Origin of the sequence: Pseudoalteromonas sp. SWN166, assembly GCF_015864485.1 — a bacterium.
Classification (GTDB): Bacteria; Pseudomonadota; Gammaproteobacteria; order Enterobacterales; family Alteromonadaceae; genus Pseudoalteromonas.
The window spans coordinates 1-115,343 of sequence record NZ_JADYXB010000014.1 but is presented as its reverse complement, the minus strand read 5'-3'; the positions used below and the strand labels follow the sequence as shown (position 1 = coordinate 115,343).

The 115,343-nt window shown below is 37.5% G+C and carries 92 protein-coding genes, 1 tRNA gene and 3 pseudogenes; 36 read left to right on the top strand and 60 right to left on the bottom strand.

What is annotated here, in order from left to right:
- Positions 1-55 precede the first annotated feature (55 nt).
- Entirely contained in the window at positions 56-547 is a 492-nt protein-coding gene (locus tag I6F49_RS10760) for a DUF3016 domain-containing protein (protein ID WP_165729228.1), read from the bottom strand.
- 279 nt (positions 548-826) lie between these two features.
- Here I6F49_RS10760 and galE point away from each other — a divergent pair, with 279 nt between their 5' ends.
- Positions 827-1,843, top strand: coding sequence for a UDP-glucose 4-epimerase GalE (gene galE / locus I6F49_RS10755; protein WP_165729230.1), 1,017 nt, complete (start codon positions 827-829; stop codon positions 1,841-1,843).
- Positions 1,844-2,156: 313 nt separating this feature from the next.
- Here galE and I6F49_RS10750 read toward each other — a convergent pair whose 3' ends face one another.
- Together I6F49_RS10750 and I6F49_RS10745 are read right to left on the bottom strand one after the other, a co-directional pair.
- The gene (locus I6F49_RS10750; RefSeq protein ID WP_197180380.1) at positions 2,157-2,837 is read right to left on the bottom strand and encodes a Fe2+-dependent dioxygenase; all 681 of its coding nucleotides are present in this window, start codon (positions 2,835-2,837) and stop codon (positions 2,157-2,159) included.
- 77 nt (positions 2,838-2,914) lie between these two features.
- The gene (locus I6F49_RS10745) at positions 2,915-5,095 is read right to left on the bottom strand and encodes a TonB-dependent receptor (RefSeq protein ID WP_166419400.1); all 2,181 of its coding nucleotides are present in this window, start codon (positions 5,093-5,095) and stop codon (positions 2,915-2,917) included.
- Between the two features lie 217 nt (positions 5,096-5,312).
- On the opposite strand from I6F49_RS10745, the gene I6F49_RS10740 reads away from it, so the two are divergent.
- The 6 genes from I6F49_RS10740 to I6F49_RS10715 are packed head-to-tail and all read left to right on the top strand — an operon-like array spanning position 5,313 to position 10,292.
- On the top strand, positions 5,313-6,086 hold the full coding sequence (locus I6F49_RS10740) for a DUF3450 family protein (RefSeq protein WP_166419401.1): 774 nt from the start codon (positions 5,313-5,315) through the stop codon (positions 6,084-6,086).
- Positions 6,086-7,411, top strand: coding sequence for a MotA/TolQ/ExbB proton channel family protein (locus I6F49_RS10735; RefSeq protein ID WP_166419402.1), 1,326 nt, complete (start codon positions 6,086-6,088; stop codon positions 7,409-7,411). The genes I6F49_RS10740 and I6F49_RS10735 overlap by 1 nt, the downstream gene beginning before the upstream one ends.
- A complete protein-coding gene (locus tag I6F49_RS10730; protein ID WP_002960812.1) occupies positions 7,404-7,784 on the top strand; it encodes a MotA/TolQ/ExbB proton channel family protein in 381 nt (126 codons plus the stop codon). The genes I6F49_RS10735 and I6F49_RS10730 overlap by 8 nt, the downstream gene beginning before the upstream one ends.
- Before the next feature lie 4 nt (positions 7,785-7,788).
- Entirely contained in the window at positions 7,789-8,193 is a 405-nt protein-coding gene (locus I6F49_RS10725; RefSeq protein ID WP_010555259.1) for an ExbD/TolR family protein, read from the top strand.
- A gap of 1 nt (position 8,194) precedes the next feature.
- On the top strand, positions 8,195-8,851 hold the full coding sequence (locus I6F49_RS10720) for an energy transducer TonB (RefSeq protein WP_166419403.1): 657 nt from the start codon (positions 8,195-8,197) through the stop codon (positions 8,849-8,851).
- Between the two features lie 19 nt (positions 8,852-8,870).
- Positions 8,871-10,292 (top strand): tetratricopeptide repeat protein, encoded by a 1,422-nt coding sequence (locus I6F49_RS10715; RefSeq protein ID WP_197180378.1) that lies wholly within the window; start codon positions 8,871-8,873, stop codon positions 10,290-10,292.
- Positions 10,293-10,452: 160 nt separating this feature from the next.
- Here I6F49_RS10715 and zapE read toward each other — a convergent pair whose 3' ends face one another.
- Complete coding sequence (zapE, locus tag I6F49_RS10710) at positions 10,453-11,562, bottom strand: cell division protein ZapE (RefSeq protein ID WP_166419405.1); 1,110 nt, start codon at positions 11,560-11,562, stop codon at positions 10,453-10,455.
- 59 nt (positions 11,563-11,621) lie between these two features.
- Between zapE and rsuA the strand changes: the two genes are divergently transcribed.
- The 3 genes from rsuA to I6F49_RS10695 all read left to right on the top strand — a co-directional run bounded on the left by rsuA (position 11,622) and on the right by I6F49_RS10695 (position 14,129).
- Positions 11,622-12,320, top strand: coding sequence for a 16S rRNA pseudouridine(516) synthase RsuA (gene rsuA, locus I6F49_RS10705; RefSeq protein ID WP_166419406.1), 699 nt, complete (start codon positions 11,622-11,624; stop codon positions 12,318-12,320).
- A gap of 119 nt (positions 12,321-12,439) precedes the next feature.
- Positions 12,440-13,093, top strand: coding sequence for a bifunctional tRNA pseudouridine(32) synthase/23S rRNA pseudouridine(746) synthase RluA (gene rluA / locus I6F49_RS10700; protein ID WP_166419407.1), 654 nt, complete (start codon positions 12,440-12,442; stop codon positions 13,091-13,093).
- An 85-nt stretch (positions 13,094-13,178) separates the two neighbouring features.
- Entirely contained in the window at positions 13,179-14,129 is a 951-nt protein-coding gene (locus tag I6F49_RS10695; protein WP_166419408.1) for a DUF3530 family protein, read from the top strand.
- Here the strand turns inward: I6F49_RS10695 and djlA are convergent.
- Genes djlA through I6F49_RS10680 form a run of 3 tightly spaced genes read right to left on the bottom strand, consistent with a single transcriptional unit; the run spans position 14,112 to position 16,664 of the window.
- The gene (djlA, locus tag I6F49_RS10690; RefSeq protein ID WP_166419409.1) at positions 14,112-14,978 is read right to left on the bottom strand and encodes a co-chaperone DjlA; all 867 of its coding nucleotides are present in this window, start codon (positions 14,976-14,978) and stop codon (positions 14,112-14,114) included. The two genes, I6F49_RS10695 and djlA, sit on opposite strands and share 18 nt — an antisense overlap.
- 31 nt (positions 14,979-15,009) lie before the next feature.
- Positions 15,010-15,666 carry an N-acetylmuramate alpha-1-phosphate uridylyltransferase MurU gene (gene murU / locus I6F49_RS10685; RefSeq protein WP_166419410.1) on the bottom strand — a complete coding sequence of 219 codons (657 nt, stop codon included), beginning with the start codon at positions 15,664-15,666 and terminating at the stop codon, positions 15,010-15,012.
- Positions 15,663-16,664: an aminoglycoside phosphotransferase family protein gene (locus tag I6F49_RS10680; RefSeq protein ID WP_197180376.1), complete on the bottom strand. Its 1,002-nt coding sequence runs from the start codon at positions 16,662-16,664 to the stop codon at positions 15,663-15,665. The genes murU and I6F49_RS10680 overlap by 4 nt, the downstream gene beginning before the upstream one ends.
- A gap of 100 nt (positions 16,665-16,764) precedes the next feature.
- Here I6F49_RS10680 and lptD point away from each other — a divergent pair, with 100 nt between their 5' ends.
- The 11 genes from lptD to I6F49_RS10625 all read left to right on the top strand — a co-directional run bounded on the left by lptD (position 16,765) and on the right by I6F49_RS10625 (position 29,133).
- On the top strand, positions 16,765-19,017 hold the full coding sequence (gene lptD, locus I6F49_RS10675; protein ID WP_166419412.1) for an LPS assembly protein LptD: 2,253 nt from the start codon (positions 16,765-16,767) through the stop codon (positions 19,015-19,017).
- Positions 19,018-19,056: 39 nt separating this feature from the next.
- Entirely contained in the window at positions 19,057-20,352 is a 1,296-nt protein-coding gene (gene surA, locus I6F49_RS10670) for a peptidylprolyl isomerase SurA (RefSeq protein WP_197180374.1), read from the top strand.
- 2 nt (positions 20,353-20,354) lie between these two features.
- Positions 20,355-21,329 (top strand): 4-hydroxythreonine-4-phosphate dehydrogenase PdxA, encoded by a 975-nt coding sequence (pdxA, locus tag I6F49_RS10665; protein ID WP_197180372.1) that lies wholly within the window; start codon positions 20,355-20,357, stop codon positions 21,327-21,329.
- 13 nt (positions 21,330-21,342) lie between these two features.
- Positions 21,343-22,149, top strand: coding sequence for a 16S rRNA (adenine(1518)-N(6)/adenine(1519)-N(6))-dimethyltransferase RsmA (gene rsmA / locus I6F49_RS10660; protein WP_007585090.1), 807 nt, complete (start codon positions 21,343-21,345; stop codon positions 22,147-22,149).
- On the top strand, positions 22,133-22,522 hold the full coding sequence (gene apaG, locus I6F49_RS10655; protein WP_007585091.1) for a Co2+/Mg2+ efflux protein ApaG: 390 nt from the start codon (positions 22,133-22,135) through the stop codon (positions 22,520-22,522). The genes rsmA and apaG overlap by 17 nt, the downstream gene beginning before the upstream one ends.
- A 13-nt stretch (positions 22,523-22,535) precedes the next feature.
- A complete protein-coding gene (locus tag I6F49_RS10650; protein ID WP_197180370.1) occupies positions 22,536-23,354 on the top strand; it encodes a symmetrical bis(5'-nucleosyl)-tetraphosphatase in 819 nt (272 codons plus the stop codon).
- Between the two features lie 136 nt (positions 23,355-23,490).
- Positions 23,491-25,506, top strand: coding sequence for a methyl-accepting chemotaxis protein (locus I6F49_RS10645; RefSeq protein WP_197180368.1), 2,016 nt, complete (start codon positions 23,491-23,493; stop codon positions 25,504-25,506).
- 447 nt (positions 25,507-25,953) lie between these two features.
- Positions 25,954-27,396, top strand: coding sequence for a capsule assembly Wzi family protein (locus tag I6F49_RS10640; protein WP_197180366.1), 1,443 nt, complete (start codon positions 25,954-25,956; stop codon positions 27,394-27,396).
- Positions 27,397-28,119: 723 nt separating this feature from the next.
- The gene (locus tag I6F49_RS10635) at positions 28,120-28,374 is read left to right on the top strand and encodes a type II toxin-antitoxin system Phd/YefM family antitoxin (protein ID WP_197180364.1); all 255 of its coding nucleotides are present in this window, start codon (positions 28,120-28,122) and stop codon (positions 28,372-28,374) included.
- A complete protein-coding gene (locus I6F49_RS10630) occupies positions 28,364-28,648 on the top strand; it encodes a type II toxin-antitoxin system RelE family toxin (RefSeq protein ID WP_197180362.1) in 285 nt (94 codons plus the stop codon). Before I6F49_RS10635 ends, I6F49_RS10630 begins: the two co-directional genes overlap by 11 nt.
- A gap of 305 nt (positions 28,649-28,953) precedes the next feature.
- Positions 28,954-29,133 carry a hypothetical protein gene (locus tag I6F49_RS10625; protein WP_197180360.1) on the top strand — a complete coding sequence of 60 codons (180 nt, stop codon included), beginning with the start codon at positions 28,954-28,956 and terminating at the stop codon, positions 29,131-29,133.
- 188 nt (positions 29,134-29,321) lie between these two features.
- On the opposite strand, the gene I6F49_RS10620 is transcribed toward I6F49_RS10625, so the two are convergent.
- A complete protein-coding gene (locus tag I6F49_RS10620; RefSeq protein ID WP_197180358.1) occupies positions 29,322-30,146 on the bottom strand; it encodes a hypothetical protein in 825 nt (274 codons plus the stop codon).
- A 1,118-nt stretch (positions 30,147-31,264) separates the two neighbouring features.
- Here I6F49_RS10620 and I6F49_RS10615 point away from each other — a divergent pair.
- Positions 31,265-31,708: an antitoxin Xre/MbcA/ParS toxin-binding domain-containing protein gene (locus I6F49_RS10615; RefSeq protein WP_197180356.1), complete on the top strand. Its 444-nt coding sequence runs from the start codon at positions 31,265-31,267 to the stop codon at positions 31,706-31,708.
- Between the two features lie 370 nt (positions 31,709-32,078).
- Here I6F49_RS10615 and I6F49_RS10610 read toward each other — a convergent pair whose 3' ends face one another.
- From I6F49_RS10610 to I6F49_RS10600, 3 genes are read right to left on the bottom strand one after another with little or no spacing between them, the layout of a single operon-like run.
- Positions 32,079-32,882: a hypothetical protein gene (locus tag I6F49_RS10610; RefSeq protein WP_197180354.1), complete on the bottom strand. Its 804-nt coding sequence runs from the start codon at positions 32,880-32,882 to the stop codon at positions 32,079-32,081.
- A gap of 9 nt (positions 32,883-32,891) precedes the next feature.
- Positions 32,892-33,239: a LexA family protein gene (locus tag I6F49_RS10605; protein ID WP_197180352.1), complete on the bottom strand. Its 348-nt coding sequence runs from the start codon at positions 33,237-33,239 to the stop codon at positions 32,892-32,894.
- Between the two features lie 12 nt (positions 33,240-33,251).
- Positions 33,252-33,518: a helix-turn-helix domain-containing protein gene (locus I6F49_RS10600; RefSeq protein ID WP_331461451.1), complete on the bottom strand. Its 267-nt coding sequence runs from the start codon at positions 33,516-33,518 to the stop codon at positions 33,252-33,254.
- Positions 33,519-33,983: 465 nt separating this feature from the next.
- On the opposite strand from I6F49_RS10600, the pseudogene I6F49_RS10595 reads away from it, so the two are divergent.
- Positions 33,984-34,184 (top strand): annotated as a pseudogene (locus I6F49_RS10595) (transposase); the annotation flags it as partial.
- A 2-nt stretch (positions 34,185-34,186) separates the two neighbouring features.
- On the opposite strand, the gene I6F49_RS10590 reads toward I6F49_RS10595, so the two are convergent.
- The 5 genes and pseudogenes from I6F49_RS10590 to abiEi form a co-directional block, all read right to left on the bottom strand.
- Positions 34,187-35,572: a Fic family protein gene (locus tag I6F49_RS10590; protein ID WP_197180348.1), complete on the bottom strand. Its 1,386-nt coding sequence runs from the start codon at positions 35,570-35,572 to the stop codon at positions 34,187-34,189.
- 489 nt (positions 35,573-36,061) lie between these two features.
- Positions 36,062-36,202: a hypothetical protein gene (locus tag I6F49_RS10585; RefSeq protein ID WP_197180346.1), complete on the bottom strand. Its 141-nt coding sequence runs from the start codon at positions 36,200-36,202 to the stop codon at positions 36,062-36,064.
- A 39-nt stretch (positions 36,203-36,241) separates the two neighbouring features.
- Positions 36,242-36,454, bottom strand: a pseudogene (locus I6F49_RS20640) (IS4 family transposase); the annotation flags it as partial.
- 208 nt (positions 36,455-36,662) lie between these two features.
- Positions 36,663-37,586: a nucleotidyl transferase AbiEii/AbiGii toxin family protein gene (locus I6F49_RS10575; protein ID WP_197180342.1), complete on the bottom strand. Its 924-nt coding sequence runs from the start codon at positions 37,584-37,586 to the stop codon at positions 36,663-36,665.
- Positions 37,576-38,115 (bottom strand): type IV toxin-antitoxin system AbiEi family antitoxin, encoded by a 540-nt coding sequence (abiEi, locus tag I6F49_RS10570; protein WP_197180340.1) that lies wholly within the window; start codon positions 38,113-38,115, stop codon positions 37,576-37,578. The genes I6F49_RS10575 and abiEi overlap by 11 nt, the downstream gene beginning before the upstream one ends.
- 2,196 nt (positions 38,116-40,311) lie before the next feature.
- On the opposite strand from abiEi, the gene I6F49_RS10565 reads away from it, so the two are divergent.
- The 5 genes from I6F49_RS10565 to I6F49_RS10545 all read left to right on the top strand — a co-directional run bounded on the left by I6F49_RS10565 (position 40,312) and on the right by I6F49_RS10545 (position 48,178).
- A complete protein-coding gene (locus I6F49_RS10565) occupies positions 40,312-40,791 on the top strand; it encodes a hypothetical protein (RefSeq protein WP_197180338.1) in 480 nt (159 codons plus the stop codon).
- 154 nt (positions 40,792-40,945) lie between these two features.
- On the top strand, positions 40,946-42,547 hold the full coding sequence (locus I6F49_RS10560; RefSeq protein ID WP_197180336.1) for a site-specific integrase: 1,602 nt from the start codon (positions 40,946-40,948) through the stop codon (positions 42,545-42,547).
- Positions 42,540-45,425, top strand: coding sequence for a site-specific integrase (locus I6F49_RS10555; RefSeq protein WP_197180334.1), 2,886 nt, complete (start codon positions 42,540-42,542; stop codon positions 45,423-45,425). The genes I6F49_RS10560 and I6F49_RS10555 overlap by 8 nt, the downstream gene beginning before the upstream one ends.
- 9 nt (positions 45,426-45,434) lie before the next feature.
- On the top strand, positions 45,435-46,676 hold the full coding sequence (locus I6F49_RS10550) for a hypothetical protein (RefSeq protein ID WP_197180332.1): 1,242 nt from the start codon (positions 45,435-45,437) through the stop codon (positions 46,674-46,676).
- 347 nt (positions 46,677-47,023) lie between these two features.
- Positions 47,024-48,178 carry a site-specific integrase gene (locus tag I6F49_RS10545; protein ID WP_197180330.1) on the top strand — a complete coding sequence of 385 codons (1,155 nt, stop codon included), beginning with the start codon at positions 47,024-47,026 and terminating at the stop codon, positions 48,176-48,178.
- Positions 48,179-48,343: 165 nt separating this feature from the next.
- On the opposite strand, the pseudogene glmM reads toward I6F49_RS10545, so the two are convergent.
- The 22 genes and pseudogenes from glmM to rfaH form a co-directional block, all read right to left on the bottom strand.
- Positions 48,344-49,689, bottom strand: a pseudogene (gene glmM / locus I6F49_RS10540) (phosphoglucosamine mutase).
- 194 nt (positions 49,690-49,883) lie between these two features.
- The gene (gene galU / locus I6F49_RS10535; protein ID WP_197180328.1) at positions 49,884-50,768 is read right to left on the bottom strand and encodes a UTP--glucose-1-phosphate uridylyltransferase GalU; all 885 of its coding nucleotides are present in this window, start codon (positions 50,766-50,768) and stop codon (positions 49,884-49,886) included.
- A gap of 47 nt (positions 50,769-50,815) precedes the next feature.
- A complete protein-coding gene (locus I6F49_RS10530) occupies positions 50,816-51,982 on the bottom strand; it encodes a nucleotide sugar dehydrogenase (protein ID WP_197180326.1) in 1,167 nt (388 codons plus the stop codon).
- A gap of 113 nt (positions 51,983-52,095) precedes the next feature.
- A complete protein-coding gene (locus I6F49_RS10525; protein ID WP_197180324.1) occupies positions 52,096-54,042 on the bottom strand; it encodes a polysaccharide biosynthesis protein in 1,947 nt (648 codons plus the stop codon).
- Positions 54,043-54,516: 474 nt separating this feature from the next.
- Positions 54,517-55,695 (bottom strand): DegT/DnrJ/EryC1/StrS family aminotransferase, encoded by a 1,179-nt coding sequence (locus I6F49_RS10520; RefSeq protein WP_197180322.1) that lies wholly within the window; start codon positions 55,693-55,695, stop codon positions 54,517-54,519.
- On the bottom strand, positions 55,695-56,717 hold the full coding sequence (locus I6F49_RS10515) for a GNAT family N-acetyltransferase (protein ID WP_197180320.1): 1,023 nt from the start codon (positions 56,715-56,717) through the stop codon (positions 55,695-55,697). Before I6F49_RS10515 ends, I6F49_RS10520 begins: the two co-directional genes overlap by 1 nt.
- A gap of 68 nt (positions 56,718-56,785) precedes the next feature.
- A complete protein-coding gene (locus I6F49_RS10510; protein WP_197180318.1) occupies positions 56,786-57,478 on the bottom strand; it encodes a GNAT family N-acetyltransferase in 693 nt (230 codons plus the stop codon).
- Positions 57,462-58,076 carry a sugar transferase gene (locus I6F49_RS10505; protein WP_197180316.1) on the bottom strand — a complete coding sequence of 205 codons (615 nt, stop codon included), beginning with the start codon at positions 58,074-58,076 and terminating at the stop codon, positions 57,462-57,464. Before I6F49_RS10505 ends, I6F49_RS10510 begins: the two co-directional genes overlap by 17 nt.
- Positions 58,069-59,295, bottom strand: coding sequence for a glycosyltransferase family 4 protein (locus I6F49_RS10500; RefSeq protein WP_197180314.1), 1,227 nt, complete (start codon positions 59,293-59,295; stop codon positions 58,069-58,071). The genes I6F49_RS10505 and I6F49_RS10500 overlap by 8 nt, the downstream gene beginning before the upstream one ends.
- Positions 59,292-60,170, bottom strand: a complete 879-nt coding sequence (locus tag I6F49_RS10495; RefSeq protein WP_197180312.1) for a glycosyltransferase family 2 protein — start codon at positions 60,168-60,170, stop codon at positions 59,292-59,294. Before I6F49_RS10495 ends, I6F49_RS10500 begins: the two co-directional genes overlap by 4 nt.
- Positions 60,171-60,635: 465 nt before the next feature.
- Positions 60,636-61,730 (bottom strand): EpsG family protein, encoded by a 1,095-nt coding sequence (locus I6F49_RS10490; protein ID WP_197180310.1) that lies wholly within the window; start codon positions 61,728-61,730, stop codon positions 60,636-60,638.
- 268 nt (positions 61,731-61,998) lie between these two features.
- On the bottom strand, positions 61,999-63,747 hold the full coding sequence (locus I6F49_RS10485; protein ID WP_197180308.1) for an asparagine synthase-related protein: 1,749 nt from the start codon (positions 63,745-63,747) through the stop codon (positions 61,999-62,001).
- A gap of 2 nt (positions 63,748-63,749) precedes the next feature.
- Positions 63,750-65,186: an MOP flippase family protein gene (locus tag I6F49_RS10480; RefSeq protein ID WP_197180306.1), complete on the bottom strand. Its 1,437-nt coding sequence runs from the start codon at positions 65,184-65,186 to the stop codon at positions 63,750-63,752.
- A 76-nt stretch (positions 65,187-65,262) separates the two neighbouring features.
- Positions 65,263-66,303 (bottom strand): TDP-N-acetylfucosamine:lipid II N-acetylfucosaminyltransferase, encoded by a 1,041-nt coding sequence (locus tag I6F49_RS10475; protein WP_197180304.1) that lies wholly within the window; start codon positions 66,301-66,303, stop codon positions 65,263-65,265.
- The gene (gene rffA, locus I6F49_RS10470) at positions 66,293-67,423 is read right to left on the bottom strand and encodes a dTDP-4-amino-4,6-dideoxygalactose transaminase (RefSeq protein WP_197180302.1); all 1,131 of its coding nucleotides are present in this window, start codon (positions 67,421-67,423) and stop codon (positions 66,293-66,295) included. The genes I6F49_RS10475 and rffA overlap by 11 nt, the downstream gene beginning before the upstream one ends.
- Positions 67,424-67,425: 2 nt before the next feature.
- A complete protein-coding gene (locus tag I6F49_RS10465; protein WP_197180299.1) occupies positions 67,426-68,124 on the bottom strand; it encodes a GNAT family N-acetyltransferase in 699 nt (232 codons plus the stop codon).
- Entirely contained in the window at positions 68,124-68,999 is an 876-nt protein-coding gene (gene rfbA, locus I6F49_RS10460; RefSeq protein ID WP_197180298.1) for a glucose-1-phosphate thymidylyltransferase RfbA, read from the bottom strand. The genes I6F49_RS10465 and rfbA overlap by 1 nt, the downstream gene beginning before the upstream one ends.
- 1 nt (position 69,000) lies before the next feature.
- Entirely contained in the window at positions 69,001-70,104 is a 1,104-nt protein-coding gene (gene rfbB / locus I6F49_RS10455) for a dTDP-glucose 4,6-dehydratase (protein WP_197180296.1), read from the bottom strand.
- A gap of 200 nt (positions 70,105-70,304) precedes the next feature.
- Positions 70,305-72,548 (bottom strand): polysaccharide biosynthesis tyrosine autokinase, encoded by a 2,244-nt coding sequence (locus I6F49_RS10450; RefSeq protein WP_197180294.1) that lies wholly within the window; start codon positions 72,546-72,548, stop codon positions 70,305-70,307.
- A 15-nt stretch (positions 72,549-72,563) separates the two neighbouring features.
- Positions 72,564-72,998, bottom strand: a complete 435-nt coding sequence (locus tag I6F49_RS10445; RefSeq protein WP_007582278.1) for a low molecular weight protein-tyrosine-phosphatase — start codon at positions 72,996-72,998, stop codon at positions 72,564-72,566.
- A 12-nt stretch (positions 72,999-73,010) separates the two neighbouring features.
- Positions 73,011-74,126 (bottom strand): polysaccharide export protein, encoded by a 1,116-nt coding sequence (locus I6F49_RS10440; protein ID WP_007582281.1) that lies wholly within the window; start codon positions 74,124-74,126, stop codon positions 73,011-73,013.
- A gap of 903 nt (positions 74,127-75,029) precedes the next feature.
- The gene (gene rfaH / locus I6F49_RS10435) at positions 75,030-75,512 is read right to left on the bottom strand and encodes a transcription/translation regulatory transformer protein RfaH (RefSeq protein WP_197180292.1); all 483 of its coding nucleotides are present in this window, start codon (positions 75,510-75,512) and stop codon (positions 75,030-75,032) included.
- Positions 75,513-76,101: 589 nt separating this feature from the next.
- Here rfaH and I6F49_RS10430 point away from each other — a divergent pair.
- On the top strand, positions 76,102-77,484 hold the full coding sequence (locus I6F49_RS10430; RefSeq protein ID WP_197180290.1) for an MBL fold metallo-hydrolase RNA specificity domain-containing protein: 1,383 nt from the start codon (positions 76,102-76,104) through the stop codon (positions 77,482-77,484).
- Between the two features lie 163 nt (positions 77,485-77,647).
- On the opposite strand, the gene I6F49_RS10425 is transcribed toward I6F49_RS10430, so the two are convergent.
- The 13 genes from I6F49_RS10425 to I6F49_RS10365 all read right to left on the bottom strand — a co-directional run bounded on the left by I6F49_RS10425 (position 77,648) and on the right by I6F49_RS10365 (position 92,184).
- Positions 77,648-78,250 (bottom strand): SDR family oxidoreductase, encoded by a 603-nt coding sequence (locus tag I6F49_RS10425; RefSeq protein WP_197180288.1) that lies wholly within the window; start codon positions 78,248-78,250, stop codon positions 77,648-77,650.
- The gene (locus I6F49_RS10420) at positions 78,247-78,696 is read right to left on the bottom strand and encodes an adenylyltransferase/cytidyltransferase family protein (RefSeq protein WP_192532451.1); all 450 of its coding nucleotides are present in this window, start codon (positions 78,694-78,696) and stop codon (positions 78,247-78,249) included. The genes I6F49_RS10425 and I6F49_RS10420 overlap by 4 nt, the downstream gene beginning before the upstream one ends.
- Before the next feature lie 80 nt (positions 78,697-78,776).
- On the bottom strand, positions 78,777-79,517 hold the full coding sequence (locus I6F49_RS10415; protein WP_197180286.1) for a glycosyltransferase family 2 protein: 741 nt from the start codon (positions 79,515-79,517) through the stop codon (positions 78,777-78,779).
- Complete coding sequence (locus tag I6F49_RS10410) at positions 79,517-80,743, bottom strand: exopolysaccharide biosynthesis polyprenyl glycosylphosphotransferase (protein WP_331461450.1); 1,227 nt, start codon at positions 80,741-80,743, stop codon at positions 79,517-79,519. Before I6F49_RS10410 ends, I6F49_RS10415 begins: the two co-directional genes overlap by 1 nt.
- Positions 80,744-80,854: 111 nt before the next feature.
- Positions 80,855-81,835 carry a glycosyltransferase family 2 protein gene (locus I6F49_RS10405; protein ID WP_197180284.1) on the bottom strand — a complete coding sequence of 327 codons (981 nt, stop codon included), beginning with the start codon at positions 81,833-81,835 and terminating at the stop codon, positions 80,855-80,857.
- Complete coding sequence (locus I6F49_RS10400; protein ID WP_197180282.1) at positions 81,828-83,033, bottom strand: EpsG family protein; 1,206 nt, start codon at positions 83,031-83,033, stop codon at positions 81,828-81,830. The genes I6F49_RS10405 and I6F49_RS10400 overlap by 8 nt, the downstream gene beginning before the upstream one ends.
- Positions 83,023-84,159, bottom strand: a complete 1,137-nt coding sequence (locus tag I6F49_RS10395) for a CDP-glycerol glycerophosphotransferase family protein (RefSeq protein ID WP_197180280.1) — start codon at positions 84,157-84,159, stop codon at positions 83,023-83,025. The genes I6F49_RS10400 and I6F49_RS10395 overlap by 11 nt, the downstream gene beginning before the upstream one ends.
- Entirely contained in the window at positions 84,146-85,435 is a 1,290-nt protein-coding gene (locus I6F49_RS10390; RefSeq protein WP_197180278.1) for an oligosaccharide flippase family protein, read from the bottom strand. The genes I6F49_RS10395 and I6F49_RS10390 overlap by 14 nt, the downstream gene beginning before the upstream one ends.
- A gap of 2 nt (positions 85,436-85,437) precedes the next feature.
- Positions 85,438-86,553 (bottom strand): CDP-glycerol glycerophosphotransferase family protein, encoded by a 1,116-nt coding sequence (locus tag I6F49_RS10385; RefSeq protein WP_269435368.1) that lies wholly within the window; start codon positions 86,551-86,553, stop codon positions 85,438-85,440.
- Positions 86,554-86,595: 42 nt separating this feature from the next.
- On the bottom strand, positions 86,596-87,558 hold the full coding sequence (locus I6F49_RS10380; RefSeq protein WP_197180274.1) for a Wzz/FepE/Etk N-terminal domain-containing protein: 963 nt from the start codon (positions 87,556-87,558) through the stop codon (positions 86,596-86,598).
- A gap of 36 nt (positions 87,559-87,594) precedes the next feature.
- Positions 87,595-90,273, bottom strand: coding sequence for an SLBB domain-containing protein (locus I6F49_RS10375; RefSeq protein ID WP_197180272.1), 2,679 nt, complete (start codon positions 90,271-90,273; stop codon positions 87,595-87,597).
- 122 nt (positions 90,274-90,395) lie between these two features.
- On the bottom strand, positions 90,396-91,178 hold the full coding sequence (locus I6F49_RS10370) for a DUF481 domain-containing protein (protein ID WP_197180270.1): 783 nt from the start codon (positions 91,176-91,178) through the stop codon (positions 90,396-90,398).
- 187 nt (positions 91,179-91,365) lie between these two features.
- Positions 91,366-92,184, bottom strand: a complete 819-nt coding sequence (locus tag I6F49_RS10365; RefSeq protein WP_166419771.1) for a mechanosensitive ion channel family protein — start codon at positions 92,182-92,184, stop codon at positions 91,366-91,368.
- Positions 92,185-92,469: 285 nt separating this feature from the next.
- Here I6F49_RS10365 and I6F49_RS10360 point away from each other — a divergent pair.
- The 7 genes from I6F49_RS10360 (at position 92,470) to I6F49_RS10330 (ending at position 106,782) form a co-directional block, all read left to right on the top strand.
- Positions 92,470-92,545 (top strand) — tRNA-His (locus I6F49_RS10360).
- Positions 92,546-92,865: 320 nt separating this feature from the next.
- Complete coding sequence (locus I6F49_RS10355; protein WP_197180268.1) at positions 92,866-94,191, top strand: surface lipoprotein assembly modifier; 1,326 nt, start codon at positions 92,866-92,868, stop codon at positions 94,189-94,191.
- A 12-nt stretch (positions 94,192-94,203) separates the two neighbouring features.
- Positions 94,204-95,325, top strand: coding sequence for a FecR family protein (locus tag I6F49_RS10350; RefSeq protein ID WP_165728148.1), 1,122 nt, complete (start codon positions 94,204-94,206; stop codon positions 95,323-95,325).
- A gap of 39 nt (positions 95,326-95,364) precedes the next feature.
- A complete protein-coding gene (locus tag I6F49_RS10345; RefSeq protein WP_197180266.1) occupies positions 95,365-102,066 on the top strand; it encodes an Ig-like domain-containing protein in 6,702 nt (2,233 codons plus the stop codon).
- Between the two features lie 9 nt (positions 102,067-102,075).
- Complete coding sequence (locus tag I6F49_RS10340; protein ID WP_024593754.1) at positions 102,076-102,909, top strand: MBL fold metallo-hydrolase; 834 nt, start codon at positions 102,076-102,078, stop codon at positions 102,907-102,909.
- 128 nt (positions 102,910-103,037) lie between these two features.
- Positions 103,038-105,149 carry a CHASE2 domain-containing protein gene (locus tag I6F49_RS20570; RefSeq protein ID WP_331460629.1) on the top strand — a complete coding sequence of 704 codons (2,112 nt, stop codon included), beginning with the start codon at positions 103,038-103,040 and terminating at the stop codon, positions 105,147-105,149.
- On the top strand, positions 105,121-106,782 hold the full coding sequence (locus I6F49_RS10330; protein ID WP_121953548.1) for an HD domain-containing phosphohydrolase: 1,662 nt from the start codon (positions 105,121-105,123) through the stop codon (positions 106,780-106,782). Before I6F49_RS20570 ends, I6F49_RS10330 begins: the two co-directional genes overlap by 29 nt.
- Positions 106,783-107,070: 288 nt before the next feature.
- Here I6F49_RS10330 and I6F49_RS10325 read toward each other — a convergent pair whose 3' ends face one another.
- The 9 genes from I6F49_RS10325 to trmJ all read right to left on the bottom strand — a co-directional run bounded on the left by I6F49_RS10325 (position 107,071) and on the right by trmJ (position 115,080).
- Positions 107,071-108,498: an NAD-dependent succinate-semialdehyde dehydrogenase gene (locus I6F49_RS10325; protein WP_166419765.1), complete on the bottom strand. Its 1,428-nt coding sequence runs from the start codon at positions 108,496-108,498 to the stop codon at positions 107,071-107,073.
- 248 nt (positions 108,499-108,746) lie between these two features.
- Positions 108,747-109,085, bottom strand: coding sequence for an ISC system 2Fe-2S type ferredoxin (gene fdx / locus I6F49_RS10320; RefSeq protein WP_165735300.1), 339 nt, complete (start codon positions 109,083-109,085; stop codon positions 108,747-108,749).
- 11 nt (positions 109,086-109,096) lie between these two features.
- Complete coding sequence (gene hscA / locus I6F49_RS10315) at positions 109,097-110,959, bottom strand: Fe-S protein assembly chaperone HscA (protein ID WP_166419764.1); 1,863 nt, start codon at positions 110,957-110,959, stop codon at positions 109,097-109,099.
- Positions 110,960-111,000: 41 nt separating this feature from the next.
- Positions 111,001-111,528, bottom strand: coding sequence for a co-chaperone HscB (hscB, locus tag I6F49_RS10310; protein WP_166419763.1), 528 nt, complete (start codon positions 111,526-111,528; stop codon positions 111,001-111,003).
- Positions 111,529-111,623: 95 nt separating this feature from the next.
- Positions 111,624-111,947: an iron-sulfur cluster assembly protein IscA gene (gene iscA, locus I6F49_RS10305; RefSeq protein WP_007377674.1), complete on the bottom strand. Its 324-nt coding sequence runs from the start codon at positions 111,945-111,947 to the stop codon at positions 111,624-111,626.
- A gap of 12 nt (positions 111,948-111,959) precedes the next feature.
- Positions 111,960-112,343 carry a Fe-S cluster assembly scaffold IscU gene (gene iscU / locus I6F49_RS10300; protein WP_002958426.1) on the bottom strand — a complete coding sequence of 128 codons (384 nt, stop codon included), beginning with the start codon at positions 112,341-112,343 and terminating at the stop codon, positions 111,960-111,962.
- A gap of 41 nt (positions 112,344-112,384) precedes the next feature.
- Entirely contained in the window at positions 112,385-113,602 is a 1,218-nt protein-coding gene (locus I6F49_RS10295; RefSeq protein ID WP_002958425.1) for an IscS subfamily cysteine desulfurase, read from the bottom strand.
- A gap of 24 nt (positions 113,603-113,626) precedes the next feature.
- Positions 113,627-114,118 (bottom strand): Fe-S cluster assembly transcriptional regulator IscR, encoded by a 492-nt coding sequence (gene iscR, locus I6F49_RS10290; RefSeq protein ID WP_002958424.1) that lies wholly within the window; start codon positions 114,116-114,118, stop codon positions 113,627-113,629.
- A 236-nt stretch (positions 114,119-114,354) separates the two neighbouring features.
- A complete protein-coding gene (gene trmJ, locus I6F49_RS10285) occupies positions 114,355-115,080 on the bottom strand; it encodes a tRNA (cytosine(32)/uridine(32)-2'-O)-methyltransferase TrmJ (RefSeq protein ID WP_197180264.1) in 726 nt (241 codons plus the stop codon).
- Between the last annotated feature and the right edge of the window lie 263 nt (positions 115,081-115,343).

Here is a 115,343-nt window from a genome sequence, read left to right as displayed (position 1 = left end):
TCAAAAATACCTTAACTGATCGGTGTTAGCTATTTAGCGGCATTATTATTTTGAGTTAATCTAAACTTGGTAATATTTGCTCACCAAACCATTCTGTTAGTAAGCGTTTTTCGTAATAAAATGATTCGTCGCGACCCATTTTAATTTTATCCATAAAGCCCATGTCTTTAAGCTCTACGTCACTACCTTTACTTAATACTGTACCGTCGTTATCGGTTAACGAATAATTTAGCTTAATGCGTGGAAAGTAAATCGGTTTTACTACACGAATTTCGTCCATACCGCCATAACGTACATCACCTGCTAAATCTAAATCAGTAAACTCTACATTTAATTTATAATCTTTTGGCAATTGCTCAGCTAATTTAGCCATATGTTTTTCAAAACTTGCCGCAATATTTTTATGATATGAGCTCTTAGTTTGGTTTGACGCTCGCACATCACGATAATCATTAAAGTCATGCCATTTAACAACAGACTCACCCGCATGGGCAAGTGCAGGCAATGCAATACACATTGTTGCTGCTATTTTTTTAACTAAATTCATATCTTTCTCCAAAGAGGTAGACCAATCACAAAAGTGTAGACTGGAGTAAACCTAGCATTAGCTATTACTAGACTCATTTTAGCACTTGTTTATTAACTATAACTTAATCTTAAGTATAAAGTGTTACTTGTACTGAGTAAAATATAATCAAAAGTGCTTGATTTACCGTTATTAAAAAAAGATGTTATTTAAACTATAGAAATTACAGATAAAGCATGTAAATCACCTCTATTTATGGTGAAATTAACTCAATTGATAAAAGGTACCCACGGAGCTTTCATGACTATTTTAGTAACCGGTGGCGCTGGCTATATTGGCTCGCACACTGTTTTAGAACTTTTACAGCAAGGTAACGATGTTGTTGTTATTGATAATTTAAGTAACTCATCACAAGAATCTCTTGCACGCGTAAAAAAAATCACAGGTAAAGAAGCTACTTTTTACCAAGGCGATATTCTCGATAAACCCTTTTTAGATTCAGTATTTGCAAAACACACGGTTGATAGTGTTATACATTTTGCGGGTTTAAAATCAGTGGGTGAGTCGGTTGCAAAGCCCGTTGAGTACTATCAAAACAATGTACAAGGTACACTTACGCTTGTTGATGCAATGCGCGACGCGGGTGTATTCAAGTTAGTATTTAGCTCGTCAGCCACGGTATACGGCGACCCTGCAAGCTTACCGATTAAAGAAGACTTCCCTGTAGGCGGTACTACTAACCCGTACGGCACATCTAAACTAATGGTTGAAATGATGCTACAAGATATCGCTAAATCAGATGAGCGCTTTGCGTTTGCTATTTTGCGTTACTTTAATCCAGTAGGTGCACATGAGTCGGGCTTAATTGGTGAAGATCCTAACGGTATCCCGAACAACCTTTTACCGTTTATTGCACAAGTAGCGGTCGGTAAATTAAAGCAACTCGCTGTATTTGGTGATGATTACGATACCATTGATGGCACAGGTGTACGCGACTATATACATGTAGTCGATTTAGCAATGGGTCATTTAAAAGCGCTTGATAAAATAGCCACTAGCACAGGCGCATTAGTTTATAACCTAGGTACTGGTAACGGTTACTCTGTACTGCAAATGGTTAATGCATTTATTAAAGCAAGCGATCAGGCTGTACCCTACCAGGTTTCCCCTCGTCGCCCTGGTGATATTGCAGCGTGTTATGCCGCACCAGAAAAAGCACTTAATGAACTTGGCTGGGAAGCAGTACGCGGTATCGATGAAATGATGCAAGATACATGGCGTTGGCAGTCAAATAACCCTAATGGTTATAAGGGTTAAGTAAAGCAAGTTTCAAACTTAAAGTAAGTGCGCGGTATAAAACCGCGCCTACAGAGTATTTTAAATACCGTGTTCAATTTTATTTATAGCGGTGTTGTAGGCGAAGAGCTTACTCACGCGAAAAGCGCAGCTTTTAATTACTTAAATATCCATCCCAAAAACTGCGTTTTTGAACGCCTGCAAGCAGCGCGTCTACAAGTGAATTAAACCACAGTGCTAGACTTTAGCTGTAGGCGGAGAGCTTGCTCACGCGAAAAGCGCAGCTTTTAATTACTTATATCTAATATCCAATATTTAATAACGAGTATCTTCGTTATGTCTGTGCCCACTGCCTTAGCAAGTTATGATAAACACCCGTTAACTGAATAATCTCTGGGCTATCTTCTACTTTGCTGCACAAACTTTGAATCGACATATCTAAATCAAATAACAAACCACGTTTTTCGTCGCTGTTTACCATGCTTTGTAACCAAAAAAATGAGGCTAATCTACGCCCACTCGTTACAGGCATTACACGATGTAAGCTCGTTGAAGGGTACAGCACCATACTGCCTGCTGGCAGCTTTACGCTATGTGAGCCATAAGTGTCTTCAATAACAAGTTCACCGCCCTCATAGTCTTCAGGGTCATTAATAAATAACGTCATTGATACATCTGTACGAATTTTTACAGGCGTACCCGGCACTTGCCTGATTGCATTATCTACATGCACACCAAACGATTGCCCGCCTTGATAACAGTTAAATAACGGAGGAAAAATTTTTGCGGGAAGTGCTGCCGACATAAACAAATTACTGCGCGCAAGTGCTGCCATAATAATGTCGCCAAGCTCTTGGCATTCAGGGCTATTTTCAGGTAGCTGTAAGTTATTTTTTGCTTTGGTTGATTGATGTCCTGCGGTAATACTGCCATCAGCCCACTGCGCTTTAAGCAAAACCTCATGACAATAAGCCACTTCTTCTTTCGTTAATAGCTCTGGAATTTTAACTAGCATGTGCGCCCTCTCACATTTTTATCAAATAATTAAGGGCAGAGTTAACTCTGCCCTTTTATGCCGTACTTATTTTACTCTTAGAAAGAGTAGCTCGCTGTTAAGCTAAACTTACGACCATCACCTGGTACAAAGTGCCCGCCACCTAGCTGATCAACGTAATCTTTATCACCTAAGTTTTCACCATTAAACTGCAGGCTCAAATCTTTTGATATGTCATACGCAACCATCAGGTCAAAAATAGTATAACCTGGCGCTCGAGAGCGTGTTGCAGTAGTACCGTTGTAACGCTCACCTACATATTGCGCACCTAAACCAAACGATAACTTATCCGACATATCGTATGTAGTCCAAACACTTGCGCTATTTTTAGGCGTACGTGCAAGTTCGTTACCAATTTGAGTTGCGTCGTCGCCTAATGCTTTAGTTACTTCGCTATCTTGGTAAGTGTATGAAGCAATTACAGTCCACTCTTTAGTAATTAAGCCTGTCGCTGAAAGCTCTAAACCTTGTACGCGCTGTTCACCACCGAGTATTTCGTCTCTTGAGCTATCTGCAAAAGGGTCATCAGTACGGGCATTGGTTTTTTCAGTGCGAAATAGTGCCGCATTAGTTTGCAGGCGCCCATCCATTAAGCTCCACTTAGTTCCTAGCTCGTAGCTGCGGCTTTCTTCTGCATCTAAATCAGCTGCATTTGAACGTGTAGATACCGTTAGCCCTTCAGCAGATGGGTTAAATGAATTACCCGCGCCTAAATATATACTGCCGTTATCGGCTGGTTTATAAACTACAGCCGCATTCCAACTAAATAAGTCATCACTTGTAGAAATTAAAGCGCTTGGGTCATTATAATCGTTGTGATAATCCGTAGTGAAGCTATCAAAACGAATGCCGCCCGTTACTTCCCATTGTTTATTAAGTGTTACTGTATCAAATGCATAAATAGCTTGGTTTTTAGCTTTAGCTTCAATACTTCTACCGTCACGACCATATACACCGGTAAATGCAATTGTTGCATCAGGGTTGTATAAGTCATTGCGTATTTCGTCTTCAATTAGGTTATCAGGCGTAGTTGCAACAAAGTTATGGCGTGTAAACGTTTCATTTGCAAGCTCAACACCCACTACAACATCGTGAGTAAAGCCAGCAAATTCATAGTTACCAATTAAATCAACTTGAAGTGCAGCAAGTGAATTTTCTGTATCACGTGTTTTTTCATCTGCAAAGGTAATGTCAGTGTCTGTTGTAACAGAGAAGTAACGCGGTGCAGTTGTTACTGATTCACGTTTTACTTTACCTAAACGACCTTGAACACGTAACGTAGTATTTTGAGAAAAATCATACTCATAACGAGCTGTTGTTGAGTAGGCTTCAATATCTTCGTAATCACGATAAATATTACCGTAAAAATTATCAAAATCGACAGGAGAAGGTGAGCGCGCGCTATCTGCAAGTTCAGCTACTGGCGTATCACTGTAAACCCACGGAATGCCGTAATCTGGTAAATTGTCTTGGCGTTGATACTCTAGGTTTAAATCAAAACGGCTGTTTGTACCAAGCCCTGTTGCAAATGCAAACGCAACAGCATTTGTTTCGTTTTCAATATGGTCACGACCTGCAACATCACCTTTATCAGTAAGAAGGTTTATACGTAGTGCGCTTGTGTCGTTTACTTGAATGTTAGTATCAAAACGACCACGGTAATCGTTTTCTGTGCCTAAACGTAGCGAAACGTCGTTAAAGCTGTCTAACTTCGCCTTTTTACTTTCTAAATTAACACTACCACCTGTTGCGCCACGACCAGAAACTGCTGAGCCTGGGCCTTTTGCAACTTCAACGGCTTCAATGTTGTAAATATCACGTGTGTAACCTGCAACATCACGAATACCATCAACAAAAATATCATTTGTTGCACTAAAACCACGAATCGACATGCTATCGCCAGTAGGTGAGCCACCCTCACCTGCAGCTAAAGAAATACCAGACACATTGCGTAAAGCATCACGTAAGCTATCTACGTTTCTATCTTTCATTACCGCTTGGTTAATTACCGTTACAGTTTTAGCTGTATCGAGTAACGGTTGAGTGTATTTATGCGACGTTGATTTTTCAACAACATAGCTAGACTCTGTTTTAGTTTCTGCTTTAGTTACCGATAGTTCTTGAACATCCTGTGCACTTGCCCAAGTTGAAAGCGTTGCCGTAACAACCGCTGCAATTGGCTTTATGTAGGCATTTCCTTTATTCGATGGCTTACTCATGGTTACTCCGTAGTTTTTATTAAGCACTTAACTATTGTTAATTTAAGGTACATATTTAATTTCGGCGAAATCCTACCACCCAAACAACGCAATGTAAACGATAACTGTTATCAATTGCATTGTTATGTAAATTCCTATATTGTATACACACTCAAAAATTAACAGTAATTACGTCCTTGTAATTGCTTGTCGTAACTTTCAGGATTGTTGTTAAGTAATGCGAAGCTTAATTAAACCAATTAGCGTAGTTATCGCGCTTTGTAGCACTATGGCAGTAAAAGCCGACACTGTTAGTGAGCTAGAACAACTCGTTAATAAATGGCTACAAATAGAAAATCAAAACACAGAATTAAATACTCATTGGCTTGAACAAAAAAGCAGCATGGAGCAAACCTTAACGCTTCTAAATGCTGAGCAGCAGCAACTTAGCGAGCTTAATCAGCGTAGAAAAAAAAGCACCAGTGAGCTTGCCCAAAAACGCGAACAGCTTGTTACTCAGCAATCAGAACTTGAAAATGATCAACAGCAATTAAATGATCAACTAGCGCGTATTTCTCAGCAATTACTTTCATTACAAGTGCAACTCCCCCCGCCACTTTTAAGTAGTTGGAAAAACACCGGTGATTTAAGCGATTCAAAACTCAGTACAACTGACAAATTGCAAACAGCCCTAAAAATGCTGACGTTACTTAGTGATTTTCAACAACGTATTTCTATTCACGAAATGGCTATTAAGCATCCTGATGGGCAAGAAGTGTGGGTAAAGCAGCTTTATTTAGGTGCAGCACAAGCATGGTTTGTAAGCGAAGATTTAAGTTACGTAGGTATTGGTTTTCCAAGTGACTTAGGTTGGCAGTGGGAATTTGACCCAAGCATTAATGCTGAGCAAGTTGCACTGGGTATTGCTGTACAGCAAAAAAAGCGCGCTGCTGATTGGGTAACACTCCCAATATTAAGTTATGTAAATAAAAACCAGCAAGGGGCTAAATAATGGCTACTAACAGCATAATTGCAGTATTTAGCGCCACGGTTTTACTTTTTAGCGCAAATGTTTCTTTTGCAGCCAGCAGTGATGATGCTAAACAAAGTATTTTAAGTGATATTAAAACAGCGCAACGTACTCTAAATAAAACTCAAAATAGTATTTCAAAAGAGCAAGCTACCCTTGCAAAGCAAATTTTTACCAAGCAGCAATCGCTCAGTAAATTGCGCGAACAAGCAGCCGTTAATCGCCGCCTAGCTGACGAAAACACATTAAGTCTCGATCAGTTACAAACCCGATTAGATACTTGGCAACAGCAACAGCAATATCAATTAAACTTACTTAGCCGTTTTGTGCGCCAAAATACCAGCAATAGTGCTAGCAGTAACGAGTCGACTAATAACCAAAACGAGTTATTAAGCCGCGTTATATCGCAAATTAATAATCAAGAGCAGGCACTTTATCCACAGTTTAAAAAACAATCGGTTGTGCTAAGTAATGGCGAATTAAGCCAAGCTAATACCCTACAAGTAGGGCCTGTTGCATGGTTTAGTACGCAAACACCTAAACTTATGGGTTTATTAAATTTGGATGATGAATCTAATGCATTAAAGGTAGCGTTAGTACAATCAGCAAGTGACGATAACCCACTCGATAATACTTTAAAGCAAAACGGTGTAGGCTCAACATTACTTACTTTTGATCCTAGTTTAACGCACTTAGTAACTAGCCAAGCCCAACAAGAAAGTCCGCTTGAACACTTAGAAAAAGGCGGTTTATGGGCTATCCCTATTATTTTATTTGCCTGCTTTGCACTAACCATTGCGCTATTAAAAGCCGCGCAACTACTGCGTTTAAGTAAAATTAAAATGCACTCTCAAATGCAATTACAGCAATTTTTTAAAGCTGAAAATAGCAGTGAATTTGCAGGCATGCAGCAGCAGTTATTTAACTTAACGCTGCAAAGCGAAAAAGGCCAAGTACGAGACGATCAATTATTTAATCAGTTAATTCACGATAAGCATAAACTCGATAACTTTATTGGCGCTATTGCCGTTACAGCTGCAGTAGCTCCACTACTTGGCTTGTTAGGTACTGTTAGCGGCATGATCGAAACATTTAAAATGATGACATTGTTTGGCTCAGGTGACCCAGAAGTTGTATCGGGCGGTATCGCACAAGCACTTATAACAACTGAATTAGGTTTAGTCGTTGCCATACCAGCTCTGGTATTAAATGCACTGCTATCGCGTAAAGCAAAAGCGTACTACAGCCAACTCGAAGGCTTTGCATTACAGCTAAGTCAACTAGAAAAAGGAGAAACCAATGTTTGAAAAAATCGTTAGTAACCCTATTTGCTGGTGTATTCTTTTACTCGCTTTATTTGTATACCAGTTAATTTTTCATGACTTACTACACCTTAAACAATACCAAGCGCAGCGCAAAGGCTACTGGCAAGAGGTTAGCTCTATTTTAACGGCTGCTCTTCCGCTACTTGGTTTATTAGGTACCATTGTTGGTTTGCTTGATACATTTAAAGTAATGGCGCTGGGCCATAACGAGTTAATGAGTGATGCCATTGGTGATGCATTACTAACAACTCAATTGGGCCTTGTGTGCGCTATTCCCGCGTGGTTAATGCAAGCTTACTTAGCGTATTCGCAGCGTAACCCTAAATTACATACGTTAAGTAAACAGTTAGGGTAACACTATGCAATCACGTTTAAAGCACAAGCTAGAGCAAGAAGCGGGGCAACATATCGATATGTCGCCACTACTTGATGTGGTATTTATATTGCTAATATTTTTTATTGTTACAACTGTATTTGTACGCGAAAGCGGCGTTGAAGTTGATAAACCACAAGCCGTATCGGCCAGCCGTCTTGAGCAACAAGTTATATTTTTAGCTATAACCGACTCTCAACAAGTATTTTTTGATGGTAGCCAAATTGGTGTTGCTGGCGTGCGTAGTAGTGTCGAGCAAATGCTAAAACAGCAACAACGCCCTGTGGTTATTCAAGCTGATAAAACAGTACCTACAGAATTACTTGTTCAAGTAATTGACGAAGCAAAGCTGGCAGGCGCGGCGCAAGTTAACTTAGCGACCAAGCAATAATATGCACACGATTGACTCGCTTCAAAAAACAAAAAACAATCGCCATCCACTTTTTGCATTTGGCCTTAGCCTCATTGTGCTTAGTGCTGCATTACTACTTTTATGGCTTGGGCAACTTGCCGAACACCATATGCAAGACAAAGTGCTTGTACGTGAGATTGCCATGGTGGCACTGCCACCTCCTCCTGCGCCATCAATATCGCAACAGCAAACAAGTGAGCCAATGCAAAGCTTAACGGTAGAAGGGGCTGGCGCGTCTATTCAAGCCGTTAAAATTAAGATAAACAGCAATTTAAGTATTGTAAAACCCGATACACCTAGCGTAAAAGTAAGCGCGCCACAATGGCAATCAATGAGTGTAAATTGGGATGCGTTTAGCTTAAATCAACTCGATGGCCTCCCCACTTTACTTACACCTGTTAAAGCCGTTTTACCAAAAAGCTTAACCCGCCGAGGTGTTGATGTATTTACTGTAAAACTCGATGTATTTATTGATGAAAGTGGCAAGTTAAGTTTAATTGAGGTAGTACAAAATCCATATCCTGAACTTAAACCAGCTATCGACAAAATTATTAAACAAAGCCGCTTTAGTGCACCTAAAAAAGAAGGTGAAACAGTACGCGCTCGCTTTATTTGGCCAATCGAATTTAAACCTTAAGCCTATAAAAATGAAAAATATGAATATATTTAAAACGCTAAAACCATTAACTTCCGCACTGTTGACGACTGTAATGTGCTCATTAACTTTATTAAGTGCAGGTAACGTACATGCAAGCGCTGCCAGTGATACTAATGCGCCACTAAAAGTAACGTTATCGCCTAGCGATCCAACATGGCAGTTGGCTATAAATAATAAATTACTAGGCCCTACAGAGGTCCTTATTGAGCCGACCGAGCGCGGTTTTGCTCGCCAAGTGCAGCCACTCCTACAAGCCAGTAATTACAGTGAAGTTGCTGCGCTATTTAAAGGCCGTGATATAAGCGAAGATAGCACTGCTTTAAACTTATTACGTGCACAAGTTTTGCTTTCAACAAAAGACTTTAATAACGCTGAACGAGCCTACCTAGCGTGTTTAAAAGCCTCACCTGATTTAGTAAAAGCACACCAAGGTTTGAGCCTTTTATACATGCAACAAGCAAAGTATGACAAAGCGCAAACACACTTAGTTCACAGTATTGAACTTGGCCAAGCTGACGCACAAAGTTATGCGCAACTTGCTTATATACACGTACAGCACAACCAACCTTGGAGCGCTGTAGCGGCGTACCGCCAAGCACTTATGCTAGCGCCAGAAACAAGCCAATACCAACAAGGGTTGTTATTTGCGTTAATTGAATCGGGTGATTTAAATCAGGCAAATGCATTACTTAAAGAGTTACTTAATAAAACCCCCGATAAAGCTGAACTTTGGTTGCAACGTGCGCAAATAGCACTACAGCTAGATCAAAAAAAGCAAGCGCTTGCTGCTATTGAAGTGGCCTTAAAACTCAACCCTAAAGATACCAGTAACCAGCTGCTTGCTGCGCAATTACATTTAAGCGAAGGCAGTAGTAAACGTGCAGTTAGCTTATTAAAGCAAGGTTTAAAACACGCCACTAAACAGCAGCAAGTTGAGATTATTAATACCACGATGCAAACTTTAGGCTGGCTTGTATCTCAGCAAAAATGGGATTTAGCTAAAGAGCTAATAGGCAGTGCAAAAAGATTAACTAAACAGCTACCCCATGACGAACAAGCGCAGTTTTCTGTATACAGTGCACAACTTGCTATGCAGCAAGGTAATACTACGCGCGCTCTTAAAAGCTTAAATAATGCACTTAAAATAAACCCGAATTTAGGTGATGCCCTACTTAGTTTAGCGAGTATTTATCGTGATAAAAATCAGCTTACGCAAGCTAGGTTAATGTATGTACGCGCGCAGGCTCTGCCTGACTATCAACTATCTGCATGGCTAGGATTATCGCAAATAGCGATTGATTCTAAAGACTACTCGAGCGCGTTAAAACATCTTAGAAAAGCGTTGCAAGCAAACCCACAACGCCAAGATTTAATAACCAATATTCGCGCCCTTGAGAATATAGTGCGCCAAGAAGGATAAGTTTATAGGTTTTACGTGAGCAAGCTAAACGCCTACCGCCAAGGTGTAGCTGTGGGGTTAACTTGTAGCGTGTAAAAACGCAGTTTTTAAAATGGCTTAATAATTAGAAGCTGCGCTTCTCTCATGAGCAAGCACATCTACAATATATCAAACCAAAGCGTTACCAATTTTGCATTTCGACTATGCGCGATTGCGTGCGTGCATATTCAAAGCTCAACTTTTTACCTTTATACAAATGTTCAATGTCGGTTTGAGCATTTATCACCAGTAATTTATGGCAATCGTAAAACTCATCTACTAAGGCAATAAAGCGACGTGCTTCGTCGTCAAAGGTGTGCTCATCAAGCGTTTGTTTTTCACGCTGATAACTATCTTCTATACCGTGTACAATAACTTTACCCGTTGCTTTAACCCCCATTTGCGGCACGTTCGATACATATAACACATCAAATTGCGTTGCTAAAAACATATAATCGTTAGCACTACGAGGGCCTGAGCATAGCGCCATAAAATCAATCATCAATGCGTTATCGGCTTTTAATAAATAAGGTAAATCGCGGCCATGCACGCTAATTGTATTTCTATATGTTACCTCTGTATAAGAAGTTAAAAACTCATTTTCAAAATCGTGATTTGATAAATTAATAAAATAGTGACGGCTGTTTTTACCATATCTAAAGCGGTGATCCTCCTCCCCTGCTACGTTAATTATATGGCAATGGCTATTAATTAAATCGATGGTAGGTAAAAATCTCGTTCGTTGCAGGCCGTTGTAATAAAGTTGCTCTGGCTTTGCGTTCGATGTGGCCACCAGCACAACACCTTGTTCAAACAAGGCATTGAACAATCTCGCCATAATCATGGCATCGCCAATGTCGCTCACAAAAAACTCGTCAAAACACAGTATGCGGATGTTTTTAGCCCACTGTTTTGCAATCAAAATTAATGGATTTTTTTGACCTTGTAGCTGCGAAAGTTGGGCATGCACCTGCGCTATAAAATGATGAAAATGCAGCCGCTGCTTTTGCTCAGTAGGTAGGTTTTTATAAAATAAATCCATCAACATTGATTTACCACGCCCTACTGGTCCATATAAATATACACCTTTTATTAAAGGCGCTTTTTGCCACCATGATGTGTGAGCTTGAAGTTGCTCGCTTAATGTATTTAAAGCCTCCACTGCATTTTGCTGCGCAGCATCAAAACATAGTTCACCCGAGTTTATTTTTGCTTGGTAAAGGCTTAAAATTTGTGTGCTGTGCACTGTCATGGTATTTCACTATCGGCTATAATCGCGCCCATTGTAGCCGACTAAAAATGTGAACCAAAATGAAATTCCCTTGCCGCTTAGATAAATTTATTAGCCACTTAGCTGAAATACCGCGTACCCAAGCTCGCGCGAGTATTAAGCGAAAAGAAGTAAGCGTTAATGGTGAAGTAATCACATCACATAATTTTCAGCTAGCCCAGCAAGATGAAGTACTATACCAAGGTACACCTTTGGTATTTTTAGGTAAGCGTTATTACATGCTAAACAAACCTGTTGGCTATGTATGTGCTAACAGTGACGAGCTACATAAAACTGTTTTTGACTTACTTGATGAGCCAAATATGAGTGACTTTCACGTGGCAGGTCGCCTTGATATAGACACTACAGGCTTAGTCATTATTACTAATGATGGCGATTGGTCACATAAAATTACGTCACCTAAAAGCAATAAATTTAAAACCTACCTAGTCGAAACCCAAGAACCTATTACCGATGAAGCACTTGAGCAACTGCGTACAGGTGTCATGCTGCACAACGAAAAAGATTTAACTCGCCCAGCTATAGCCGAAAAGCTTGCTAATTACGGCCTGCGTTTATCAATAAGTGAAGGTAAGTATCATCAAGTTAAGCGTATGCTTTACGCGGTAGATAACAAAGTAGTTGAGTTACATCGCGAGCAGATTGCCGGTATTACTCTAGATGAAAACTTGGCTAGCGGTGAATATCGCCTATTAACAGCGCAAGAAATCAAACTATAAAAGCCCTTTAAGAGAGCCTAAGTTTGGATTATTAGTTAAAACAATATAGCCAAACTTTTACTTGAGCCTTTTAACTTGCTCCACTAAAATAGCGCCCTTCAAAATTACTAAGGTCGGCCGTGTTAGTTAACTACAACCCCCCTATGAGTCCGTATTTAACAATACTTTTTCAGGATGACGACTTACTGATAGTTAATAAACCAAGTGAGTTATTAACTGTCCCAGGTAAAGATCCTAAACATGCCGACAGCTTAATTAATCGTGTTAATCGTGTTTTTCCAACAGCAAGAATAGTGCACCGCTTAGATATGGCGACTTCTGGCATACTGTGCCTTGCCATGAATAAAGCAGCGCACAGACATTTAAGTATGCAGTTTCAAGAGCGCGAAACAGCTAAACGTTACATAGCACGTGTATACGGACAACTTGAAGCTGAAACAGGATCAGTAGATTTACCCCTTATTTGTGATTGGCCTAATCGCCCAAAACAAATGGTTGATCACGACAGAGGTAAACCTTCGCTTACGCATTTCAAAATACTTGAGCGTGAAGACAATGCAACCCGTGTGGAGCTAACGCCTATCACTGGTCGCTCGCATCAGTTACGTGTACATATGCTAAGCCTGGGTCATCCTATTTTAGGTGATAGACTTTACGCCCACAAAGAGGCACTTGCTGCCGCTCCTCGCTTACAATTACATGCACAAATGCTGCAATTAAAGCACCCTGTAACTGAGCAAGTACTTACTTTTGAAGCTAAATTGGAGTTTTAATCGGCTCTAATTTACTAATTAATTGATCCTAAACTTTTAGCTAACGTTGCCGATACCTAATTTATAGTCATTAGTTAGGTTTATTATGGTGTTTACACGGTTTTTAAAAGGGGCTTTTTATATACAGCTCAGCTGTGCGTTACTTTTGGCTAACCCTATCAGCGCGGCAGAACATATTAACCCTCCAACTTTTTCAAGTATTGAAAATAGCGACATTGAGCGACTACTTCCAAGCGATGAAATAAAGCCTATATTAGCTGGCGAAACAGAATTTTTAAGCCTTTACAGCGAGTATATGAGTAGCGACTTGAGAGGGGTTGTATTACTTATACCCGACTGGCACTCTACCCCAACAAACAACTCAGGTATGAGTTACTTACGTAAAGAGCTTAATAACTTAGGTTACAGCACCTACGCAATGACAGTGCCCGACATTGATTGGCAAGCTAGTAAAATGGCAAAAACAACGCCAAATGAGGCTGAAGTTGCGCCTAGCAAAACCGAGGAGCCTGCATCACCCGACACCACAACAGACGCGCAACCGCAGCCTGAAAAAATAAAAGATGAGCCTCATTACGTTAATGCAATTGAAAAAGTAACCGATGACATACTTGATAACTATAAAATAAATCTCATTTCTCGCTTTAATGCGCTGTATCAAACTGCTATGGAAGATTCGAGTAATATAGTGGTTATTGCACAAGGCACGAGTGCTGGCGTGTTGTTGGAGTACTATGCAGATTTTCCGGATGAGAGACTGGATGCGTTTATAAGTTTAAGTAGTTACCTGCCTAACACAAAGCGTAACGAAAGCTTGAGCCAAACAGCATCACTTGTTACACCCGCCTTGCTTGATATTTACTATGCAAATGACAGCACAGACATTTTAATGAGCCTTAAAAGCCGTCAGCGCTGGGTTAACCGAAATGCAAAGTTTGACTACCGCCAACGCCAGTTGTTTGGCCTGCGCGATCAACCCGATCAACACGCACGCCTAACAAAAGAAATAGACGGCTTTTTACGCCGACTTTTTTAAATACTCATAAGCAGCTTGAATATCTTGGCTCTTTTTAACAGCCAATTCCATCATGTGTTTTGGTAAACCTTGCGACACTAATTTATCTGGGTGATGTTGCGACATAAGTTTACGGTACGCTACTTTTATATCACGCTGCGTTGCATCGCTATTTAGCCCTAATAATGCCAATGCTTGCGCACGGTCCATATTATTATTTGGCGGTACATGATGGCCAGAGCCCTCACGATAACTACTACTTTGACCTTGATTTTGTTGCTGCTGATTAAAACGCTGTTGTTGCTTTCTAAAGTTAAACTCAGCTTGGTAACGTTTTAATACAAATGCAAAATGTGTTTTAGAAATGCCTAGCTGTTTACTTACTTCTGCTAATAATTGCTTTTCTTGCTCGGCTAACACTCCATCAGAAAATGCCATCTGAATTTGTATTTCTAAAAATAACTGTATTAGGTCGTTTCGTTTAGCAAAGCGCTCTTTAAAATCGTGTACTGTTTCTTTAAGTGAAAAGTCGCTCTCTTTACCTGACTGAAATGCATGTTGTGCTTCACGGCGCTCTTCGCCTTTTAAGCCCATTTCGTCCATAAACAAGTTAGCCGCTTTTATATGTACTTCGCTGACTCGACCGTTCGATTTGGCAATATGCCCCATTACCGCAAAGCAGCTTGAAAAGAATAAAGCTTGGCGTTCGTGAACATCGTCACCACTAAATAAACTAGAAAAGCCGCCCGCTTTATCAAAGTTATTTTTTAAGCTTTTATCAAATAAATGACCTAGGTATAAACCTAAAATGGCACCAAATATTTTGCCAAACATAAAGCCAAAACAAAAACCGAGAATTTTTCCCCACATTTATAATACTGCCTTCTTAAAAATTGAGTTATTACGCCCCAAGACGCGTGTTTAATTGATTTAAACGCTCTGGTGTACCAATATCATCCCACTGCCCTATATAGAGCTCAGTAGAGACTAAATGTTCACTTAGCTTTTCACGTAAAATAGGCCCTAAAGGGCGAATACCTTGCGTTAATCCTTTAAAAAAATCAGCCTGATACCGGCCAATCCCTGAAAATGTATATTTTTGGCTCTCGGCCGATAAATGGCTCAATGCAAAGTCGCCATCTGGATTGTGTGGCGGGTTTTCTATCAGCACTATGTGCGCCTCACCGGACTGTAAATGCAATTGCATAAGCGCACTTACATCATAATCGGTGTATACATCACCATTTATAACAATGAACGAGTCGCCTAGCAGTGGTAACGCTTCAATTATACCACCGGCAGTTTCAAGGCCACCTTCAACTTCTTGGCTGTAAAGTATGTTTACACCAAATTGGCTGCCATCTTTAAAGTAGTCTTTTATTTTATCACCTTGCCACGCAAGGTTTATTACAATATCGGTAATGCCGGCAGCTTTAAGATTATTTATATGGTGCTCAATAAGTGGTTTTTCTGCCACTTTTAACATTGGCTTGGGCATATTTTGCGTTAGCGGCATCATTCTCTGCCCGCGCCCTGCAGCTAAAATCATCGCTTTCATGAGCGCTCCTTTGCTAATTTTTCAGTTACTTTTGGCACTATGGTATTTTTAGTCCACTCACTTAATGCTTTAAGCTCTGGGTAATTTGCCGCTACTTCAATAATGTAATCAAGAGTTGGTAAAATATTATCTAAATAACCTGTTTTACCATCGCGTAAATATAATCGACAAAATATACCCGCCGCTTTTAAGTGGCGCTGTAATCCAGTTAAATCAAACCAATATTTAAACTCATCAAATGAAGTGTTAACCATTAAGTTTTGAGCTGTAAATTCTTGATAAGCAAAATCAAGCAAGCTTGTTAACTCTTTTTGAGGCAGTTTAAAATAGCAATCGCGCAGTAGCGATACTAAATCGTAGCAAAGCGGTCCGCGTACAGCATCTTGATAATCTATAATTGCCCACTGGCCGTTACTATTCATAATATTACGGCTATGGTAATCGCGATGAACGGTAACAGTGGGTTGCTCAAGCATGGCCTGTATTAATAGCGTTGAACTTGTTTGCCACATTACGTTTTGCTCTGCGCTTAGTGGCTCATTAATAAAGTCACTCACTAACCACTGGCTAAATATATCTAGCTCTAGCTTTATAAAATCTTCGTTATACGTTTGCATAGCAGAAGCTGGCGGCGTTTTAGCCCATTGAGCGCTTAAACTAATTAATGCTTGATAGTGCTCGGTGCGGTTTGCATCATCAAGCATGTCAGCTAGGTGCGTACAGCCTAAATCGCTGAGAATAAAAAAGCCCTGTTTCTCATCACTTGCAATAATAGTGGGAAGTAAAAAACCTTGCTCAGTAAACACCTTATTTAATGAGATATAAGGGTCGTTATTCACTTTTTTTGGTTCAGAGTCCATCACTATTAAATGCTTATTATCGTGATTTAAACGGTAATAACGGCGAAAACTCGCATCACCCGTGATCGCGTTTAAAGTATGCGACTTAGCATTAAGGTGTGAGTTTATAAATTGTTGTAAATTCTCAAAGCGTGTCATTTTATAAGATATCTATTTTTATAGGTCAATTACTGTAATTGCCATTATTTTCCTTTATTATGTGTATATTATATTAAACACACAGTATTAAGGTCGATAAATGAGCAAAACCTGGGGCATATTGATGCTAAGCGTTGTTAGCGCACCATCGCTTGCCGAAACTGAATTGGCACACAACCTTTGTGGCATTTCAATGCAAACCAGAGCTTGGCAACCACTTGAAGGCCTTAACCTTGGTGAAGTTGATATTCAAGCTGATGATGTTGAGCTACTTGGCACTCAAAGCGCTGAATTTACCGGCAATGTTGATATTAACACCCTTAAGATGAGTTTGTCCGCACAAACTGCGTTGATAGACAAACAGCGTGGTTTATTAAATGCAACGGGGCCAATTACTTATCAAGATTACGTAAGTAAAGTAAACAGCGCCGGATTAAATGCCGATTTAAATAATTCAGAAGTTAGTTTGTTAGGCGCCGACTACAGCCTAACCGAGCAACAAGGTAAAGGCGGCGCTGAAAAGCTCACTGTTAATCAGTCTGGCCTATTACTCATGAATGCAAGCTTTACTACTTGCCCAAGTGATACCCCTGTATGGGAAATTGAAGCTGACGAAATAAACCTTTCTCGCGAAGAAGGCTGGGGCGAAACATATAACGCGGTATTACGCATTCTAGATACACCTGTTTTATATTTGCCTTATTTTACATTTCCGCTGGATGAACGCCGTAAATCGGGGTTACTTACCCCCACTATTTCAAGCTCTGATAAATACGGTCTTGAAACAATTACGCCGTACTATTTAAATATTGCGCCTAATTTTGATGCCACAATTACGCCTCGTTATATGTCTAACAAAGGGCTGCAACTGCAAACCGAATTTAGATACCTAACAGAGCAGCATGAAGGCTTAGTAGGAATTGAGTATTTAGATAGTGATGATTCTGAGCCAGATTTAAATGAACGCTACATGTTTCATTGGCAACAACAAAGCTACCTAGGTGAAAACTGGCGCGCAAATGTTGATATAACCAATGTGAGCGATGATAACTACATCACCGACTTAACTTCAAACTACGCAAGTAAAACCGATACTCAGTTATATCGTACCGGCTCACTTACGCATTTAGGTGATACATGGCGCACCGATATTAAAGTACAAAACTTTGAAGTACTGGGCGATCACTTAGAGTCATACACTGCTTTGCCGCAAATTAACTTTACGCAAACCGCCCCATGGCGTTTTGATAACTTTGACTTTAGTGTGTCAGGCGAAATCAGTCATTTTACTAATGATTCATCTGAAGTGGCCATAGACAACGCAACTCGTGTACACATAGAACCTAAAGCGCGCTACAACTATGCTAATCATGCATGGTCTTTTTTATCTGAAGTGAGCTTATTACAAACTAATTATAAACAAAGCGGAAACTTAACCGGCACGCAATATAGCGATACCGTATCGCGTACTATCCCTAAAGTACGTTTGTACTCTCAGCTTAATTTTGAGCGTGATGCATCTTACTTTTTTGAAGATGGTATACAAACGTTAGAGCCTCAAATTCAATATTTATATACACCTAATAAAGATCAGTCAGATATTGGCTTGTTTGATACAACCAAGCTACAAGACGATTATTATGGTTTATTTAGAGACGTGCGTTTTTCGGGCGTTGACCGCATAGCCGCAGCGAATCAATTTACTTTAGGTGCTACAACGCGCTTATTTGATAAAAAACAAGAAGAAGTGTTTAACTTTAGTGCCGGCCAAATATTTTATTTAAGTGACGATGCAAAGCCAACAGAGCAAGGCTTAAACTCAGACACTAATTATAATGCACTATTTGCAGCTCAAACCATGTTACATTGGCACCGCCGTTGGTACCTCGCAGGAGGTATTCAATACGATACAGATGGCAAGCAAATGGTACAGTCAAATGTAACGCTTGATTATAAAGGTGATAATAATCAGGTAGTACAATTGAACCATCGCTATGCAAATGATGTCTCAGGAAATACAATCGAGCAAGCAGGTGTATTTACGAGTATTCCTATTAGCGACGAATGGCAATTCATTGCGAGTTACCATCGAGATCTTGAAAACAACAGAAGTATCGAAGTATTGAGCGGATTTCAGTATGAATCATGCTGTTGGGCTATCCAAATTACTGGGCACCGCCAAATTGAAACTGACTTAAATCAGTCAATAGGCCAAGAACAAGCAACTTTTGATTCAGGTATTAGTTTGAATTTTGTATTAAAAGGACTTGGCAGTAAAAGCCGTTATGATGCACAAAAATTATTACAACAAGGTATTTTTGGCTATCGTAGACCGTATTTTCTTAGTAACTAGTATCACAACAGTACTATCAGCAAGAGTAGTAAACAGAATATGAATTTAAAAAAATTATTAACATCAGCAGTTTTAAGTGTCAGCCTTTGTCAAAGTGCAATGGCTGCACCAGTCGTAATAGATAAAGTGATTGGCGTTGTAAACGAAGGCGTCATTTTAAAAAGCGAAGTAGACACCATTATTAACCGTGTTAAAAAGCAAGCCGAAGAACAAGGCCAGCAATTACCAAAAGACGAAACTCTTCGTGTGCAAGCAGTTGAGCGTTTAGTAAATCAAGCGCTTATGATGCAAATGGCTGAGCGTATGGGGTTACAAATCTCAGATAGCCAACTAGATCAAACTCTCGCTAATATGGCAAAAGAGCAAGGCGGTACCATTGCCGACTTACGCCGCACTATTGAAGGCGCCGGTGAAAGCTTTCAAAGCTACCGTGAAGAAATTCGTAAAGAGATCACAACACAGCAAGTAACACGTGCCAGTGTTGATCGCCGTATTTATATTAGTGAGCAAGAAGTTGATAACCTTTTAAAAATAATGGAAACCCAAGGTCAAAGTGCTGAAGAGTACGACATTGGCCATATTTTAATAGATATCCCTAACGATGCGAACGCTGACGAAATTGCTGGCGCAAAAACACGTGCAGATAAAGTTATTGAGCTATTAAACGATGGCCAAGAGTTTAAGCGTATTGCTATTTCATCATCAAGCGGCTCTAAAGCACTTGAAGGTGGCCAACTTGGTTACATGGGCATTAACGAAATGCCTTCACTTTTTGCTGAAGCAGTAAAAGGCCAAAAGAAAGGCGCTATTGTAGGCCCGCTTCGCTCTGGTGCTGGTTTTCATATCATTAAAGTACAAGACGTTCGTGGTTTACAAATTGTAGAAACAACTGAAGTACGTTCACGCCATATACTTATTAAGCCTTCAATTATTTTAAGCGAAGAAAAAGCACGATCAATGCTTGCTGGTTTTGCAAAAGATTTACGCGCAGGTACCGCTGACTTTGGCGAACTAGCTAAAGAATATTCAGAAGATCCAGGCTCTGCACTTAAAGGTGGCGAGTACGATTGGACAGATCCAACTACCTACGTACCAGCGTTTAAAGATACATTGCTGTCTCTTAAGCAAGACGAAATAAGCGAACCGTTTAGAACACAGTTTGGTTGGCATATTGTGCAGTTACTTGGTAAACGTGTAGCTGATAAAACTGAGCTAGCTAAACGTAACCGTGCTCATGGCATGTTGTTTAACCGTAAATTTAAGGAAGAAAGTTTTAACTGGCAGCAAGAAATGCGCGAGCAAGCTCACGTTGAAATTTTCCCTATAGACCAATAAATATGACCTTAAGAATTGCGATTACACCGGGTGAACCAGCCGGTATTGGCCCAGATTTGCTACTCACGCTTGCTCAGCAAGCGTGGGATGTTCAACTTATAGCGATTGCCGATGGCAAGCTATTAAAAGAGCGTGCAAAACATTTAGGCCTAACAATAAACTTAATTAAATTTGATGATAATGCACCCGCTATCGCAGCACCTGCTGGCAGCCTGTATATTCACCAAGTTGATTTAGGTACTGATGTAGAGCTTGGCGTACTGAACGATGTTAACGGCCAATACGTGTTAGATACCTTGCGTATTGCAAGCGAAAAAAACATGGATGGCACCTTCGACGCGGTTGTTACTGGCCCTGTTCACAAAGGCATAATTAATAAAGCGGGCATTTCGTTTAGCGGGCACACTGAGTATTTTGCACAGCAATCAAATACTGCTGATGTAGTTATGATGCTTGCAACTGAAGGCTTACGCGTTGCACTGGTAACCACTCATATTCCACTTGCGTATGTATCGCGTGCAATTACACCTGAGCGCTTAACTAAAGTAGCGGGTATTTTAAATCACGACTTACAAACTAAGTTTGGTATAGAAAAACCACGTATTTTAGTATGCGGGTTAAACCCACATGCCGGTGAAGATGGCCATTTAGGTCGTGAAGAAATAGAAACAATCACGCCCACGCTTGAGATACTTAGAAGTGAAGGTATGAATTTAATTGGCCCACTACCGGCCGATACCTTATTTCAAGATAAATACCTATCTGAAGCCGATGCCGTACTTGCTATGTATCACGATCAGGGATTACCTGTGCTAAAATACAAAGGATTTGGTAAATCGGTAAATATTACCCTTGGTTTACCATTTATCCGCACCTCAGTTGACCACGGTACTGCACTTGATTTAGCAGGAACTGGGACCGCTGACGTTGGCAGTTTTGAATTAGCGATCCGCGAAGCAATTAAGCTCGCCCAATAAAAAGCACAAATCAATGACCGATAAAGTACATTTAGGACACCGCGCTCGTAAGCGTTTTGGGCAAAACTTTTTATTTGATGAATCTATCATCGATAAAATAGTCTCTGCGATCGATCCTAAACCAGAAGACAACCTAGTAGAAATTGGCCCCGGCCTTGGCGCAATTACTGAGCCTGTAGCCGAGTTAAGCGGCCATTTAACGGTTGTTGAATTAGATAAAGATTTAGCGCAACGATTAATTGAACACCCATTTTTGGGTCCTAAATTAACCGTTAACCAAGGCGATGCAATGACGTTTGACTTTGCAAGCTTGGTTCGCGATGACAAAAAATTAAAAGTGTTTGGTAACTTACCTTACAATATTTCGACACCGTTATTGTTTCATCTTTTTGAATTTTCAGATCATATTGAGCACATGCACTTTATGCTTCAAAAAGAAGTAGTAAAACGCATGGTAGCAGGCCCAGGAAGTAAAACATTTGGCCGTTTAAGCGTAATGACTCAATACTACTGTAATGCAATGCCGGTTGTTGAAGTACCACCTGAGTGCTTTAAACCAGCGCCAAAAGTTGACTCTGCGGTTATTCGTTTAATTCCTAAAAAGCCAGAGCAACGTACAGCAAAAAGCGTTAAAATATTAAACACAGTGTGTTTAGAAGCCTTTAATCAACGCCGTAAAACACTGCGTAACAGTTTAGGTAATTTACTAACTGCAGAAGAGCTTACTAGCATTGGCATTGATATAACGCTGCGTGCTGAGCGCTTATCTTTACAACAATTTATTGATATAGCTAACTGGATTTATGACAACAAGCAGTAATATTGGATCGCCTGTAAAGGTATCTGTAGAAACATTTTACGTAGAAGGTCAATCTCAACCTGAGCTTGAAAAATACGTATTTGCTTACTCAGTAACGATTAAAAACCATAGTTTATGTAGTGCAAAATTACTGAGCCGCTATTGGTTAATTACCGATGCAAATGGCAAAGAAGTAGTAGTAGAAGGTGAAGGCGTTGTTGGCGAAATGCCAGACATTGGTCCAGGCGAAAGCTATAAATACACCAGCGGTGCAATTTTAGATACACCTGTAGGCACAATGCAAGGCCATTACACGTTACGCAACGAGTTTGGCTCTGAGTTTCAGGCGCCTATTAATGTGTTTCGTTTGGCTTGTCCTAACATTTTGCATTAAGTAGTAACCACTGATGGCAGATTATGCGATAGGTGATTTACAAGGGTGTTTTAGTGAATTTAACACCCTTTTGCAACGTGTTGATTTTAACCCAAGCAAAGATCACCTTTATTTAGTTGGCGACATAGTTGCCCGCGGGCCAGACTCCCTAGCCTGCTTAGACTATATTTACCAACATCAAAATAGCATGACCATCACTTTAGGCAATCACGACCTTCACATGGTTGCCTGCTACTTCCTTAACAAACCTACCAATCCAAAAGATAAACTAAACCCAATATTTGAAAGCCCAAAATTAGCGCGTTACATCGCCTTTTTACAAACCCAACCATTGGCTTTAGAGCTTCTAAAACATAACTGCTTTATATCTCATGCCGGATTAAACCCCGACTGGTCTATTGACTATGCTCTAAAGCACGCGCAATTTGCACAAAGCTGTTATCAATCAAACAATGCTAAAGCATTTTTTGAACACATGTATCAGCCTCACCCAGAGCAGTGGTCAAGCAATCTTGATGACTTTGAAAAATTTAGATACATAGTTAACTATTTTACCCGCATGCGCTTTTTAACGAGTGACAACAAACTTGAGCTTAATGCAAAGGGCGCAGTAACCGATAGCCAAATATTAACACCGTGGTTTAACCACCCTAATATTGCTAAAACTAAACACGATATTATTTTTGGCCACTGGGCAGCACTTGAAGGTAAAACGGGTAATTCACGCGTTCATGCTCTAGATACCGGTTGTGTATGGGGTAACACCATGACGTTAATGGAGCTAAGTACTAAAAAAGTAATTGTCGAAAAATCCCACCTTTCATCTAAATAAACTGAAAAAAACTAATACATCTGTTAGATTTATCAATTAATAGTTAAAATTAGTTAAAGTAATTGATTTTAATTACTTAACTTATCTTAATTAAAGCCGATAAGTCTTAATTGAAGTACTTTTGAGTGGAAATCTTATGAACCTGACAGTAAGCCAACGTATTTGGGGTGGTTTTATATTTATCACCTTATTATTATTAATAATCGGTGGTAACTCCTTAATAAAAATAGCAAACATCGATCGTTCTACTCAAAAAGTGAACCAACTATCACTTCCTGCATTAAATAAAAGCTCTGAACTACAAGCCGAATTTATTTTAATGAGTAAAGCCGCTCAAGCGAGCTTTTACACTTCATCAGCAAGTGAGCTCGCACCAATAAAATCACAAGTCCTTGAGCAAAAACAGCTATTCAGCACTTTGCACCGTGAACTTCAAGACGTAGTAAAAAACGATGCGGCACTTAATCAAAGCAGCCAAAACGTAGAAAAAACCTATTTAAGCTTTTTAAGTACTGTTGAAAATTTATTAGAAGATAAAAGCAAACAGCTTGCACTTACCAAGGCTTTAAAAGCACAACTTGAAAACATTGAGCTTACAGCTGAAGATGCAAACTCAGTAGTACTTGATATTATCGACATTGATGGGTTTGAGCAAAACCACCCGCGAGCTTATCAAGCTGCAAACAATCTAGAAAATAACTTTATGTCGGTAGTTAGTAACAGCACCGACATGCTAACCGTTAAAACGCTTAATACACTCGACATCGTTAAAAACGAGCAAACGTATTACTTAGAAGAAGTAGTACGTACCGTTGCGTTAATTCAGCCCGCAATAGAGCAAACTCATAGCGATTTATATTCAAGCCTAAAAGAATATGTTGATACCTTAGAAAGTAATATCAAAGGTAGTAACAGTTTAGCTGCAAATAAAAAGCGTTTAATTGATTCGATTAAGCTTACGCAAGCAGAACTTGCCCAGTCGGAGCAAGCAACCAAAATGGCACTTAACCAAATTGATGAGCTAGTAAATCAAGCAAGTGACGTTGCGTTTAAATTACAGCAAGGTGTACGTAGCGACGTAGATTCAGCAAATTTATGGACCTGGGTTGGTATGATCATAGCCACTCTATTAGCTATCGCGATTGCTATTATTACCGTTAGCCGCATTACTAAGCCCCTTGCTGAAGTTAACCGTATTTTAGATATTGTTGCCAGTGGCGACATGACACAACGATTAGACGACAGCGCTAAAGACGAATTTGGCGAACTATCTAAAAGTTGTAATACGCTAATTGATAGCTTACGCAGCTTAATTAAAGGCATTATTTCACGCTCTACTCAGCTTGCAGCAGCATCAGAGCAAACATCTGCCATTACCGCTGAATCAAGCCAAGCAATCCGTAATCAACAAGCACAAGTTGAACAAGCAGCCACAGCAACAACCGAAATGAGCAGTACATCGCAAACGGTTAGCAACAGCGCTCAACAAGCACTTAGCGAAATTAAAAATGCTGACAAAGAAGCTGAACGTGTTAAAGGTATTTCAAATAATAACAAAGCAACGATTGAGCAATTAGCACGTGAAGTAGACGACGCTTCACAAGTGATTAATAAACTGCATCAAGATAGCGCATCAATTGGCAGTATTTTAGATGTAATACGCGGTATAGCGGATCAAACTAACCTACTTGCTCTAAATGCCGCAATTGAAGCTGCACGTGCTGGTGAATATGGCCGAGGCTTTGCTGTTGTAGCCGACGAAGTACGCTCTCTAGCGAGTAAAACTCAAGAGTCGACCCAAGAGATACAATCAATGATTGAGTCTCTACAAACAGGCGCAGAAGCTGCAGTAACGGCAATGAGTAAAGGTAAGCAACGTGCGGTATCGTGTGTTGAGCAAACCGACCTAGCAAGTAGCGCACTTGATTCGATTACATTCGCGGTTTCGCAAGCTCACGATGTAAGTGAAGAAATTTCGACCGCCGCACTTGAGCAACAACAAGTAGCACAAGAAATTAGCGAACGCCTTGAGTCGATTGTAGCCATAGCAGAGCAAACAGCCGAAGGCGCAAACCAAACCAACATTTCAAGTTCAGAAGTCGCAAAACTTGCCGAAGAGCTTCGCTTGTCAGTAGACGAATTTAAAGTTTAGGTTTACTAAAACGATTAAAAAACCCCGATGATACATAATACCATCGGGGTTTTTATTTATCAGGACTTGAAAAGCGAGGCGTAAAACTTTCCCGGCAGGCGTTTAGCTTGCTCACGCGAAAAGCGTAGCTTTTAATATTTGTTACTAATAGCTTACCTACTTTTGGCCTCTCTAAAGCGAAGCGCCCTCTTAACCTCTTTGTGAATAAATTACTTATAAATCTATGTTCTGTCGATATAAGTTATTAAGTGTATTCACCACCTGCTTTATAGCCAAACACTACATGTAAAAATGCGCTTGAACTAAATGCAGCGTCTGTCCCCTGCGAATGATAGCTGACACCTATATTCCCACTAATATATCGCTTTTTTCTTCCTTACTTAGGCGTTTATTGCTAACCTCGCGTTAACGTTTTTACTTAAACAAATTTTTGCTAACGGAATAATTATGCTCAAAAAAATATCACTGTTTATCGGGATGGCAATCAGTGCAAATGCTGTTGCTAAAGGTGGCGTGTCACCTTATTTACCTTTAAATCAAGCCCCAGAACTTGAGCACCAAGTACAACGACTTTTAGCCGTAAGTAAAAATACACATATTATGAGTAAGCCTTATAAAGCTCACGATATTTATAGAGTGCTACAATCAGTAAGGCATACTTACCCAGAACTATATCAAACACTTTCGTACCAACTTAGTCCTTACATTCAAAGCGATGCGGGGACATTTGCAAAAGTAACACTTGCTGCTGGCACAAAAGATAAAACACTGCCTAACCAACGCGGGCAAACCACTAAAACCAATTTAATTGTTGAAGGTGGTGCTTACGCTAACTTCGGGCGTTACTTTGGTGTGAGTGTTGCGGGCATAGTCAACGAAGACGAAATATTACCTACACAAAGCTTTTTTTACCTTGGTAATAAATACGCGCAGTTAGATGTAGGTTACCGCGAACATTGGTACTCACCATTTAACGACAGTGCCATGTTATTAAGTACACAAGCTAAAACAACGCCTTCTATAACGCTTAGTAATGTAGAGCCAATAACCAGCTTTAATATTCGTTACGATATATTTATTAGTAAAATGACAGAGCAACGTGGAATTCTTGAAAGCACTAAGCAGACAGGCGTTATTCGCGAGTACAAACCAGGTAAGCCTTACTTATTTGGTTTACATACGAGTTTTGCTGCAACCGATAATTTAACAATAGGCTTAAGCCGCTTAATGCAGTTTGGCGGAGGCCCGCGTAGTGTTACTTTAAAAGACTTTGCAGAAGGTTTTTTTACCCCTGGCAGTAAAGATAATATAACTCGCTCTGATGCGAATGAAGTTGATGCAGATTTTGAGCTTGGCGATCAGTTAGGCTCAATTACTTTTGCGTATAACAATAGTATTTATGCACTACCTTATGAGTTATACGGTGAAGTAGCACTCGAAGATACATTGGGTGGCTCTCGCAATAATGCATATAGCTTTGGTATTTATTTACCTTTTATTGCTAACAACCACAGCTTACGTTTTGAGCACAGTAACTGGCAAAAAGGTTGGTACGCAAATAGTATATATCAAGATGGTAACCGTAATTCAGGCAATGTAATTGGCCACTGGGCGGGTGATGAGCACGACTACACGGATTACACTCCTGCTAAAACTATGAGCGTAAACTGGCATTGGCAATTAAGTAAAATAGAAAGCTTAAATACCACTATTCGTATGCTTGAAAATAAAACCGAAGGCTATAAAACAAGTTACGAACTGCAAACGGCATACACACGTAAGTTGAGTAAACCAATAATGGGCGCAAAAAGTTGGGGAGCTGAGCTGTATCAAGGAAAGGATGTATACGGCGAAACGTTTGCTCGTTTGGGAGTTTTTGCTAACTTTTAGTTTATTTAAAATATAAAAATCGGTGCAGAATTAACGGCATCGATTTTTATAACCTAATATGTGAATTTACTAGTCGTTCAAATAATCTCGCTTTATCCAAACAAAATATAACCCCTCCATTTAGAGTTTAATTACTGCCAAATATTTTTCTCGCGGCGAAATACTATGTGTTTGCTATTTAAAACTTGGTACCACAAATACTGAGCAAAAGTAATTTCTAAGGTCACTATATAGGCAACCTTGCACTTTTAATCAAGAGTTCCTGCTATTAGCACTTTCCACTGCCCTTCGCCACAACCACTATGTAGCAAGGCTTTGCGCGATCTCACTTCTGCAATGAGGCATGAAAAAGTCTGAATTTGGCTATTTTAGACGCTTTCACCTCGCAAAATGCTGAGATAAAAAAGTGTGAAAATGTATTTTTAATATCCCAACGTATCAAATAACGCATATAAAAAAGATACTCACAGTGTCTGAATATGGCTATTTTATAGGGGGATTACCGTGGGAGTCCCTTTCAAAGTCGTATTGCCAGTAGGTGGAGGGGGATATGTAGTGGTTTAGTCGAAGAGTACGAAACTGAAAAAGATTTATACTCTAGTTCTGAATTTAGTATCTCGTTAGAGGGATGGACAAAAAGACCTTTTAAAAGGTCTTTTTATTTGACTTTCTTAATTTTGAGACCAATAATCAGTGCTCTTATTAAGTCATTAGGTTAAATGTATGCAAACTATTAGACCCATTTTAGCTGATAACTCTACAAGTATCAGCGAGCTAAAAAAGAACCCTATGGCAGTGGTTGAGCAAGGCGATGGTTTCCCTGTTGCCGTATTAAATAGAAATCAACCTGTGTTTTACTGTATTCCTGCTGATGCGTATGAAATTATGATGGATAAATTGGAAGATATTGAACTTGCAGCATTGGTTATCTCGCGTGAAGGCCAATCTGAAATTGAGGTCAACATAGATGATCTTTAAGCTTGTTTTTAAACAAGAAGCTAAAAGAGAGTGGGATAAGCTTGACTCAACAATTAAGGCACAGTTCAAAAGAAAACTTCTTGAAAGACTAGAAAGTCCTAGAGTTGAATCTTCAAGATTAAGTGGTATGAAAAATTGCTATAAAATAAAATTGCGGAGCGCCGGCTACAGATTAGTTTATCAAGTGCGTGATAGTGAAGTATTAGTCTCTGTAGTTGCCGTTGGTAAACGAGATCGTAACCAGGTCTATAAAATAGCGATTAAGCGAATATAAATAATATTGCTGACACTAAATTTTACTTTTTGATAGTTCCCGTTATTAGAAGAAAACCCTCCCCTCCCCGACAGCCCTTACACAGAAAGGGTTTTAGCTCGATTTAGCGTTTATCATGAGACATAAAAACGTCTGAATTTGGCTATTTGAGACACTTCCACCTCGCAAAAGTCTGAGATAAAAACGTGTAAAAATGCACTTTTTTATTATGTGATAAACGCTTTTTTCACCTGATTTAAGGCTACTTTACGTATTAAATGACAACCAGTGAGTAGATTTGGCGCTCTTAAGTCAGCGGTTTTATCGTGGCTTCACGCGTAACCGATGAAATAGTGAATACTCGCTTTCTAACAGGCGGAGCGCTGACCCCAGTATTGGCTGCAAAGCTACGCAAAATATTTAATATAGGTGGACAGTTATTGTTTAATCTAGAAGCACAAGCCAATGTGCAAAAAGCACGTGAACTATGGCTAGTTAATGCGTAATAAAACAGTAAAGCCCGCAATATTGCGGGCTTTTTAAACAACGACTGTTTGCTTTGAATTAATGGCAAAGCTATTTTATTTTAAGGATCCCAAGTCTATATAGGTCTGCAAACTATATGATATTGACATCCCCAATACACATACAATGCTTTCTCGTATCTACTCATTTTTTTCCTTTTGTGACTTTGCTAAAAATCAATTAAGGAATTGACGGAATCTATCTCTGTCTTAAATTGCTCATACGTCTTTTGGCTTGAGAACGCTTTATTTTGCTCAGCCTCATAACGTTCAAGCGCTCTTTTATACGTTAGCTCAGCATTCCATAAAATAATATTTTTTTCTTCCACGAGAGCGTGAACTATTAACCACGCAACTGCATCCTCTTGGGTTACTGCAAACGTTCTGAATGGCCTTCCGTGATACTGATATAGATATGAGAAACATATTGAAAACCCAGCTACAGTTGGCTCGTGAACAGCAATTATGCTTGTGGATGTATGTAATTCTTTATACATATTACTTGGCATAGATGGTGAAGATTCTATAGGCATAGTTACATGAATACGCTTCCGTATAGACGCCATATGAGGTTTGATGACTCTTTTACCAGAAAAGTACCACGGTTTTTTAACGAAACGTTGATACATATCTAGTTGCCTGAGCAACGTATCATATTTATCAAACCCTAATGTTAGCGCCAACAGGTAGCCTAATTTTGATAGACTGAAGTTTTGCCCACACTCAGATAAGTTACTCTGAAATCGATGTAAAAATTGCGAAGTACGCAGTGGATCGCAGTCAAAACACAGATACGGGGCTGAAGGGTCTCTTTCTACTTCATTTAGCGACTTAGCAAATGATAATAAAAATTTCTCACCTTTAATTGTAATACCTTGCGCCTTTATCTGATAAAGCATGCACTTGGCTACATTAAATCGACGGTTTTCTTTTACATCTATAGGTGTTTTAAGTGTTGGAAAAGGAGTTATATCAATACTTTTTGGAGTTGACATAGTAAGTGCCTTGTTTAAGTTTAAGCTTAAAATAACTAGCGAGACTGTTCTGTATCTAACTTAAGCTTTTTACTTAACAAGATCTAAATATCCATGACTTACCATCCCAAGGATATGGGTCAGAACATAGGCTGTGCACTGCTGTTTTTTTCAAGACTTATAATACACAAGTGTCAATAACTCTTTGAAATAATACGACACTTTCAATAACGTTTCAATTAACTTCTTAAACTGAAAAGCTCTTATCACGATAAAGTCATTTAAAATTAAATTGTTAGCGCAAACAGCTTTTTTATCCTCCACCTCCCGCTCTAGAAAGTCTAAGTGCAATTTAAGCCGTTTTACTTGGGTTCTGAGCTAGCACGTTACTTTCTAATGCTGGCATAATGATTTCCCTTTTAGTTTGTTAACTACAAACATAATCCCATTGCGGTGTATTTTCACTTCAATACGAAGAATCAAATAAAGATATAGCTTTTCGCTATTAGGAAAAATAGCCATGCTGGATGACCTCAGATGAAACTAGTCCAGTCTGCATTATTTTGTCTGGTAATTCATCACTCACAGTTTAGACAATGTATTTCGCAGTTAGGCTCGAAACTCGTCATGAGTTAAAATTCGATCAAATAAAAGTCTAAGGAATGATGCAAACGAAGTAGGAGAAATATTAAGTATACTATCCAACGAGATTACTTCGTTCTGAGCACCGGTTTACTCGACAGTGTTAAATAAAGCTTTAGTCTGTACATATTAAATTTGTACTAAAAATTTTCAAAGTTATAGTTTAATATGAAGTTTAATATGAAGTTTAATATACTCATCAGGAGATAATTTATGAACGTAATACAAATAGCCACTTTATTAGTTTTAGCTATGTCTGTAGTGACTCTCGTCACTGGTTTATACGCCCTTAAAAATAGTAAAAGATAGTGTTCTTTTATCTAATTAACAATGTTTTCCAGCTTTGATAACGTATAAGTCGACATACGTATTTCGTGTTCCAAAACCGTATGTGATTCAGAATATTAGTAATTACATTGCTATATTATTTTGCTCACGGCTATGCGGGTTAGCTGCGCATGCTAAAGGTAGTTGTCATTAATTATAGAGAGTTACTAATGAGTACGGTACAAAATAAAAGTACAAGGCACGACTTTCTCAATGTCGTCACACTTGGTAAATTAAATACACACTCAAACCCTATGACTGAAATAGCCATAGTTAAAGTAGGCTTAACAACAGCCGGTTTGCGTACTTTTTCTACTTTAATACAATGGGAATTGAGTACTTTAGCAAAAGTGTTGGGCACAACTGAGCGAACTTTGTTATGTAACAAAGATAAGCCCTTAAATAAACAGATCAGTGAGAATGCGATAGAAGTGGCACGATTATCAAACTTTGGAACTGCATATTTCGGCAGTATCGATAATTGGAATACATGGTTATACACACCCAATATTCAATTTGATAATCAACCTGCGCGAGCAATAATGAACAGTATCCGTGGCCGTGAATTAATACGCAGAGTCATTAGCGGGCTACAGCATGGATTTACAGCGTAATAGTCGTTTATCGGATAGGCGCTAAGCAATATAACAACCCCTGTAATTGTCTTTCAGTATTGAACGCCATAGTGCTAAACCCGTTGCCTTGCTGATTATACCGTCTCTACACAACAATCGAGTATGCTTGAAAAGGCTTCTGTTTTTCATTTAAGCCGCATATATTCATATGTAAACCTAATTTCTCAGCTGTTTTTAATCACGCAACTGCTTTGGTATCCCTCCGAAAAATAATAGAAGCCAAATATAGAATTTTCTCTTCATGCGTCCATATTCAACATTCGCTCTTCTTCATCTGATAGCTTACAAAAAAATTTTATGGAATCGGGGCGGAAGTAATTCAGTATGCGTTTGAGTATTTTCATAAAAATCAATTACTTTTCACGCAAACCTTTAGTTTCTTATCGCACATAAAGCCTATGCCACAGTCAAGATCAAATGTGCACTGACCTTTAAATTCAAAATTTGGGTTATAACTATCAAATCTTTTTGGTACGGGTTGTATTTGAGGGGAGCCAAATTCATTTGCTGGAACAAGGCATTGCCCTGTATTGCTCATTGGTTGCTTTACGCATAACGCATTTGTAGAGCAATCATAATCAGAAGTGCAAGAGCCAAGCTTAACTTGTTTTTTACTTGGGGTTTGAACTGGTAGTGGTATGTATGATGGAGGGGTTGAGTTTGTTAGGGTTTTACCATACTCACCAAGTGCGGCTCCTATAGCAAGCCCAATAAGAGCGCCTTTTTCGCTGCTAATAGCGTCTCGTTTTGCTCTTTCAATTTGGGTTTGCCTGTCTCTTTCTTGAAAAGCCAGCCTCATTTCTATCAGCCCTTTTCCATATGGGACGTCTATAGCTTGCTGGTCTGCCGTTCCGGTGTATTCAATTTTGTAATTGAACGGGCCAGGCTTACCACAGAGTATTATAGGGTCAGGCGTCGTAATGGTATAGCCGCTAGGCCACTTTGCTACAACGCCTCTTATTTTTAGGCACCCATTTTCATTTAGATGTTTTGCGTTCCAGTTGTACGGAAGTATGTAAGGAATACCTTCCCAGTAATTATCAGAACCAATCTCAGTGATCCTTGCTCCTGGAACGTTAGAATGCCAAGTTACAGTTGTTTGTGGAGCAGAACAGCCAAATAATAATGCAGTTAATAAAAATCCCTTTTTCATATTACACCTTTAAAAATCTTGTATCACTTGCTTTACCACGCCAATAATAGTGCAGTTTCCTTTAATGGACAAGGTTGGGTAGCTGTTATTAAAGGGCTTTAAATATTTGGCCCCGCCATCTATTACTAGCTGTTTTAGCGTAGCCTCTTCACTGTCGTTTAACATTGCTACTACCACTTTGCCATGCTCAGCACCAAGGCAAAGATCCACTATAATTACCGAGCCTTCGGGAATTGATTTGCCGCCGTTAAAGCTGGTCATACTATCTCCCTTAACAGGCAGAGCAAATGCCTCGCCGCTTACGTTGGCTGTGTGCTGATAAAAATTAGTGCCACTAGTTTGTTGCAGTACTTCCATGTCGATCTCTTTTCATTTACCCACCTGTACCCATGATATTAAAGACGCTTTGCCCCTTAAGCTTAGCCCAAGCTCTAATTCCACATTGCCTTCCGGCACCCCTGCGCCTGACTCTAGCCACCAGGCATTGCATCTTAGTGCTTTAGATAGCTTTAATAAATTTTCACTTGATGGAATTACTTGGCCTGTCTGCCAGTGACTAACAGAGGATCGACTAGTCCCTAGCTGTCTAACAAGCTCACTACCTTTTATTCCAAGTTGGTTCATTCGTGAAATCAAGCGTTCTAAAAGCTCATAGTGCCTCGCGCATAAAGTTTAGTTATCTATACATTATGTTTAAATTGAGCATCTTTTTGTTAAGCAATGACTTTGTACAATAAGCTATACAAACGTTACAAACCAAGGAGCGCTTATGAAAACTCAAGACGCAATTGATTACTTTAAAACTAAGGCATGTAATGGTCTAATGAAACTGATTGGTTTATTAGACCATTACATATCAGCTTATTTAGTAAAATTTTTGTGAAACTTAAATCTAAAGGGTTAACCTTGTAGAGCGTTTGTTTATCGTTATTTTGTTTATCCTTAATACAGAAGTTAAACCTTAGTTCACTAAGAGCAATACCATCCCCCAGTGTTGCACCACGAGCAAACTTGTGTGCTTTTCCAGGAGGGTGTAACTAATTTTGTGTAACTGCCTATCATAATTTACTCTATCAAGAGTTTAAGGATTAGGCGATGAACATGAATAAAGAAGAACTCGAAGCGTTTGCTAAAGAAGCGGCTAAAAGTATTAAAACACCTGACGATTTAAATCAATTTAGCCAAATGTTAAAAAAAATAACGGTTGAAGCGGCACTTAATGCAGAAATGGATGAGCATTTAGGCTATCAAAAACATAGTAAATCTACGTACACCAATAGCCGAAATAGTAATTTAACTCGTAGCTAAGGAGTTAAATTACCATCATCTAATTGAGCCAATTGCTCATTTAATCGCTCAAGGTGAGTTTCGTCACTATCGGCAAATTCTTTGTACTTGCTTACTAATTTGTTGAGTTTAGTATTTGGCACCTGAAAGAAATCGATATTTCTCTGAATGTCATCTGAGATCTTTTTTAAGCTAATCTCAAGCATTTTCTTATCATTCCCTCTAGGAAAAATATTAAATACAGGCTTAGAGTCGGTAAGCTTTATGTAATAGCGCATACTACGGCCACCAGAGACTGAGGGGGCAATGATACCCTTACCAACCATATCTTTAAGGTCACGAGTAGCGGTTGCTGGGGAGCAGCCTGTCATATTCTGGTATCGCTCTGAGTTGATACCGTTTCTGATTAAACCACTCTCACCGAACTCAAAAAACTTATTCACTACTTTATGCTGACGCTTATTCAAATCAGTATCTTTGTGATGATCCCAGAAGATAGATTTTTTCAGAATGAAATCTATCTTGTTTTTAGAATCTACCTGAGCCTGTTTCGTTATTTCAACAAACCACTTAACCCATTCACTCAAATCAACCGATGGATTTATACGAGAGCTTTCAGCAAGTTTTTTATAGTATTCATCACGATTTTCATTGATGGGTGTTGAGATACTAAATAATGGCGGTATATCAAAATCCTGAAACAAAGCATGCTCAGAAATAGCACGAGCTATACGTCCATTTCCGTCATTAAAAGGATGTATTGATGTAAACCACATGTGTGCTACTGCAGAACGCACAGGCCCGGGAATATAAACGACATCTTCATCAGCATTTAATGGGGACGTTGTATTGTACCACTCAACAAAAGCAGCCATTTCAGCCTCAACTATTTCACCCGGAGGTCCCTTGAAAACGACTTCTTCATAATCACCGTGACCAGAAACTATATCAACAGAACCATCACGATATTCACCTACCTTTATATCTCGTTTTCCACAATACTCTTCTTGCCCGGTAAGTAATAATTTATGCCAGTCACAAATCATTTCTTTGGATAAGTTATTGGCAAAGTTGCTCCGTACATCAACCAATAAGGATGCAATACCATTTTCTTTATGGAATATACCTTTAGGTTGTGACAAGTCTAAATCAAGATAACGTGCAACAGAGGAGCGAACTTCTTCACGGTTTAGGTTTTCACCCTCTATTTTGCTCGTGTTGATAGCTTCTTCAACCATAAGATAAATATAAGCCTCAGACTTATTATTTTGCTCGAGCTGAGACACTTGACCTTGAAGATTAGAGGATATTTGGATGTATTCATTGATGACCTTGCTCAGTCTGTCAGACTGATATGTAAAATTTGGCCAATCAGGATGTTGCCAGTTATATTTTAAATACATAATTTCACACCTCCTTTATTCTAATCATATTACCACTTATTTTGATGACATTAAAACCACCATTCTCATTAATACGATATTACCATCACTTTAACCATATTTTTGATGAGAATAAACCATCTATTCTCATCACTTTTTCAATATATTCTTAATGGGATCTCAGAAACTGCCCATTAATCATAAAGATTGCAGTTTTCTGAAGTAATGGATGAGCAACCGTTAAGAAGTCCATTCACCTAGTCCATCAGCAAGTGCGCACTCTTACGACTTTGATCACCGATTTTTGCAGCTAACAGAGCTGCCCCTTTTTAAAATTTAATTGCCTGTCTAGAAGTCGTATAAAAGATCACACTGATGCTAATACTAATCATTGGTTAAGGCTTATGTTCAGCCTCTGTTGTTAATACTGGTTAACATAGCCTGCGAATCAACAATTGATTTTTCTTAAATCACACAGGCTACTTATAGGTTATTAAATTATAATACCTATTAACTTTTAAATTTCGTACTTGCGGCGTTTTCTATCGTTAGCGGTGCCAAAGTTTTCATCTTTTCTGCACCAACGATGTGTGCACCCAAACCAATAGTACGCTCTGTTTCTGCATCGACCATAAGGACGGTGTGCGCCAACCCCTCTTTAGAAGAGCTTTGTTTATATGCGCCAGTATGTCAGAGCTCTTTAGTCACATTGAGTCGGTAACACAATGTCGATGTATCTTCTAACGCAAGGATTGTGTTTGACTGCGTTATTGCCAGTAACAGCGAATTCAAACCGGCGGTAGCGATGTTATCAGCGTCAACTTTATTATTGAGAAGAAAGCGATATGCGCCTTCAATAGAGACCTGTGAGTCAGATGCTTTCACAATAGAACTTCCTGTGTTGCTCGCCCACCGACTTAATGTTGGACTTTAATCCTGTTTCAGATCACTTCCCCCCGATATAAGTAAGCGCGCATTTAAGCAGTGCGCTTACAAATAGACAATACACATTAAATTTGCACTAACAATAAAACCTTTCAACATGATGGTTTAATATGACATAACTTAAAATGCTATATAACTCATCGGACGAGGATTTATGGAGGGATTTCTAGAGCCGAAATTCAGTACGGTGATCCATCTGCATGCTCAATTCCTTTTTCGCAGACGAGAGTAATCCGACTAAATTTGATATCAAAAACTCACGGAACTTGTCTTTGCCTAACGTTCGATCATATGCCTCTTGGCTTAAAAATCGCTTCATTTCTTGATCGAAATCGCGTCCATTTACAATGCCTTCAATTGATGCAATTCTCGTATCAAGCAGCTCAATAAACCCCTCTATTTTATAATCGCTCACTTTCTTCTCAATGAGCTCCTTATTGATCGTAGCCCCTTGCTGTTGTAACCACATAAGATCCCAAATATCACGATGCCTAACATACCTTTGAGTCGCTGGAAGTGAGATAATTTTATCTGCCATTATCTCTTCTAATGACTCAACATAAATAAGTGTATCTTTATAACCATCCGGTAAAAACGCATAATTTTGTTTCAGGGGCAGTGGTACTTTTGTGTGAGCCGGAATATTAGCAATTTCAATTTTAATCCTCTGCTTCGCAATACTTTTGTGCTCTGGCGCAGTGACTATTGCTATTTGCCATTTATCAATTCTTAAATCGGTATATTTAGGATCTTTTTTAAGCGACTGAGGCTCCTTAACCGTTATTTCAAACCCATATCTGTCACCAATATACTCTTCGATTACCTCTTTCATTTTTGATAATGTCTTGCTGTTGAAATCATAGCCCCCTGCGAAATCGAGGTCTTCACTGTAGCGATTAGAACCGTAACATAACCTTAAACTCGTCCCGCCTTGAAATACAATATCATCCAGTATACCTGCTCGATCGAGCGCAAATAAAATATCGTAATGAAGTAGCTCTTTTTCGATTACAGGCTTATTACCTGAGCCGGCATTTTCTTCCAATGCCCTTTCAACTAAAAAATTAAAACTCTCTCGTTTAGTCATCATGCATTGCTTCCATATCAATTAAATGGGTATTTCTGCCAACCCGATTTAAATCCCTCAGTGCAGCAGCCTTTGATGCTACTCTTAAAGGCCTATCAGTCTGATTAATGTAAGGAAGAATATCCCTAACTGCACGCTTAGTATGCGTAAACTCAATAACGCCATAAGGTGTTTTATATTCACCTTTCGTTCCCGTAGTCATAAGCGTTAGCCTGTCAATTGGGATTTGAGAAATTACACCGTACGCTGATAGCGCGGACTCTAAACTCACATAATTATATTCTCCACGTCTTAATGCCGTTGCAATCAAGTCCAACGTATTAGATGTATTTTTATATCTAGATAAAGCATATACATAAACGCCCCTAGCCACTCTCTCCAAAATACCGCTCTTAACAAGGCGAGCAAGGCTTTCGTTTAGTGAGCGCGGAGAATCTTCATGAAAAATTTTAGATAAATCACGATGCAAAAAGACGTAGCGCCCTTTTCTGTCTAATTCATTCAATCTTTGAATTGCGAGTTCTTGCTTCACAGTTAAGCGCCTACTTATCACATTTATAAGCAGTATAACTAACCACATAGTACAAATCAAAATTTCAAGTGAGTAGTTACAACGTGTTTAGGCAGCATAACTAAACACTTAAAGCGCGTGATGGCCCTATTTAGTAGAAATTAAAAAATTATCGAAGATGAAATGTAATATTAGGCAGACAAAAGCAACCAGCTCGTTCATTATTTACACTAAAAAACCACTATAAACGGTAATCCCCCCATTTTTAATGGAGGTTATCTATAGAATTTCTGTTGTTTAACTTTTCCAGTTTTTGTATGAGTGTGAGTTCTAATACGAGAACCTTTAAACCAGCCAAATTAATTGGCGCTAGATACAAGTCAATATTTCTGGTTATTTCATGCTGGATGTAACCTAACCACCTACTTAACATAATAATAGCTATCGTAAATTGGGGTTTACGAGAGCTATTTTTATACGTTATTAGTACTACTTACATGCTTACAGCCACACTCAAAGGCCGAAAAAATGACGAAACTTAAAGGTGCGAAAATTTTCGCGCGAAAAGTACGGAAATTGGAAATTTTCAGCTGAACAGGTGTTCATATTTGAGACTATTATCAATTTACGGAGAAATAGCTAAAAGCATAAAAACCCCTAAATAGTGCGATAATAAGGGGTTGCTTGAATAAATGGGCGTTCATGTTTGAGACTGTTTAGAACTTGCGAAGAAAAAGTTAAAAACTTAAAGGTACGAAAAATTTCGCGAAAAAACTTGTGAAAAAGCATACAGATTGGCGCTATTTTAGCTGAACAGGCGTTCATTCTCTGCTTCGTATTTTTTCGTTAAACAACTATTTTAAAAATTAGAACATCAATGCTAGCGTACATCGTTATATGCTTTAGTTATATGAACTACGTCTTTCTTGAATAAATACTTATTCAGTCACGCTCCCTTCCTGCATCAACATTAAAACGCATAAATAGCCTTATTTATCACCTCAGAACCCACTTAAAACACAAAATCAATTAAAAAACATAAAAATAATCTTTGTTTAAAAAAATTAAAATTTAACCAATTGAAATTACAGCATGCTTTTTAGGGTGCTCTAATTTTTTTATATGTCAAAAAATTATGTTTACGATTCGACTTGTACCTAATCTAAAACTTATAATTAATAAAACAATAAAAGCCTAACAAAAAGTAACCAACTGAATTAAAAGTCCTTTTTAAAAGTCAAATTTTAGAGAGTGTTAAATAGGGTGCTCTATTTCTGGAACTCATCAAAAATCTATTAATTTGCGAAAAACCTATAATTTGAATTCGTTTAGATGGGGAGATATTCATTTTTGAGATTATCTTAAATTTATGAATAAAACTCAGAACTTAAAGTCGCGGAAATAGCGGAAAAATTGAAAGTTTATTAGCTGAACAGGCGTTCATTCTCTGCTTCATATTTTTTCGTTAAGCAAGTATTTTAAAAATCAGAATACAATACTAACGTTCATCGTTATATGCTTTAGTTATACGAACTACGTATTCCTTAAATAAATACTTGTTCAGTCACTCACCCTTCCAACGTCCACATTAAAACGTACAAACAGCCTTACTTATCACCTGAAAATCCACTTAAAATATAAAATCAATAAAAAAAACATGAAAAAAGCTTTTTTTTTGAAAAAAAATAAAACTTTAACTCATTGAAATTAAACAGCATTTAAAAGAGAGAAATTACAGCATGCTTTTTGGGGTTCTCTAATTTTTTTATATATCAAAAATAATGTTTACGATTCGACTTGTACCTATGGAGCTATTTATTCCCTTGCTTGATCCTAACGAAGTAACTTTTGTTACTTCGACTTCGATTATGTAGGCCTTATTAGCATGACTAAATGACCACTGCAGTGAAACAAAATCTTTACGCTGCTTTGATATATGGAGAAGCTAATTATGAAATATAGACAGAAATCGATTCCACTTTTAAAGATAAAGCTAATAACTCACCCGCTACTGAGTAAATTTGCAAAAAGTGATGCTGTGCAATTGAAAGCAAATCGGAGCTTCAAAGAATTACCAATTGAGGTAATACAAACGTTAATCGATTTAAATCCTTTGAAGTGCACTTTTCTATTTTAGTGAAGCCAGAGCAATATTAATAAATAACAAAATGAACATATCGCTAATTGTAAAATTGAATTATATAGGAAGCTATTGTTGTGCCAAAGATTAAAAAACTACCTTTAAACGTACTTGAATTGCAACAACACCCAACGCTGACTGCTTTGCTATCAGACGATAGGATTACGCAGAAAAAACTACTCGACATTCAGTATCTTTCAATTAAAGAACTTCAGTGTGTCCTTGATTCCTGTCCTATACCTGTGCTGAAGACTGAAAATGAAGGACAGTTCTTTGTATTAGCCGTTATACCTCTAATTAAAGTTATTCTCAGTCATGATGCAGCATATAAGTTAATTGCATCACTCATTATTTATGATGAAGCTGAGCCAATAATTTCTACCCTTGCGCTAATAAAGCCGGCACTACTTGCACCTGAATTCAGATCTTTACCGCAGCAATTACACAGCCGGCATAACAACGCTAAGTCACTTAATTTAGCGGTACCCAGTAAAAAACAGCTTAGTCATTTAGCTCAAGTATCTCCGTCAAGCATTAGAGGTGATAAATGTATCTGATAAAAACTGAATTCATTAACAGAATTTTTTGAATAAATACCATGGGATTTATTCATATTTTTAAGCGTCACTAGTGTGCTGAGGTAGCCCTACTATTGAGCTTTGAAGCTAACCGACTCTAACAACGAATAACTAAACGAGAAGTGTATAAACGATGAGCAATGAAGTCATAAAATTAAAAGAAAGATTTAAAAATAGTGGAGCCCCGTTCCCTAATGCTAGGCATTGTGCTCTTAAATTATTGGCAGCTCTAATAAGATTAATAAAACTATATAAACCATCACCAAGTACAAAGGTAACAGCATATGATCGCGCAGTTTTTAACTTCTTATATTTATGGCTGACTGGAGCACTAACGTCATGTAGAACAAACAAAGATATTCCAGATATCACTATTGTTAGTGGTAATGATCCTTGTCAACAACATAGTTTAAGGAGTGTCCGGAGAAATAATCCGTCGTGGGTCGAATATGCTATTGCTTATCCAACTAAAGACGGTATTAGCTGGCAATGGCAACCTATCCCAAATGGTTTAAATCACTGGTTCTCTGATGCAATAACAAAAACAAAGCAAGCTAATAATTGCTGGGTGATGAGCCAGAAAGAGAAAGAAAAATTCTTACGTTTTATTAATGATAAATGGCGCACTCCTCCTATATTTAAAGGAAAATATCTAGTTCGTAAGGATGTTTTGTTTAATCACTTCAAAAAAATGGCTCAATGCGATCCAAAACTAACAACACCAGCACAAGCCGTTTTACTTGGAGTTAATAACTTACATCATTCTAGTGCTTTTCATTATCAAAGACGCGACAGTGATCAAATAAGATCTGATATTTTTATTGCTCAAACATATTACTTAGATCGACTATCACAAGCTATCTATGAGCCTGAGCTATTAAAATTGTTTAGCGCTCCAAAACCTATTTTGTATAATGACTCTCAGCTCATTCGCTATACAACCAAACAGCAAGACTATCTATGTACATCAGGAAAAATACCTTCACTACACTATGATATATCGACAGCCAAACGAAGCTATACTAATACCTCGCCTATATTTATAGGTTCATTACGATATGTAAATGTTGATTCAGTTCGTCGCTTTTTTCACGAACTTCACTTGCAAGGCCAAAAGCTTGAGCACAGTACGCATACGCTAGAAAGCTTACTGGAGCTGTATAACTTTAGAGTATTTGAACTTGCACTATTATATATTGTGTTGACAAGTGCACGTCCAACACACGAAATTACATTTAAAAAAGAATATTGCTTCGATAAAGACTCTGCCATCATTTTTGATAAAGGCCGTTATCGTACTATTTGGTTATGTGATTATTTTCGTCTCGCATTATTACGCTACGAGTTTTTACTACAAAACTTACAACGTCATTCATCTACTACTTTTGATTCTCCATTAATGTGGTTCTTGATTGATGAAAATTTGTCGGTAAAGCCATTATCAGCGAAGATTTTGCGATCGTTCATGGCTAAGTGGTGGTCTAAAGCTAATCCAGGGGAAGTAAAAGTAGTACCTTATCATTTACGACACTTTTTTGCCCAGCATGCATTAGCATCATTATCTCCTACGCTCACGTCTCAAGATATAAGTCGACTTATTGGGCATGCAAATTATGGAGAACAACTAGGAAGCGATGAGCTATTTCCTATCGCACTAAATAAGTTTTGCTCTTTTTTAAATAAAATCCCTGAGTTTTTAAATTTAGCTGAGATAAAAGGAGTAAATCATGGCTAAAAAAGCACTAACGGCTCAGACTATTATTACCTACCGTGTAGAGCTAGGTATGGATTGCGAGGAAACTAGCAACCTTCAGTGGGTATGTGATCTAATTAACTCTTTGAGTATTAATGAACGAGCATTATCGAAAGAGCAGCTCAATGCCATTAATAAACGAATTAAAAGTATACCCACAGGTAAACAACGGGTGCTTTTAAACGCACTTGATCACGTTTTATTTTATTTGAAAGAAATATGTAATTGGCAGTTACCAGAGGTAAAAGAGCAAGCTTTTACGGATGACTCAATGATATGGCTACTTAACATACATAAAAAAAATCTACGAGCAAGTCAATGTTTTTCCCGATATGAGTCACAACGTGAATCTTTTATAGTTAAGCGATGGCATGACTTAGGTTGGGTATTACTTGTGTTGAACTTTGAAGTGGCACCGCTGCATTTATCGTACTGGCAAAGGATATTATCAACACCTACCTGTATTGAGTTTTTCGAAGGGCAATTTACACTCAAAGTGTCACACCCTAAACCTATTGCTTCATATGCAGATGAAAGCAACACGAGTTTCACACGTTACCCACTGCCAGCTTTCCCTTTAAGGGTTTTGCAAAACTTTTATAACTATCTCCCTGAAAAGGCGTTAACAACAAAATCATTATTGGATGCTATTAATCGATGGGTAGATACTGAACCATATTACTTCGCTGCAATGAGCCCCGCAGAATGGTTGCGTACTTTTCAATCATTTTGGCATCACCACTATGCAGTGCCACCAAAATTATTACGTGACTTAAGTGATCCTATGCGTCATGTATCGCCACTTGAATCCACAAAACCTCATACTATTGATAGGGCAAAAGAAAAATTATTATTCATTCCCCCAATGAATAAAGCGGTTGCAGGGGCAGTAAAAAAAGCACTCGCCGATGCATGGCCTCATACAAAACTTATTAAATACTATAAATTATCATCCCAAAAAAATGTTATGAGGCCTACTGCGCCAACTTGGGATCACGACAATGTAATACCTAAACTGTTTTTTCATTTTACTGATGAGCTATTTAATGAAGGGGGGGTTCACAAAAAGACCCTCCTTTCTCAAAGTATTGACCGCTATACAAACTTTTATAAAAGCTTAAATCCATTAAGCTTTGACGATGCCACGAACCCAGAAACGTTACATTGTTGGGCACATAAAGAGTTCGAACGTTTAGATGAAAAAACAACACCGTGGCATTTATATAATTTTCTTCGCAGTGCAGCACATCAAGAGCTCACTGATGAGTTAGATCTAGAACAGTTCGAGCGCCCTGAGCAGCCTTCTCTTGTTGATCCATTTTGCTTAAATGTGTCTCAGATAAACAGTACCGTAGAGCTATTACTTTCTTCAAAAAATGGGCATGCTATGCAACGACTATGTGCCAGCATAGCAGTCATCTTAGGGTATTACGGAGCTATGCGAAGAGGCGAAGTTTTAAGGCTTTGCTTAGGTGACATTACTAGTATAAACCCACAAAAAAAGCAGCTTTTTAGTATCGTTATAAGAAATACGCCAGAGGGGACGACTAAAAATAAAAAGCCGAGAATAATTACTGTATTTATGCCAGAGCCGGCAGCCAAACTTATTCAAAAATTATTAGAAATCAAAACAGGCTGCGATGAAACGAAGCCTTTACTCGCTTTTGAACACGAATCTATAGGCTTGCGTTCAACCTATTATATCTACCCTGTAACTCAAGCACTAAAAGCACTATTCGGTCATAAAGTACGTTTCCATCATTTGCGTCATGGTGGTGCTGAATTACTTTACTTACAGGGATTACATCTCGCTTATCAGCGTCAAGGCTGTCACTTATCAAATACCCTTCAAGATGAAGCAACAGAGGCAATGCTATCTAAAGAAAGCTGTTTAGCACGTTTTGACTTTTGGTTAGAAGGCCGACCATTTGACGGAATGAATACCGGATTATTATTAGACACTATAGCAAAGGAGCTAGGACACTCTAGCTACGCAACGACTCGTCGTCATTACCTTCATGGTATGGAAAAAACAATTACATTACTCAAACCTGCTTATCGTCAATACTCACGAGCAGAGCTTCGCTATATATTTGATATCCCTGCAGATTCAAATGATATTTCGCGTATTTTAAACTCACTTAGCCAAGAGTACTCATTACTTAGTAGTGAGGATAAAAAGCAGTTTCAGCCTGAGCTAACAGAGAGCCAAATTATAAAAAAACTGAAATTAAATACCCTCATGGGAGGTAACGTTACTACGACCAATAAACAGCCTTCTACATTTAATAAATGTGATTTTAAAACTCTATGGAAGAGCTCGTTACCTGAAGATTTTATCGATAAAAATACGAATACGTTTAATTACTTTTGTAAAAAAGTATTTGAAGCACTAAATAATAAAACCTTAGACTTTAAAACAGCCAATATTCAGTGGCGTCAATTAGCAAAAGGACAATATTTTAACTTTGCCTCTAAAGAGCTGAAAGCGCTTAAAACATTGGGTAAACCTAAAATAATTCTCCAGAAACCACAGGGGAAATCACATACCGAAACCCTTAACATTCAATTTTCTTGTGTATGTAACCAAAAGACATTGCAAGCTTTTAAAGCCCTTTGCCACAAAGGGCCATTAAAGCATTACACGGCTACTTTTTTACTAATCCAAAATAGAAAAAGTCTTAACAGTAATAAATTAAATATGGTTAAGAACCAGTTTTTACGTAAAGACGATAATTTTAACTGGCATAAAACGCCAGGTGGGAACACTCAATTAATTATCACACTGAAAACACTCATTCCTTCGACATTGCTAGCGCAAACGCTGGAACAATACTTTTTAAATATAACCTTAAAATAAGGATAACTAATGATGGCAAAAATAGTTCTTAAACCAAAAGAGCAAACTTCGATAAGTGATTTTTTAAAGAGCGTAATAAAATTAGATGCTGAAGCTCGGATTTCATTTATTATCAATGATAAAACATGCAAAATAATTATGGGGGCAGGTGATAGCATGCAAATAATCAGTCTAGATGTTGAAAAAGATTGGTTATTAAAAGATGGACAGTGGAGCCTATCAGCAAGTAGCTTTAAGCAGTGTTTGAGCCTCCATTTACAACAGACCAATATTGAAGTCGATATCGAGTACACTTCCAAAAACCCCTACCCGCACGTTGACACCCTAACAAAAGGCGAGTCACGTATATATATTCTAGCTAAAGAGATTGTGGCGGAGCACCTTGATTTTTTAATGTTTGTTGAACAAGCAAAGAAGCACACAATGCTGACAACCTCAGCAATAGAAATGGCCAATATTGCAAATTCATATACGCCTTACGATTCATTTGAAACGAATAAAGCAGAATCGAAAATTCGTATCGAACGTGACAACAGAATTATCCCATTTGATGTTCCTGAAGGGTTTACACCAAAATTTGACTTATTATTGAATAAGGATGGCGTTGAAAACTTAAAAAAACTAGCTCTATCAACTAAATCCGAAACTGTGACTATATATACTGATGATGAACGGGCGGTATTTAGTGATGGTAATAACGTAATATCCAACTCGTTACTTTCTTTACGAGATTATGCTAATAAAAAAGAAATAAACTACGTCGTTGAGCAAAAGCTTGTTATCAGTATCTATACCTTAAAAGATGAAATTACAAGTTATCGTAATATGGGCATAGTAAAAAAAGCAAACGAAGCACTATTGTACATAGACAGTAATTGCGTAATGTTCGCTGGATTAACGGAAGAAACTGGCGGTAATTGTTTTTTATCCACACAGCATATCAAAGAAACATCGTCTATGATTTACCGCATTAACTTAAGTGCACTTTCAAAAGTGAAAATTAGTGATATCACAACAGCTAAGCAAATAAAGTTGCAAATGTTGTTAGATGAAGATGGAAAACGTAGTCTCGGTTTTTATAGCGATAAAGACTCTGTCAATCCATATCAATGTATTGATGATATTGAACTTGCACCTGAAAAAATGAACAAGGTAATAGAAGCTAAAAAAGCATTGGAGAAAAAACTTGGGAAACGTGGGGAAGATTTTAGTGAGCCACATCTTCCTGGTGTGGGGTTTGATGGGGTTTAAATTATCTACTAACGCTAATGTGTTTATGTTAGGCGCATTAGCTTCACTTACTCACATTATTTGCAAAAATTTCAAAATCGACAAACTTACAACAGGGCACTGGATAAATACACAGTACCTGCTATATTAATTACTGAAATTCTAGTCAGTAGCGCGATTTTGTACCTAGTGTATGGTATCCGCATAACTGATAATAAAACAAGCAGTTGGAGTAGAGAGGCTGGCACCTCCCTACCCCGTATCGGCTGCTCCGACTTTGAACCGACCCAGCCGATGGCTTAATTCTAACGAATTCCATTGGTGAGGGATAGATCTATTTATAGATCGACTAACTGATGGAGGCCATTATGGCTCACATTCGCATTCGCCCAAATGGGCGTATTCAATTTGATTTACACCTTTATGGGCAGCGCTTTCGTGAAGGCACTAAGCTCATGGCGACCCCTGTTAATATTAAAAAAGCACAAGCTACGCTTAAAAAAATCAATGCTGAAATTGCTTTAGAAACTTTTCAGTATCGTGATTATTTTCCTGAGAGTAAAAAAGTCGCTAAGTTTGAGGCGCTACAACGCGCTAAAGATCCCGACCGTCTTTATCCATTTTTTAACGATTACGCGAATGAATGGTTCGATCGTCAAAAAGCAAAATGGAAAAGCAGTTACCAAAGCGTGGTACGTAATACGCTCGACCGTTACCTTATCCCTGAGTTTGGCAATATATTAGTAAACGAGATCAAGCTGGTTAATGTGGATTATTTCCGAGAAAGCTTAATGGTTTGCGATACCAAAGGGGCCCGTAAACTTTCTAATAAACGTATTAATGGCATTCTTTGGCCGTTTGTCGCTATTTTAAGTTTAGCAGCAGAAGAGCACGACTTTCCTTACCCATTACGCCGTTATAAAACCCTAAAAGAAGAGCGCGCTAACTCGTTGCCGCTTATTGCCGATGAAGTACAACGCTTTTTGGAGTGTACCCCCACACAATGGCGCGATTATTTTACGGTGCGTTTTTGGACAGGTATGCGTAGTTGTGAAATACATGGCCTTCGCTGGGAAGATATCGACTTTAATCATCGGCTCATTCGTATCCGACACAATTGGGTTAATGGTGAATTGGGTGATGTAAAAACACCTAAGTCGCGCCGCGACTTAAAAATGTGCAATACGTTATTTACATTGTTTAAGCGCTTACAAAAACAAGCAAACAGTGAATTTGTGTTTACTCATAAAGGCAAGCCGCTTAATACTCACTTTGTAAGCAAGCAGCTTTGGTATCCTACACTCCAAAAAGCGGGGCTTGCACGCCGCCGCCCTTACGAAACCCGCCATACCGCGGCAGTACTGCATATAGCAGCGCATGAAAATCCGCTGTACATATCTCATATGCTGGGGCATAGCGATACACGCTTACTGTTTGAAGTTTACGCGCCTTATGTTGCTAATGCGTCAAGGCAGGATGGGTTTGCATTTAATGAAATGATGGTTGAGCGTGGGATTGCATGAAGCGCTTGATTAAAATGCTAAATAAAATTAGCTACGTTTTTACATGCTAACTCGGGAATCAATAGTGCCATATAGCCAGTAATTTAAACCCAAATTATATACGTAGCCCATAGATATACTAGAAGGTGAGATAGAAATCCCACCTTCTATAAACGACATACGTTTCTATAATAATGCTTTTATTGCCGTAGCAATATGCTCAGCTTGCGCTTGAGATGCGACAGAATCAGTCGACTCGACCATAACTCGGATCAATGGTTCAGTGCCTGATTTACGAAGTAAAACACGACCTGTATCTGCCAGAAGTGTTTCTGCTTCTACTACTGCTTGCTTCACTAAATCTGTATTTAAAATTTCATTCGCATTATTTTTTGTTAAACGCACATTGAAAAGTACCTGAGGTAATTTTTGCATACCTGCTGCGTAGTCTTTTAATGATTGCTTTTGCTGAATAAGCGCTGTTAACACTAATAAAGAAGCAACAATACCATCACCTGTGGTTGCATAATCTAAATGTAGAATATGCCCTGAACCTTCACCACCAAGTTTCCAACCCGTATTTTTAAGCTGCTCAACAACATAGCGATCACCTACTTTAGCGCGCTTGAATGGTATATCCATTTCTTTAAGCGCTAGCTCTAACCCCAGATTAGACATCAGTGTACCAACAACACCACCTTGCATTTTGCCTTGCAGCTTTGCGGCCTTAGCTAAAATATAAAGTATTTGGTCACCGTCAATCACAGCGCCACTGTCATCAACAAGCATTAACCTGTCAGCATCACCATCAAGCGCAATACCTAAGTCTGCTTTATGTTGAAGTACAGCTGCTTGAAGACTATCTAGATGTGTAGCACCACATTGCTCATTTATATTTAAACCATTTGGTTTATCGTTAATGCTAATAACATCGGCACCCAACTCTGTATAAACATTAGGTGCAATGTGATACGCGGCACCATTAGCACTGTCGATAACAATTTTTAAACCTTCAAGCGTTAAATCTTTAGCAAATATGCCTTTGCAAAACTCAATGTATCGCCCTGCTGCATCGTTAATGCGTCTTGCTTTACCCAAACGTTCTGAGCTAACACATTGCATAGCGTTATTATTTAATGCTTGCTCAAGTAAGGCTTCAATTTCTAGCTCTTGCTCATCGTTTAACTTCGTACCAGAATTATTGAAAAATTTAATACCATTATCGTAATATGGATTATGTGATGCGCTAATAACAACACCGGCATCGGCTCTAAAAGTTGATGCTAAATAAGCGTCGGCATTGGGCCAACAAATGCTACATTAACACCCGCAGCAGAAAGCCCAGCTTCAATAGCTGACTCAAACATATAACCACTATTACGTGTATCTTTACCTATTAATATCTCTTTCGTACCACTTGATGCTAAGACTGTACCCGCGGCCCAGCCTAACTTCATTGCAAAATCAGGCGTAATAGGAAAAGTACCGACCTTACCTCTGACTCCATCGGTACCAAAATATTTACGTGGCATAATTATTCCTTTATGTATTTAATTTGTTCAATTTTCTTAAAAATAAAGTAAATTTTCAAATGAAAAAGTGCAGCTTTAAAGCTGTGACTAAATAAGCTTTTTATAATGTGCTATATAACTTAGTAAACTATAACTTAAAAAGATCTAGACGATCATCTTTACCACTTAACGATATTGGCAGTTTGTGAATTTACTTATTTATTCACAAGCGTATTTAAGTAATGACCAAATTCAGTACCTAGCTTAGCGTCGCGCATACCATATTCAACAATTGCTTTTAAGTAACCTAGTTTGTCACCACAATCATGTGAACGGCCGCTCATATGAAATGCTTCCACAGTTTCTTGTTTTATTAGTTCATCAATAGAGTCAGTTAGTTGTATTTCTCCACCCGCGCCTACTGGTGTTTTAGCAAGCAATGGCCAAATATTTTTACTAAGTACATAGCGACCAACAACTGCAAGGTTAGACGGAGCTTTATTAGCATCTGGTTTTTCTACCATCGCTTTAATTGCGGCACTATTTCCGGGATTTAGCTCTAGCCCATTGATATCTGCAATACCGTATTTGCTCACATCCTCTTGAACTACTGGTTCAAGCATTATTTGACTTGCACGCGTTTCACTAAAACGCTTGATCATAGCCGCTAAGTTTTCCGTTTTTTGATCTGCCGTGTATGAATCTAATATTACATCAGGGAGTAAAACAATAAAGTCATCATCACCAACGATTGGTTTGGCGCATAAAATTGCATGACCAAGACCTTTAGTTTCACCTTGGCGAACACTCATAATGGTTACATCAGCGGGGCAAATCGAGCGTACTTCATCAAGGAGCGTACGCTTTACACGCTTTTCGAGTGTTGCTTCTAACTCATAGCTTGTGTCAAAGTGATTTTCAATTGCATTTTTAGAGCTGTGTGTTACTAACACAATCTCTTTAACACCCGCAGAAATACATTCTGCAACGATATATTGAATAAGTGGCTTATCAACAATGGGGAGCATCTCTTTTGGGATTGCTTTAGTCATTGGTAACATACGTGTGCCAAGGCCGGCAACAGGAATTACAGCTTTCATGGATAGTCCTTTATTTAAAATATATACAGAAAATTTTGAGCTGTATTTTAATCGTTACCAAATATATCTCGTGTATAGACTTTATCTGCTATATCATTAAGCTCTTCAACCATACGATTAGATACTATTACATCAGATATTTTCTTAAACTCATTTAAGTCTTTAATGACACGAGAATGATAAAACTCTTTTTCTTCAAGCACTGGCTCATAGACGACGACTTCAATGCCTTTAGCTTTAACACGCTTCATAATACCTTGAATTGACGAAGCTCTAAAATTATCCGAGCCGGTCTTCATTACTAAGCGATAAATACCCACGACTTTAGGGTTGCGTTTTATAATTGAATCCGCAATAAAGTCTTTACGTGTAGTATTCGCGTCAACAATAGCGCCAATAATATTATTAGGCACATCTGCATAATTAGCGCGTAGCTGTTTAGTATCTTTTGGTAAGCAGTATCCACCATAACCAAACGAAGGGTTATTATAGTGCTTACCTATACGAGGGTCTAAACTAACACCTTGTATAATTTGCTTACTATTTAAACCGTGCGCTTCAGCGTAACTATCAAGCTCATTGAAGTAAGCAACACGCATTGCTAAATAAGTATTTGAGAACAACTTAATAGCTTCAGCTTCTGTTGAGTCGGTGAACAGAATTTCAATATCGTCTTTGATTGCGCCTTGCTTTAGTAAATTAGCAAATACAGTCGCTCTCTCACTCTGTTCCCCCACAACAATACGTGAAGGATATAAGTTATCGTGCAGTGCTTTACCTTCACGTAAGAACTCTGGTGAAAATATTAAATTATCAATACCAAGTCGTTCTTTAATATCCTTTGTAAAGCCTACAGGAATAGTCGATTTAATTATCATGACAGCGTTTGCATTATGTGTGACTGCATCTTTAATAACTGCCTCTACCGAACTTGTATTAAAATAATTATTTTCTACATCGTAATCAGTCGGTGTGGCTATAATTATAAAGTCGGCGTTGGTATAAGCTACCATCTTATCTGTAGTTGCTGTGAAGTTTAAATCACCACGCGTTAAAAAGTCACTAATTTCAACATCAACAATGGGCGAATGCTTATTTTTTAGTAGCTCTATTTTTCTCTCATCAATATCAAGTGCTACAACTTCATTATGTTGCGCCAACAACATAGCGTTAGAAAGCCCTACATAACCGGTACCAACCACTGCAATTTTCATTTAATTTCCTATAAATCTAAATTTTCAATAAATACTATTTAAGAGTTTTTTATAAATTAATATATGTAAATACTACGGCTCAAAACTCAAATAAAACCCTATGTTATTAGTTTCTAATTAAAACTAATAACATTCCCTGAATCGTCTACAGTATTAACTTTTTTTGCATTCCACACCAAATCGCATATGCCATCGGTTGGATTAAAGCCTGTTGGTGCGTCTAAGAGCAGCTGACGTATTGTTTCGTGATCAAAATTATGACACGCAATATCTAGCGCTTCTATAAACACATTAAGCTCAGCCAAAGGCAACATTACCTCATTGGCAGTCATGATTCGTTCATGAGAGGTCTCGCCAACATTATCGCCGATCAGCAGTTCTTCATAAAGCTTTTCACCTGGGCGTAAGCCCGTACACTTAATTTCGATATCACCATGTGGATTGGTATCGCTTTTAACTTCAAACCCAGAAAGACGAACCATTTTAGTCGCCAAATCTTTAATTTTAACTGGATCGCCCATATCGAGCACAAATACATCGCCCCCCTTGCCCATAGCCCCTGCTTGTATAACTAATTGCGCCGCTTCAGGAATCGTCATAAAAAAGCGTGTTATATCAGGGTGAGTGAGCGTTATCGGACCACCTTCTTTTATTTGCCTGCGAAATAGCGGCACTACAGAGCCACTCGACCCAAGTACATTACCAAAGCGCACCATACAAAAACGCGTTTTATGTTTAACACCTTGCTCTTGTGCTAAACCTTGCAGCGATAGCTCAGCCATACGCTTAGTAGCACCCATTACATTCGTTGGACGTACCGCTTTATCTGTTGATATAAGCACAAAGGTTTCTACCTTCGCATTTACGGCAGCTTTGGCTGCATAATAAGTACCAAACACATTATTACGCACACCTTCTACTACATTATGCTCAACTAACGGCACATGTTTATAAGCAGCAGCGTGGTAAACAGTTTGCACACCAAATACTGTCATTACAGTTTCAATTCGGTTAATACGCTGCGCCGAACCCATTATGGGTACAATCTCAATATCAAGGTTATTATTAGTAATGTACTCACTAAGCTCCTTTTCTATTGAATATAAACCAAACTCACTAAGCTCAAATAAAACAAGCTTTGTTGGTTTCTGTTTAACTATTTGCCTACACAGTTCAGAGCCGATAGAGCCACCGGCTCCTGTTACCATAACCACTTTATTAGCAATGTTAGCGGTCATTAAATCAGTATTCGGTTCAACAGGGTCACGACCTAGCAAATCTTCAACACCCACTTCGGCTATTTCAGCAAGCTTTGCTTTGCCCTCTACTACATCAGCCATACCTGGTATTGAAAGTACGTTAATTGTTAAAGGTTCTAATTGGGCGAGTATTTCTTTACGGCGTGCACGAGTTGCGCTCGGGAGTGCTAATAAAACTTTACTTACTTTGCGTTTATTTATTAGCTCGTAAATACCTTTAAAACATAAAACGGGTATACCCTGAATAATTGAACCGTGCTTAGTTACATCATCATCAATGAACGCTCTAACAAAATACTCTGGACCAGCACCTAATGCTGTCGCTAATTGTCGTCCGGCAGAACCCGCTCCATAAATAATAACAGGTTCTTTTTTACTTGTCGTCATTCTGCCAATCATTGCGCGTACCAATACACGAGAACCACCCACAGTTAATAAACACAACCAAGCAAATATAAATGGCATCGTTCGCGGTATATCTATACCTATAAAAAAGGCGATTAAAACCAAGCTGATCGTTGTTATTACAGTGCCTAGTACAATTGCCCAAATAGCTTGTGAGTTCATGTATCTAAGTACAGCACGATACAAGCCTAAACTTATAAATGTATATAAGCTAACAGGTATTAACACTGCTAATAAAAGCCAATTATCTAAACGCTGCAGCGACTCAAAGCTATCAAGCCTTACAATAAGCGCTAACCAAAAAGCCAACATAATAAATAACGAATCAATGCACAATGTGATAACGCGTTTTTTGGCACGCGATGCGTTTAAAATAGAGCGAATGAAACTATCCAAGACACGTTCCTTTGTGATGTAAATACAGGGTCAACCCAGTATCACATTTTAAATTAACAATATGGTAACTATAACAAAAAATAGGCTAATATAATTAGCATTTAATGTAGTTTATTGTTCAGTAAATAGTAATAAATTACAATATTAGAGCCCAATAGGGACGGTTGATAATTTCAGATATGTCACTATTGGTATAATAAATGATGGTGAAATGTGTCTCAGGAAATTTATCGTCCTGAGACACATTTTAAAATAATTTTTTTTAGATTAGTGAGTTAAAAAATAAAAAAAACATCCCTAATATAATATTGGGAATTGCACTTACGTACTATACATCTTTCAAAATAATGTATTCAGCCATCCGCTTTATTCCAACATCAAACTTTATGAGCAATTATTCAAGCATAAACTCTAAACAACGGGTACAGCTTATAATTATTGATATTGACTGATAATTATAAGCTGATCACACTTTTAAGGTTTAGACGCTAACTCAAAAACTTCTTTCATCATTTGTGCTGTTTTAGCTATTTCAGCTTCAGTAAGTGTTGGGTGAATTAAAAACATAATTGATGTTTCACCTAGCTCTACTGCATTAGGTAAGCGTTTTTCTGGCCGCCATGGGGTGTTGTCGAATGCTTTTTCAAGGTAGACCTCTGAGCAGCTTCCTTGATAACATGGTACGCCACGTTCAACTATTTCGTTAACAATACGGTCGCGTTCCCAGCCATCAGCTAGTTGCTCAGGCTTAACAAACATATAGTGTTTATACTCTGCGTGCTCAATGTAGCTTGGCACTGATACTAAACGAATACAGTCAAATTCACTGGCAGCTTTATCAAGCTCAGCTCCATATGCTTGCCGCTTTGCAGTCCAATCACTCATACGCGTTAGTTGAATACGGCCGAGTACTGCTTGCATTTCAGTCATACGCCAGTTGGTACCAAAGCTTTCGTGTAACCATCTAAATCCTGATGGGTGTTCACGGTTGTAAATAGCATCAAAGCTTTTCCCGTGGTCTTTATAACTCCACATCGTTGACCATAACTCTTTAGAGTTTGTGGTTACCATGCCACCTTCACCGCCAGTCGTCATTATTTTATCTTGGCAAAAACTCCACGCGCCCACATGGCCAATACAACCTACTGAGCGACCTTTGTATTTAGCACCATGCGCTTGGGCGCAGTCTTCAATTACATAAAAGCCATGTTCTTTACTAAGTGCCATTATGTCATCCATTTCCGCAGGCATCCCCGCTAAATGCACGACAATAACCGCTTTGGTTTTTGGTGTAAGCACCGCTTTAATACTTTGGGCTGTAATTGCTTGGCTATTTAAATCAATATCGGCAAAAACTGGGGCAGCATCCGCAGTCACAATGCTTGAGGCAGACGCTAAAAATGTACGTGGCGTAGTGATTACTTCATCGCCAGCGCCTACATTTAATGCTTTTAAAGCAATATCGAGCGCTAACGTACCATTACCTAAAGCTATAGCATATTCACTATCAGCCCAAGCAGCGAATTCTTTTTCGAACTTGCGGCCTTCAGTGCCCGTCCAATAATTAACTTTATTTGAAAGCACAACGCGACTTACGGCATCAGCTTCGTCTTGAGTGAAGCTAGGCCAAGGAGAAAATGGGGTATTTAACATTACTCATAAACCTTTCTATATAATGGGAAGTAACCTGACTCAGGAACTGCGTCAACCTCGGTTAAATTACTTAACTTTTTATACGCATCCATATTTGTAATCATTTTAAAAACAAAAAACTCAATAGATTCTTTCGAAAAGCCATACTTAAAATTAAAAAGGCTATCCCTACCGCCACCTAAACCACCACCTAAGTGTAAGTATTTAAAGCCTAATTCGGTAGCATCTTTTCGTGCTTGATCTATCAACATTCGCGTTGGAGCTAATTCTTTATACTCTTGTAAAGTACCACTGAGATGATATTGAACAATGTCATCACAAAATACAAACATGCCTGAACAAACTTTAATCTCATTTAACCATACATTATAAATCCTTACTTCAAAGTCGGTACTATTCAATAAGTCATCATAATATGTATCATCAAAGAAGTAATAGTCGCCAGCACCCAAATATTTCATTGTAGCTAGATAAATAGATTTAAAGTCATCAATACTCTCTTGGGAGTTTGACCAGTTAGCTTTAAACCCATCTTTTTCTAAACGTCTTAATAGGTTGCGATAGTTCTTCCTATAACGCCTTTTTTGTTCATCCTCATCATTACTAAGATCAACCACCACTGTTTCACCATTAGGGAAACACCCTTTCAGTGCATTTGCATCTATTAGCAAAGAGTTAAGACGTGAAAAAATTGATACAACTGAATTATTATTAGACCAAGTAAGTAAGTGCTCAAGGAACTGTTCAAATAAATTAATAGCATCATCACTTGAAAGCAAAAAACCCGAATATCCATAAACTGATGTCATATCTTTATGCTTTGAGCTTTTAATATCACGAAGTAGTAAAGGCAATGCAATACTCTCATTGGAATCATTAGTTAAAACAAAAAGCAGCGGTTTACCTTCATTATTTTTAAATGCCATTTCATGGTAATCCCAACTATGGTACCAATCACTTTTAAATTTGTTTAATTCTCCGCACCATTCATCCCTTGTCACTATTACTTTAAACTCATTCATTTAAATATAAACATCCCAATTAAAATTAAACTTAAACTTAAACTTAGAATAGAACTCTAAAAGCATGCTTAGTTACATTTCATTATATATGACATCCAGGTATTAGAACCTTTGAAATCAAAATTATTCTTTGAAAAAAGAATAATTTTTTTATCTAATACTGATATAAGTGCACCAATCAAATGTTCTGGAAACTTGTCATAGTTTATTACGTATGTTTTATCTGACGGTTTACCTATTGACCAAGTCGCACCTTCAAATCTAATTTTAGAGTAGCCTATATCTTCATAGCATTTGAAATAATCAAATTGTGTAGAACTCAAATCATTTGAAAAATTTTCTTTTAATACAGTAGATTTATACGTAACCGAATAAACTTTGAAACCGAGTGAAGAGTACCAAGCAAAGGCATTTTCATTTCTACTATCAACCTCTAAAGCTAAACATGCACCTTCCTCACGAGCCATCGACTGATAATATTCAAACAACTTCTTTCCATAGCCATTTGACTTAGAGCTATTCTTAACTACGATATGGTTAAGAAACAAGCAACCATAAGCGTTTTTAACCTGAATAAAAGCTTGAAGATAACCATCTAAATAAATCCCGTAAAACTCATCATTAAGAATGGACTCAGCAATAATAGATATACAAGATTCCGTCTCATATATTGAACCAATTAAAAGCTTCCTATCATAAGAATCTTTCATTATCGCGTATATAAAATTAGATTCAGACTCATCATCAATTTTTCTTATCATACGAGCCCCTTTCTTCATCAAAATCTTTCATGCTCGAGCTAGGAGAAATAATGATACCATCTTTTTTAATCACTTTTAAAATGGTCATAATTAGTATTCTTAAATCTAAGAGGAATGTTCTATTTTCAACGTACCAAACATCAAGTGCTAATCGTTTATTCCAACAAACTGTATTTCGACCGTGTACTTGCGCCCAACCTGTAATTCCTGGTCTGACATTATGACGTAATAACTCTCTTTTAGAGTAATAAGGGAGATATTTTACAAGTAGAGGTCGAGGCCCCACTAAACTCATATCACCTTTTAAAACATTATAAAGACCTGGGAGTTCATCAATGCTAGTAGAGCGTATAAACATTCCAAATTTAGTCATACGTTGTTCATCAGGAAGTAAATCCCCCTGTTCATCTTTATCGCTATTCATGCTCCGAAACTTCATCATTTTAAACACTTTTCCGTCCATACCGGGGCGATCTTGAGTAAATAATATAGGAGCCCCAAGTTTTAAGCGAATCAAGACTGCTACAAAAAATATTACTGGAGCTAAAAAAAATAAAGCCAAAAGTGAAATTAGAATATCAAAGATACGTTTAATCATTTATAGAATCCATTAATGTTTTCTCTATTCGTGCAGCCATTATATCTCTTGAAAAATGTTCATATGAGAGAGTTTTGCAACTTTCTACAGCCTTACTATATTGTGCTTTGTCATTTAAAAAACGGGAAATACTTATAGCTGCATTTTGGTAATCAGTGCTATCTATAGCTAAACCACAGTGATACTTTTCTATTAAACTTTTTTGCCAACCACCATAGTTTATAGCTATAGGTGTTTGTGCAGCTAAAGCATCAAATAACTTATTTGCAGAATTATGCCACATCTCAATAACAGGTCCAAAAAGGGATAAAGATAAGTCTGCAGCCGATAAAAGCTTGACAATCTCAGTTTTGGGCACAGGTGATAATATATAAAGGTTTTTATTCAAGACCCCAGCTTTGTTAGCTTCAGCTATAACTTCTTCTTTTTCCATGCCGTCTCCAATAGCTACAAAGCATAGATTAGGATCAAGTTCCTGAGAAGCTTTTGCTAACTCAACAATATAACCAACCTTATTAATCATACCAAAGGTTCCTGTATATACTATTAGCTTTCTTCCATTAGTAAATGCCAAATCACTCTTTAAGTAGTTAGCGCCTATCTTCTTATCCACGTCAAATAAATCTGTATCACAACTGTTAGTAGCTAACGTTACTTTATTGACACTTATGCCCTTACTAATTACACCTTCACACATACCGGGAGATAATCCTATAATCCTTTTTGAATTTCTATAGGTATACTCTTCTAACCAAAGAGCAAACTTAATTATATACTTGTTTTTAATTGCCCCTGTAGCTATTGGTAATTCAGGCCAAAGATCTCTCACTTCAAAAACTAATGGTTTGCTTTTAATTTTAGAGTAGATTAGTCCCGGAATAGCAATTGTTAGCGGGGTGCTTGTGGCAAGCACAACATCAGATTCAACTGAAAGTGACTTGAATATTGACCTAAATGAAAAATAAATAAACTTCCAAATACGAATAATAAAGCTATCTTTATTTGAATAATCTAAATGCAAAACATGAAGCTTAATCCCTTCAATCTCTATATAATTCCAGCCTTTTTTAAAAGTATAATTATCTGAAAATGCAGCTGAAGAAGTAACGAAAATAACATCATGCCCATTTATTACGAAACGTTTAGCCATCTCATAAGAGCGAGTACCTGTATTTGATTCTGGAGTTGCAAAATATTGATGTAAATAAATTATTTTCATGAAAAAAACCTTTTGAGCCAGCGCTTGAAACCATTTGAGTCTGGTAAAATTGGATAACCTTTATGAAGTGAGTAGAATAGTACATATAACATTTTATAAAAACCAATCCGTCTTGCCCGGCTAATACAAGAGATTGTAGATATTTTCTTAGCCGGGCAAAGGTTTTTAGCAATAAAAGTATTATAATTGCACAAGACATCAAACCTAGAATCAACAACCTCTTCAGAAAATATTTTTGTAAGGGACGTAGAACTTTCAACAACACAATAAATGGTATCTGAAGAAACTTTAAAGTTCCTTCCCATAACTCCAGTTTTTAAAGAGAACATAACATCATTAGACGCAATAACCTCATCGAATTGGATATTGTGTTTATATATCAGTTCAGATTTATACAATTTACTCCAAGGCACAAAGAATTCATACCTAATAGCTTCATCTTTTTTATTTAAGTAACTTGTAACTAGATCGCTATATTTGGTATGCCTTAAAGATTTTTTTCCATTTTCGTTAACACTAGTTGGAGGAAAATATACAATATCAAAATCAAGTGTTATATAGTTAAAGATAATATCAAATGCGCCGCTGACAAAATAATCATCACTATCAGCAAACATAATAAACTTACCTTGAGCTAAAGATAACCCATAGTTTCTTGCTGCCCCGGCCCAACGATTTCCTTCAGTTTGTAAATAGTACTTAATTTCAACATGGTTATACTGTGCAAGAATCCAAGAAATAGAAGCACTGTGATCATTAATGATAATAAGCTCAATTCTATCTGATTGGGGTATGCTTTCTACAAGTTTGATTATTCCTTTCTCATCGTTGTAATAAGGTATTATTATTGATAAATCATATTTTTTAATTATCATTCTGCGAGCCTACTAGATGTGAATTTTCAATTGATGTAAACATAAACATTAATATATATGTCAATTTAGACATTTCAGTAATGGGTCGGTAAATTAACCATGCCACTACATTTCCCTTGCAGTACTTATTGCTTTATTTCTAGCTAAATAAGACCCTGGTTTTCTTCTATTTAAAATTGAACAGCTAGCTAGGATAACAAGCGCTTTTAGTGTTTTGTCATTAAGTGCATTATTTTTCGGAGGTAATTACCAAAGCAAATACTTTAATTAAATTTCCGACTCTATAACGCACTATTAATCGACTTTAAGCATTTTCTATGTTTGGGTTTATTAGAATTTGTCTCTTTAATAAGTCATTATGAAAAACACTCCATGTTTAATCTCTTTTAATTTATCTTAACAAGTAGATTCGGAGCATCATAGCGCATTCATTATTCATACAAAAAAAACATCCCACGGATGAAATTACACGCCTTTAGTTCGATATTTACTACTATTATAAAGACTATAAGGAGAATAAGAAAATTCGGGGAGTCCATCGTTGTTTAAATTTCTAAGGTACTTTTCATTAACTATAAATCTCACAGAAAAGAAGCTAAACCATAAACACAATAAAAAGACAGATAGAATATGCGGTTCAAATTTAAAGGAAGAAATATTAAAAACTTTTCTTTCAAAAGAAAAATAAAATAAAACTACTAATAGAATATAATATACCCTGTAAGCAATATCAGAAAAAGAATAAGCAAACAAAGCTAATGAAAACAAAAGTAAAGTTAAATAAAACTCTAAACTTATATTTTCACTGCAAAAAAAAGAAAACCACGAAATAAGTAATATACAAACAACTCCTAAAGGAATTTCAAATGCACTTAAATTTAACAAATCATAATTTTCGACTTTCCTCTGAACTAGATCACCAAAAATAACAAAACCACCTACCCCGACCAAAATAAATAAAATAACAAAAAACATATAATAGCGAAGTTTTATTTTTAGGGAACAGAGTAAGATAGGCAAAAAAATTAACGAACTAAGATGAGAGCATAAAGCTAAGATGTAGAAAATTATACTTTTATGACTACTTTTGCTCATTACGCGTAGGGAGCATAGAAAAAACAATACAGCGAACGACGCTCTTAATATATTAAAATGAAACTGTAGATAGAAAATAGTTAAATATACAGCAAGAAAAAATGACCTGTGGTACATATTTTTTGTTGCATAAGATAATAAAAGTATTTGCAAAAATGAGATAACAAGCAAGAACCCCGTGTAACCAAATAAATCATCAAATATTAACTTGTAAGGGTACATAATTAAATACAGTACAGGTTCTGCATTCCTTAATTGTAGAAATAAGTTTTCAAGGTCAATTAGTGAATCATATTGTAATTGATAACTATAAGTATCTTGCCCAACATCACCTCTTAAGCCTGCAAGCAGAAAAAGAATAGCAAAAAAAAGAAAATAACAAATACTTTGGTACTTGCTTTTTTTTCTACTAGCTAAGTAAAGAATAGAGAAAAGCAAAATAGTTATAAAAAAATAAAAAATCATAAAATCTCTAATTGAATAAGACATCGTAATATTACGACCATATGCAACATTAATCATTAAATATTAAAAGTTAGCACTTAGCACTCGGCTCTATAAATATAACTTTATACTATTGCTCATATGAAACGAATAATCACCACAATAGTAGCTTCGCATACATATTTTTTAAAGCAACTGAAAAACTGTTCTAGTGTATTTCCATTTCAAACCAACCCTTCAATTTTACGCGTTTATTTAGGCGGTTAGCAATCTATAACAGTGTTTCAAATTATTTTTTTCTATTTTTAACATGCTTTAAATAAATCTCTAATGTTGCTGCTCGTAATATTTCATTACTATTATTCTTTAGCTTATTATTCAAATGAGGATTCAAATATACCTCTTCAAAATCTTGATCTGTCAACTTTTGATAGCAAGAATCTTTTCGATTAAGAAGTTTCTTTAATTCTGAAGCTACTTCAGGAGAGCGAATCCAAGCTTTATAATCTGTATACCCCGCCGATGATTTTATACCTACCAACTCTCTTAAATGTCTTACTATTTTATTAAGCGCCCGTGTGAGTACACTTTTTTTGATTGTTAAGCCTGCGGGTTTACCCGTTTGTTGCCAAGGAATATCTTTAAAGAACTTAGGAAAAAACTTATGAAGCATCGCTGCGTATAATTTATTATTTAACCGATACTCATCAGGAAGAGAGTAGATCAACTCAACACAACCATTATCAAAAAATGGTTTACGTTGCTCTAGAGCGATTAGGGAGTTAACAGTACCCATATTAATTAACCGTCTGCCCCGCGACATAAATAAATATGGATCTATATGGTTAATATTATAAAAATCAGAATCGAAATTTTCATCCTTAGTATTATGGTAATAAGATTCAACAATGTTTTTATTTATTTTTCTATTTAGATAGTTATCATTTTTAAAATAGCTACCACCGAAAATTGCATCACCTAAATAACCATTTAAATTGATATCAACATTACTAGCAATATCATCAATAAACTCGCCACCATGCATATGCATCATGTCTTTCATACCATCGGTATTCCAAACTTTTTCAAATCGTGGCTTAAACCAGTTTTTATCGGTAAAATGGTATTCTTTGTGGTTCCAATGTGATTTTGAAACCACCGTTTTAGCAATAGTAATATCATCACAGCCACCAATACCGAATGTAAATGCACTACCTTTATAATCAGGATATAAATGTTCAACTGCCGCAAAAATAACCCTTGAATCTAAGCCACCACTTAAAGTGATACCTATCTTTTCTTTAGGATCGAATCTTCGCTCAACGGCTTGAATAAAACGGTTACCTAACTCATTAACAGCGTCATCAAAAGATATGGGGGATGGCTTTATTTCTGCCCAAGTCCAATAATGGTATTGAGAAACAGTGTTTTTTTGTAAGTCTAATGAAATCACGGTTGCTGGTTTAATTAGCTTAATATTTTCGAACCAAGTGTGTTCGTTTAACAAGTAGCCTAAATCCATAAAGCATTCAAAGCTTGTTGAGTTTATTGTTTGATCTATATTATCTAAAGATAAAATAGCTTTAACCTCACTAGCCCAAGCAAACTGTCCTTTGTTCCAATACCAATAAAGCATTCGCATACCGTAGCGATCTGAAATCAACTTAACTCGTTTTTTATTTTTATCATAAATAGCAGCACAAAAATAACCATCTAATTTATTTAAAAAGCTATCTAATAAATTTTGTTGGTAAACAAATAATAAACATTCACTAAAGCTTAAACTCTCTTCATAGCCGAAGTAACCAGCTAACTCTACATGGTTATAAGCCTCGCCTTCTATCCAGACAAAAACGTCATTACTTTGAACGGGCGAATTTTTTTCGCCTATTTTATTAAGGTGCACACGAGAAGCCGCTATTGATTCATCTTTAAACAAATCATCTTTTTTAAAGTGCGGGTAAAGCATCATTGACTCTTGAACTGTCTCAATGTGTGCAGATTGATTTTTTTTTGTAAAACCAAATATTCCTGGCATAACTATTCCTTTTTAAAGCTTTTAAGCAAGGGTTTTTCAACTAAAAATAAATAAGGAGCATAAAGCATTAAACAAACAACGCCTGCTAATAATATTCGTAGTATAGGCATTTCTAACTGAACGAAATCTACAAACTGTTTTGCAAACCAGGCTATTGTTATTGTCACGATAAAAACTTTAATAAAATGTAAAGAAATACCCAAATAAGAAATTCGCCCTATTTTAGCGATTAAAAAATGCCAAATCATACCTACGGTTACTGATAAAGCTAGCAGAGCAAATGCTACTGCTTCAACAGTCTTGAAATATAAAAGAACGACAAAAAGCGTAATAGAAACGCTAAAAGCCCAAAAAATATTCCACCAAAAACCTATATCTGCACGTCCTAAAGCTAAAATTAAAGCACCACCAGGATTACCTAACGCTTTTCCAATTCCTACAAATGCTAACACTGTCACTAATATGGCCGTTTTTTCCCAACCTTCCCCAAAAACGATCAAAACAACATCACTTGCAAAGAACGACAGAAAAGCCAAAATAGGCACAGTTAATAAACTCAACACTTTAACGCTCAAATTGTAGTATCTATTTAAAGCTTCTTGATCATTTTGAACTTTTGCATAAACTGGAAATGCAACCTTATTAATAACAGGATTGATTTTGGCCAATGGAAATATGATTAGCTGCCACGCCATATTGTAAAAACCAACAGCCTGAAAGCCAATCATTTTTCCAATCAATAACTTGTCAATATTCGCACTAACATAATTTACAGACTTTTCACCCATTTGGAATAAGCCAAAAGAATAAAAGCCCTTCAGTTCGCTGTGTTTATATGAGAAGGTAGGGACGTGATGGTTTTTCAACCCCAGATATAAAAATAATACACTTGAAGCAAGCGCTTGTGTAAGCATGGCAAAAACTAATGCATACACTCCCCATCCACTATAGGCAAAATAAACAGCTACTATAAAAGAAAAGAATGCTGTAAACACTTCGATTTTTGCCATTAAATTAAACATCAGTTCTTTTTGACATAAAATACGATACTGGTTACCCAAAGCAACAATAATAAAAACAGACGAAAGTATCATAAGAAGATTAGTCAGCCTTGCCTCTCCATAAAAAGATGCTATTAATGGCGCTAATATAATTACGATTATCGCAAGTAAGATACCAGATAGAATGTTAAGCCAATATAAGCTAGACAACTGACTATTGCTTATTTTTTGCCTATGAATAATTGCATTACTAACACCCATATCCATAAATGCTTGGGAAAAACCAATAACAACCATTAAAATAGCCATTAAACCAAAATCGGTAGGCTCAAGATAGCGTGCTAATATTGACAACTGTAATAGTTGCAATATTGTTACTATCACCATAGACACAGTTGTCCATTTCACGCCGGAAATAGCATTATTTTTTAAAGACATGAGTAAAAAAACTAAAAATATACATATAAATCAACTATAAAGGTTACTGTTAAATATTAATTATACTGAAACTGAATTATCCAAAGAGCATCTTTAATTGATCGAGATAATTAGACTTAGAAAAGTACTCTTTCACAATATCAATATTTTTATTTTCTTTTAAGCAATCTAAACACTCTAGTTGCTCAATATCATTAATTTTAATACCTTTGTCTTTAAAAAATTTCCATTGAGTTGTATCCCTCCTGATATAGACCGTTTTACCTAATCCTAATAATGTAATAGTATTGCCCATAGCTTGTTGTCGTTTATGATTAAATATTGCTATATCAATTGAGCCTAAAAAAACAAGGTAATCTTTAAAAACCATAAATTTAGTTAACGGTTTAAACTTATCACCAAACCATTCCTTACCTTGCGTTATTACCTGCTGAGCATGCTCTTTGGAACCATATGATAAAGGTACAAAAATACATATATTTTCATTTTTAAAAGGCAATAATTTTTCAAGCGCTTCTATATGGTTATTACTGGGATCTGCCGAATTACCAATTTGAATGTTAATGCTCGTGCTTTTAGTTTCATGCACATTATAATCTTTGTATAAGTTGCTCTTATACATCAAACATTCTTTATACTTGCCTTTAGCGCCATACCACTTTCTTGCAAGAGCAACATCACCTTCAATATAAGTAACTAAATACCCAACATTACCAATGACTTGTCGTCTTAAAAGCTCCTTAATTTTCCATCTAAAATTTTTAATGCCAATCTGGTATGCGTATAAATCAGCTCCCCATATAACCCAATGACACTTTTTAAGTAGCCATGGAGTGCAAAATAAAATTTGCACAAGCTTGATATCAATTAAGCTATGCAGAATAACTTTATCGGCTCTGTGCATTTTTATTATTAAGTTCAAGTGATATTTTAACTTTGAAAAAGTCGTATACCCCGCCATGCTGACATTATCACTTTGCTCAAGCTCATCATCAGCCATTCCGTTTTTAAGTAAAAATTCATGCTCATCACGATTAAAATGTTCATTTATAAATTTTATATATGGCGGAATAAATTTATCGCAGCTCGCGACATGTAAGATTTTTTTACCCCTCAAGAAAAAACTCCGTTACTGATTCAACGACTTTATCCTGATCAGCTTTGGTCATTCCAAAGTATAGCGGCAAACGTACTAACTTGGCGCTTTCAACCGATGTATGCAAGTCATTGCCAATGAATTTACCAAATTGCTTACCAGCAGGACTTGAGTGAAGGGGTATATAATGAAAAGGGGTAACAATATTATTTTCTTTCATGAAAGAGATGAATCTAACTCTCTCCTCGCTAGAGGCTAATTTTAAATAAAACATATGTGCATTATGCTTTAAATTACTAGGAATGTACGGGAGCTGCTCTGGCCGCAATAACTTACTAAACTCAGTGTAATAGTTATTCCATAAAGACAAACGAAACTCATTTATCGCATTAGCAGACTCTAATTGCGCAAAAAGGTAAGCAGCCTGCAGTTCACTGGGTAAAAAACTTGAGCCGATATCTTGCCAAGTATATTTATCAACTATACCGTGTAAAAATTGACTTCGATTAGTGCCTTTCTCGCGAATAATCTCAGCTCGAGCAACCAATTTAGGGTCATTAATTAATATTGCTCCGCCTTCACCACCCGATGAATAGTTTTTAGTCTCATGGAAACTATAGCAACCAATATGCCCTATCGCCCCTAAGGCCTTACCTTTATATGTAGACATGACACCTTGTGCTGCATCTTCGATTACCCAGAGTTCATGTTTTTCAGCAATGCCTAATATAGCATCCATTTCACATGCAACACCAGCGTAATGCACGGGTACTATCGCACGAGTTTTAGATGTGATAGCTGCTTCGATTAATGATTCATCTATATTCATGGTATCGGAGCGTACATCAATGAAAATGATTTTCGCACCTCGCAGTACAAATGCATTTGCGGTAGATACAAACGTATACGAAGGCATGATGACTTCATCACCTTCTTTTATATCTATTAATATTGCCGCTAATTCCAATGCAGCCGTACATGAAGGCGTAAGCAATGCTTTTGCTGTATTAAAATTTTCTTCTATCCATGCTTCGCATTTCTTTGAAAACTGGCCATCACCACATAACTTATCTGATTGGATAGCTTGCTCTATATATTTAAGCTCACTACCAGTTTTAGGGGGAATATTAAAAGGGATCATTTTTAAACCTGTTTATAAAACCAATATGAAATATCAGCGATAGCAAAACCAGCTTTGCTATATAAATTTGCGGCTGAAATATTACTTGTTTGTGTAGCAACCTTAACAGCTGTTGCTTTTTTGGAAATGCAATAATCTTGAACTAATTCAAGTAACTTTTTACCAATTCCTTGACCTTGAAAGGGCTCCGCAACCCCGATAAGCCCAATAGTTGCCTCTTCCCCCCTAATCCGGATAGTTACAAAACCGGAAATGGAGCCTTCACTTTTTAGAACTAAACAGCAATCATCAAATTTAGATAAAACGGCATTTTCCGCCCACATTTGATAGAAATTATCTCTTTCTAATGAGGAAAACCATGGCTCCCTAAATCGGCTATTTACATATAAATCACTGACAATTAGTTTAAGCTCATCAATAGAGCTCTTTGTTGCTAAATAAGCATTAAAATCTGTTAGTGATGCAGGCTTTACAGTTACAGGTAGTGCCTTTTTAAAAACCAGCTCACCTTCTACAAAGCTAAACCCATGTCTATTTATAACATCTAAACAGGGGTAGTCCGCAGAGCCAATTTTTATAGTTGTGAGTGATTTCTTAGGCCAATCGTAGCTTGCAGTTTCAATAGCGGGTAACTCAAACGAAAATATTCTCCGATTGAAAAACTGGCTATCCCACTCTTTTAGAATAAAATTCTTATGCATTACTTTGATGTTAAATCCATTAAATACTGACCGTAGCTATTTTTCAACATGGGTGCAGCGAATTCTTCCACCTGATGTCCTGTTAACCAGCCATTATTAAGGCCAATCTCTTCTAAACAGGCGATTTTATAACCTTGTCGCTTTTCAATGGTTTCAACAAACTGCGCGGCTTCCAATAAGCTCTCGTGCGTACCTGTATCTAACCATGCAAAACCTCGCCCCAGTATTTCAACATTTAGCTTATTTTGCCTTAAATACATTTCATTAAGACAAGTGATTTCCAACTCACCACGATGAGATGGCTCTACTTGTTTTGCCATAGTAACAACTGAGTTATCGTAAAAATAAAGCCCTGTTACAGCAAGATTTGATTTTGGTTTGGTTGGTTTTTCTTCGATAGAAATCGCTTTTTGATTCCCATCAAATTCTACAACACCAAAACGCTCTGGGTCTTTTACTTGATAACCAAAAACGGTTGCGCCTTGGCCATTTTTTGCATTTTGTACTGCATGCTTTAATTTAGGACTAAAGCCTTGACCATAAAAGATGTTATCACCCAACACTAAGCATACGTCATCACTACCAATAAAGTCTTCACCAAGTATAAAAGCTTGAGCTAGTCCATCTGGGCTTGGCTGTACTGTATAACTAAGCTCAATGCCAAACTGTGAGCCGTCACCTAATAAGCGTTTAAATGAATCAATATCTTCAGGCGTAGTAATAATTAACACTTCGCGTATACCGGCTAACATTAACACCGACAGCGGATAGTAAATCATCGGCTTATCGTAAATTGGTAATAACTGTTTTGATACACCCAGAGTGATAGGGTAAAGACGAGTGCCTGAACCACCCGCTAGGATAATTCCTTTCATATTATTTTCCTTGTAGCGCTGTATCAATTTCGCCAAGACGCTCACGTTGATATGAACCATCCTGTACATTTTGGCACCAGCTTTGGTTATTTAAATACCATAGGACAGTTTTACGCAAACCTGTTTCAAAAGTTTCAATTGGAGTCCAATCAAGTTCTTTACTCATTTTTGATGAATCAATGGCATAACGTCTATCATGTCCTGGGCGATCTGCTACATACGTTATCTGTTCTGAGTACGGGGTATTTTTAGGCACTAAAGTGTCTAAAATACTGCAAATACTTTTAACAACTTCAATGTTTTGCTTTTCGTTATGACCACCAATGTTATAGGTTTCACCTATTTTACCTTCAGTAACTACCTTATATAAAGCTCGAGCATGATCCTCAACGAATAACCAATCTCTAATCTGGTCACCTTTGCCATAAATAGGTAATTCTTTACCTTCTAGCGCATTAAGTATTACTAAAGGTATTAATTTTTCAGGGAAATGATATGGTCCATAGTTATTTGAGCAATTAGTTACGACTGTAGGAAAACCATACGTACGTAGCCATGCACGAACTAAATGGTCACTCGACGCCTTACTTGCTGAATAAGGACTGCTTGGTGCATAAGATGTTTGTTCAGTAAACAGAGGTAGCGCTTTACCTAACCCATTACCTACTTGCTCATCTGGGTGAGGTAAATCTCCATATACTTCATCCGTTGAAATATGATGGAATCTAAATGCTTTTTTCGCATTAACTTCTAAATTATCCCAATAACAACGAGCTGCTTCTAATAAGTTATATGTACCCACAATATTAGTTTGAATAAAATCACTCGGCCCTGTAATTGAGCGATCAACATGACTCTCTGCAGCCAAATGCATTACTGCATCAGGCTTATGTACTTTAAAAACTCTGTCTAATTCTGAACGGTTACAAATATCAACGTGTTCGAAATAGTAACGGCCAGACTCATCTGCATTTGGAAGAGATTCTAAGTTTCCTGCATACGTTAACGCATCAACGTTGATTACACTATCTTGAGTGTTAGAAAGTATGTGACGAATAACGGCGCTACCAATGAACCCTGCGCCACCAGTTACTAATATTTTCACAAAAAATGCCTTTATATTTTGGAAATCATCTGTGGGATAGCTGGTTTTATACAGCCCGGAATATGATTTATTTCAACAAAATATCTCAGTCATTTTATTAAGCACTGAGACACTTTTTTCGATATTGAGACAGTCAATTTAGACTATCTCATTGTAATTGCTTGTTTTTGTGGTTTTATTTAAAAGTGCCCAATAGGCCCCTATTTTTTATCACTTGTATATTCGTAGTTGTAGTAACCATAATATCCATATGCATTACTTGCTTTTTTAACTACGCCATTAAACACTACACCTTTTACATCTATGCCATTTTGTTCAAAACGGTTACGCGTTAGGTCTATCTCACGTACATGGTTTTGTCCAAAACGTGTAACAAGTAAAGTAGTACCAGAATGCGCACTTACAATCGCAGGATCGGTTACTGCTAGTATTGGAGGTGTATCAATAATTATAATGTCGTAAGCTGCGCTTACTTCTTCAACTAATTTGCTAAAGTTGCTATGCATTAATAATTCAGACGGGTTTGGCGGTATTTGCCCACGCGTAATAACACTTAAGCCTTCAACTTTGGTTGGTTTAGTAACTTGCTCTAGGTTTAAGCGGCCTGATAAGTAATCGCTTAAGCCATCGTCTGACTTTAAACCAAACTGAGTTTGTAAGTAGCCCTTACGCATATCGGCATCAATAATAAGTACTTTTTTGCCGCTTTGCGCAAGCACGCTTGCTAAGTTAACCGATATAAACGATTTACCTACGCTTGGGCTTGGGCCCGATATAGCAATAATATTGTTTTTAGCTTCCATCATCGCAAAGTGCAAACTGGTACGTAAACTACGTAATGCCTCAATTGCCAGGTCGGCTGGGTTATCAAGCGCTAATATACTTCTAGGTTTATTCGTTTTATTTTTACGGGCTCGCTCAGCAAAGCCGCTTAGCTTATCTTGATAATCTGAGTGCGGTACACTTGCGTATACAGGTAAGCCTAGCGCTTCAATTTCTGCTGGGTCTTCAACCCCTTTATGCATTGCCTTTTGTATAAGCACAATAGCCACAGCTAACATACCACCTAGCATAGTGGCCATTACCACTATTAATGCTTTTTTCGGTTTAACTGGCTTGCTGGTGTTTACCTCAGCGTAGTCAATAATACGTACGTTACCTACAGTGCCTGCACGTACTATATCTAGCTCTTGTGTTTTGCTAAGTAGTAGTGTGTAAATTTGGTTGCTTACCTCAACATCGCGTTTTAAGCGTAGCAGTTCTTGTTGAGTTTCTGGCAGATTACCTACCTCACCTACAAGCTCTTGCTTTTGGCTTTCAACCGCCTCTATTTGCTCAAGTATACCTTGGTATGTTGGGTGATCTTTTTTGAACTTACGGCCAAGCTCTAAACGCTTTAGGTTTAGCTCTTGTAATTTAGTTTCAAGCTTTACAACTTGTTCAAGCACGCCTTGTGTTTCGAGCGTTATATTTATTGATTGGCGTTTTATTTGGTAGTCATTAAAGCGTTGCTCTGCGTATTCAAGCTGTTTTTTAATTTCAGGCAATTGTACTTCTAAAAATTCCAGCGACTTTTGTGCCTCGGCACTATTGCGCTCAACATTACGGCGTACATAAATAGCGGCCACTTTATCGAGTACTTTTTCAGCGTAGCTTGGTTTAGTGCTTTGTAAACTTAAGTTAATTATGCCTGAATCTTTACCTTTTTCACTTGCGCCGATAGCTGTTTGCAAATCCAAAATAGTATTAAGGCGATCTTTATGGGTAATTGTAAACTCTGTACCAGGGCGTGCATTTAAAGTACGAATGGTTAAGTTAAACTTACCGTTTGTAAGCTCCTCGCCTACTTTACCCGATAATATTTTCTCGCCGTCACCATTTAAAAGTGCAAGGCTGTTGTTAGCTTGTACGACCAAAGTAAATGCTTGATTTACAGCAGTACGTGGTACATCAAACCTAAATACATTTATGCTCTCACCGCCCCATGCGTAGCTATTAGCACCAAAGCTTGGCTCTGCTAAGTCGCCATCTTCCATTGGAGTAAATTTACGATAAGCGCGACTACCAATAAACGGGAATAGTTTAGGCTCTGCTATAACATCAAGCTTTAAAGTGTCTACTGCCTCACCTATTATACTGCGCGACTTTAGTAGCTCTATTTCGGTTACTGCAGCCGATGTACTTTCGAACATGCCTGCCATATCGTCAAAACCAGGAACTGATGCGCTGCCGTCTTCAACTTGTATCATGGCTGTTGCTTGGTAAACAGGGGTACTTAATACTGCATAAATAACACCCACAAACATAAACAGTGCGGTTACAGCTACTATAAAATATTTGCGATCTAGCAATGCGCCTAGTAGCGCCATTAAATCAATTTCTTGCGTTGGTTGTGTGTTTTTATTGTTAGCGTTACTAGCGCTGTTATTCGGCTGGGTATTCATTAAATTAGCCATTCCTTATAAATACTTTTGCCAAGCGCTACACGCGCTGTCGATTAATGTGTAAACGTGTTCAAAAGCCTCTTGGCTTTGGCGATATGGGTCTGGTATTTCGGCGTTATTAATCCATTTACCGAGTAAAAACGTTTTACCGCGCGCCTCTGGGTAGCGAGCGTGTACGTCGTTTAAATGGCGTTCTTCCATTACAAGTATTACGCTGTTTTGCGCAACTAAGCTTGATGTAAGCTGCTGACCTTGGTGAGCATCCATATTAACGCCATGTGCGAGCGCTATTTGTTTTGCTTTCGCATCTGCTGGCTTGCCTTCAAGTGCTGTTAACCCAGCAGACGATACTTTAATATTTTTGCCTTCAAGCTTTTGCTTTAAAACATACTCACCTGTTGGGCTGCGGCAAATGTTACCTGCACACACCACTAAAACTGAATCAAACATTTTTTAAAACCCTTAGTTTGATGAAATATCGTCTAGGCTATCAACCGATGCTACCGACGGTAATAATAAGCTAATTACACGGTTCCAACGGGCAAGTGGTGCCGATGTTACATATACAATGTCGCGTGGTTGTAGCTCAAACTGCTCAGCTAATACCATTGCCGCTATATTTTTAGCGTGTAATTGGTATACGTTTGCAATAACACCGGTTTGCTCTACGTCACTTTTTCGCAGTACAAATACACCGTTAGCGTCAGCTGTTGCTTCATTTAAGCCACCTGAATCGCTTAGCGCTTCGGCCAAGTTTAAACCATAGCGGTTAAGCGTTACTGAACCTGCTTTTTTAACATCACCTAATACGAATATTTTTTGTGCATCGTTACGGTTTACATGCACTATGTCGCCATGTTGCAATAAACGGTTTTGTGAAATGTCACCATGGGCATAAAAGTCATCAAGTTTAATAACCTCTGTTTTGTCGCCTCGGGTAAATGTTACTGTGCGCCAATCAGCGGCTTCTGTTAGGCCACCCGCTTGGTTTAGAGCATCAATTAAGGTAAGTGGGATTTCGGTAACTGGGTATACACCAGGCTGTTTTACCTCGCCGGTAACGTAGGTTTTTTGGCTTCTAAAGCCAACTACTTTTACATCTACTTGAGGGTCTTCTATCACTCGGCTTAGGCGTTTTACCAGCTCATTGCGTACTTGGCTTATTGTTTTACCTGCTGCTGGTATATTTGGTGCGTAGGCGTAAGTAATGGTGCCGTCTCGTTGTACTCTAAAGCCGTCAAACTCTGCGGTACGTTGTACTGCTGCAGGTATTGTTAGCTCTGGGTGATCCCATACGCCTATTGTTAGTACGTCGCCAACACCTAGTTTGTATTCGTAATTACTTACGTTTAAACCAGCGGTGCTTGAAATTGGTTTAGCTGCTATACGCGCCTGATTTTGTTTATTTATTAGTAGCGAGTCGATTATTTGAATGTTTACTTTTTCGAGATCTTGTTCGAGGTTTTGTGTTTGCTCGCCTGAGTCTATACCTTCAAAGTGGCTGCCTGGTACTATTGTACAGCCGGTCATGCTTAGTATTGCGAGTATTGATGCGAGTGATTTACAGCTTAACGCCATTGTAGAATCCCAAAATTATTTTAAATATTGCACTTGCCCACCAACCTTGGTGAACACTTGTATTTTTAGCTGGCTAATTAAAGCATGAGCCCTATTGTGAAGCAATAGGTTATGGTTTGTAAAAGCTTTGTTACTTAGTTTTAATTAGCGCCGAAATTATATCAGTATTTTCATAAGGTATTTATGAATAAATTTAATTGAAAGGCATTTTTAGTAAAACACCAGGACCATTCATTACCAATTGCACAAAGAGAAGTGAATGAAGAGTAAATGAGAAGCCATTTAAATATAGAGATTACGAGCTTTGCTCGTCACGCCAGCAAGCTGTGCAAGTAGGCGTAGAGTTTGCTCACGCGAAAAGCGTAGCTTTTAACCTATTGTTGAGTAAATGAGCAAACACTTAAATATAGAGGTTACGAGCTTTGCTCGTCACGCCAGCAAGCTGTGCGTCTACAAGTTAACTTAACCACAGTACCAAACTTTGCAAGTAGGCGTAGAGCTTGCTCACGCGAAAAACGTAGCTTTTAACCTATTTCTGAGAAAATGAGTAAACACTTAAATATAAAGATTACGAGCTTTGCTCGTCACGCCAGCAAGCTGTGCGTCTACAAGTGATTTTATTAAACCGGAGTTTAAGTGTTTTGGGCACGCTTCCGCCCTTAGGTTACAGTTCCTACTTACTGATATAAAGCTATTTTTTCGCGGCATAAAGCCGCTACTACGTTTTTAATTCACGCGGTGTAAAACCGCTGCTACATTTTTGTTTTTCGCGGCATAAAGCCGCTACTACGTTTTTAATTCACGCGGTGTAAAACCGCTGCTACATTTTTGTTTTTCGCGGCATAAAGCCGCTGCTACGTTTTTAATTCACGCGGTGTAAAACCGCTGCTACGCTTTTAGTTATTATTGCTTAATATCTTTATTATCTACACTTACTTCAATTTTTTGATTAAGTAAGTTAATTAGTAAAATACTGCGCAAGTCGCCATCGGGCTCTTTGTATATTGCTTGTATATTACTGAATGAATCGTTATTCACACTTACTACATCACCTGTTTTTGGTATTTGTGATTCAGTGGTGTGTAAACGTTCATTTTTTAGCTGGTCAATTATGTGCTTAGAAACCACCTGATAATTTGATCCATAAGAAACAAAACCGCCTATTCCACGGGTGTTTTTTACAGCAGAAAAATTACCATTTTTTGATTCAAGGCATACAAATAAATAATTAGGGAATAAAGCAGTGTGTTTGACGGTCCGACGACCTTTAACCAACCTTTCGGTAGTTAATTTGGGGTAAAACGCTTCAATCCCTTGATTTTGCAAGTTAGTTTTAGCTCGCTCTTCTTGCTTAGGTTTGCATACGACTAAATACCAACTTTCCATAGTAGTCCTTAATACACAACTAAATTGCAAAAAATACAATGCTAAACTAAATAACGTCGGCATTATAACCAACATAGAGTAGCTATGTAAATACGCCTTAGTAGTTAATAGCCACTCACCTTAATAAGTATTGTTATTGAGTTTAAAGGGAATAAAGGCTTTAACGCTAGTTTAGTACCTATAAAGCCATGTTTAGATTGGGCTAAACAAAAGTTTAGCCACGAAATTTATTAAAAACTTTAATTAATATTTTTTAATAAATATATAGGTAAGAGCGCGAAATAAATTCGCACCTACAGGTTAGTGCATATTTGTAGGTGAGGTTTTATACCTCGCTTGTCATTAGGAGTTAAAACATGAGCGCGAAGTAAATTCGCACCTACAAGTTGGTACATATTTGTAGGTGAGGTTTTATACCTCACTTGTTGTTAGGAGTTAAAACATGAGCGCGAAGTAAATTGGTACCTACAAGTTGACGCATCTTTGTAGGTGAGGTTATTAATTTAGCTCAAGCGTTAGAACCTTGAATAATTATGGCTTTACTTCTACCTTAAAATTCAATGTAACAAATTAATGACAAGGAAGCACAATGCAAATACTTCACCACGGAGCGGTTAATGGGGTTACTGGTTCGTGTCACGAGCTGGTAGTTAACGAGCAAACAAGTGTGCTTATTGATTGCGGGTTATTTCAAGGCGAAGACTCTAAAGCCGACCTTTCAATTGAGTTTAATATTACCCATGTTACTGCGCTTATTGTTACTCATTGCCACATTGACCATGTTGGTCGTATTCCTTACTTATTAGCTGTAGGTTTTAAAGGCCCTATTTTTACAAGTATTGCATCGGCCAGCTTATTACCTTTAGTAATTGAGGATGCTTTAAAGGTTGGCGTAACTCGCGACCCTAAAATTATAGCTGCCTGCTTAAGCTTATTGAATAAACGCATAGTTGCTGTTAATTATAAAACGTGGTTTGAACTACCTTGCAAAGGGCTCAATAAAACTAAAGCGAGGTTTCAGCGTGCTGGGCATATATTAGGTTCTGCCTACGTTGAAATTGATGTTACAAATAATGATAACAACAAACACCGCGTTGTATTTTCAGGAGACTTAGGCGCGCCATATACCCCGTTACTCCCTTCGCCTAAGCCGCCCTATAAAGCCGATACCCTAGTTATTGAATCAACCTACGGCGATAAAAATCATCAAGGCCGCAAGGAGCGTACAAAAACGCTAAAAAGCATTATTGAACGCGCCGTAGCCGACAATGGTGTTATTTTAGTACCGGCTTTTAGTATTGGGCGTACACAAGAGCTGCTATACGAGCTAGAGCAACTCATACATAGCTCATCTAAAAAGTCTAAGTGGCGAGACATTCACGTAATACTCGATTCCCCTATGGCAGCAAATTTTACTGAGCAATACAAAAAATTTAAGCACTTATGGGATAGTGAAGCCAAATGCAAAGTTGCAAATGGTAGGCACCCGCTCGATTTTAAAAACCTAACTACGGTTGATTCACACAAAGAGCATTTGGCTATTATTAACTATTTAAGTTCGCGGCAAACACCAGCCATAATATTAGCTGCAAGCGGTATGTGCACAGGAGGTCGAATAGTTAATTATCTTGAGCGATTTATAAATGATAAAACCACCGATGTATTGTTTGTAGGTTATCAAGGTAATAAAACGTTAGGCCGCGAAATTCAAAAATATGGCCCGCGTAATGGGTATGTTTTTATAAATGATGCTCGTATTACTATAAACGCCAAAGTACATACAATTAGTGGCTACAGCGCCCATGCCGATCAAAACGGATTAATTAAGTTTGTAACGGGTATGCATAAAAAGCCAAGCCATATAAAAATCGTACATGGAGATGATGATGCTAAAGCGGGTTTGGCCAAAAAATATAAAGAGGTATTAGGTAATGAAGTTAAAATTGAGATTGGTGAGCACCCCAAATATTAACAGATATTATATTCATCCTGCATTATGTAACATAGTGAAATAATCTACACGTAGCTTTTTTGCTGTAAGCTACTTTTAGTAGTTTAACGAGGCCTATCTCATTCACGCTAACGAACATGAAAGGCCAGACATCTTATACAGCCGAATAAAAATATAGTACTACCTATAATTCCTCTTCATAGCTTTCGTTTTTCCTATAAAAGAATAGTTTTCCGTAACTTTTCTTCATACTGATAGCATCTAATATAGGCTTTGCACCCTCAGCAAGAGTCATTACGTTAGGATTATCTATTAATAGACCATTACGAAGCTTAGTGTGAACAGCGCCAGGACACATTACTGTTACATTACAATCATCTTTATGTAACCCTTTAGACAAAGTTACAACACCAGCTTTTGATGCACAATAAGAAGTCCAATCTTTATAACTATTAAAAGCAGCTGTTGAAGAAATATTAACTAGGTGGACTTGTCTATCTGCTTTAATAGCAGCTCGCGAAATTAAGTAAGTTCCGATTAAATTAACTTCGATATCACGGATCCATAAACTTGGTTCTGATTCTGCAACGGTACTAGAGTAAAGTGTGCCAGCGGCATTAATTACAACATCATATTGTTTGCCTTCAAAAAATTCATTTACTGAATCTATTACCGTAACATCTAGCTCTTTACGGGAAGGTGAATCAACATTATGGCCTATTTGTAATAAGTGCAGTGTAATAAACTTAGCTAAATCACCTTGCCCACCTGTGATAAGTATATTCATTTTTTAGGCTCAGGAATAGGATGAACATCACTTTGCTCGACTAGCTTTTTATATTGGTCATAAATCTTTTTCTTAAGGTTAGTTGAACTTACACCAGCGCCATATGGAAAATAAAAAACTTTTACCCCTTGTTCTTTTAAATAATCATATTTGCCTTTCCAATCATCACCTATAACAAATACATCGATATTAAGATTTTCAACAGTTTCTACGTGGTCTAAAGTGCGTTGTGGGATAACAACATCAGGATCTTTAAGTCCTTCAACAATAGCAAATCGCTCTTCAAAAGGGACAGCGGGAGGCTTTTTGTATGAGCACACTAGTTCGTCAGTACTAACGCCGACAATTAAAGTGTCGCCTAAGCCTCTCCCATAATTAATCATTTTTAAATGGTTACTGTGAAACAGATCAAACGTTCCTGATACGTAAACAACTTTATTTTTCATTTAATCTAATACCTATAATATATTGATTACAGCACTCACCAAGTATGGATGCTGTTTAAAAGATAATTGTGAGGGAAACTCTAAACTCTAGATTTAATGGAACTAACTATATAACAACAAAAATAGTACCAAATACTAAATGCACTAACCTTCTTATGCTTTCTTAAAAGATTAAAATGCCATAAGGCCGCTTTGAACTTATTACTCGACAGACTATTACTAGTTACTAAATAGTTTGCCATAGGTTGCTCAATTCCAACTGAATCGGTACTTATTAACACTTCTAACCACATAGCATAATCTTCATGTCCAACTTCTTGCTGGTAAAACTTACCTAATGCTTTTGCATTGTAAATTCCAGTAAGATTTCCTATACAATTTTTTTTCAGCATATCGTTTAAGGAAACTAATTTACTTGCTTTTTTAATACCAATAACCTTTCCAGTATCTGAAACACGATAATAGCTACTGTGTGAAGCATTTACATTTTTTGCTTTCATTTCGCTGATTTGAAGAGTTAGCTTTTGAGGTAACCATGTATCATCGCTATCTAAAAAAGCAATATACTCACCTTCGGCAACCTTTATACTATTATTTCTCGCAGACCAAGCTCCTGACTTTCCTTTATTGGGAAAGTATTTTATGCGCTTATCACTTTTTGCAAGTTCAAGTACAATAGAGCGTGTTGCATCTGTAGAGTTATCGTCAGTAACTAGTAATTCCCAGCGACCGTAAGTTTGATTTTGTATCGATATTATACTTTTTTCTATTGTTTTTTCAGCATTGTACGCTGGCATAATAATTGATACTAACGACATCATTACTTAGCCCCAAAACCAGTGAGCATAGTTCGGATAGTCTTGAATACTATATTTACATCTAGCCAAAAAGATAAGTGCTTAATATAGTAAAGATCATAAGCTAACTTTTCTTTAGTCGAGTCAGTATCATCAGCATACCCCTGAACAGTTTGTGCCCAACCTGTAATTCCAGGCTTAACCATATGTCGATAAGCGTAAAATGGAATTTCTTGCTCAAAAAGTTTAACAAAAGATTCTTGCTCTGGCCTAGGTCCGATTAGTGCCATATCTCCTTTTAAAACATTAAAAAGCTGCGGTAATTCATCGATTCTCACTTTTCTTATTACTTTACCAATAGGGGTAATCCTTGCGCACTCTTCAGTAGCAAATTTGTCCTCTGCACAACTAGTTTTTACTGTCATACTTCTGAACTTATAAATTTTAAAAACTCTTCCTCCTTGTCCAACCCTTTCCTGAGTAAAAATAACAGGGCCCGAGCTCTCTAACCGTATTAATATTGCTGTAACAACCATGATTAATAATGTAATTGGTAAAGTGGTAATAATTATAACTGATTCAAAAAACCTTTTGAAAATTTGATATATTGGATTTGGCTGAAGTGTACCTATGGAGTTTTCTGACAGGTGCTTAACTTGTACTTTACCATCGATCATTTCTTTGATGCTTTCTGCATGATAAACAGGAATACTATTTAAGCTACAGTTTGCGATGAATTTCTCTTCGTGAGATTCAAGATTTTGATGTAAATCAACTACTAGACCATGAGATATATCACTTTGTTGGTAAGGTTTTGTAAGCACATGCACATCTAAACCTGGATGTATTAACAACTCTGAATAGTCAAAATTGCCAATGACATGCAAGGTCAACTTTTTATCATTAGTTCTTAAAATTGTTGTTACGAATAGCCATAAAAAACTAGCAAACGCTCCTACCAAAATCAGCCACAAAGAATACTCAAAGCGGAGCACCACAACAAAAGCTAATGAGATACTATAAACTGAAAACACAATTGGTATTATGTAATATTTTTGATCAACAAGTAGATACCTAGCAATTAGCGGTAAGGTAAATGAGGTCGCTATATAACTCAATAAAACTAATAAAATTGAGTTTTGTGTAGATAAATCATAAATAGAGTTAGTGGCGGTAACAACCATAACTAACCCGGTAAATAACAAACCGAATGAATGACACACTAAGGAATTTGATAATATTTTATACACGATTAACTCTTAAATACATTTAGTTATATTAAGCTAAACTAGCTCACTGGCTAAGTAAGCGATAACAGCCTAACTTCTGAAATCAAAAGGGTGGTATTTTATAACAAATACCTATAAAGGAACAGCAATTGACACCTTATCTTTTTTCTTTTCTACTATTCTAAGTAATTTAAGCCATATATTAATTTTAATAGTTAATAATGTCGATCTCGATAATATTATACAATGCAGTAAATATTTTAGCGCTTTAAAGTACTTTTTATTATGTACAGCTGAGCGAGCTTCACCTAATTTTACTTGCTTTGTATTAAACGCTTTTAATTCTTCATTTGATGCTTTAACCCGCTCGATAAAAGTAATATCGAAATTATAGTTACCTGTTTTTAAATATTGATTAAAAACATTCGTTACGTACCGTCCCATTTTATAAACATGAAATGAATTAGACTTAGTAATACTTGTTTCACTATAACGATATGAGAGTAAACATTCTCCAACATTACCTACTTTAAAACCATTTACAAAAACACGTGCTAAAAACTCTTTGTCTTCAGTATGTAAAGATTGTCCGTAACCATTAAGAGTCTCGTACACTTCAGCTTTAGCAAAAAAAGTAGGATGAACAATGCCAATGGTACCAACCTGAAGCATTTTTTTTATGAATGAATGTGTTCTTAACTTATCTGTGTAATGAAACGTCCCTTGTTCGTCATTAAAAAACTCTACATTGGCCCCAACGAGATCAAGATTATTAGCTTCTAAATAACGTATTTGAGCTTCGAATCGATGAAGCTTTGCAATATCATCTGCATCCATTCTAGCAATGTACTCACCAGAACAAATAGCCAAAGCTTTATTTAAGCTAAATATTAAACCTTGGTTTTTATCATTTATATTTAACTTTACCCGGTTGTCTAAAGCTTGATATTTCAGCAAAATATTTTTCAGAACTAAATTATTAGGATTATCCAAAACGATTACAAACTCTAAGTTTTTGTATGTTTGCATCAAAATTGAATCTATACAACTGATAAGCCACTCAGGCTTTTCATTATAAACACTCATAATTACCGAAATTAACTTATTATTCATATAAAGTTCTTATAACTGGAGAAATAAAAATATTTACCGGCAAGCCTTTTCCAACAAGATAAGCACTATTTGAAAAATTAAATAACCGAACGTCTATAACCGCTAACCAAAGAAAAAGCCCTATGAGAGCTATGCCCTTCTTTTTAAACACAGTTCTTTGCGAAAAGCTAACATAAAACAAAGGAAACAAAAAAATTATACCTACAGACATCAACCTAATTTCTAGCGTTCTAAAACCGACAAAAATCAGTGAAAAAGAAAAATACAGTAATGCAAAGTTACAGTACCGAGATAGATGGCTTTGTTTTATTTTTTTTAAATCTATGAAATTGTTATACACAAAATAAAATACACAAAGTATTAGAGAAAATATTAAATAAACTTTTATATACTCTCCATTCTCATGGAAGCGATAATTTGCCCACTCACCCAATACATAGGACTGGATTTTATCTCCTATAAATGGAATATTCAAATAGCGGACAAATATTTGAGATGATACCTTAATAAAAATCCCGATACACAAAGCTATAACTAGGTATTTCTTTTTAAATTCAATAAACTTCGATACAAAGTAAACAAGTATCGGAACCGATGCTATAGGGTGAAAGCCCGCCCCTAAAATTATAAACAAGTAACCTATTTTTTTATTTTTACAAAGCTGATAAATACCAAGATAAACTAACGAAAAGGCCCATAATGTTTTGTAGCTTGATACAATGGAAAAAAAAGAAAAAAAGCAAAAAATCTTAAATAACAAAAGCCTATCTGAATTTTTATCTTTGAGTGTTTTATAAAGATCATTATGAATAAAAAACAAACTACCAAAGATAGTTATTACAGCTAGAGATGTAACACTTTGAAATTCAAAATTTAATTTATTAAATATATACAGGATGTAGTACCACGATACATAAAATGCTTCATATATATTTGCAATATAAAATGACTCCACTGATCTATTTGCATAATTCTCATAAGAAACGATGTAATTGACTACATCTCCAGTTCCATTAATCCTTTCATAAAAAAATGCTATACATGCTAAAGAAAACGTAATGTTAATGAAAACTACCTTTCTAGCATAAACCTCTAGCTTTACTATAAAAGCTACACAACTAAAAGCGAGCAACCCTAATACAGGAAATACAAAATTCAAAAATGTTAAGAGAGTTAACCCATAAACATTAAGCTTCATCTAGTAGGCCAACTTGCTTTAATATACTGATTGAATCAACTTTATTTTGGTTGAACTTTTGATTGAAAAGTTTAACTCTATTTAGCTCAGATTTTTTATATTCTTTGTTCTCTAATTTAAGTATTTCTTCAATAAGAGAGTCTTCATTATATACAACTTTACCTGGAACTGTACTTTGGTAATCAAAGTAGAAGCCTCTTAACGTGTTTTTATACTTATCAATGTCATATGGGTAAAAAAGCATTGGTTTTTCAGTTATAGCAAAGTCAAAAAATACAGACGAGTAGTCTGTAATCAAAACATCGCTAATCATCATAAGCTCTTGAACATCATCATATTCTGTTACATTTATGATATTCTCATTATCGAAAGAACCATTTACTAAATGCTTAATATTAGAATGAAGTCTAACTAAAAAAAGATAATCGTTACCGAGGACATTTACGATTTTGTCTTTTGATAACTTTAAATAAAATTTACCTTGTTCATCATCTCTAAATGTAGGTGCATATAAGATTATTTTTTTTGTGCTTGGAATATTTAAACTAGTTTTGACCTTATCCATTAAAATAGTATTACTGTTACTGAGTATTTCATTACGAGGATTCCCAGTATTAATTACCTTTTTATTATCTATTTTAAATGCTTTTGAAAATATTTCGGCTATTTCTAAAGAAGGTGCGAAAAGGAAATCCCAATAGTTAGCATCTAAAAGCCAATCTTGCTTATGTTCAATAAAAGCATCATCAAGGTCTTGAGCTATTTTTTTTAATGGCGTGCCATGCCATGTCTGTATATAAGTTGTATTATTTTTAGGCTTTAAATAATGACTTTCTTGACAATTATCAATACGAAATTCACATGTCGCTAAATAAAATAAATGCTTTAATGAATAACGTTTAACTACTTTAGTAGACAAATCACCTGGTTTATTTAATACCCAAATAAGTTCATGATCTGTTTTTAAACTTAATAACTTTTCATATATGGCTTTGGGATCGCCACTACATTGGCGACCATAAAAGGAACTAAAAAGTACACGTTTCTTTTTTACAGGAAATAATTTAAATAAGTTAAATAAAGTTTGAAGATAAGTAGCCTTGATTAGGCGTTTAATTAGGCTCATTATTAATCTCTCTTTTATAGAAAAAGAATATGGATACTCGTAAAAGCATGACTATTGTTTCAGTAATTAGTACAGCGCAGGCTACATTAAAGGCGGTTATTTCTTTCAAAAAATAAATATAAGTTAAAAGCCCTAGATGTAAAAATGCGCCAAAAATAACGGTATAGTTAGCAATATGTACTTTATCGAGAGCTGAAAATGCAGGGTACCCCATAATAATACTAATAAAATTGATTGATGTTATTATCAAAAACACTTGTAAAACTTGACCCGAATTAAAATAAGCCTCTCCAAATACAATTCCCATCACTTGGTCAGCATATAAGCCAATTAATAAACAAAATATGGCCACAGGAAAACCAATTACGAGTAAAACTAGTGAAAGAGAGCGTAAACTTTTTGTTCTAGCTATAAATGGAAATAAAGCCTGACTTATCGGTTGTGTTAAGCTTAGCGATCCTTGATACACTTTTTCACAGGCACCATAAGCAGCAGCTTGAGCGACCCCTGCTGATGCGCCAACTATAAATACACTTGATGATGTGTAAACACCAACGGCAGCTCTAGAAATAAAGAATTGAGAACTGTTTTTAAAATGTAGTAAAGTGTTTCTTAATGAACTTATACATACTTTATAACCATATTTATAAACTAAAGAGATAGATAATACTGAGCCTATTAAATTACTTATTGCAAGCAAAACTATTAAATCATTTACACTTGAGTCTACATCTATTAGTAATACGGTTAAAATAAGATAAATAACTCGAGAAGCTACTACAAATAAAGTTATCTCTTTCATTTTTTCGATACCTTGAAAAAACCATGAAAAAATAAACGATTGAGAAAAAATATTTAAACAAATAAAAATAACAATATTATGCGGGATTACTTCCGGAAAATAGAAGCTATAGGTATACAAAGCCAAACTACAAACGAAAAGCAAACATAACTTTATAACTATTACCGATCCGATAAGCTCATTTATGTACTTTTTATTCTCTCTTTTTTTTGCTATTTCATAGGTTGCTGATAAATTAAAACCAAAGTCAGTAACTATTAACCCTATGGCACTCAGAGATAAAACTACCATATAGACACCAAACTCTTCTTTGGTGAATACTCTAGATAAATATGGAAGAATCAAAAAAGGAGCTAATATTTTTACAGCTTGAATTATATACAAGGCAATTGCATTTTTAGCTACGCTATGCCTCATTAAAAGTTTTATTTTACCGATTCGGCTCAATTTATTAGTAATCATAATATTTTTCATTTTTATTCAAAAATCTTAGTTTCAACAAAATGAATTATTTTTTGAATCGGATTATCGTTTTTTTCAACAAACTTAAGTTTTTTAATATTATTATTTAGATTTCTGTTACTTTTAATTTCTCTCAATAGCCTAAGTAGCTCAACATGATTTGTGGCGCAGAGCCCTCCAGCGACTTCGCTAATATCAACATAGAGATCTCTTTCCGATTGGTACTGTTTAATATCGGGTAATAAAAATAAAACATTATCTGTTATTGTTGATAAATCGAAAGCGACACTTGAGTAATCAACTATAAACGCATCATATTCATTAAATTGCTCATATATATTAAAAGTACTTTTTAAAACATTCGGATTTTGGTTAAAGTAATTGCTAAAAAACACTTGATCAAATGGATGGTAGCTAATATCAAGTTGTATATTCTCTTGGCGCAATTGTTCTTGGAAACCAGCTGACAAGATTTTTTCACACGTATTACTAAGTACAGTTCTGTCACTTCTCCAAGTAGGAAGATATATCACTTTTTTTACCGTACGAGTGGCTCTTTTAAATTCAGCCATTTTTTGGTGACGTGGACTACCAAGGTTTAAAACTCTGCTAGCACTTACTCCGAATGCATTCGAAAAAATTTGTGACGTTCTCTCTCCTGTAGAAACAATATAATCATACAAATTTATTCGCTTTTTATAGAGCTTTTTATATATATGATTTAAAAAGTTGAAATTAAACTTTTTAGTATCAAATTCGCTATCAAGAAGTATTTTTTTGAACGGCACTCCATGCCAAAACTGTATTACTTTCAAGCCAAAAAAAAGTAAAGGTAATTGCCCAAAACCATGCGTTAAAAACAACACTTTAGCACGAGATAAATAAAATGCGGCTTTAGTAGATGTAGCTTTTAAAACATATTGTTTGAATTCATTAGGGACATTATCCAAGTTTCCAGTTTTAGATAAATAATATACTTCATGCCCTTGTTTTACAGCTTCTTCAAAAACAAATTGTGTGCTATCAGCATAATCAAAATCAGAATAAAATAGCATTATATTTTTTCGCTTTAATAAACTTAAAGGAAAAAATAGAACTGTAAGCAGAAGCCTATATAAGTTCTTAATCATATTTTTTATTACATAAATTCATTCAATTATTCCCAATACCACTTATTCACTAAACGTAGTGCTATCTAGTTTTATAAAGTAACGGATAAGAACAAATACTCCACCAAGAAAGCCGCCTAACAGTAGCCCTATTATGCATATAATAGCTCGGCTTGGTTTGTACTTTTTTTCAGAGATAATTGCAGGATCAATAGTTTTGAACACGTACTCATCACGTACAGTTGCAAACATAACAGTCTTAGCTTGCTCTTCAATTAGTGAATATAAAGCACCTTTCATTTCTGCTACCGCCGTTTGTTCAAGCTGTTTAGTCAAAAATGCGATGCTTTTATTGGCTTCTCTAACATCTCTATTTTTCATAACTTTATTAATATCTTCGATAATCCAATTTACCCAATTTTGTGCAACGGTTGGAGAAACATGAGTTGCGGATATAGTTACTAAACCCGAGGCTTTATCTGCGCTGACTTTGATAAACTCAAGATACTTCTCATAGGCTTCTTGTAGAGAAGGTTTTTGTTTATAGGGAAAAGAGACATCTCTAACCCATTTTTTTTCTTGAGCATCATAAGTATCAGGATCGTACTGTATTTGATTTGATTTTGGATTCCATTTCTCAGCCGCCATTAAGTCTTTTAATAAATCATAACGGACAATAAAATCACTTGCGAATTTTCTAGATTTTATAATTTCAATAGCTAATGCAGATTGGTCCCCACTAGCCGCCCCCAGGTTAACACCGGCCAAGCTTGCTAAGCCTCCTAATTGTCCACCAATACCAGACATAGCACTATTAGTATTCGCTTCTGCTGGTGCTAATAAAGCTTCAGATTTATAAATGTTAGGCATATTAACTGCGTAAGCAGTAAAAAGTGCTAATACAAAAAACGAGAAACTGATAACAATCAATTTACCTTGCCAAAGTATGATAAGTAATTCACTAAACGTAAGCTCTTCATCATGTTTAGTATTTTTTCTTTCAGCAGTAGAGCTATTTATATTCATTAAATTCTCTTTAATTTCCATTTTTAAAATCAGTAGCTAAAGACTACCAATCGCTGCAACTGCCACACCAAGCTGATAAAGAATCTGCGTTGCTGTGCTCCAAAGCGTTAGCTTATCCATGTGCCCTGCATCCATAGGAATTACTATTGTGTCACCTGGTTCTAATTGGTCTGAGTTATTTGCTGCAAACCAGCCACCTGTATTTGGTATTTTCACTGAACCATTGGCTTTAATAATGTAAATTCGGTCTTCAGCTGCACGCTCTTTGAGCCCGCCACTTAGCGCTATATAATCATCAACACTTACACCTGTTTTATAAAGATGCGATGTTGAGTAGTTAACTTCACCAATTACACTAATTGAATCGCGCTTGCTTGGTACGTAAAGTGTATCGCCATCTTGCAGCACTAAATTCTGTTGATTATTTACAATTAATGGCAAGTCAATGACTAAACGCCCTACAGCTTCAACACTAGCAAGATCGTTCAATAGCATATTCATCTCTTCATAAGACAGTGTGCTACTGCTTACTGAGTTCTGAAAGCTTTTTGAAGCTATATCACGGCGAAGCTCTGTAGATAAGCGCGCTAGTTGCTTTTGCTCTTGCTCTTTTATAGATGTACGCGTAAATACTGCAGCTTTTTGCTCTGCAAACCTTGAAAAGCCACCTGCACGTTCGAGTAGTTCAGTTAGCGTTTCACCACGGCGTATAGTGTAAGTACCCGGGAATTTAAGCTCCCCCTTTAGCTCAACTTTTACGTTTTCTTGCCAATTTGGTATTGCGAATACGTTTATGCTGTCTTTGCTCTGTAGTGTGATATTACTTTGTAAATCACCTTTCATTGCACTTTCAAGGTCAAGTCGTAAGTGCTCAATTTTAGAGCCGTCACTTGCCACAATACGTGTGATCTCAGCTTGTTTTACATAGGCCGACTCAAGCAATCCACCTGCTGCTGTTATTAAGTCTTTTACTTCGCCACCAACCATTAATGGGTAAATACCTGGAAAAGTTACGTTGCCACTAATTTCGACAAGTTGCATCGCTTGCTGCACTGATGCTTGCTGCTTAAATTTAGCAATAATTGGAGCTAACAAATTATGACGGCTAAATAACGCGTAATCTTCAGGCTTGAGCTCTTGCTCTTCTTTTTCTTTTGCTTTGCGTTTAGAAATTTCAGCAATCGTTAGTATTTTATTGTCTTCAAGAACAAGTTCTTCGTCTTCTTGATTAACACCAATGTATTTTTCGAATTCTTTTTGCTCAAACTTATGCCACTGATCTGCTTTTTGCTGTTGCTCTTGTTGTTCTTGGCTAAGTGCCATATTTGCTAATGCAGATAGCTCGGCTTCTTTTTCTTCAAAACGACTAAATATAACAATTTTGTCGTTGCTTTGAAGCTGTAAGTTATTTTCTGAGTTTTTGATAATAGCTTGGGCTACATCAAACTGATGCGCTTCTATGTCACCGTTTATATTGATCTCGCGAATAACAAGCCCGTAACTCAAGTCTGCTTGTGGTAGTAAATCACCACGCACTGATTTAAGTACATCTGAAATGCGTTTACCTTGATGCCATTGATAATTACCAGGGCGTGCTACAGCACCGATTAAACTAACTGAATTTTTATATTGCGAGCTAACCGAATTAAAACGAATACGGTCGCCATCTTGTGGGATGTAGTTAATTTGTGATTTTGAAAAGTCTACCGACAGCACTTCTTTACGATCAAAGTTAAAGCGCTCTACAATTGCGCTCTTAGCATAAGCATTTGGTTTAAGACCTCCCGTCATTGCTAATAACTGCTTTGCAGACTCTCCTTTTTTAAGTTCAAATATAGCAGGGCGTTTAACTGCGCCTTCAACTATTACTTGAGCACCAACCGATGGAATAAATACAGCATCACCAGGCTTTAGTACTATGTCGTTACTGCTATCGCCATTAATAAGTAAGTCGTAAAGGTCAAAATTTGCAACGACCTTGCCTGCTCGTTTAACTTGAATATTACGTAACGATGCAATATCAGATACGCCACCGCTTACAAATAATGCGTGCGACACTGTTGTTAATGAAGAAACACTGTAGCTACCCGGCTTGTAAGCCTCACCTAGCACTAAAATACGCATGCTACGAAGTTGACCAAGCGATACAAAAGCTTTTACGCCAATAACTTCTTGCTCTACTTTTACTTTTATTAGTTCTTTAATTTCAGCAAAGGTCAAACCTGCCACTTCTACAGGGCTTAAATCAGGGATACTAATACGCCCTTCACGATCAACTATTACTTCATAGCTATTGCTTTCTTTTCCGTAAAAGTTAATTTTTAACTGATCGCCAGGGCCTACAATGTACGTATCGGGTACTGCGGCATTTTCGCTTGGCATAAATGTAGTGGGTTCACCTGCAAACAACTCATAACCATATGGTTTTAATTCGTCTGCTTTTGGTTTGAAGCGCTCTTCATCTGTTAGCTTTTCTTTTTCTGGCTCTGCGCGCTCGCCAATACTGTTTTGTTGCTCTGTATTATTTTGATTATTAGATTGGTTTGTACCAGTGATCGTTGATAAATCGACACCGTATTGCTTGGCTAAGGCTTCTTGTTGGGCTTTTGGCAATTTTTTAAATTGCTCAATTTGCGAGGCTGTTGGCGTAAAAGCCAAAGCACTAAAACTACAAAGTAGAATAAAAGCACTAATAAATTGTGTAAAAACTTTCACGAGTAGGTATATCCCTAGGTCTACAACCAAAATTGGTGGCTATAATACATTAATTTTGAGCAAATAAAAAAGGGACTTTCGTCCCTTTTGTCGCTTTAGTGTCATTAACTTAGTTGCATTGGTTAAAAACTGTAAACCAACGTGAATGACGTTTCAGTATCTGTACTTTCTTTATCATCAGCAACATCTGAGTTGTTGGTAACATTAAAAGCAACTTTCATTTGTAACGAGCCGTTTATTTTTGCAAGTAATGCAGTTTCTGAACGAGTTTTAGTGTTTGTATCACCGTACTCAACAGCAACTAATTGCGTAAAACGTGCGCTCTCAGAAATTTGCCAGTTGTAATCTAATTTACCTAAGGCAATTACTTCACCTTCAAATTCACCAGCAAGAGAGTTACCATTATCATCAACTTCAGAGCTGTCATCTGGATATTCAAAGTATTTATAACCAGGACCTACTTCAGCATTTAACCACATGGTTTTTTCGTTTAGTAAACGTAAACCGTAACCAGCAGAAATTACTGACTCACTTCTATACGCTCCAAAATAATCTGAAACGTGTGAACCATAAATGAATAAATGAGAATGATCTTCATTTAATTTGTAATTGCCTTGCGCAGAAATTGAGTACTTTTCATTAGTACGCTGCTTGTTTTTGTCGCCATTCGCATCTTCAACTTCATCTTCTTTATAGATGCCGTCTAGTTTGTATTCGTTGTTCCAGTTTTCAAGATTGTGCTGAACTTTAATACCACCTTTAAGTGTGGTTGTTTCTGTATTACCGCTTGTGATAATAGCACCAAGCTCACTGGTAACTTCCCACGTTTTTTGGTCTGCGTCTGCAGCAAATGCGTTAGTTGCAGCAGAGGCTGCAACTAAAATTGATAAAAGCTTTAATTTCATTAAAAAATAACCTTTGTATAAAATGTGTATCTATTTTATTAAATCGCTACTTGTTAGAGCAAGCAAAACAACTCATTAATTACATTAAAATTTTCATGTAGAAAATTCCACATGAAAATTTTATATTTTTAAGTTGCTTTACTACTGCAACAATTAAAACGAGCTTTAATTAAATAGGTATTTAAAATTAGTCTTGCTTGTGAAAATGAACATCCATTTGTGGAAACGGGATAGCAATATTAGCTTCGTCTAATGCAATTTTAATGTTTTCCATTAGAGACCAGTATGTTGGCCAGTAATCAGCAGCGTTAACCCAAGGGCGAACAACAAAGTTTACGCTAGAATCACCTAACTCATTTACAGCTACAGTATAAGCTGGATCTTTAAGTATGCGTGTTTCTGCATCTAATACAGACTTCAATACTTCTTTAGCTTGACGTAAATCAGCATCGTAACCAACACCAATAACTAAGTCGATACGACGAGTAGACTCTCGCGAGAAGTTTGTAATAGCACCTGACATTATTTGAGAGTTAGGTACGATGATTACTTTGTTATCTGGAGTACGTAGTTCAGTTGAGAAAATTTCGATTTTCTTAACGGTACCCATTTTATTACCAGCTTCAACAAAGTCACCTGATTTGAATGGGCGAAGTAAAATAATTAGTACGCCTGACGCAAAGTTAGATAATGAACCTTGTAACGCTAAACCAACAGCTAAGCCGGCAGCACCTAAAATAGCAATGAATGATGTTGTTTCAATGCCAATTTGCGAAAGCGCCATTAAAATGGTTACTGCGAACACAAGAGTGAACACGATGCTAGCAACAAAAGATCCAACTGCCTTATCTACTTTCTTCTTAGCAAAACCTTTTTCGGTTAAGTTAGAACAAAACTTAGCAACACGACTACCAATTAAAAAGATAACAAGCGCAATAGCAGCTTGTATACCGTAGTGTAAGATTAGGCCTGAGTTATCGTTAAGCCAATTAAGTACTGAATCCATATTTACTCCAAATGTTTTTTATTAAGCGTTTTCGGACATTATTATACATTAATTTACAATTTATTCTCATGAAATAATGAATTAATACTATTAAACACAACTTAATTCGATTTTTTAGAGGCGATTCTGTGCCAAATATACAGCTTGGTATGGATAAATATTAATTGCCCAATGCTGATTACATTTGCATAGTTTAAATTATTTTAATTTATTTCACTTTTGGGCTTCACAACATTTAATATTTTATGTATTATGCGCGCCACACCAAACATGGTGTGTGTAGTGGCGGTTGTAGCTCAGTTGGTAGAGCCCCGGATTGTGATTCCGGTTGTCGCGGGTTCAAGCCCCGTCAATCGCCCCACTTTTTCTCCTAGTAATACCCTTTATTTATATTTCAATAATCTCCCTAAATTATCTTTTTATATCCTATACAGCATATTTAACCTTTGTTATCCAAATTAATTACTATTTTAAGCTAAAGCAGTTTATCAGCAACCTCTTCTGTTTTAATAAGTTTAATTTGAAGATTTATTAAACAATTGTTTAGCCTAAATTAAATAACATTTATTTAACCAATGTGATTACATTGGCTGTACTTAAGTACAAAAAGTGCTAAATTTCTAGTACATACATCTCTTTTTATACAAAACATCAAACTTCTACTGGGATATAAAATTAAGCATGATTAAACAGGTTTTAAGAAATTTACTGTGTAGTTGTTTAGCTGTAATGAGCTTTAACTCATTGGCTCAAAGCAATGATGAATATAATAAGCTACTGATTGAACTTCAAAAATTAGTTTCTGAAAAAAAATATACTCAGGCTTATCAAAAAAGTAATAGTGAATACCAGTACCTGGGTGAACCCGTATACGATTTTTTACTAGGGGTCTCTGCGCTTAAAACAGGAAATGCGGCGCCAGCTGTATTTGCCTTTGAACGCGTGGTTGAAAACAACCCTAGATGGTATGAAGCTCGCTTGTACTTAGTTCGTGCTTATTTAACCGTTAATAATTTACCTGCTGCCGATACTCAAGCTTTAATACTGATTAACTCACCTAATACACCTAATAACATAAAGTCTTCAGCACAGTCGTTATTTGATGCAACCACACTTAAAAAACAAGAAGCTAGGCGTTCTTATAAGCAAAATATTGAGCTTGCCCTTGGCGTTGATGGCAACGTAAATGCGGGTACGGCAGAAGATACAATTATAATTCCTAACCTTGGTGAATTTTTATTATCGCCAGAAAGTAAAAGTACGCAAGACAACTATGCGCGACTAAATTATAGAGGAAAGTACTCCCACCCTATAGATCAAAAGAGTTTAATCACTTTGAGTGTTAATACTGGGTGGTACAAGTTTGCAGAACTCAGCCAATACGATCGTATAAACGCGCACATTAATGCTGCTTATCAATATAAACAAAATGACATAAGTTGGTTTGCACAAGTATCGACGACTCCATTACTGCTTGATGGCGATCTTTATCGTACTGAATCAGCTTTAACAGCAGGTGCTAATTATAAGTTGAATAAACAAGTTAATTTATTTAGCTCTGCGACTGCTGGTGTTTTGAATAATAGGTTTGATGAAAAGCTCGATAATTCGTTTTATGCATTAAATGCAGGAGCTAGCTATGCAACTAAGCAATGGTTTCAAAGTTTAAGCGTTAACGCCAAAAACGAAAAAGCCGATATTACTCAAGGCGAATTTAATAGCCGAAATATTACTAGCTTGTACTACCAAGTGAACACTCAGTTGGCTCAACATTGGCAGTTGTTATCTCTTGCTGGATACCAATGGATTAATTATAAAGATGATCACCCTTTATTTTTACAAGAACGTGCCGATAACCTCTTTATGTTCTCAACTTCTGTTCGCTACTTAGTTAATCGTGATTTAGCAATACAGTTGGCTGCCAACTATCAAGATAAATCCAGTAATATTTCTTTATTCGAATATGACCGTTTAGATATCAATTTAAGCGCTTCTTACTCATTTTAATTTAAGGTATTTATGAAACATTTACTCCCTGTAATTACCACTTTACTTTGTGTAAGTTTTTATACACAAGCAAATGATCCCGCTGGTAAAACTATTTTAGCGCGAGGCTCTGTACTAGCGGTTGATGGAAGCTCTGAACAACAACGGCAGTTGCAGCGCAGAGATACCGTTTTTGGTGTAGATCGCATTACGACTGGAGAGAAAAGCAAAGCGCAATTTTCAATGTCGGATGGTGGTTTAATCGCTTTAAAAGAAAATTCAGAACTAAATATTGCTAACTATGAATTTGATGATAATACCCAACAAGGTTCTGCTTCTATTGAGTTACTTAAAGGTGGTTTGCGCTCTATTTCGGGTGTGATTAAAAAAAATGGCGGCTCTTATAGTGTAAAAACCCCCGTTGGCTCTATTGGTATACGTGGAACACATTTTGAAGTTCAGCTCGTTGAAGGCAATGTGTTTTTAGCTGTATGGGATGGCGCAATAGATCTAACACTCGAAAATAATAGTGTGGTTTCTTTGGGTGATAACGAGGCATTTTCGTTTGCACAAATTACAGCCTCTGGTGAAGTATTAAAAACGACGCGTGCGGCACGTGTGTTTGATCAAAATATAGTAACGATCGACCCTAAAGATGACAACGAAGAAGAGACTGAACAAGCATCTGTAACTGAAGTTGAAGTAAATGCTTTTGAAGCAGATACAGATACTATGGATATATATTCTGAACAACAATTTCAAACAGTTAGCAGCGCATCTTTAGTCGATCAAATAGCTCAGCGCCAAGGTGTATTTAACTATGAAGCATCAAGCTTTAATGTAAATTCGAGTGTGGGTGCTGTTACTGACTTTGCTATGACTATGGCTGTTGATTTTGATAATGGCACAGTGCCTGATGGCGAAATTAGTTTTAATGACGCGGGCGGAAATTGGTATGCGGCTTACAGCGGTTTAATAAATTTAAGCGAACTTGACTTAGCCGTTACATTTGCATCCCATGGCAACAATAAAGCCGAGGGCGATGTTGATGCAATATTTTTGAATGACTTAGACAATATTACTGGCAACTTTAATCTTAACGAAATAAATAATCCTGATGTAAATGCTAGCGGTTCTTTTAAATTAGAACCATAAACACATTGGATACAAAGCTTTTATTATGGAGTATTTAAAATGACAGCAAAAAATATATTTTTGCTTGGTTCTATGGTGTTTTTGTTAAGTGCCTGTGGAGGCTCAGAAGAAAGCCCTGCTCAAGAGACAATACAATCACCTACGGCTGAAGTAGTACCGCCAACGGTGACTAGCTATATAAATTTGGCTGGTGTTATAGCGAGCAATCAAACCAAGAATACAAAAGTTTTAGGTGCTGTCACTTCAAGTAGAGGAGTAGTTGGATCAAGCATAGCTAATACACGCGCTAATATTGTTTTTTCACAAACAAACGAAACTGTGCAAGGCAACGTTTCTTTTTTACTTGAAGCTTCGGATACTGATGGCATTGCTGAAGTTAATTTAGTGCTCCCTAGTGTTAATAAAAGCATATCACTGTGTTCTTCTGATTGTGGTTTTGACTACGAAAAATCAATTATAGGCCTCAGCCCTGCACTTTATGGCGTAACTCCAGGAGAGATACGCCTAGAAATATGGATAACTGACACTTTAAATAATCAAGTCCTTGCTGATGCAATTACTTTTAACTGGCAACCATATCAAATTGAAGGTGTTACAGCTCAGCGAGACGAAGATAATATTAATCTTTCGTGGCAAGCAAACCCCGAACTTAATCGTTATAACGTTTATATTGCAACTCAAGCTGGAGTTTCATCTACTAATATTAATGAATTAGAAAACGGGCAACAATTTTTAAGTATTCAAGATACTGCATTAAGCATTACCGAGTCACTTACAGATAAAAGTTATCAAGTACTTATTACCGGTATTGATGGCAGTGGTGAAAGTGGCTTTGCTAATATAATAAACATAGCACCAGTGGGTGGAGAGCTTGCATTTGCACCAGAAGCTAATGCCGATCAGTTTCAGATAAATGAAGATCAAACTCTGCAAGGCAACGTTCTAACAAATGATACGAATCAATACAGTGGCGATTTACGTGTAAATGCAGATGCATTAATTCTACCGCAGCATGGCACCATTGATATAAATGAAAATGGGGATTTTACTTATATCCCTATTGCAAACTTTAATGGTGAAGATGCCTTTAGCTATCAAGTTGCTAACGAGCTAGGTATGACAGATACCGCAGTTGTAGAGATAACCATTTTAGCTGTTAACGACGCCCCTATTGCGCTTGATAATACTTATAACATTACAAACAATGGAACCTTAGTTGTCCTATCGCCTGGCTTACTTATTAACGATAGCGATATTGATTTAGATAACTTAACTGTTGATACAACGCCTGTTAGCGAACCGACAAGAGGACAATTAACCCTTTTTGATAATGGTAGCTTTGAATACCAAGGCGAGCAGAACATGCAAGGCCAAGACAGCTTTCAGTATAGAGTTGTTGATGCACAAGGTGCTCAGGCTATTGCAAATGTAACTATTGTAAGCTCAAACACTAACGTAGCCCCTGTAACAAAAAATGATAGCTATAGTTTAAGCGAAGATGAAACACTTGTGGTTACAGCAGCCAATGGTGTGCTTAGTAACGATACTGACCCAAATAATGACAGTTTTTCAGTTGATGAAACATTTATTGTGGCACCAACACATGGCCAACTATTATTAGCAATTGATGGCAGCTTTAGTTATGTGCCGGATGCTAATTTTAATGGTGTTGATCAATTTCGATATCAAGCTATAGACTCATTAGGTGCAACCTCTACAGCCACAGTAACTTTAGTAATAAACAGCGAACCCGATAGCCCTGTCGCACAAAATGATGCCTATCAATTTAGTAAAAATAAACTATTTGAAGTAACAGTACAAAATGGCTTATTAATTAACGATTTTAATATTGAGGCTGGCGATTTATCAGTTAACACCACGGCAATCAATGCAACTCAAAATGGCGAGCTTATATTAAAAGTTGATGGCTCATTTACCTACCAGCCAGACTTAGGTTTTATTGGTGTAGATAGCTTTACTTATTCAATTTCAAATGAGCAAGGCTTAACTGCAACAGCTCAAGTAACATTAAGTGAAAGCGGCGTTAATACTTTTCCAGAAGCCAATAACGATCAATTTACGTTAGACGAAGACAGCTCTGCATCTTTATTAGACGTGCTAGCTAACGACACTGATGCAGATGGCGATACGATTAGTATTTCGAACATAGAAGATATTGCTGGAGAAGCGACTATTGTCGCCGGAAAAATACAGTTTACTCCACCAGCAAACTTTTCAGGTGAGATAGTACTAACTTACACCATTACGGATGGCTATAGTACTGGTAATGAAGGTATAAACGACAGAACAGCAAGTGTGACGATTACCGTGACACCCGTTAATGATGCCCCTACTGCAACTACTGATTCAGCAACGATGAACGAAGATGCTCCTGCGTTATTAGTTAACGTACTAGCTAACGACTCCGACATTGATGGCGATACTCTTACAATAACAGCTGCTACTGCAGATATAGGTTCTGCATCTGTTGTTGATAATAAAATCCAATACACGCCTGCTGCTAATACAAATGGAACAGCAATTATTAGCTACACAATAAGTGATGGTAATGGCGGTACTGCAACTACAAACTTATCAATAATTATTACTCCTGTAAACGATACTCCTATTGCAAACGCAGACTCAGCGACAGTAGATGAAGATGCAGCGCCAATACTAATAAACGTATTGGCAAATGACTCTGACGTGGATGGTGATAGCCTCACTATCAGTGCTGCCTCGGCAAATACTGGTTCAGTCGCAGTGGTTGGCAATCAAATTCAATATACACCGGCAGCCGACGACAACGGCGTAGCAACAGTTACTTATACTGTAAGCGATAGCAGCGGTGGTACCAGTACAACAACGTTAACTATCACTATTAACTCCGTAAACGATGCCCCAATAGCAAACGCCGATTCGGCTACCATGGCTGAAGATGCAGCGCCAATACTAATAAACGTATTGGCAAATGACTCAGACGTGGATGGCGATAGCCTCACTATCAGTGCTGCCTCGGCAGATACGGGTTCGGTCTCAGTAGTTGGCAATCAAATTCAATATACACCGGCAGCCGACAGCAATGGCTTAGCAACAGTTACTTATACCGTTAGTGATAATAATGGTGAAACAGATAATACCACGGTCACTATTACTATAACTGCAGTGAACGATACACCTGTTGCCAATAACGATACTGCTACTATGGCTGAAGATGCAGCGCCAATACTGATAAACGTATTAGCCAATGACTCAGATGAAGACGGCGACAGCCTGGTGATCAGTGCAGTCTCAGCTGATATTGGCTCAGCCTCAGTAGTTGGCAATCAAATTCAATACACACCGGCAGCTGATAGCAATGGCTTAGCAACAGTTACTTATACCGCTAGTGATAATAATGGTGGAACAAATACTGCCACGGTCGCTATTACGATAACTGCCGTGAATGATGTACCTGTTGCCAATAACGATACCGCTACTATGGCTGAAAATGCAGCGCCAATACTGATAAACGTATTAGAAAATGACTCAGATGTAGATGGCGACAGCCTGGCGATCAGTGCAGCATCAGCTGATATTGGCTCAGTCTCAGTAGTTGGCAATCAAATTCAATACACACCGGCAGCCGATAGCAACGGCTTAGCAACAGTTACCTATACTGTTAGTGATAATAATGGTGGAACGAATACTGCCACGCTCGCTATTACGATAACTGCCGTGAATGATGCACCTGTTGCCAATAACGATACCGCGACCATGGCTGAAGATGCAGCACCAATACTGATAAACGTATTAGCAAATGATACTGACTCTGATGGAGACAGCTTGGTGATCTCTTCAGCCTCAGCTGATATTGGCTCGGTCTCAGTGGTTGGCAATCAAATTCAATATACGCCTGAAGCCAATACCAATGGACTTGCCACGATAACTTATACGATTAGTGATAATAATGGCGGAACCAATACAGCCACAGTGGCCATTACCGTAACTGGTGTTAACGATGCACCTGTAGCATCGGTTCAAAGTTTTAGTATTAATGAAAATGCTACCGATGGCGACATCATAGGGACTGTTAGCGCGTCAGATATTGAGAACCAGACTTTAACTTATAGTTTAACTGGCGGTAACACTGCTTTATTTAAAATTAATAGTAGCTCTGGTGTTTTATCAACCGCAGGTGAAAGCCCATTTGATTTTGAAACAACTAATCAATATATCTTAAATGTCACTATAACTGATGATGGCACACCTAATGAAAGTTCAAACGTTAACATAACCGTTAATATTACTGATGAAATTGAGCTTCTTATTCCAACTGAAGATGTGACATTTGGCCGCCTGATTACAGGTGAGCTTGATCTTTCAAACATTTTTTCTGGAGGTGAGTTTAAAGACAGTATTGAGCTTAATGGCAACCTTTATTTTGTTGGTTTTGTTGATGGCGACGATAAAGATATTATTGTTGTGTCTTACACCAACGCTGGCATAACAAATAATGCTTTTAATAGTAATGGAATAAAAATATTAGATTTAGATGATGATGAAGAAGCCACAGCTATTATTTCTGACGGTACAGATCTCTTTATTGCTTATTCTAGTTTTGACGGCACAAATACTGAAGCCTGCTTATTGGAAATGAATACTGCTGGCGTTGTAAGTACTGACTCTGGTGAGAATGATTCAGGAGTTCGCTGTACTTCACAAGCGAGTACTCTTGTTATTAATGACCTTGAAATTGATGACGATAAAATACTGGCTGTAGGTAAACGCTTTGATGGCACTCAAAACGATAGTCTATGGATACATTATAAAAAATCAGATCTAGATTTTGAGAACTCTACTCCAGCTATTGTCGATGTTAGCGGCGCTAATCGAGATGATGAAGGCTTTGCAGTTAAGAACTTTGATGATTCAGATTACTTAGTGGTTGGGAGTGTTACCAATGCAGAGGGAACAAAAGACTCTCTACTTCGTTATTTAAAATCTGATGGCGATAATGACAATAACTTTAATGGTGGCGCAGCACTAACAATTGATATATCTGATAATGATAAAGACGACGAACTTTTTGCTGTAGGCGGAGTTGTTGATTCTGAATTTACTGCCTTTGCAGGTGGATATGTAACAAGAAACAGCGGTGAAAAAGAAACTGTAATATTAGCTATTAATAAAAATGGGGAACTAATCACCACCTTTGGTGATGCTGGTATAGCAATTTATGATATTGATGGTAATGGTGGAAATGGTGGAAATGGTAATGGCGGCGCTAAAATTACAGGTATTAAACACGAGCCTAGTAACAATGGCATTAGTTTGTCGGGGACGACTGGCGTATCAGCCTCAGAAAAATTATTTTCAGCACGGATTAATAATGAAGGTACTTTAGATAGTGCCTATGGCACCTCCGGCATTAATATAATTGATGGTATAAGTGGTAAGCAATTTGCCAACACTTTAGCTATCGACTCTAATTACACTCTTTGGGTAGCTGGTGTTAATGATGATTCAAATACAAAACCGTTTATTGCAGCAATAGACAGTCAAGCCACATTATTTAGTAACTTTGAAACGAATGGTTACTTTACCCTTAATAATTTAGTAGATGCGACAAACGACGAATCAATGCACGTTTTACAACTTAGCAATGACCCTCATGCCGGTAAGTATATTCTTGCATCAACGGCTAAATCGGACTCAATTACTAAGTTAGTACTAACACGCTTTACGAGTGCGGGTGATATCGATACTAGCTTTAGCGAAAGTGGCCATAAAGAAATTGCCATAGATTTGAGTAAGTCGCGCGTCGCTTTAACCGAGCAAAGCGACGGCAATTTAGTTATTACAGGCTCTAAAAATAGTGAAAATGGTGAAGCGGGCTTTGTAGCTAAAGTTGATCAGTCTGGTAATTTAGACACTTCATTTGCAACAGACGGTGTATACACAACCTCTGTCAGTGGCGCAGAATTGGTAAACCTGACAGGTATTGCACTTGATAATAGCGGTAACATTATTACTGTTGGGTCAATCGTAATAAGTGGCACTCCTAGCCCAATCGTTATAATGTTGACGCCAGAAGGTACCCTTGAGCCTAACTTTGGCACTGGCGGAAGTATCATAGGCTCAGCTTTTGAGTACTATAACCGTGTACATACCGACAATGCGGATATTTTCATTGGCGGTAAGGCAGTATTAAGTGGCACTTCAAAGCTAATCGCATTGAAGTTAAGCTCAAATGGTACTGAAGTCTTTAAATATGTAGGTGAAGAAACCACAGATACCAACAATAAAATAGCGCAGATTTTAACTGACACAACGGGTAAGTTATATTTAATAGCAAACCTTATTGATTCGCCAAATAAAGCCAATGTTATTAGGTTGCTCGTTACGGGTGCGCTTGATACTAGCTTTGCCGTAAATGGTGTCGGTGAATATACTTTGGCGTCAAGCGGTAACACTGAGCTAAGTGGTGCAGCGCTCGATAGTAGCAATCAACTTATTTTAGCCGGCATGGCTAACAATAAAGGAATGTTAGCGCGTATTTTAACTGACGGTACTTTAGATAATACGTTTGGAGCCAGTGGTGCCGGATTTTATGAAGCAAGCCAATGTACCAGTACACATGTATTTACTTCAATCATCTTACAAAATGACACCCAAGTTGTTGTAAGCAGCACCTGTAATGACACTAACTCTAACAATGTTAGTATTTCTAAATTCAATTTTGTAGAAGATGGAGCTTAGCCTTAAATTATGAAAGTTGAATTTTTTGGTGTTAGAGGCTCAATGGCTTCAGCAGGAAGTAATACACACATTTTTGGAGGAAATACCTCATGTGTGTACATCGAACAAAATAATGGCAAAGATCTCATTTTAGACTCTGGTACCGGTATTGTAGAGCTCGGTACACGTTTACTAGAAACACAAAGTCCTATCAATATTTTGCTAACGCATAACCATTGGGACCATATTCAAGGGTTTCCTTTTTTTAAACCTATTTACCAACCCAACCGCGATATAACTATTACTGTGGGTAACGTTGATGATAAAAAAAGCCAAGATGCCATATTAAAGCAAATGAGTGGTTCGTACTTTCCGGTGTGTTATCAAGATTTACCTGCCAGCATTACGCTTAATACTGATTTATCGTCTCAAAAGCAATTTACACTTAATGATTTTTTGGTTTCGACTGCTCCACTAAATCACCCTGGTGGTGGTACTGCTTATTGTATTAAAGCAGATGAAAAAAAGGTGGCTTACGTTACCGACAATGAGCTAAATCCGCCAGAAAAAGCAAACACAAGTATTAGCGAATGGGTCAACTTTATTGAAGGCGCTGATTTACTAATTCATGATGCTCAATTTATAGATGCAGACTTGCCTCTTAAACATGGTTGGGGGCATAGCACCATAGATCAGGTGGCTGAGCTTGCTATAAAAGCGAGTATTAAAAATGTGGTTATTATTAGCCACGATCCATCAAGAACCGATGAACAGTTATTGGCTATAGAAAAATATTTACACACGCAGTACGCTCAACAGGTAAAAATAGAGTGCGGCCGAGAAGGACGAGTTTTTGATTTTTAGTCTATCAAGGAGCGTTACTCATTAGCTCCTTAAAACCAATTACTTCAAAGCACTTTTTCATTGGCGCTGTTATTACATTATTAATTGCATCAATAGAGCTATTTTCAACTGGGTCGCTTGCAAAGTTAGTGAACCGCGTAGAAGGTATAATATACGACTCTCGGTTGTTACTAACACTTTCAGAGACGCCTAGGCGTATTGATGAAACCGTTGTAATAATTGATATCGATGAAAAGAGCATGCAAGAACAAGGACGCTTTCCTTGGAGTCGCTCAAAAGTAGCCGACCTTGTTACAAAGCTTACTGATGCAGGTGTTATTGTTATTGCATTCGATATATTTTTTTCTGAACAGGAAGAAAACCCTGTTACAAAAATTATGTCTGAAATTCCTGATTTATCAAAAAAGTACACCATCCCCTTTGCTGAAATTACTAAACAAGTCGATGCAGACACAAAACTAGCAAGCGCATTATCTAAAAATGATACTGTTCTTGGTTTTTTATTAATTGATGAACAACTCACTAATCAAAACCTGCCAGCTAAAAGCAGTGTTGTGTGGGCAAATGCGGATCATACTAATTCACAGATAAACCAGTTTCCTGGTGCTATTGTAAATATCCCTCAGTTACAAAATGCTACAACGGGCACCGGTTTTATCAATGCACATAGCGATGAAGATGGCTTTATACGTAAAGCAGCTCTTATAAATCGAGTTGGCAATAAGCTCTACCCTTCTTTAGCACTTGAAGTTGCTCGACTTTATACCCTTGCTGAAAACATAGAAACCCGTTCCAATATATTAGATGGTATAACCTTATTCGAAGGTATAAAGTTTCAAGATAAGTGGATTCAAACTGATGAATATGGGCAAATATTAATTCCTTACAAAGGGCGTGCACATAGCTTCCCTTATTATTCGGCTACCGATATTTTGACCAAAAAAATTGGTTTAGAGGAATTAGAAGGCACAGTAGCCTTTATTGGCACATCGGCAATTGGACTCGCTGATTTAAGATCAACACCTGTTGGTTTACAGTATCCCGGTGTGGAGGTTCATGCCAATATATTTGAAGGATTAATGCACCCAGAGCTACTGCCATCTAAACCTAATTGGTCACTGGGAGCAAGTTTACTCATCATTGCATTAACGGGTAGCGTACTGTCGTTTTTTAGCCACGGTAAGAGCGCACGTTTTATTATAATTTTGTCTCTTACAGTCACAAGTGTCGTTATATTTTTAAACGTTTATTTATGGTCAGTGCAAAAAATTAGTTTATCTTTATTAATGCCCCTTTTACTCATCATTATATTAGCGGGTTATTACATCATTGTTGGTTCTATCGCTGAAATGAAACATAGCCGAAAAATAAAATCTATGTTTGACCAATATATGCCTCCTGAGCGTATAAATCAGATGATACTACAGGGCAAAAGTTTATCTCAAAAAAGTGAGCGAAAAAATATGACGGTGTTGTTTGCCGACATTCGTAGTTTCACTTCAGTATCAGAAAGTATGTCGCCTCATCAGTTAAGTGAATATTTAAACGAATATCTTACGGCTATTACCAAAATCATATTTGATCATAACGGAACTATTGATAAGTACGTAGGCGATATGGTGATGGCATTTTGGAATGCTCCACTAAAAGATGAAAACCACGCTCGCCATGGTGTTGAAGCCGCAATGGGTATGATTAACGGGTTAACGCAAGTAAATCAGTTATTTGCAGAAAACAATCAGCCTGCAATAAAAATTGGTATCGGTTTAAGTACTGGCGATATGAATGTAGGTGATATGGGTTCGGTTTACCGTAAAGCCTATACAGTTCTTGGTGATACTGTTAATTTAGGTGCTAGAGTAGAAAGCTTGACCAAATTTTATGGCGTAGCTATTCTTGTTACAGAAGAAACGATGAAGGAATGCCCTCATATTTCATTTCGTTTAATAGATAAAGTGCAAGTTGTCGGAAAAACAACGGCTGTACTGTTGTTTGAGCCTATAAATTTTACAGATAAGCTCGATGAAGAACAGTTAAATGAAGTTAAAAAATCACAGCAGGCCATGACGCTTTTTTATAATAAAAACTGGCCACAAGCGCTTAGCTTATTTAAAGAACTACACAACACGACCGTATTTAGCTCTGACGTTTATACCATTTTTATCGAACGTATTAAGGGCACTGATTTGCAAACACTAGCTAAGGATTGGAATGGTGCCTTCAAACATACTAAAAAGTAGTAAACATATGCGACAGCACATTAAAGACAAAACAAACCTTCAGCATTTTATCGATATTAGTATTAGGCTAACAACAGAAAAAAACTCGTCTAAGTTACTTGATGAAATACTGCAAGTTGTGATGTCGATAGCAAATTCTGATGCTGGCAGCATTTACTCTATTACCCCAAACAAACAACTCAAGTTTGAAACGGTAATAAATAAGTCATTAAATCTTTATTTAGGTGGCACTTTAGGGAGCCCTGTAGATTTTCCTAATATAGATCTTTTTATTGATGGCAAACCAAACGAAACCGCTATTGTTGCCCACTCTGCAAATTCTGGCGAAGTGATTAACATTCCTGACGTGTATGATGCCCTGCCTTTTGATATGAGCGCAGCTCGCAAAATGGACGCACGCACGGGTTATCGTTCTGAGTCCATGCTAACAATTCCTTTAAAAGATCATGAAGATGACATTATTGGTGTAATCCAGCTTATAAATGTAAAAGATGCGCAAAATAAAAACATTCCTTTTAGTGAAGAGCTTGTCACTCTAATTCGATCTTTTGCCTCTTTAGGCGCTATTTCACTAACTAACTCAACACTAATTAAGGGAATGGAAGATCTTTTTTCGACCTTTGCTGAAACAATTGCGATGGCAATAGATGAAAAGTCTCCTCATACCGGTGGCCATTGTAAACGAGTGCCAGCACTCACGTTAATGCTAGCTGATGCCGTACATGATATAAATAAAGGCCCTTTGGCTTCATTTTCGATGAGTGAGGCCGACCGGCATGAACTTGATATAGCAGGCTGGTTACATGACTGTGGGAAAATCGCGACTCCCGATCACATTATGGAAAAGTCGACAAAACTAGAAACTATTTTTGATCGAATAAAATATGTAGATGCTAAATTTGAAATAATTAGCCGAGATTTAAAAATAGCGTATCAGCAAAAAATCATCTGTGCGATGAAGCTGCAAAAACCTATCGAGGTTCAACAATTTGAACGCCTACTTGATACCGAGCTTAAACAGTTGGCATTAGACCGTGCATTATTACAGCGTGTGAATGTAGGGGGCGAGTTTTTAGGTGATGCAGAACTTGAGCACATTGAACGCATTGCAAACAAATACCAACTCGTTATAAATGATATTAATACACCATTGCTCTCAGCTGATGAAGTTGAAAACTTAACAATACGAAGAGGCACGTTAACCGAAGCCGAACGTGAAGTAATGAAACGTCATATGGATGTAACTAAAAATATTTTAGATGCCCTGCCGTTCCCTAAACACTTAAGCAATGTGACTGAATATGCTTTAGGTCATCATGAAAAACTTGACGGTACTGGTTACCCAAGAGGTTTAACCAAAGAGCAAATGTCGGTGCCTGCAAGGTTAATGGCTATTACGGATATTTTTGAAGCGCTATCTGCGGTAGACAGGCCCTACAAAAAAGCAAAACCGGTCAGTGAGTGTTTATTTATTTTAGGGTCAATGGTTGCTAAAAACCATCTTGATGCTGACATTTTTGCTATTTTTATTGAGTCGCAAGTCTATAAAAATTATATCAATGAATATGCTAACCCAGAGCAGCTAGATGAGATAGATTTTGATAACTTACCCGGTTACACACCTATAAGTTAGCACCTATAAGCCATGCCTTTATTCAAAATGCGCTTATTACAGCCTATACCTATCCAAACAAAAAAATGCCACCTTACGGTGGCATTTACACACGGGGTTATTTCTACTTATAGAAATCCTTTTACTTTTTATTTGTTTTTTTATGTTGTTTTATTAACAAAAAATATGTTCCCAAAGGTAGCATTTAGCGCTTTGGGTAGCAACAGTAAAAGGTAAAGTTCATATATCTGCCATATTAACGTCATAAAAAAGCGCGAAGTAAATTCGCGCTCGTATACTTAACTGCCGTTATATTTTAATACAAACGTATTTTTCTTCTAGGTACTCATCCAGCCCTTGATGCCCACCTTCTCGGCCCAAACCAGATTGTTTAACGCCACCGAAAGGCGCTACTGGGTTTGATATAACACCTTCGTTTACACCTACCATACCAAATTCAAGCCCTTCACTAATTCGGTAAATTTGCTTAATATTTTGGCTGTAAAAGTAGGCTGCCAGACCAAATGGTACATCGTTAGCAAGTGCAAGCACTTCACTTTCTTCATCAAAAGGAATAACCGTTAATACTGGACCAAATACTTCTTCGTGGTAAATATCCATCTCTGTCGTTACGTTGTTTACTATTAATGGGTTTTGAAAGCTGCCACCTAAGTCACTATTATCGCCAATCAACGTAGCACCTTTATCGAGTGCGTCTTGTACTAACTGTTGTACTTTATCTTTGGCTTTAGGGTAAATGAGTGGGCCAATATCAACATCGTCTTCAAAACCATTTGCCACTTTTAGCGCTGCAACCTTAGGCGTGATTTTTGACAGTACTTTGTCGAGAATATTACGCTGTATAAAGATACGGTTTGCAGCAACACATGCCTGCCCACTATTTCTAAATTTAGCCGCCATTAGCCCTTCTACAGCTTCATCTAAATCTGCATTATCAAAAATGATAAAAGGCGCATTGCCGCCAAGCTCCATCGAGGTGCGTTTAATTGTGTCTGCACATTGAGATAGCAACTGCTTACCTACACCGGTAGAGCCGGTAAATGTAAACTTACGCACGACTTCTGAGTCAGTCAGCATTTTACCTACTGTTTTGGCATCTTGTGAAACCAGTACATTAAATGCACCTTTAACAAAACCAGCTTGATCGGCCAAATAAGCAAGTGCGATAGCGCATAGTGGCGTATGTTCAGAAGGTTTAAGTATAAAGCTACAGCCCGCAGCGTAAGCTGGAGCTACTTTACGAGTAACCATAGCAACAGGGAAGTTCCACGGCGTAATACCAGCTACAACACCGACAGGCTGCTTAAAGCTAGTTAAACGATGCGAGTCATCTGTTGGCGGAATTACATCTCCGTAACTACGTTTGGCTTCTTCTGCAAACCATTTGATAAAACCTGCACCGTAATCAATTTCACCAAGGGATTCTTTAAGTGGTTTGCCTTGCTCTTTAGTCATTAGCTCTGCAAGTGTTTGCTTGTGCTTTATAACTAGCTCATACCAGCGCATTAACGTTTCGCTTCGCTGCGTTGCATTCGCCGTTTTTAGTTTTACAAAGGCACCTTGTGCGGCGGTTATTGCATTATTTACGCCTTGCTCGTCTATGTCACTTACATCTACGATACTTTTTTCGGTCGCGGGATCGTTAACGCTAAAGCGCGTATCAGTTTTATAAAATTCGCCGTTAATAAATGAGTCAGAAAAAATAAGATTACTCAAAATACACCTCCGAAATAAATTTTAGGGGTTAGGTTCAACCCGTAGCAGCGGGTTTACCCCGCGTTTATATAATCTGAAAAATACGTAATCATTTTTGAGATAAAACCTAAAATTAGTAAAATTTAGCTTAAAACGTTTGAGATTTAAAAAACGCGACATAAAGTCGCTGCTACATGTTTATGAATGGTTTTTTGAAACAAAAAAGCCGCTGTATCAAACAGCGGCTTTTAAAAATACATCGTTAAAAACTAGTGCTCTTCATTAACGATATTGAGATTGTACTTAGGTATTTCAACCACTAGGTCTTCATCTCTTATAATTGCTTGGCAACCAAGGCGTGACTCAGGCTCTAAACCCCATGCTTTATCTAGCATGTCATCTTCTAGCTCATCACTCTCTTGTAGTGAATCAAATCCTTCACGAATCACTAAATGACACGTAGTACATGCACACGACTTTTCGCAGGCATGTGCAATACTAATGCCATTTTTAAGTGCAGCGTCGAGTACTGTTTGGCCTGCAGGGGCTTCAATTGCAGCGCCGTCAGGACATAATTCAGGATGTGGAAGAAAAACAATTTGTGGCATTCTAATCTCTCTTAAATGTTGTCTACTGACTGCCCTGTAAGGGCCTTTTTAATTGATGCATCCATTCTACGCGATGCAAAGTCGCTACTCGCATTATCGACTTTTTCGATAGCTGCTTTAATTTCGCCAGGCTCTTGTGCATTTTCGCGCACTTTTACCAGTTCTGCAATTTCAGCGCGTAAGTTAGCAAGTTGCATATCGTCAAGTAATGCAGCATCGGCTGCAAGTGATGCATTAAGCGCTTCTATTACGCGTAACGCTTCTACTTGTTGCTCTTTAAGCATACGTGCTTGCATGTCGCCTTTAGCGTTGCTCATTGACTCTTTTAGCATGTTAGCTACTTGGTCGTCAGATAAACCAAACGAAGGCTTAACTTGAATTTCAGCTTGTACGCCTGTTGATTTTTCCATAGCTGAAACACTTAATAGGCCATCAGCATCAACTTTAAAGGTTACACGAATATGCGCAGCACCTGCCGCCATTGGTGGAATACCTTTTAAGCTAAACTTAGCAAGCGATCGACAATCATCAACAAGCTCACGCTCACCTTGCAGCACATGTAATGACATAGCTGTTTGGCCGTCTTTAAACGTCGTAAATTCTTGCGCGCGTGCTACCGGAATTGTTGTATTACGCGGAATGATTTTTTCAACCAAACCACCCATAGTTTCAAGGCCTAGCGATAACGGTAATACATCAAGCAATAGCATGTCAGAATCGGGCTTATTGCCAATTAACACGTCGGCTTGAAGCGCAGCACCTAGGGCTACAACACGATCAGGGTCGATTGAAGTTAGCGGCTCTTTATCAAAAAAGCTTTGTACTTGGCTACGTACCAGTGGCATACGGGTTGAACCGCCTACCATAATAACTTGCAGTACTTCGTCGTTTTCTATGCCAGCATCTTTTACAGCACGACGACACGAACGCAGTGTTTTTTTAACGAGAGGCATAGCCATTTCATCAAACGTTTCGCGTGTTACTTCTACTGTGTATTTTTTATCGTCAAACTCAAGACCCACGTTTACTTTAGCGTATTGGCTTAATGCTTCTTTACACGCTTTTGCTTTATTGATGAATAAACGTAAAACTGAAGGTGACAACGCTGACACACCAGTTTGCTGCTTAAAGTAATCAACAAGTAGTGAGTCAAAGTCATCACCACCGAGACTTGAGTCGCCGCCAGTTGCCATTACTTCAAATACACCTTGGTGTAATCTAAGTACTGATATATCAAATGTACCACCGCCTAAATCGTAAACAGCAATAATACCTTCTTGGCCAGAATCTAAACCATAAGCAACGGCTGCTGCTGTTGGCTCATTTAATAAACGTAGTACGTTAATACCAGCCAGCTCTGCGGCATCTTTAGTACTTTGGCGCTGTGCGTCATCAAAGTACGCTGGTACTGTGATTACAGCCCCTAAAATTTCTTGGTTGCCAAAACTTTGCTCAGCTCGTGCTTTTAATGCAGCTAAAATATGGCTTGATGCTTTAATTGGACTGATTTTACCTGCCGCAGTTTCTATTGCTAGCGCACCATTGTGCTCACAGAACTCATACGGTAGTTGCCCATAACTTTTCTCTATTTCAGCCTGAGTTTTACCTAAAAAACGCTTAACCGAAATAAGTGTATTAGCAGGGTCTTGCGTTGCGGCTTGTGCAGCCTCTGCGCCAACAGTAATACCGCCTGCTTGATAACGAACAACCGACGGTAACATAGCCGCGCCAAGATCATCAGTTAACGTGCGGGCTTCGCCACTTTGTACTGTTGCAACCAATGAATTAGTTGTACCAAGGTCAATACCAATAGCTAGTTTATGTTCGTGTGGTGCCGCGCTCTGCCCCGGCTCAGCAATTTGCAATAATGCCATAATGCTCTTTAAACTCGTGTTGCTCGCTTTGCAGCAAGTAATTAATCGTCAAATAAACTGTCTTCAATGCGCTCTAGTTCGTCACGTAATTTATAAACAAATTTCAGTTTACGAATATTGTCTGCGGCAAGTTGATATTGCTGCTCATCGTTACTTGCTAGTTGCTCGGCAAGTTGTGCACTGTACTGCGCGTTTAGTTGCTTAATTTGTTTTTCAAAATTTGCAATCGCAGTATCAGGATCGCTCGACGATGCTAACTCTTCAAGCTCTTCGCGAAGTTCCATTTGCTGCATTAAAAACATTGGATCTTGCAAGGTTTGCTGCTCTGCACGAATATCAACGCCTAGCTCGCTCAACATATATTCAGCACGCTTTACTGGGTGCTTTAATATTTGTAGCGCATCGTTAATTTCGGCGGCGCTTTGCACAGCCATTAACTTATCGCGACTGCTCGCATTGGCGTGGCGATCGGGATGCACAGTACGTTGTAATTCTAAGTAGTGCTTATTAACTGTTACCAAATCAATATTGTAGTCAACTGGTATTGCAAATAACTCAAAATAGCGCATAACTTCAACCAATAAAATTCAGAAATTAATTTCAAAAATAACAAAGCCCTACATTAACTGGCAGGGCTTATTTATACTACAAAGATCTTTAAAGCTTAAACGGTAAAGCTTTCGCCACAACCACACTCATCTGCTTGATTAGGGTTTCTAAATTTAAACCCTTCATTTAAGCCTTCTTTAGTGTAGTCGAGCTCTGTGCCATCGATGTAGACTAAGCTTTTAGCGTCAACAATTAATGTGACACCTTTAGCCGCAAAAGTTTCATCGTCTTCGTTTAAATCGTCAACAAACTCAAGTACATAAGCAAGACCTGAACAGCCCGTCGTTTTAATGCCAACGCGCAGGCCTAAACCTTTACCGCGGTTTGCTAAAAATGATTGTACGCGGTTTGCTGCCGCATCTGTCAATGTCACTGCCATGAGTTTCTCTTCTTACTTCGCTTGTTTGCTTTTGTAGTCTGCAATTGCTGCTTGAATTGCATCTTCGGCTAAAATTGAACAGTGAATTTTCACTGGTGGTAATTCTAGCTCTGCACTGATATCAGTGTTTTTAATTGTTGCTGCTTCGTCTAGCGTTTTGCCTTTAACCCACTCTGTTACAAGTGAAGATGAAGCAATTGCGCTACCACAACCGTAGGTTTTGAATTTTGCATCTTCAATAACGCCAGTGGCAGATACTTTGATTTGCAATTTCATTACGTCACCACATGCTGGTGCGCCTACCATACCCGTTGCCACTGACGGATCGTTCTTATCTAGAGTACCTACGTTACGTGGGTTTTCTACGTGGTCGATTACTTTATCACTATAAGCCATTATTCTATCCTCATTACCTGCTAGGGTATGTGCTCACACTATTAGTGGTGAGCCCATTCAACTGAATCTAAATCAATACCTTCTTGATGCATTTCCCATAAAGGAGACATCTCACGTAGGCGACCGATAGAGTTTTTCATTAATTCGACGGTATAATCAATCTCTTCTTCGGTAGTAAAGCGACCAATACTAAAACGAATTGAGCTGTGTGCTAATTCGTCGTTACGGCCAAGTGCACGTAATACATAAGAAGGCTCTAAGCTTGCAGATGTACAGGCTGAACCTGACGATACTGCAATGTCTTTTACTGCCATAAGTAACGACTCACCTTCAACAAAGTTAAAGCTGATGTTTACAATGCCAGGTACTGATTGGTCTTGTGTGCCGTTAAAGTATACTTCGTCCATATCAGCCATAATGCCGTCGATTAAACGATTACGTAATGCGCTGATGTGTGCGTGATCTTTTTCAAAGTCTTGCTTAGCAATTTTAAACGCAGTACCCATACCCACTAATTGGTGAGTAGCTAGAGTACCTGAACGCATACCACGTTCATGTCCGCCACCGTGCATTTGCGCTTCAAGGCGAGCACGTGGTTTACGACGAACGTAAAGTGCACCAACACCTTTAGGGCCATACACTTTATGTGCAGAGAACGACATAAAATCAACTTTAAGCTGTTGCACGTCGATTAGTACTTTACCCGCGCTTTGCGCTGCATCTACGTGGAACATAATTTTACGTTCGCGACACATTTCGCCAATAGTTGCGATATCTTGAATTACACCTAGCTCGTTATTAACGTGCATGATGCTGACAAGTACTGTGTCGTCACGCATTGTGTCGGCAAGTTTTTGCAGATCAAGTAGGCCGTTTTCTTCAACGTCCATGTATGTTACTTCAAAACCTTGACGCTCAAGCTCACGACATGTGTCGATTACTGCTTTATGCTCAGTTTTAGCGGTAATTACGTGCTTACCTTTTTTCTTGTAAAACTGTGCTGCACCTTTAATAGCAAGGTTATTTGATTCAGTTGCACCCGAAGTGAAAACAATTTCACGTGGGTCTGCATTAATTAAATCAGCAATATCTGTACGCGCTTGGTCAACAGCTTCTTCTGCTTGCCAACCAAAACGGTGTGAGCGTGACGCAGGATTACCAAACTTACCGTCCATTGTTAGGCATTGCATCATTTCTTTAGCAACACGTTCGTCAACAGGCGTGGTCGCTGCGTAATCTAAATAAATCGGTAACTTCATTTCTCTCTCCGCTGCAGGTCAACCTTAAAGTTGACAGCTTACTTGAATGTTTTCCAACTGCTTAATTGCATTATTGATACTGTTATCTTGGCGCGATGCTATTTCTTTCACATCTGATTTTTCCACCAATTCAGCAAGGGTAATATTATTCAAAAATTCTTCTATGCGTGCGCTTAAGTCTGACCACAAGTTATGTGTTAGACAGCGCATACCACTCTGACAGCCGGTATCGGCACCTTGGCAACGTGTTGCATCGACCGATTCGTCTACGGCGCTAATAATATCGCCAACAGAGATAACGCCCGCTTCACGTCCTAGTAAATAACCACCACCAGGTCCACGAACAGAACTTACTAGGCCATTTTTACGTAAACGAGCAAATAATTGTTCAAGGTAAGACAAAGAAATTTCTTGTCTTTGTGAAATATCAGCAAGGGCTACAGGACCTACACCTGTGTGTAGTGCAACATCCAGCATAGCTGTAACGGCATATCTGCCTTTTGATGTTAACTTCATAACGCCCCCTGCACAAAAGAGTGCAAATTTTAATTACCAGAGTAAATTAGTCAAGTATTATCACTTGATAAAAATTTGATTTAGAAACTCTTACTTTTAAATTGTAGAGTTAACAAATTTTTAATACCTGACCTCTTTGGTCAAGTATTACAGCCATTGTAATTACCTGAGTATTTTAGTCAAGTATTAGCTAGTTATTTACCCTTTAGTTTTTATAACTAATAGCTATACCTAAGTTACTTAGGGATAGCTTTATTAATTGAAGTAAGAATACCGCGTAAAATATTCATTTCGGCATCTTCAGGGTGGGCGCGGTTGAACAAACGACGTAATTTAGTCATAACTAAACCAGGGTGTTGTTTGATGATAAAACCGGTTTTTAAAAGCGTATCTTCAAGGTGATCATAAAACAGCTCTGTTTGCTTTGAACTTGGGTAAACTGCGTCGTCTTCTTCAACCTTTTTAGGTTGTTGATTCAAAAAGGCCATACGCGTTTCGTAACTAAGCGTTTGTACGGCCATTGCTAAATTAAGCGAGCTGTACTCTGGATTAGCAGGAATACATACATGGTAATTACAAAGCTGTAATTCTTCATTAGTTAAACCACTGTTTTCACGACCAAATACTAAAGCTACAGGACCATTTACGGCTTCAGCAACGAGCTTTTCACCACATTCACGTGGCTCAACCATTGGCCATGAAAGCGTACGAGAGCGCGCGCTTGTGCCAATCGTTAATGTACAGTCGGCAATAGCTTCTTCAACAGTACCTACAATAACTGCGTTACCTAAAACATCAGTTGCACCGGCAGCAAGTGCACTGGCTTGGCTATCGATTTCGCAGGCAGGATCAACTAAATAAAGCTTTGATAAACCCATGGTTTTCATGGCGCGAGCCGCCGAACCAATATTGCCGGAATGTGATGTGTTAACTAAAACAATGCGAATATCATCTAAGATCATTACTGTGCTACTTTGCTATGCCAAAAAATTGCGCAAATTCTAACATGAAAATGTAATAAGATCCTAGATTCTAAAGGCTAGATCCTAAGATCAAACCCAATATAACGATTCTTACATAGATAAGTTGTCGCTGAAATCAAAGTGTAGTGGTACAGTAATTTTGGCCACCCATTAAGAAAGAAATGTTATGCTAATAAGCATACAAATTTGGGTGAAAAAATGACGAAATTAAAACGCGCAACGTATTCTGCAGCAATAAAATT

Bases quoted from the DNA above. Each gene is read 5' to 3' on its own strand.
- I6F49_RS10760 (WP_165729228.1), bottom strand. From the start codon at position 547: ATGAATTTAGTTAAAAAAATAGCAGCAACAATGTGTATTGCATTGCCT.
- galE (WP_165729230.1), top strand. From the start codon at position 827: ATGACTATTTTAGTAACCGGTGGCGCTGGCTATATTGGCTCGCACACT.
- I6F49_RS10750 (WP_197180380.1), bottom strand. From the start codon at position 2,837: ATGCTAGTTAAAATTCCAGAGCTATTAACGAAAGAAGAAGTGGCTTAT.
- I6F49_RS10745 (WP_166419400.1), bottom strand. From the start codon at position 5,095: ATGAGTAAGCCATCGAATAAAGGAAATGCCTACATAAAGCCAATTGCA.
- I6F49_RS10740 (WP_166419401.1), top strand. From the start codon at position 5,313: ATGCGAAGCTTAATTAAACCAATTAGCGTAGTTATCGCGCTTTGTAGC.
- I6F49_RS10735 (WP_166419402.1), top strand. From the start codon at position 6,086: ATGGCTACTAACAGCATAATTGCAGTATTTAGCGCCACGGTTTTACTT.
- I6F49_RS10730 (WP_002960812.1), top strand. From the start codon at position 7,404: ATGTTTGAAAAAATCGTTAGTAACCCTATTTGCTGGTGTATTCTTTTA.
- I6F49_RS10725 (WP_010555259.1), top strand. From the start codon at position 7,789: ATGCAATCACGTTTAAAGCACAAGCTAGAGCAAGAAGCGGGGCAACAT.
- I6F49_RS10720 (WP_166419403.1), top strand. From the start codon at position 8,195: ATGCACACGATTGACTCGCTTCAAAAAACAAAAAACAATCGCCATCCA.
- I6F49_RS10715 (WP_197180378.1), top strand. From the start codon at position 8,871: ATGAATATATTTAAAACGCTAAAACCATTAACTTCCGCACTGTTGACG.
- zapE (WP_166419405.1), bottom strand. From the start codon at position 11,562: ATGACAGTGCACAGCACACAAATTTTAAGCCTTTACCAAGCAAAAATA.
- rsuA (WP_166419406.1), top strand. From the start codon at position 11,622: ATGAAATTCCCTTGCCGCTTAGATAAATTTATTAGCCACTTAGCTGAA.
- I6F49_RS10695 (WP_166419408.1), top strand. From the start codon at position 13,179: ATGGTGTTTACACGGTTTTTAAAAGGGGCTTTTTATATACAGCTCAGC.
- djlA (WP_166419409.1), bottom strand. From the start codon at position 14,978: ATGTGGGGAAAAATTCTCGGTTTTTGTTTTGGCTTTATGTTTGGCAAA.
- murU (WP_166419410.1), bottom strand. From the start codon at position 15,666: ATGAAAGCGATGATTTTAGCTGCAGGGCGCGGGCAGAGAATGATGCCG.
- I6F49_RS10680 (WP_197180376.1), bottom strand. From the start codon at position 16,664: ATGACACGCTTTGAGAATTTACAACAATTTATAAACTCACACCTTAAT.
- lptD (WP_166419412.1), top strand. From the start codon at position 16,765: ATGAGCAAAACCTGGGGCATATTGATGCTAAGCGTTGTTAGCGCACCA.
- surA (WP_197180374.1), top strand. From the start codon at position 19,057: ATGAATTTAAAAAAATTATTAACATCAGCAGTTTTAAGTGTCAGCCTT.
- pdxA (WP_197180372.1), top strand. From the start codon at position 20,355: ATGACCTTAAGAATTGCGATTACACCGGGTGAACCAGCCGGTATTGGC.
- rsmA (WP_007585090.1), top strand. From the start codon at position 21,343: ATGACCGATAAAGTACATTTAGGACACCGCGCTCGTAAGCGTTTTGGG.
- apaG (WP_007585091.1), top strand. From the start codon at position 22,133: ATGACAACAAGCAGTAATATTGGATCGCCTGTAAAGGTATCTGTAGAA.
- I6F49_RS10650 (WP_197180370.1), top strand. From the start codon at position 22,536: ATGGCAGATTATGCGATAGGTGATTTACAAGGGTGTTTTAGTGAATTT.
- I6F49_RS10645 (WP_197180368.1), top strand. From the start codon at position 23,491: ATGAACCTGACAGTAAGCCAACGTATTTGGGGTGGTTTTATATTTATC.
- I6F49_RS10640 (WP_197180366.1), top strand. From the start codon at position 25,954: ATGCTCAAAAAAATATCACTGTTTATCGGGATGGCAATCAGTGCAAAT.
- I6F49_RS10635 (WP_197180364.1), top strand. From the start codon at position 28,120: ATGCAAACTATTAGACCCATTTTAGCTGATAACTCTACAAGTATCAGC.
- I6F49_RS10630 (WP_197180362.1), top strand. From the start codon at position 28,364: ATGATCTTTAAGCTTGTTTTTAAACAAGAAGCTAAAAGAGAGTGGGAT.
- I6F49_RS10620 (WP_197180358.1), bottom strand. From the start codon at position 30,146: ATGTCAACTCCAAAAAGTATTGATATAACTCCTTTTCCAACACTTAAA.
- I6F49_RS10615 (WP_197180356.1), top strand. From the start codon at position 31,265: ATGAGTACGGTACAAAATAAAAGTACAAGGCACGACTTTCTCAATGTC.
- I6F49_RS10610 (WP_197180354.1), bottom strand. From the start codon at position 32,882: ATGAAAAAGGGATTTTTATTAACTGCATTATTATTTGGCTGTTCTGCT.
- I6F49_RS10605 (WP_197180352.1), bottom strand. From the start codon at position 33,239: ATGGAAGTACTGCAACAAACTAGTGGCACTAATTTTTATCAGCACACA.
- I6F49_RS10590 (WP_197180348.1), bottom strand. From the start codon at position 35,572: ATGTATTTAAAATATAACTGGCAACATCCTGATTGGCCAAATTTTACA.
- I6F49_RS10575 (WP_197180342.1), bottom strand. From the start codon at position 37,586: ATGATGACTAAACGAGAGAGTTTTAATTTTTTAGTTGAAAGGGCATTG.
- I6F49_RS10560 (WP_197180336.1), top strand. From the start codon at position 40,946: ATGAGCAATGAAGTCATAAAATTAAAAGAAAGATTTAAAAATAGTGGA.
- I6F49_RS10555 (WP_197180334.1), top strand. From the start codon at position 42,540: ATGGCTAAAAAAGCACTAACGGCTCAGACTATTATTACCTACCGTGTA.
- I6F49_RS10550 (WP_197180332.1), top strand. From the start codon at position 45,435: ATGATGGCAAAAATAGTTCTTAAACCAAAAGAGCAAACTTCGATAAGT.
- I6F49_RS10545 (WP_197180330.1), top strand. From the start codon at position 47,024: ATGGCTCACATTCGCATTCGCCCAAATGGGCGTATTCAATTTGATTTA.
- galU (WP_197180328.1), bottom strand. From the start codon at position 50,768: ATGAAAGCTGTAATTCCTGTTGCCGGCCTTGGCACACGTATGTTACCA.
- I6F49_RS10530 (WP_197180326.1), bottom strand. From the start codon at position 51,982: ATGAAAATTGCAGTGGTTGGTACCGGTTATGTAGGGCTTTCTAACGCT.
- I6F49_RS10520 (WP_197180322.1), bottom strand. From the start codon at position 55,695: ATGTTAAATACCCCATTTTCTCCTTGGCCTAGCTTCACTCAAGACGAA.
- I6F49_RS10515 (WP_197180320.1), bottom strand. From the start codon at position 56,717: ATGAATGAGTTTAAAGTAATAGTGACAAGGGATGAATGGTGCGGAGAA.
- I6F49_RS10510 (WP_197180318.1), bottom strand. From the start codon at position 57,478: ATGATAAGAAAAATTGATGATGAGTCTGAATCTAATTTTATATACGCG.
- I6F49_RS10505 (WP_197180316.1), bottom strand. From the start codon at position 58,076: ATGATTAAACGTATCTTTGATATTCTAATTTCACTTTTGGCTTTATTT.
- I6F49_RS10500 (WP_197180314.1), bottom strand. From the start codon at position 59,295: ATGAAAATAATTTATTTACATCAATATTTTGCAACTCCAGAATCAAAT.
- I6F49_RS10495 (WP_197180312.1), bottom strand. From the start codon at position 60,170: ATGATAATTAAAAAATATGATTTATCAATAATAATACCTTATTACAAC.
- I6F49_RS10490 (WP_197180310.1), bottom strand. From the start codon at position 61,730: ATGATTTTTTATTTTTTTATAACTATTTTGCTTTTCTCTATTCTTTAC.
- I6F49_RS10485 (WP_197180308.1), bottom strand. From the start codon at position 63,747: ATGCCAGGAATATTTGGTTTTACAAAAAAAAATCAATCTGCACACATT.
- I6F49_RS10480 (WP_197180306.1), bottom strand. From the start codon at position 65,186: ATGTCTTTAAAAAATAATGCTATTTCCGGCGTGAAATGGACAACTGTG.
- rffA (WP_197180302.1), bottom strand. From the start codon at position 67,423: ATGATCCCTTTTAATATTCCCCCTAAAACTGGTAGTGAGCTTAAATAT.
- I6F49_RS10465 (WP_197180299.1), bottom strand. From the start codon at position 68,124: ATGCATAAGAATTTTATTCTAAAAGAGTGGGATAGCCAGTTTTTCAAT.
- rfbA (WP_197180298.1), bottom strand. From the start codon at position 68,999: ATGAAAGGAATTATCCTAGCGGGTGGTTCAGGCACTCGTCTTTACCCT.
- I6F49_RS10450 (WP_197180294.1), bottom strand. From the start codon at position 72,548: ATGAATACCCAGCCGAATAACAGCGCTAGTAACGCTAACAATAAAAAC.
- I6F49_RS10445 (WP_007582278.1), bottom strand. From the start codon at position 72,998: ATGTTTGATTCAGTTTTAGTGGTGTGTGCAGGTAACATTTGCCGCAGC.
- I6F49_RS10440 (WP_007582281.1), bottom strand. From the start codon at position 74,126: ATGGCGTTAAGCTGTAAATCACTCGCATCAATACTCGCAATACTAAGC.
- rfaH (WP_197180292.1), bottom strand. From the start codon at position 75,512: ATGGAAAGTTGGTATTTAGTCGTATGCAAACCTAAGCAAGAAGAGCGA.
- I6F49_RS10430 (WP_197180290.1), top strand. From the start codon at position 76,102: ATGCAAATACTTCACCACGGAGCGGTTAATGGGGTTACTGGTTCGTGT.
- I6F49_RS10425 (WP_197180288.1), bottom strand. From the start codon at position 78,250: ATGAATATACTTATCACAGGTGGGCAAGGTGATTTAGCTAAGTTTATT.
- I6F49_RS10420 (WP_192532451.1), bottom strand. From the start codon at position 78,696: ATGAAAAATAAAGTTGTTTACGTATCAGGAACGTTTGATCTGTTTCAC.
- I6F49_RS10415 (WP_197180286.1), bottom strand. From the start codon at position 79,517: ATGATGTCGTTAGTATCAATTATTATGCCAGCGTACAATGCTGAAAAA.
- I6F49_RS10405 (WP_197180284.1), bottom strand. From the start codon at position 81,835: ATGAATAATAAGTTAATTTCGGTAATTATGAGTGTTTATAATGAAAAG.
- I6F49_RS10400 (WP_197180282.1), bottom strand. From the start codon at position 83,033: ATGAAGCTTAATGTTTATGGGTTAACTCTCTTAACATTTTTGAATTTT.
- I6F49_RS10395 (WP_197180280.1), bottom strand. From the start codon at position 84,159: ATGAGCCTAATTAAACGCCTAATCAAGGCTACTTATCTTCAAACTTTA.
- I6F49_RS10390 (WP_197180278.1), bottom strand. From the start codon at position 85,435: ATGAAAAATATTATGATTACTAATAAATTGAGCCGAATCGGTAAAATA.
- I6F49_RS10385 (WP_269435368.1), bottom strand. From the start codon at position 86,553: ATGATTAAGAACTTATATAGGCTTCTGCTTACAGTTCTATTTTTTCCT.
- I6F49_RS10380 (WP_197180274.1), bottom strand. From the start codon at position 87,558: ATGAATATAAATAGCTCTACTGCTGAAAGAAAAAATACTAAACATGAT.
- I6F49_RS10370 (WP_197180270.1), bottom strand. From the start codon at position 91,178: ATGAAATTAAAGCTTTTATCAATTTTAGTTGCAGCCTCTGCTGCAACT.
- I6F49_RS10365 (WP_166419771.1), bottom strand. From the start codon at position 92,184: ATGGATTCAGTACTTAATTGGCTTAACGATAACTCAGGCCTAATCTTA.
- I6F49_RS10355 (WP_197180268.1), top strand. From the start codon at position 92,866: ATGATTAAACAGGTTTTAAGAAATTTACTGTGTAGTTGTTTAGCTGTA.
- I6F49_RS10350 (WP_165728148.1), top strand. From the start codon at position 94,204: ATGAAACATTTACTCCCTGTAATTACCACTTTACTTTGTGTAAGTTTT.
- I6F49_RS10345 (WP_197180266.1), top strand. From the start codon at position 95,365: ATGACAGCAAAAAATATATTTTTGCTTGGTTCTATGGTGTTTTTGTTA.
- I6F49_RS10340 (WP_024593754.1), top strand. From the start codon at position 102,076: ATGAAAGTTGAATTTTTTGGTGTTAGAGGCTCAATGGCTTCAGCAGGA.
- I6F49_RS10330 (WP_121953548.1), top strand. From the start codon at position 105,121: ATGGTGCCTTCAAACATACTAAAAAGTAGTAAACATATGCGACAGCAC.
- fdx (WP_165735300.1), bottom strand. From the start codon at position 109,085: ATGCCACAAATTGTTTTTCTTCCACATCCTGAATTATGTCCTGACGGC.
- hscA (WP_166419764.1), bottom strand. From the start codon at position 110,959: ATGGCATTATTGCAAATTGCTGAGCCGGGGCAGAGCGCGGCACCACAC.
- hscB (WP_166419763.1), bottom strand. From the start codon at position 111,528: ATGCGCTATTTTGAGTTATTTGCAATACCAGTTGACTACAATATTGAT.
- iscA (WP_007377674.1), bottom strand. From the start codon at position 111,947: ATGGCAGTGACATTGACAGATGCGGCAGCAAACCGCGTACAATCATTT.
- iscU (WP_002958426.1), bottom strand. From the start codon at position 112,343: ATGGCTTATAGTGATAAAGTAATCGACCACGTAGAAAACCCACGTAAC.
- I6F49_RS10295 (WP_002958425.1), bottom strand. From the start codon at position 113,602: ATGAAGTTACCGATTTATTTAGATTACGCAGCGACCACGCCTGTTGAC.
- iscR (WP_002958424.1), bottom strand. From the start codon at position 114,118: ATGAAGTTAACATCAAAAGGCAGATATGCCGTTACAGCTATGCTGGAT.
- trmJ (WP_197180264.1), bottom strand. From the start codon at position 115,080: ATGATCTTAGATGATATTCGCATTGTTTTAGTTAACACATCACATTCC.